Origin of the sequence: Pseudomonas sp. B21-051 (assembly GCF_024748795.1) — a bacterium.
Lineage (GTDB): Bacteria > Pseudomonadota > Gammaproteobacteria > Pseudomonadales > Pseudomonadaceae > Aquipseudomonas > Aquipseudomonas putida_A.
Window position 1 is genome coordinate 1,772,928 of sequence record NZ_CP087166.1, and the last position, 112,898, is coordinate 1,885,825.

106 protein-coding genes, 4 tRNA genes and 1 riboswitch (2 of these 111 cut by a window edge) are annotated in these 112,898 nt (G+C 60.2%); of the genes, 56 read left to right on the forward strand and 54 right to left on the reverse strand.

The window, feature by feature from the left end; translation table 11 throughout:
* The 8 genes from LOY52_RS08015 to LOY52_RS08050 form a co-directional block, all read left to right on the forward strand.
* Positions 1 to 2,770: the 3' portion of a 2-oxoglutarate dehydrogenase E1 component gene (locus LOY52_RS08015; RefSeq protein WP_258678999.1), read on the forward strand. The gene continues 62 nt to the left of window position 1, outside the view; the window shows 2,770 of its 2,832 coding nt (coding positions 63–2,832); its start codon lies off the left edge, out of view; the stop codon is at positions 2,768 to 2,770.
* Between the two features lie 42 nt (positions 2,771 to 2,812).
* Entirely contained in the window at positions 2,813 to 4,036 is a 1,224-nt protein-coding gene (gene odhB / locus LOY52_RS08020; RefSeq protein WP_258679000.1) for a 2-oxoglutarate dehydrogenase complex dihydrolipoyllysine-residue succinyltransferase, read from the forward strand.
* Between the two features lie 97 nt (positions 4,037 to 4,133).
* Positions 4,134 to 5,570 (forward strand): dihydrolipoyl dehydrogenase, encoded by a 1,437-nt coding sequence (gene lpdA, locus LOY52_RS08025; protein WP_007962860.1) that lies wholly within the window; start codon positions 4,134 to 4,136, stop codon positions 5,568 to 5,570.
* Positions 5,571 to 5,772: 202 nt separating this feature from the next.
* Complete coding sequence (gene sucC / locus LOY52_RS08030; protein WP_003223015.1) at positions 5,773 to 6,939, forward strand: ADP-forming succinate--CoA ligase subunit beta; 1,167 nt, start codon at positions 5,773 to 5,775, stop codon at positions 6,937 to 6,939.
* Positions 6,939 to 7,820 (forward strand): succinate--CoA ligase subunit alpha, encoded by an 882-nt coding sequence (gene sucD / locus LOY52_RS08035; protein ID WP_003223019.1) that lies wholly within the window; start codon positions 6,939 to 6,941, stop codon positions 7,818 to 7,820. Before sucC ends, sucD begins: the two co-directional genes overlap by 1 nt.
* Before the next feature lie 388 nt (positions 7,821 to 8,208).
* Positions 8,209 to 9,522: a branched-chain amino acid transport system II carrier protein gene (gene brnQ, locus LOY52_RS08040; RefSeq protein ID WP_027614038.1), complete on the forward strand. Its 1,314-nt coding sequence runs from the start codon at positions 8,209 to 8,211 to the stop codon at positions 9,520 to 9,522.
* A gap of 257 nt (positions 9,523 to 9,779) precedes the next feature.
* Positions 9,780 to 10,517: a DUF599 domain-containing protein gene (locus LOY52_RS08045; RefSeq protein WP_027614039.1), complete on the forward strand. Its 738-nt coding sequence runs from the start codon at positions 9,780 to 9,782 to the stop codon at positions 10,515 to 10,517.
* On the forward strand, positions 10,517 to 10,918 hold the full coding sequence (locus LOY52_RS08050; protein ID WP_258679001.1) for an MAPEG family protein: 402 nt from the start codon (positions 10,517 to 10,519) through the stop codon (positions 10,916 to 10,918). Before LOY52_RS08045 ends, LOY52_RS08050 begins: the two co-directional genes overlap by 1 nt.
* An 88-nt stretch (positions 10,919 to 11,006) precedes the next feature.
* Here the strand turns inward: LOY52_RS08050 and LOY52_RS08055 are convergent, their stop codons facing one another.
* The gene (locus LOY52_RS08055) at positions 11,007 to 11,243 is read right to left on the reverse strand and encodes a hypothetical protein (protein ID WP_007962865.1); all 237 of its coding nucleotides are present in this window, start codon (positions 11,241 to 11,243) and stop codon (positions 11,007 to 11,009) included.
* 158 nt (positions 11,244 to 11,401) lie between these two features.
* Here LOY52_RS08055 and LOY52_RS08060 point away from each other — a divergent pair, with 158 nt between their 5' ends.
* The 4 genes from LOY52_RS08060 (at position 11,402) to LOY52_RS08075 (ending at position 15,110) form a co-directional block, all read left to right on the forward strand.
* The gene (locus LOY52_RS08060; RefSeq protein ID WP_258679002.1) at positions 11,402 to 11,878 is read left to right on the forward strand and encodes a PaaI family thioesterase; all 477 of its coding nucleotides are present in this window, start codon (positions 11,402 to 11,404) and stop codon (positions 11,876 to 11,878) included.
* Positions 11,875 to 12,327: a PaaI family thioesterase gene (locus LOY52_RS08065; RefSeq protein WP_027614042.1), complete on the forward strand. Its 453-nt coding sequence runs from the start codon at positions 11,875 to 11,877 to the stop codon at positions 12,325 to 12,327. The genes LOY52_RS08060 and LOY52_RS08065 overlap by 4 nt, the downstream gene beginning before the upstream one ends.
* 81 nt (positions 12,328 to 12,408) lie before the next feature.
* Positions 12,409 to 14,313 carry a molecular chaperone HtpG gene (htpG, locus tag LOY52_RS08070; protein ID WP_258679003.1) on the forward strand — a complete coding sequence of 635 codons (1,905 nt, stop codon included), beginning with the start codon at positions 12,409 to 12,411 and terminating at the stop codon, positions 14,311 to 14,313.
* A 68-nt stretch (positions 14,314 to 14,381) separates the two neighbouring features.
* Entirely contained in the window at positions 14,382 to 15,110 is a 729-nt protein-coding gene (locus LOY52_RS08075; RefSeq protein ID WP_258679004.1) for a dienelactone hydrolase family protein, read from the forward strand.
* A gap of 85 nt (positions 15,111 to 15,195) precedes the next feature.
* Here LOY52_RS08075 and LOY52_RS08080 read toward each other — a convergent pair whose 3' ends face one another.
* Positions 15,196 to 16,068, reverse strand: a complete 873-nt coding sequence (locus tag LOY52_RS08080; protein WP_258679005.1) for a pirin family protein — start codon at positions 16,066 to 16,068, stop codon at positions 15,196 to 15,198.
* 61 nt (positions 16,069 to 16,129) lie between these two features.
* Positions 16,130 to 16,546, reverse strand: coding sequence for an OsmC family protein (locus LOY52_RS08085; RefSeq protein WP_258679006.1), 417 nt, complete (start codon positions 16,544 to 16,546; stop codon positions 16,130 to 16,132).
* 129 nt (positions 16,547 to 16,675) lie between these two features.
* Between LOY52_RS08085 and LOY52_RS08090 the strand changes: the two genes are divergently transcribed.
* Positions 16,676 to 17,722, forward strand: a complete 1,047-nt coding sequence (locus LOY52_RS08090) for an amidohydrolase family protein (protein ID WP_408980423.1) — start codon at positions 16,676 to 16,678, stop codon at positions 17,720 to 17,722.
* Positions 17,723 to 17,860: 138 nt separating this feature from the next.
* Entirely contained in the window at positions 17,861 to 19,486 is a 1,626-nt protein-coding gene (locus LOY52_RS08095; protein ID WP_258679008.1) for a methyl-accepting chemotaxis protein, read from the forward strand.
* Positions 19,487 to 19,680: 194 nt separating this feature from the next.
* Here LOY52_RS08095 and LOY52_RS08100 read toward each other — a convergent pair whose 3' ends face one another.
* Genes LOY52_RS08100 through purM form a run of 3 tightly spaced genes read right to left on the reverse strand, consistent with a single transcriptional unit; the run spans position 19,681 to position 22,111 of the window.
* On the reverse strand, positions 19,681 to 20,394 hold the full coding sequence (locus tag LOY52_RS08100) for a DUF3108 domain-containing protein (protein ID WP_258679009.1): 714 nt from the start codon (positions 20,392 to 20,394) through the stop codon (positions 19,681 to 19,683).
* Positions 20,395 to 20,402: 8 nt separating this feature from the next.
* A complete protein-coding gene (gene purN, locus LOY52_RS08105) occupies positions 20,403 to 21,053 on the reverse strand; it encodes a phosphoribosylglycinamide formyltransferase (RefSeq protein ID WP_258679010.1) in 651 nt (216 codons plus the stop codon).
* Positions 21,053 to 22,111, reverse strand: a complete 1,059-nt coding sequence (purM, locus tag LOY52_RS08110; RefSeq protein WP_258679011.1) for a phosphoribosylformylglycinamidine cyclo-ligase — start codon at positions 22,109 to 22,111, stop codon at positions 21,053 to 21,055. Before purM ends, purN begins: the two co-directional genes overlap by 1 nt.
* A 374-nt stretch (positions 22,112 to 22,485) precedes the next feature.
* Here purM and LOY52_RS08115 point away from each other — a divergent pair, with 374 nt between their 5' ends.
* The 5 genes from LOY52_RS08115 to LOY52_RS08135 all read left to right on the forward strand — a co-directional run bounded on the left by LOY52_RS08115 (position 22,486) and on the right by LOY52_RS08135 (position 27,171).
* The gene (locus tag LOY52_RS08115) at positions 22,486 to 23,541 is read left to right on the forward strand and encodes a DUF2066 domain-containing protein (RefSeq protein WP_258679012.1); all 1,056 of its coding nucleotides are present in this window, start codon (positions 22,486 to 22,488) and stop codon (positions 23,539 to 23,541) included.
* A gap of 34 nt (positions 23,542 to 23,575) precedes the next feature.
* Positions 23,576 to 24,649 carry an AI-2E family transporter gene (locus tag LOY52_RS08120; protein ID WP_258679013.1) on the forward strand — a complete coding sequence of 358 codons (1,074 nt, stop codon included), beginning with the start codon at positions 23,576 to 23,578 and terminating at the stop codon, positions 24,647 to 24,649.
* 219 nt (positions 24,650 to 24,868) lie between these two features.
* On the forward strand, positions 24,869 to 25,573 hold the full coding sequence (hda, locus tag LOY52_RS08125; protein ID WP_025111852.1) for a DnaA regulatory inactivator Hda: 705 nt from the start codon (positions 24,869 to 24,871) through the stop codon (positions 25,571 to 25,573).
* Between the two features lie 225 nt (positions 25,574 to 25,798).
* Positions 25,799 to 26,413 carry a C40 family peptidase gene (locus tag LOY52_RS08130; protein WP_007962885.1) on the forward strand — a complete coding sequence of 205 codons (615 nt, stop codon included), beginning with the start codon at positions 25,799 to 25,801 and terminating at the stop codon, positions 26,411 to 26,413.
* A 221-nt stretch (positions 26,414 to 26,634) separates the two neighbouring features.
* Positions 26,635 to 27,171, forward strand: coding sequence for a C40 family peptidase (locus LOY52_RS08135; RefSeq protein ID WP_034156233.1), 537 nt, complete (start codon positions 26,635 to 26,637; stop codon positions 27,169 to 27,171).
* 132 nt (positions 27,172 to 27,303) lie between these two features.
* Here LOY52_RS08135 and LOY52_RS08140 read toward each other — a convergent pair whose 3' ends face one another.
* Positions 27,304 to 28,617, reverse strand: a complete 1,314-nt coding sequence (locus LOY52_RS08140) for a sorbosone dehydrogenase family protein (RefSeq protein ID WP_258679014.1) — start codon at positions 28,615 to 28,617, stop codon at positions 27,304 to 27,306.
* A gap of 66 nt (positions 28,618 to 28,683) precedes the next feature.
* Positions 28,684 to 29,268, reverse strand: a complete 585-nt coding sequence (locus tag LOY52_RS08145) for a hypothetical protein (protein ID WP_258679015.1) — start codon at positions 29,266 to 29,268, stop codon at positions 28,684 to 28,686.
* Between the two features lie 164 nt (positions 29,269 to 29,432).
* Positions 29,433 to 29,664: riboswitch (cobalamin riboswitch) on the forward strand.
* 81 nt (positions 29,665 to 29,745) lie between these two features.
* On the opposite strand from LOY52_RS08145, the gene cobO reads away from it, so the two are divergent.
* The 14 genes from cobO to LOY52_RS08215 all read left to right on the forward strand — a co-directional run bounded on the left by cobO (position 29,746) and on the right by LOY52_RS08215 (position 41,405).
* Positions 29,746 to 30,357 (forward strand): cob(I)yrinic acid a,c-diamide adenosyltransferase, encoded by a 612-nt coding sequence (cobO, locus tag LOY52_RS08150; RefSeq protein ID WP_108589729.1) that lies wholly within the window; start codon positions 29,746 to 29,748, stop codon positions 30,355 to 30,357.
* The gene (locus tag LOY52_RS08155) at positions 30,354 to 31,703 is read left to right on the forward strand and encodes a cobyrinate a,c-diamide synthase (protein ID WP_258679016.1); all 1,350 of its coding nucleotides are present in this window, start codon (positions 30,354 to 30,356) and stop codon (positions 31,701 to 31,703) included. The genes cobO and LOY52_RS08155 overlap by 4 nt, the downstream gene beginning before the upstream one ends.
* 47 nt (positions 31,704 to 31,750) lie before the next feature.
* Positions 31,751 to 32,401, forward strand: coding sequence for a 5,6-dimethylbenzimidazole synthase (bluB, locus tag LOY52_RS08160; protein WP_258679017.1), 651 nt, complete (start codon positions 31,751 to 31,753; stop codon positions 32,399 to 32,401).
* Positions 32,398 to 33,306: an adenosylcobinamide-phosphate synthase CbiB gene (gene cbiB, locus LOY52_RS08165; protein ID WP_258679018.1), complete on the forward strand. Its 909-nt coding sequence runs from the start codon at positions 32,398 to 32,400 to the stop codon at positions 33,304 to 33,306. The genes bluB and cbiB overlap by 4 nt, the downstream gene beginning before the upstream one ends.
* Positions 33,299 to 34,291, forward strand: coding sequence for a threonine-phosphate decarboxylase CobD (gene cobD / locus LOY52_RS08170; RefSeq protein ID WP_258679019.1), 993 nt, complete (start codon positions 33,299 to 33,301; stop codon positions 34,289 to 34,291). Before cbiB ends, cobD begins: the two co-directional genes overlap by 8 nt.
* Complete coding sequence (locus LOY52_RS08175) at positions 34,288 to 35,739, forward strand: cobyric acid synthase (protein WP_258679020.1); 1,452 nt, start codon at positions 34,288 to 34,290, stop codon at positions 35,737 to 35,739. Before cobD ends, LOY52_RS08175 begins: the two co-directional genes overlap by 4 nt.
* Before the next feature lie 213 nt (positions 35,740 to 35,952).
* Positions 35,953 to 36,474, forward strand: coding sequence for a bifunctional adenosylcobinamide kinase/adenosylcobinamide-phosphate guanylyltransferase (gene cobU, locus LOY52_RS08180; protein WP_258679021.1), 522 nt, complete (start codon positions 35,953 to 35,955; stop codon positions 36,472 to 36,474).
* The gene (gene cobT / locus LOY52_RS08185) at positions 36,471 to 37,526 is read left to right on the forward strand and encodes a nicotinate-nucleotide--dimethylbenzimidazole phosphoribosyltransferase (protein ID WP_258679022.1); all 1,056 of its coding nucleotides are present in this window, start codon (positions 36,471 to 36,473) and stop codon (positions 37,524 to 37,526) included. The genes cobU and cobT overlap by 4 nt, the downstream gene beginning before the upstream one ends.
* Positions 37,523 to 38,098 (forward strand): alpha-ribazole phosphatase family protein, encoded by a 576-nt coding sequence (gene cobC / locus LOY52_RS08190; protein ID WP_258679023.1) that lies wholly within the window; start codon positions 37,523 to 37,525, stop codon positions 38,096 to 38,098. The genes cobT and cobC overlap by 4 nt, the downstream gene beginning before the upstream one ends.
* Before the next feature lies 1 nt (position 38,099).
* Positions 38,100 to 38,831 (forward strand): adenosylcobinamide-GDP ribazoletransferase, encoded by a 732-nt coding sequence (locus LOY52_RS08195; protein WP_258679024.1) that lies wholly within the window; start codon positions 38,100 to 38,102, stop codon positions 38,829 to 38,831.
* 175 nt (positions 38,832 to 39,006) lie between these two features.
* Positions 39,007 to 39,411 (forward strand): MarR family winged helix-turn-helix transcriptional regulator, encoded by a 405-nt coding sequence (locus tag LOY52_RS08200; RefSeq protein ID WP_007950413.1) that lies wholly within the window; start codon positions 39,007 to 39,009, stop codon positions 39,409 to 39,411.
* Between the two features lie 53 nt (positions 39,412 to 39,464).
* On the forward strand, positions 39,465 to 40,673 hold the full coding sequence (locus LOY52_RS08205; RefSeq protein ID WP_258679025.1) for an MFS transporter: 1,209 nt from the start codon (positions 39,465 to 39,467) through the stop codon (positions 40,671 to 40,673).
* Positions 40,670 to 40,795, forward strand: coding sequence for a hypothetical protein (locus LOY52_RS08210; RefSeq protein ID WP_256588587.1), 126 nt, complete (start codon positions 40,670 to 40,672; stop codon positions 40,793 to 40,795). Before LOY52_RS08205 ends, LOY52_RS08210 begins: the two co-directional genes overlap by 4 nt.
* Before the next feature lie 55 nt (positions 40,796 to 40,850).
* Positions 40,851 to 41,405, forward strand: coding sequence for a glutathione peroxidase (locus tag LOY52_RS08215; protein ID WP_258679026.1), 555 nt, complete (start codon positions 40,851 to 40,853; stop codon positions 41,403 to 41,405).
* A gap of 199 nt (positions 41,406 to 41,604) precedes the next feature.
* Here LOY52_RS08215 and LOY52_RS08220 read toward each other — a convergent pair whose 3' ends face one another.
* The 3 genes from LOY52_RS08220 to LOY52_RS08230 form a co-directional block, all read right to left on the reverse strand.
* On the reverse strand, positions 41,605 to 42,876 hold the full coding sequence (locus tag LOY52_RS08220) for an OmpP1/FadL family transporter (RefSeq protein WP_202371128.1): 1,272 nt from the start codon (positions 42,874 to 42,876) through the stop codon (positions 41,605 to 41,607).
* Between the two features lie 146 nt (positions 42,877 to 43,022).
* A complete protein-coding gene (locus tag LOY52_RS08225) occupies positions 43,023 to 43,505 on the reverse strand; it encodes a hypothetical protein (protein ID WP_096797718.1) in 483 nt (160 codons plus the stop codon).
* 275 nt (positions 43,506 to 43,780) lie between these two features.
* Entirely contained in the window at positions 43,781 to 44,005 is a 225-nt protein-coding gene (locus LOY52_RS08230) for a hypothetical protein (protein ID WP_007962908.1), read from the reverse strand.
* 1,019 nt (positions 44,006 to 45,024) lie between these two features.
* Between LOY52_RS08230 and LOY52_RS08235 the strand changes: the two genes are divergently transcribed.
* Together LOY52_RS08235 and rmuC are read left to right on the forward strand one after the other, a co-directional pair.
* A complete protein-coding gene (locus LOY52_RS08235; RefSeq protein ID WP_258679027.1) occupies positions 45,025 to 45,348 on the forward strand; it encodes a sel1 repeat family protein in 324 nt (107 codons plus the stop codon).
* A gap of 175 nt (positions 45,349 to 45,523) precedes the next feature.
* The gene (gene rmuC, locus LOY52_RS08240; protein WP_258679832.1) at positions 45,524 to 46,888 is read left to right on the forward strand and encodes a DNA recombination protein RmuC; all 1,365 of its coding nucleotides are present in this window, start codon (positions 45,524 to 45,526) and stop codon (positions 46,886 to 46,888) included.
* A gap of 87 nt (positions 46,889 to 46,975) precedes the next feature.
* On the opposite strand, the gene LOY52_RS08245 is transcribed toward rmuC, so the two are convergent.
* Both LOY52_RS08245 and LOY52_RS08250 read right to left on the reverse strand, forming a co-directional pair.
* Positions 46,976 to 50,446, reverse strand: coding sequence for a PAS domain-containing hybrid sensor histidine kinase/response regulator (locus LOY52_RS08245; RefSeq protein WP_258679028.1), 3,471 nt, complete (start codon positions 50,444 to 50,446; stop codon positions 46,976 to 46,978).
* A 222-nt stretch (positions 50,447 to 50,668) separates the two neighbouring features.
* A complete protein-coding gene (locus tag LOY52_RS08250) occupies positions 50,669 to 51,211 on the reverse strand; it encodes a TetR/AcrR family transcriptional regulator (RefSeq protein ID WP_258679029.1) in 543 nt (180 codons plus the stop codon).
* A gap of 91 nt (positions 51,212 to 51,302) precedes the next feature.
* Here LOY52_RS08250 and LOY52_RS08255 point away from each other — a divergent pair, with 91 nt between their 5' ends.
* The 4 genes from LOY52_RS08255 (at position 51,303) to LOY52_RS08270 (ending at position 56,082) form a co-directional block, all read left to right on the forward strand.
* A complete protein-coding gene (locus LOY52_RS08255) occupies positions 51,303 to 52,490 on the forward strand; it encodes an MFS transporter (protein ID WP_258679030.1) in 1,188 nt (395 codons plus the stop codon).
* A 51-nt stretch (positions 52,491 to 52,541) separates the two neighbouring features.
* Complete coding sequence (locus LOY52_RS08260) at positions 52,542 to 52,853, forward strand: cupin (RefSeq protein WP_258679031.1); 312 nt, start codon at positions 52,542 to 52,544, stop codon at positions 52,851 to 52,853.
* Between the two features lie 105 nt (positions 52,854 to 52,958).
* Complete coding sequence (locus tag LOY52_RS08265; protein WP_258679032.1) at positions 52,959 to 54,110, forward strand: TDT family transporter; 1,152 nt, start codon at positions 52,959 to 52,961, stop codon at positions 54,108 to 54,110.
* A 97-nt stretch (positions 54,111 to 54,207) separates the two neighbouring features.
* The gene (locus LOY52_RS08270; protein ID WP_258679033.1) at positions 54,208 to 56,082 is read left to right on the forward strand and encodes an MFS transporter; all 1,875 of its coding nucleotides are present in this window, start codon (positions 54,208 to 54,210) and stop codon (positions 56,080 to 56,082) included.
* A 95-nt stretch (positions 56,083 to 56,177) separates the two neighbouring features.
* Here LOY52_RS08270 and sugE read toward each other — a convergent pair whose 3' ends face one another.
* The 3 genes from sugE to rdgC all read right to left on the reverse strand — a co-directional run bounded on the left by sugE (position 56,178) and on the right by rdgC (position 58,646).
* Positions 56,178 to 56,492, reverse strand: a complete 315-nt coding sequence (gene sugE / locus LOY52_RS08275) for a quaternary ammonium compound efflux SMR transporter SugE (protein WP_003223093.1) — start codon at positions 56,490 to 56,492, stop codon at positions 56,178 to 56,180.
* Positions 56,493 to 56,611: 119 nt separating this feature from the next.
* Positions 56,612 to 57,577 (reverse strand): bile acid:sodium symporter family protein, encoded by a 966-nt coding sequence (locus LOY52_RS08280; RefSeq protein WP_258679034.1) that lies wholly within the window; start codon positions 57,575 to 57,577, stop codon positions 56,612 to 56,614.
* A 148-nt stretch (positions 57,578 to 57,725) separates the two neighbouring features.
* Entirely contained in the window at positions 57,726 to 58,646 is a 921-nt protein-coding gene (gene rdgC, locus LOY52_RS08285) for a recombination-associated protein RdgC (RefSeq protein ID WP_003223096.1), read from the reverse strand.
* A 159-nt stretch (positions 58,647 to 58,805) separates the two neighbouring features.
* Here rdgC and LOY52_RS08290 point away from each other — a divergent pair.
* The 4 genes from LOY52_RS08290 to LOY52_RS08305 all read left to right on the forward strand — a co-directional run bounded on the left by LOY52_RS08290 (position 58,806) and on the right by LOY52_RS08305 (position 59,348).
* Positions 58,806 to 58,881 (forward strand) — tRNA-Val (locus LOY52_RS08290).
* Positions 58,882 to 58,900: 19 nt separating this feature from the next.
* A tRNA-Asp gene (locus LOY52_RS08295) sits at positions 58,901 to 58,977 on the forward strand.
* Positions 58,978 to 59,176: 199 nt separating this feature from the next.
* Positions 59,177 to 59,252, forward strand: a tRNA-Val gene (locus LOY52_RS08300).
* Between the two features lie 19 nt (positions 59,253 to 59,271).
* Positions 59,272 to 59,348: transfer RNA gene (locus LOY52_RS08305), tRNA-Asp, on the forward strand.
* Between the two features lie 201 nt (positions 59,349 to 59,549).
* Here the strand turns inward: LOY52_RS08305 and LOY52_RS08310 are convergent.
* Positions 59,550 to 60,716, reverse strand: coding sequence for a catalase family protein (locus tag LOY52_RS08310; protein ID WP_408980424.1), 1,167 nt, complete (start codon positions 60,714 to 60,716; stop codon positions 59,550 to 59,552).
* A complete protein-coding gene (locus LOY52_RS08315) occupies positions 60,713 to 62,521 on the reverse strand; it encodes a di-heme-cytochrome C peroxidase (protein ID WP_258679035.1) in 1,809 nt (602 codons plus the stop codon). The genes LOY52_RS08310 and LOY52_RS08315 overlap by 4 nt, the downstream gene beginning before the upstream one ends.
* Positions 62,522 to 62,792: 271 nt before the next feature.
* Here LOY52_RS08315 and LOY52_RS08320 point away from each other — a divergent pair, with 271 nt between their 5' ends.
* The 7 genes from LOY52_RS08320 to LOY52_RS08350 all read left to right on the forward strand — a co-directional run bounded on the left by LOY52_RS08320 (position 62,793) and on the right by LOY52_RS08350 (position 70,924).
* Positions 62,793 to 63,509 carry an FKBP-type peptidyl-prolyl cis-trans isomerase gene (locus tag LOY52_RS08320; RefSeq protein ID WP_007966725.1) on the forward strand — a complete coding sequence of 239 codons (717 nt, stop codon included), beginning with the start codon at positions 62,793 to 62,795 and terminating at the stop codon, positions 63,507 to 63,509.
* Between the two features lie 294 nt (positions 63,510 to 63,803).
* Positions 63,804 to 64,259 (forward strand): YkvA family protein, encoded by a 456-nt coding sequence (locus LOY52_RS08325; RefSeq protein WP_047600220.1) that lies wholly within the window; start codon positions 63,804 to 63,806, stop codon positions 64,257 to 64,259.
* Positions 64,260 to 64,371: 112 nt separating this feature from the next.
* Positions 64,372 to 64,713, forward strand: a complete 342-nt coding sequence (locus tag LOY52_RS08330; RefSeq protein WP_258679036.1) for a helix-turn-helix domain-containing protein — start codon at positions 64,372 to 64,374, stop codon at positions 64,711 to 64,713.
* Positions 64,710 to 65,081, forward strand: a complete 372-nt coding sequence (locus LOY52_RS08335; protein ID WP_003223109.1) for a hypothetical protein — start codon at positions 64,710 to 64,712, stop codon at positions 65,079 to 65,081. Before LOY52_RS08330 ends, LOY52_RS08335 begins: the two co-directional genes overlap by 4 nt.
* Positions 65,082 to 65,480, forward strand: a complete 399-nt coding sequence (locus LOY52_RS08340; protein ID WP_258679037.1) for a sel1 repeat family protein — start codon at positions 65,082 to 65,084, stop codon at positions 65,478 to 65,480.
* 246 nt (positions 65,481 to 65,726) lie between these two features.
* A complete protein-coding gene (locus LOY52_RS08345; protein ID WP_258679038.1) occupies positions 65,727 to 70,508 on the forward strand; it encodes an RHS repeat protein in 4,782 nt (1,593 codons plus the stop codon).
* Positions 70,508 to 70,924 (forward strand): hypothetical protein, encoded by a 417-nt coding sequence (locus LOY52_RS08350; RefSeq protein ID WP_258679039.1) that lies wholly within the window; start codon positions 70,508 to 70,510, stop codon positions 70,922 to 70,924. Before LOY52_RS08345 ends, LOY52_RS08350 begins: the two co-directional genes overlap by 1 nt.
* A gap of 119 nt (positions 70,925 to 71,043) precedes the next feature.
* Here LOY52_RS08350 and LOY52_RS08355 read toward each other — a convergent pair whose 3' ends face one another.
* Positions 71,044 to 72,834 carry a bifunctional diguanylate cyclase/phosphodiesterase gene (locus LOY52_RS08355; RefSeq protein ID WP_258679040.1) on the reverse strand — a complete coding sequence of 597 codons (1,791 nt, stop codon included), beginning with the start codon at positions 72,832 to 72,834 and terminating at the stop codon, positions 71,044 to 71,046.
* A gap of 133 nt (positions 72,835 to 72,967) precedes the next feature.
* A complete protein-coding gene (locus LOY52_RS08360; protein WP_258679041.1) occupies positions 72,968 to 75,052 on the reverse strand; it encodes a carboxy terminal-processing peptidase in 2,085 nt (694 codons plus the stop codon).
* Positions 75,053 to 75,190: 138 nt separating this feature from the next.
* Between LOY52_RS08360 and LOY52_RS08365 the strand changes: the two genes are divergently transcribed.
* The gene (locus LOY52_RS08365) at positions 75,191 to 76,153 is read left to right on the forward strand and encodes a zinc-binding dehydrogenase (protein ID WP_258679042.1); all 963 of its coding nucleotides are present in this window, start codon (positions 75,191 to 75,193) and stop codon (positions 76,151 to 76,153) included.
* Positions 76,154 to 76,250: 97 nt separating this feature from the next.
* Here LOY52_RS08365 and LOY52_RS08370 read toward each other — a convergent pair whose 3' ends face one another.
* From LOY52_RS08370 to LOY52_RS08395, 6 genes are all read right to left on the reverse strand, one after another.
* Complete coding sequence (locus LOY52_RS08370; protein ID WP_258679043.1) at positions 76,251 to 76,904, reverse strand: HAD family phosphatase; 654 nt, start codon at positions 76,902 to 76,904, stop codon at positions 76,251 to 76,253.
* Between the two features lie 34 nt (positions 76,905 to 76,938).
* Positions 76,939 to 77,928, reverse strand: coding sequence for an ABC transporter ATP-binding protein (locus LOY52_RS08375; RefSeq protein ID WP_258679044.1), 990 nt, complete (start codon positions 77,926 to 77,928; stop codon positions 76,939 to 76,941).
* A complete protein-coding gene (locus tag LOY52_RS08380) occupies positions 77,925 to 78,725 on the reverse strand; it encodes an ABC transporter permease (RefSeq protein ID WP_007965346.1) in 801 nt (266 codons plus the stop codon). The genes LOY52_RS08375 and LOY52_RS08380 overlap by 4 nt, the downstream gene beginning before the upstream one ends.
* The gene (locus LOY52_RS08385; protein ID WP_258679834.1) at positions 78,712 to 79,548 is read right to left on the reverse strand and encodes an ABC transporter permease subunit; all 837 of its coding nucleotides are present in this window, start codon (positions 79,546 to 79,548) and stop codon (positions 78,712 to 78,714) included. Before LOY52_RS08385 ends, LOY52_RS08380 begins: the two co-directional genes overlap by 14 nt.
* 5 nt (positions 79,549 to 79,553) lie before the next feature.
* Entirely contained in the window at positions 79,554 to 80,360 is an 807-nt protein-coding gene (locus LOY52_RS08390) for an alkaline phosphatase family protein (RefSeq protein ID WP_258679045.1), read from the reverse strand.
* A 133-nt stretch (positions 80,361 to 80,493) separates the two neighbouring features.
* Positions 80,494 to 81,561 (reverse strand): ABC transporter substrate-binding protein, encoded by a 1,068-nt coding sequence (locus LOY52_RS08395; protein ID WP_027613356.1) that lies wholly within the window; start codon positions 81,559 to 81,561, stop codon positions 80,494 to 80,496.
* 352 nt (positions 81,562 to 81,913) lie between these two features.
* On the opposite strand from LOY52_RS08395, the gene LOY52_RS08400 reads away from it, so the two are divergent.
* Entirely contained in the window at positions 81,914 to 82,627 is a 714-nt protein-coding gene (locus tag LOY52_RS08400; protein ID WP_258679046.1) for a UTRA domain-containing protein, read from the forward strand.
* Positions 82,628 to 83,225: 598 nt separating this feature from the next.
* On the opposite strand, the gene LOY52_RS08405 is transcribed toward LOY52_RS08400, so the two are convergent.
* From LOY52_RS08405 to minC, 9 genes are all read right to left on the reverse strand, one after another.
* On the reverse strand, positions 83,226 to 84,551 hold the full coding sequence (locus tag LOY52_RS08405) for an amidohydrolase (RefSeq protein ID WP_258679047.1): 1,326 nt from the start codon (positions 84,549 to 84,551) through the stop codon (positions 83,226 to 83,228).
* Between the two features lie 66 nt (positions 84,552 to 84,617).
* Entirely contained in the window at positions 84,618 to 86,771 is a 2,154-nt protein-coding gene (locus LOY52_RS08410) for a mechanosensitive ion channel family protein (RefSeq protein ID WP_258679048.1), read from the reverse strand.
* A 77-nt stretch (positions 86,772 to 86,848) separates the two neighbouring features.
* Positions 86,849 to 87,025: a hypothetical protein gene (locus tag LOY52_RS08415; protein ID WP_007965354.1), complete on the reverse strand. Its 177-nt coding sequence runs from the start codon at positions 87,023 to 87,025 to the stop codon at positions 86,849 to 86,851.
* Positions 87,026 to 87,176: 151 nt separating this feature from the next.
* Entirely contained in the window at positions 87,177 to 88,466 is a 1,290-nt protein-coding gene (locus LOY52_RS08420; protein WP_047598982.1) for a M18 family aminopeptidase, read from the reverse strand.
* Between the two features lie 161 nt (positions 88,467 to 88,627).
* Complete coding sequence (locus LOY52_RS08425) at positions 88,628 to 89,728, reverse strand: hypothetical protein (protein ID WP_258679049.1); 1,101 nt, start codon at positions 89,726 to 89,728, stop codon at positions 88,628 to 88,630.
* 50 nt (positions 89,729 to 89,778) lie between these two features.
* Entirely contained in the window at positions 89,779 to 90,414 is a 636-nt protein-coding gene (locus LOY52_RS08430; RefSeq protein WP_258679050.1) for an RluA family pseudouridine synthase, read from the reverse strand.
* Between the two features lie 168 nt (positions 90,415 to 90,582).
* Entirely contained in the window at positions 90,583 to 90,837 is a 255-nt protein-coding gene (minE, locus tag LOY52_RS08435) for a cell division topological specificity factor MinE (protein WP_003223146.1), read from the reverse strand.
* Positions 90,837 to 91,649 carry a septum site-determining protein MinD gene (minD, locus tag LOY52_RS08440; RefSeq protein ID WP_007960626.1) on the reverse strand — a complete coding sequence of 271 codons (813 nt, stop codon included), beginning with the start codon at positions 91,647 to 91,649 and terminating at the stop codon, positions 90,837 to 90,839. The genes minE and minD overlap by 1 nt, the downstream gene beginning before the upstream one ends.
* Before the next feature lie 199 nt (positions 91,650 to 91,848).
* A complete protein-coding gene (gene minC, locus LOY52_RS08445) occupies positions 91,849 to 92,586 on the reverse strand; it encodes a septum site-determining protein MinC (RefSeq protein ID WP_258679051.1) in 738 nt (245 codons plus the stop codon).
* A gap of 117 nt (positions 92,587 to 92,703) precedes the next feature.
* On the opposite strand from minC, the gene LOY52_RS08450 reads away from it, so the two are divergent.
* Together LOY52_RS08450 and LOY52_RS08455 are read left to right on the forward strand one after the other, a co-directional pair.
* A complete protein-coding gene (locus LOY52_RS08450; RefSeq protein WP_258679052.1) occupies positions 92,704 to 93,639 on the forward strand; it encodes a lipid A biosynthesis lauroyl acyltransferase in 936 nt (311 codons plus the stop codon).
* Positions 93,640 to 93,674: 35 nt separating this feature from the next.
* Positions 93,675 to 94,832: a patatin-like phospholipase family protein gene (locus LOY52_RS08455; protein WP_258679053.1), complete on the forward strand. Its 1,158-nt coding sequence runs from the start codon at positions 93,675 to 93,677 to the stop codon at positions 94,830 to 94,832.
* Positions 94,833 to 94,921: 89 nt separating this feature from the next.
* On the opposite strand, the gene LOY52_RS08460 is transcribed toward LOY52_RS08455, so the two are convergent.
* The 8 genes from LOY52_RS08460 to puuE form a co-directional block, all read right to left on the reverse strand.
* Positions 94,922 to 95,707 carry an outer membrane protein OmpK gene (locus LOY52_RS08460; RefSeq protein WP_041068818.1) on the reverse strand — a complete coding sequence of 262 codons (786 nt, stop codon included), beginning with the start codon at positions 95,705 to 95,707 and terminating at the stop codon, positions 94,922 to 94,924.
* Between the two features lie 373 nt (positions 95,708 to 96,080).
* On the reverse strand, positions 96,081 to 96,866 hold the full coding sequence (locus tag LOY52_RS08465; protein ID WP_258679054.1) for an outer membrane protein OmpK: 786 nt from the start codon (positions 96,864 to 96,866) through the stop codon (positions 96,081 to 96,083).
* A gap of 159 nt (positions 96,867 to 97,025) precedes the next feature.
* On the reverse strand, positions 97,026 to 98,384 hold the full coding sequence (locus tag LOY52_RS08470; protein WP_258679055.1) for a nucleobase:cation symporter-2 family protein: 1,359 nt from the start codon (positions 98,382 to 98,384) through the stop codon (positions 97,026 to 97,028).
* A 237-nt stretch (positions 98,385 to 98,621) separates the two neighbouring features.
* Complete coding sequence (locus tag LOY52_RS08475; RefSeq protein ID WP_258679056.1) at positions 98,622 to 99,944, reverse strand: urate hydroxylase PuuD; 1,323 nt, start codon at positions 99,942 to 99,944, stop codon at positions 98,622 to 98,624.
* Between the two features lie 51 nt (positions 99,945 to 99,995).
* Positions 99,996 to 100,499: an ureidoglycolate lyase gene (locus LOY52_RS08480; RefSeq protein ID WP_007960648.1), complete on the reverse strand. Its 504-nt coding sequence runs from the start codon at positions 100,497 to 100,499 to the stop codon at positions 99,996 to 99,998.
* A 152-nt stretch (positions 100,500 to 100,651) separates the two neighbouring features.
* Positions 100,652 to 101,647 carry an allantoicase gene (gene alc, locus LOY52_RS08485; RefSeq protein WP_003223166.1) on the reverse strand — a complete coding sequence of 332 codons (996 nt, stop codon included), beginning with the start codon at positions 101,645 to 101,647 and terminating at the stop codon, positions 100,652 to 100,654.
* An 88-nt stretch (positions 101,648 to 101,735) separates the two neighbouring features.
* Positions 101,736 to 102,251 (reverse strand): 2-oxo-4-hydroxy-4-carboxy-5-ureidoimidazoline decarboxylase, encoded by a 516-nt coding sequence (uraD, locus tag LOY52_RS08490; RefSeq protein WP_258679057.1) that lies wholly within the window; start codon positions 102,249 to 102,251, stop codon positions 101,736 to 101,738.
* Complete coding sequence (puuE, locus tag LOY52_RS08495) at positions 102,248 to 103,174, reverse strand: allantoinase PuuE (protein WP_007960654.1); 927 nt, start codon at positions 103,172 to 103,174, stop codon at positions 102,248 to 102,250. Before puuE ends, uraD begins: the two co-directional genes overlap by 4 nt.
* Before the next feature lie 421 nt (positions 103,175 to 103,595).
* On the opposite strand from puuE, the gene uraH reads away from it, so the two are divergent.
* A complete protein-coding gene (uraH, locus tag LOY52_RS08500) occupies positions 103,596 to 103,949 on the forward strand; it encodes a hydroxyisourate hydrolase (protein ID WP_003223171.1) in 354 nt (117 codons plus the stop codon).
* Positions 103,950 to 104,122: 173 nt separating this feature from the next.
* Here the strand turns inward: uraH and LOY52_RS08505 are convergent, their stop codons facing one another.
* The 3 genes from LOY52_RS08505 to LOY52_RS08515 form a co-directional block, all read right to left on the reverse strand.
* Positions 104,123 to 104,749: a LysE family translocator gene (locus LOY52_RS08505; protein WP_064586707.1), complete on the reverse strand. Its 627-nt coding sequence runs from the start codon at positions 104,747 to 104,749 to the stop codon at positions 104,123 to 104,125.
* Positions 104,750 to 104,839: 90 nt separating this feature from the next.
* Positions 104,840 to 106,189 carry an NCS2 family permease gene (locus LOY52_RS08510; RefSeq protein ID WP_027613339.1) on the reverse strand — a complete coding sequence of 450 codons (1,350 nt, stop codon included), beginning with the start codon at positions 106,187 to 106,189 and terminating at the stop codon, positions 104,840 to 104,842.
* Between the two features lie 291 nt (positions 106,190 to 106,480).
* Positions 106,481 to 106,927, reverse strand: a complete 447-nt coding sequence (locus LOY52_RS08515) for a MarR family winged helix-turn-helix transcriptional regulator (protein WP_258679835.1) — start codon at positions 106,925 to 106,927, stop codon at positions 106,481 to 106,483.
* An 82-nt stretch (positions 106,928 to 107,009) separates the two neighbouring features.
* Here LOY52_RS08515 and LOY52_RS08520 point away from each other — a divergent pair, with 82 nt between their 5' ends.
* The gene (locus tag LOY52_RS08520) at positions 107,010 to 108,176 is read left to right on the forward strand and encodes a PLP-dependent aminotransferase family protein (protein ID WP_258679058.1); all 1,167 of its coding nucleotides are present in this window, start codon (positions 107,010 to 107,012) and stop codon (positions 108,174 to 108,176) included.
* Positions 108,177 to 108,338: 162 nt separating this feature from the next.
* Here the strand turns inward: LOY52_RS08520 and LOY52_RS08525 are convergent, their stop codons facing one another.
* From LOY52_RS08525 to LOY52_RS08560, 8 genes are all read right to left on the reverse strand, one after another.
* Entirely contained in the window at positions 108,339 to 108,710 is a 372-nt protein-coding gene (locus LOY52_RS08525; protein WP_007960660.1) for a glutathione S-transferase N-terminal domain-containing protein, read from the reverse strand.
* A 103-nt stretch (positions 108,711 to 108,813) separates the two neighbouring features.
* Positions 108,814 to 109,359, reverse strand: coding sequence for a GTP cyclohydrolase I FolE (gene folE, locus LOY52_RS08530; protein WP_019826593.1), 546 nt, complete (start codon positions 109,357 to 109,359; stop codon positions 108,814 to 108,816).
* A gap of 22 nt (positions 109,360 to 109,381) precedes the next feature.
* Complete coding sequence (locus LOY52_RS08535; protein ID WP_258679059.1) at positions 109,382 to 110,590, reverse strand: tyrosine-type recombinase/integrase; 1,209 nt, start codon at positions 110,588 to 110,590, stop codon at positions 109,382 to 109,384.
* Between the two features lie 481 nt (positions 110,591 to 111,071).
* Positions 111,072 to 111,494: a hypothetical protein gene (locus LOY52_RS08540; RefSeq protein WP_258679060.1), complete on the reverse strand. Its 423-nt coding sequence runs from the start codon at positions 111,492 to 111,494 to the stop codon at positions 111,072 to 111,074.
* Positions 111,491 to 111,871, reverse strand: coding sequence for a pyocin activator PrtN family protein (locus tag LOY52_RS08545; protein ID WP_258679061.1), 381 nt, complete (start codon positions 111,869 to 111,871; stop codon positions 111,491 to 111,493). The genes LOY52_RS08540 and LOY52_RS08545 overlap by 4 nt, the downstream gene beginning before the upstream one ends.
* Positions 111,864 to 112,004, reverse strand: a complete 141-nt coding sequence (locus LOY52_RS08550) for a hypothetical protein (RefSeq protein ID WP_258679062.1) — start codon at positions 112,002 to 112,004, stop codon at positions 111,864 to 111,866. The genes LOY52_RS08545 and LOY52_RS08550 overlap by 8 nt, the downstream gene beginning before the upstream one ends.
* A 25-nt stretch (positions 112,005 to 112,029) precedes the next feature.
* Positions 112,030 to 112,311, reverse strand: a complete 282-nt coding sequence (locus tag LOY52_RS08555) for a phage antirepressor KilAC domain-containing protein (RefSeq protein WP_258679063.1) — start codon at positions 112,309 to 112,311, stop codon at positions 112,030 to 112,032.
* Positions 112,312 to 112,321: 10 nt separating this feature from the next.
* On the reverse strand, positions 112,322 to 112,898 hold the 3' portion of the coding sequence (locus LOY52_RS08560; protein WP_258679064.1) for a hypothetical protein. Its footprint extends 14 nt past the window's final position; 577 of the gene's 591 nt are visible here — the last part of the coding sequence; the start codon falls outside the window, past its right edge; its stop codon occupies positions 112,322 to 112,324.

Below are 112,898 nucleotides of genomic sequence, written 5' to 3' on the forward strand. Positions count from 1 at the left end.
CTATGTGGAAGAGCTTTATGAGCTCTACCTGCACGACCCTAACGCTGTGCCAGAAGAGTGGCGCACCTACTTTCAGAAGCTGCCTGCCGACGGCAGCTCTGCCACTGATGTTTCGCACTCCACAATTCGCGATCATTTCGTGCTGCTGGCAAAGAACCAGCGCCGCGCTCAACCGGTTTCCGCCGGGAGCGTGAGCAGTGAGCACGAGAAGAAGCAAGTTGAAGTGCTGCGATTGATCCAGGCCTACCGTATGCGTGGCCACCAGGCAGCCCAGCTTGACCCGCTGGGGCTGTGGCAGCGTCCTGCACCTGCAGACCTGTCGATCAATCATTACGGCTTGACCAATGCCGATCTTGATACGACCTTCCGTGCCGGCGACCTGTTCATCGGCAAAGAGGAAGCGAGCCTACGCGAAATTCACGAAGCGTTGCAGCAGACATATTGCCGCACCATCGGCGCTGAATTCACGCACATCACCGATTCCGAGCAGCGCCAGTGGTTCCAGCAGCGTCTGGAAAGCGTGCGCGGTCGTCCGACGTACTCCGCCGACATCAAGAGCCACCTGCTCGAGCGCGTCACTGCCGGTGAAGGCCTGGAAAAATACCTGGGCACCAAATACCCGGGCACCAAGCGTTTCGGTCTGGAAGGCGGCGAAAGCCTGATTCCGATGCTCGACGAACTGATCCAGCGTTCCGGTTCCTACGGCACCAAGGAAGTCGTCATCGGCATGGCCCACCGTGGCCGTCTGAACGTGCTGGTCAACACCTTCGGCAAGAACCCGCGCGAGCTGTTCGACGAGTTCGAAGGCAAGAAGAAGGTCGAGCTGGGTTCCGGTGACGTCAAATACCACCAGGGCTTCTCGTCCAACGTAATGACCGCCGGCGGTGAAGTTCACCTGGCCATGGCGTTCAACCCATCCCACCTGGAGATCGTTTCCCCGGTGGTAGAAGGTTCGGTTCGCGCCCGTCAGGATCGTCGTAACGACCCGACCGGTGAGAAGGTTCTGCCGATCTCCATCCACGGTGACGCTGCATTCGCAGGTCAGGGCGTGGTCATGGAAACCTTCCAGATGTCGCAGACCCGCGGTTTCAAGACCGGCGGTACCGTGCACATCGTGATCAACAACCAGGTGGGTTTCACCATCAGCAACCCGCTGGACTCGCGTTCCACCGAGTACGCCACCGACGTTGCGAAGATGATCCAGGCGCCGATCCTCCATGTGAATGGTGATGATCCGGAAGCCGTGCTGTTCGTGACCCAGCTGGCCATCGACTACCGCATGCAGTTCAAGCGTGACGTGGTGATTGACCTGGTCTGCTACCGTCGTCGCGGCCACAACGAGGCCGACGAGCCAAGCGGCACCCAGCCGCTGATGTATCAGCAGATCACCAAGCAGCGCACTACCCGTGAGCTGTACGCTGATCGTCTGACCCAGGCCGGTGTAGTCGACGCAGAGCGTGTTCAGGCGAAAGTCGACGAATACCGCAACGCGCTGGACAACGGTCTGCACGTAGTAAAATCGCTGGTCAAAGAGCCGAACAAAGAGTTGTTCGTGGACTGGCGTCCGTATCTGGGCCACGCCTGGACTGCGCGTCACGACACCCGTTTCGATCTGAAGACCCTGCAGGAACTGTCCGCCAAGCTGCTGGAAATTCCGGAAGGCTTCGTGGTTCAGCGTCAGGTCGCGAAGATCTACGAAGACCGTCAGAAGATGCAAGCCGGCGGCCTGCCGATCAACTGGGGTTACGCCGAAACCATGGCGTACGCAACCCTGGCGTTCGAAGGTCACCCGATCCGCATGACCGGTCAGGACATCGGCCGCGGTACGTTCTCGCACCGTCACGCTGTGCTGCACAACCAGAAAGACGCGGGCACCTACATTCCGCTGCAGAACCTGTACGACGGTCAGCCACGTTTTGACCTGTACGACTCGTTCCTCTCGGAAGAAGCGGTACTGGCCTTCGAATACGGTTACTCGACCACCACGCCAAACGCGCTGGTGATCTGGGAAGCCCAGTTCGGCGACTTCGCCAACGGTGCACAGGTTGTTATCGACCAGTTCATCACCAGCGGCGAACACAAGTGGGGCCGTCTCTGCGGTCTGACCATGCTGTTGCCGCACGGCTACGAAGGTCAGGGTCCTGAGCACAGCTCGGCACGTCTTGAGCGTTACCTGCAGCTGTGCGCCGAGCACAACATTCAGGTGTGCATGCCGACCACCCCGGCCCAGATCTACCACTTGCTGCGTCGTCAGGTGATTCGTCCGCTGCGCAAACCTCTGGTAGTGCTGACGCCGAAGTCGCTGCTGCGCCACAAACTGGCCGTATCGACCCTGGAAGATCTGGCTGAAGGTTCGTTCCAGACCGTGATCCCGGAAATCGATGCCCTGGACCCGAAAAAGGTCGAGCGCGTTGTTCTGTGCAGCGGCAAGGTCTACTACGACCTGCTGGAAAAGCGTCGTGCCGAAGGCCGTGACGATATCGCCATCGTGCGTATCGAGCAGCTGTATCCATTCCCTGAGGACGACTTGAAAGAAGTCCTGGCGCCTTATACCAACGTCAAGCATGCCGTCTGGTGTCAGGAAGAGCCGATGAACCAGGGTGCCTGGTACTGCAGCCAGCATCACCTGCGTCGCAGCATCGGTAACCTCAACAAGTCTCTCGTATTCGAGTACGCGGGCCGTGAGGCTTCTGCTGCCCCAGCATGTGGTTACGCATCGATGCACGCCGAGCAGCAGGAAAAACTGCTGCAAGACGCGTTTACCGTTTAACGCCTTCGCGCACCTGAAACCGAATTTAAGGAACCACAGATAATGGCTATCGAGATCAAAGCCCCCACTTTCCCGGAATCGGTTGCCGATGGCACCGTTGCCACCTGGCACAAAAAACCGGGCGACGCCGTCAAGCGTGACGACCTGATCGTCGACATCGAAACCGACAAAGTCGTACTGGAAGTGCTGGCGACCGCCGACGGCGTGCTGGGCGCAATCGTCAAGAACGAAGGCGACACTGTTCTGTCCGACGAAGTCCTGGGCTCCATCGAAGCGGGTGGCGCTGCTGCCGCTGCTCCAGCCGCCGCTGCTGCTCCGGCCGCTGCTGCCGCTGCCCCGGCTGCTGCCGAAGGCGAAGACGATCCTGTTGCTGCGCCGGCTGCGCGCAAGCTGGCTGAAGAGAACGGCATCAACATCGCTTCCGTTGCCGGCACCGGCAAAGGCGGTCGTGTGACCAAGGAAGACGTGGTCGCTGCTGTTGCCGCGAAGAAAGCCGCTCCGGCTGCCGCACCTGCCAAGGCTACTGCTCCGGCTGCCGCTGCGCCGGTATTCGCTGCTGGCGACCGCGTTGAAAAACGCGTGCCGATGACCCGTCTGCGTGCCAAGGTTGCAGAGCGTCTGGTTGAAGCCCAGTCGAACATGGCGATGCTGACCACCTTCAACGAAGTCGACATGACCGAAGTCATGGCCCTGCGTTCGAAGTACAAGGACCTGTTCGAGAAGTCCCACAACGGCGTGCGCCTGGGCTTCATGTCGTTCTTCGTCAAGGCGGCCACTGAAGCGCTGAAGCGCTTCCCGGCAGTCAACGCTTCGATCGACGGTGCGGACATCGTTTATCACGGCTACGCCGACATCGGTGTTGCGGTTTCCAGCGACCGTGGTCTGGTAGTTCCGGTTCTGCGTAACGCCGAGCTGATGAGCCTGGCTGAAATCGAAGGCGGCATCGCCACTTTCGGCAAGAAAGCCCGTGACGGCAAACTGTCGATGGAAGAGATGACCGGCGGTACCTTCACCATCACCAACGGTGGTACCTTCGGTTCGATGATGTCGACCCCGATCGTCAACCCGCCGCAGGCAGCGATTCTGGGCATGCACAACATCATCCAGCGTCCTATGGCCATCAACGGTCAGGTCGTGATCCGTCCGATGATGTACCTGGCACTGTCCTACGATCACCGTCTGATCGATGGCAAAGAAGCTGTAACCTTCCTGGTGACCATCAAGAACCTGCTGGAAGATCCGGCTCGTCTGTTGCTGGATATCTGATAGAAGCAGCCATGCGCTGCGGGTGGCGTACCGTCGGCAACGGCGGTACGGCCCGCAGCGCGCGGCTTGAAGCTTTTCGCTAAAGAGGATTTTTTGAATGTCGCAGAAATTTGACGTAGTAGTGATCGGTGCCGGCCCTGGCGGCTATGTAGCTGCCATCAAGGCCGCGCAGCTGGGTCTCACCACTGCCTGCATCGAGAAGTACACCGACGCTGAAGGCAAACAGGCCCTCGGCGGTACTTGCCTGAACGTCGGCTGCATTCCGTCCAAGGCGCTGCTGGACAGTTCCTGGAAGTACAAGGAAGCCAAAGAGAGCTTCAACGTTCACGGTATCTCGACCGGCGAAGTCAAAATGGACGTCGCTGCGATGGTTGGCCGCAAGGCTGGCATCGTCAAGAACCTGACCGGCGGCGTTGCCACCCTGTTCAAGGCCAACGGCGTTACTTCGATCCAGGGCCACGGCAAGCTGCTGGCTGGCAAGAAAGTCGAAGTCACCAAGCCGGACGGTTCGGTTGAAGTCATCGAAGCCGAAAACGTCATCCTGGCCCCAGGTTCGCGTCCGATCGACATTCCGCCGGCTCCGGTCGATCAGAAAGTCATCGTCGATTCGACTGGCGCTCTGGAATTCCAGTCCGTACCTAAGCGTCTGGGCGTGATCGGCGCTGGCGTGATCGGTCTGGAACTGGGTTCGGTGTGGTCGCGTCTGGGTTCCGAAGTGGTTGTCCTCGAAGCATTGGACACCTTCCTGATGGCAGCGGACACCGCTGTTTCCAAGGAAGCGCTGAAAACCCTGACCAAGCAAGGTCTGGACATCAAGCTGGGCGCTCGCGTAACCGGTTCGAAAGTGAACGGCGACGAAGTCGTTGTTAACTACACCGATGCCAACGGCGAACAGTCCATCACTTTCGACAAGCTGATCGTAGCCGTTGGTCGCCGTCCGGTGACCACTGATCTGCTGGCTGCCGACAGCGGCGTGACCCTGGACGAGCGCGGTTTCGTGCACGTTGACGATCACTGCGCCACCACCGTACCGGGCGTTTACGCCATCGGTGACGTGGTTCGCGGCATGATGCTGGCGCACAAGGCCTCGGAAGAGGGCATCATGGTTGTCGAGCGCATCAAGGGCCACAAAGCCCAGATGAACTATGACCTGATTCCTTCGGTTATTTATACTCACCCGGAAATCGCGTGGGTTGGCAAAACCGAGCAGGCCTTGAAAGCCGAAGGCGTTGAAGTTAACGTCGGCACCTTCCCGTTCGCCGCTTCCGGCCGTGCCATGGCCGCCAACGATACCGGTGGTTTCGTCAAGGTCATCGCTGATGCCAAGACTGACCGCGTATTGGGCGTGCACGTGATTGGCCCGAGCGCTGCAGAACTGGTTCAGCAGGGCGCGATCGGTATGGAATTCGGCACCAGCGCTGAAGACCTGGGCATGATGGTTTTCTCCCATCCGACCCTGTCTGAAGCCTTGCACGAAGCTGCTCTGGCGGTGAATGGCGGCGCCATCCACATTGCCAACCGCAAGAAGCGTTAAGACACACAATAAGAAACCACGGCGGTAACGGCCCGTCGTGAGCCTTGCGAGCAAGTCTCACCGCGGAATGTCCGCTGGACGCAGTCTTGCGTAGCTGTACCGGGTATCCGGAAAGGCTACGCAAGCAGCAGTCACAGGTGGCGCGGCACTCATCAAGAGCGCAGCGCCGAATGCGCAGTACCTAACGAAGACGGTAAAAAGCATGAATCTTCACGAGTATCAGGGTAAGCAGCTGTTCGCTGAATACGGCCTGCCAGTTTCCACTGGTTACGCAGTAGACACCCCGGAAGCAGCAGCAGAAGCTTGCGACAAAATCGGCGGCAGCGAGTGGGTTGTCAAAGCCCAGGTCCACGCCGGTGGTCGCGGTAAAGCGGGCGGCGTCAAGCTGGTTCGCAACAAAGAAGACGCCAAGGCCTTCGCACAGCAGTGGCTGGGCAAGCGTCTGGTGACTTACCAGACTGACGCCAATGGTCAGCCAGTCACCAAGATCCTGGTTGAATCGTGCACTGATATCGCTAAAGAGCTGTACCTGGGCGCTGTCGTTGACCGTTCGAGCCGTCGCATCGTGTTCATGGCTTCCACCGAAGGTGGCGTGGACATCGAGAAAATCGCTCACGACACTCCAGAAAAAATTCTGAAAGCCACTATCGATCCACTGGTTGGCGCTCAGCCATTCCAGGGTCGCGAGCTGGCGTTCCAACTGGGTCTGGAAGGCAAGCAAGTTGCCCAGTTCGCCAAGATCTTCGTGGGTCTGGCCAAGCTGTTCCAGGATCACGATCTGGCCCTGCTGGAAGTGAACCCGCTGGTGATCAAGGCTGACGGCGATCTGCACTGCCTGGACGCCAAGATCAACATCGACGCCAACGCCATGTACCGTCAGCCTAAGCTGAAGACTTTCCACGATCCGTCGCAAGACGATCCGCGCGAAGCGCACGCTGCCAAGTTCGAACTGAACTACGTAGCCCTGGAAGGCAACATCGGCTGCATGGTCAACGGTGCCGGCCTGGCCATGGGTACCATGGACATCGTCAACCTGCACGGCGGCAAGCCAGCCAACTTCCTCGACGTAGGTGGTGGTGCTACCAAAGAGCGCGTGACCGAAGCCTTCAAGATCATCCTGTCCGACACCAACGTCGCTGCAGTACTGGTCAACATCTTCGGCGGCATCGTTCGCTGCGACATGATTGCCGAAGGCATCATCGGCGCCGTGAAAGAAGTCGGCGTGAAAATCCCGGTTGTTGTTCGCCTTGAAGGCAACAACGCTGAGCTGGGCGCTAAAGTACTGGCAGAAAGCGGTTTGAACATCATCGCTGCTACCAGCCTGACCGACGCTGCTCAACAAGTTGTCAAAGCTGCGGAGGGCAAATAATGAGCGTCCTGATCAATAAAGACACCAAAGTTATCTGCCAGGGTATTACCGGTTCGCAAGGTAGTTTCCACACCCAGCAAGCCATCGAATACGGCACCAAGATGGTTGGCGGCGTAACGCCGGGCAAAGGCGGCACCGAGCACCTGGGTCTGCCAGTGTTCAACACCGTCAAAGACGCCGTAGCTGCCACTGGCGCTACCGCCAGCGTGATCTACGTTCCGGCTCCTTTCTGCAAGGATTCGATCCTGGAAGCAGCGTTCGGCGGCATCAAGCTGATCGTCTGCATCACCGAAGGCATTCCTACCCTGGACATGCTGGACGCCAAAGTTAAGTGCGACGAGCTGGGTGTTACCCTGATCGGCCCTAACTGCCCAGGCGTGATCACCCCAGGCGAATGCAAGATCGGCATCATGCCAGGTCACATTCACTTGCCAGGCAAGGTCGGTATCGTTTCGCGTTCCGGCACCCTGACCTACGAAGCTGTGAAGCAGACCACTGACGCCGGTTTCGGTCAGTCGACTTGCGTCGGCATCGGTGGTGACCCGATCCCGGGTTCGAACTTCATCGACATCCTGAAGCTGTTCCAGGAAGACCCGAAGACCGAAGCGATCGTGATGATCGGCGAGATCGGCGGTTCGGCTGAAGAAGAAGCGGCTGCCTACATCAAGGCGCACGTGACCAAGCCGGTTGTTTCCTACATCGCTGGTGTGACTGCTCCTCCGGGCAAGCGCATGGGCCATGCTGGCGCAATCATCTCTGGCGGCAAAGGCACTGCAGACGAGAAATTCGCTGCGCTGCAAGACGCAGGCGTAAAAACCGTGCGTTCGCTGGCAGACATCGGCAAGGCCCTGGCCGAGCTGACCGGTTGGGCTGTCAAGTAAGCCTCGTGCTTGACTGACGCTTCACCAGACAAAGGCCACCTTCGGGTGGCCTTTGTTGTTTCTGAAGATCAAAAGATCGCAGCCTTCGGCAGCTCCTACAGATGATCCTGTGTAGGAGCTGCCGAAGGCTGCGATCTTTTGATCTTTGCTTTGTTTATGAAATTTAAATGCGTAAACGCGACACGGACACGTCGTGTATCGGATAGTTCGCCCTCAAACAGTGCGTTTGTCAGACAAATTCGTTAGGCTAGCAGCCATTTTTGCGTCTGCCGCCCACAAGGCATGCAACGCGCTAAACGGGTCAGTCTTATACGGACTGACAGCATTTCCCTAACCCCACAGGGAAATCCCCCTCTAAATTCCGATTCAGTAGTGTGGTATTTCCTTAATGAAAGTTTTGAAAGGTCAGGACATCCTGGCACTGGGCTTTATGACATTTGCCCTGTTCGTCGGGGCCGGCAACATCATTTTCCCGCCTATCGTCGGCCTGCAGTCCGGACCTAACGTCTGGATGGCGGCGCTGGGCTTTCTGATCACGGCGGTCGGTCTGCCGGTGGTCACCGTCGTCGCCCTGGCCAAGGTCGGTGGTGCGATGGATGCGCTGAGCAGCCCGATCGGCAAGATCGCCGGTGGTGTGCTCGCCGCGGCATGCTACCTGGCGGTCGGCCCGCTGTTCGCCACCCCGCGGACCGCGACCGTGTCGTTCGAAGTGGGTCTGGCGCCGCTGACCGGCGAAAGCCCTCTGGCGCTGTTCCTCTACAGCTCGGTGTACTTCCTGCTGGTGTTCTTCATCTCGCTGTATCCGGGCCGTCTGCTCGATACCGTGGGGCGTTTCCTCGCGCCGCTGAAAATCATCGCCCTGGCGGTACTCGGCATCGCCGCGTTCGCCCTGCCGGCCGGTGATATCGGTCAGGCCACGCCGGAATACGTCGCGGCACCGTTCTCCCAGGGCTTCATCAATGGTTACCTGACCATGGATACCCTCGGCGCGCTGGTGTTCGGTATCGTCATCGTCAACGCGATCCGCTCCCGTGGCGTCGAGTCGCCTGCGCTGATCACCCGTTACGCGATCATTGCCGGTCTCATCGCCGGTGTCGGTCTGGCGCTGGTGTACATCAGCCTGTTCCGCCTCGGTTCCGGCAGCCACGAAGTTGCGGTCGGCGCCACCAACGGCGCGGCGGTGCTGCACGCTTACGTGCAACACACCTTCGGTTCGCTGGGCAGCGGTTTCCTCGCGGTGCTGATCTCGCTGGCGTGTCTGGTGACGGCGGTGGGTCTGACCTGCGCCTGCGCCGAATACTTCAGCCGCGTGCTGCCACTGTCCTACAAGACCCTGGTGATCATCCTCGCCGCGTTCTCGCTGCTGGTGTCCAACCTGGGCCTGACCAAGCTGATCGCGTTCTCGATCCCGGTGCTGACCGCGATCTACCCGCCGTGCATCGTCTTGGTGGCTCTGAGCTTCTGCAAAGACTTCTGGCATGAACACGGGCGGATCCTCGGCCCGGTGATGCTGGTGTCGTTCCTGTTCGGCACCATCGACGCGCTCAAGGGCGCCGGTCTGGCTGACTGGATGCCGTCGCAGCTGTCGCACCTGCCGCTGAGCGAGCAGGGCCTGGCGTGGCTGGTGCCATGCGTGATGACTCTGGTGGTCGCCGTGGTCTGCGATCGCCTGCTGGGCAAGCGCAGCGAAGCCGTTGCCTGACGTTGTCTGACCCGCCACAAGCGGGTCTTCAGCGCTTAAACAGAAATGCCCCGTATCAATCGATACGGGGCATTTTTTATGGGCGTCTGGCAGTGTCTTTTTCCGCGAGCTAACGTCGAAGCACTGCCGAAGTCTTAATGTGGGAGCGAGCCTGCTCGCGAAAGCGTTGTGTCAGCCGCCATCAATGTTGTGTGATACACCGCTTTCGCGAGCAGGCTCGCTCCCACAGGTAGCATCCATACTCCACAGGGAATTGCATGTCGTTCATCCAAGCCAATCTGATCCACCTGCTGGCCGCGCTCTGGTTTGTCATCTGCTGGGGCGGCTACACCCGCTATGCGTCGTGGAAGGCCCGCGACACCGCGTGCCTCGCCAGCGTGCTGCACCTGTATCGCGAAGACTGGATGCGCCGCATGCTGCTGCGTGACAACCGTATCGCCGACGCCAGCGTGATCGGCAATCTGGAGCGCAACGCCTCGTTCTTCGCCTCCAGCACGCTGATCATCCTCGCCGGCATCCTCACCGTGCTCGGTGCATCCGAGCGCGCCGTGTCGTTGCTGGCGGACATCCCGATGGTGCAGCAGGCATCGCAGGGCATGTCGGAGATCAAGTTGCTGTGTCTGGCGCTGGTGTTCGTCTATGCGTTCTTCACCTTCAGTTGGTGCATGCGTCAGTACAACTTTGCTGCGGTGCTGGTCGGTTCCGCGCCGATGATCGGTGAGCGTCAGGTCTCGGAGCAGGAGCGCAAGGCGTTCGCACTGCGGGCGGCGCGGGTGATTTCGATGGCGGCCAACCAGTTCAACTTCGGTCTGCGCTCTTATTACTTCGGCATGAGCATGCTGGCGTGGTTTGTCAGCCCGTGGCTGTTCATGTTGATGAGTGCCGGGGTGGTCATCGTGTTGTACCGCCGCGAGTTTCATTCCGACGTGCTGGATGTGATGGTCTATACCCCTACAGAGGCACCATTGCCCGAAACCAATAAAGAGGCTGCTTGATGAGTATTCCGTTCTGGTGTGTGTTTATCAGTGCACTGTTGATTTACATCGCGCGGATGCCGGTGGGTAAAGCCATGAAAGAGCAGGGCGGTTACAACAACCACCTGCCGCGCCAACAGCAGGCGCAACTCACTGGCTATGGCGCGCGGGCGCTGGCGGCGCACCAGAACTGCATCGAAGCGTTCATCCTGTTCGCCGTGGGTGTGCTGATGGCGCACACCACGCAAACCCAAGGCTGGTTGATCGATGCGCTGGCAATCATCTTTGTGATCGCGCGAATTCTTTACGTGTGGTTGTACCTGGCGGATAAACCATCCTTGCGCAGCCTGGTGTGGCTGATCGGCCTGATCTGCAGTTTGTTGCTGATGATTAGTCCGACTTTTAGAACCGTATTGCTCTAAGAAAGCCTCTAAGCCAAGACTGACAAAAAATCACAGACAAAAGAAAACCCGCACTTGGCGGGTTTTCTTTTTCTGCATCAAGTCGCAATTATTGCTTCTTGGCAGCTTCTTCCTGAGCAGCTTGATTCGATTCAGCCTGAGCTTTGGCAGCTTCGGCGTTTTCTTTTGCTGCGTCGTTCACTTTATCCTGAGCTTTGTTCATGTCTTGCTGAGCTTGCTCAGCATGTTGGTTGGCATCTTGAGCTTTGTCCTCGGATTTTTTATCGCAGGCAGCGAGACCGAGGGAAGCGGTCAACATCAAGGCAATAGCTAAAGTCTTACGCATGGGGTGTTTCTCCTTATGGAAAATAACTACTGGCCTTAAGAGCGCAGCGCCAAAGGTTAAGTTCCTCATTTCGTTCAGATATATAAGTTTGTTTTTTAGTGGAACTTTTGCCGTATTGCTTACTACTGGCACAAGGCTCTGACGAGAGTAATTATCAAATGGCTGAAAACCCCGTTTTTGAGCGCGCGACGCGATTTCTTTCGGCCCTGCGCCATTGTCAGGTGCTCGGTTTGACGGTACACAGCGCCAGCAGCGAAGGGCTGACGGTGAGGTTGCCATACAGCGCGCAAATCGTCGGCAATCCACAGACCGGGGTTATTCACGGCGGTGCCATTACCTCGCTGATGGACACCGCGTGCGGCATGTCCACATTGTGCGTGCTGGCGGAGTTCGAAGTCTGCCCGACCCTGGACCTGCGTATCGACTACATGCACGCCGCCGAGCCGACCAAGGACGTCTATGGCTTTGCCCAGTGTTACCGGGTCACCACCGATGTGATCTTCGCTCGCGGCTTTGCTTATCAGGATGACCCGAATCAGCCGATCGCCCATGTCGTCGGCACTTTCATGCGCATGGGCAAAAACCTGAAAGGCACCCAGGGATTTGGCGGCAAGGTCAAAGGAGAGAATCGATGAGCGATGACTGGAAGCAACAGCTGCTGCAGGCTCACGCTCAGGGCGATTACGCGCCGTTGTTGCGGATAATTCCTTACGCCGGGCTGATCGGCGTCGAATGTTCCCGGGTCGGCGATGAATTGCTGTTCAAGCTGCCGGCGAACAAGGACAACATTGGTAACCCTTTATTGCCGGCGATCCATGGCGGGGTGATTGCCGGGTTCATGGAGCTGGCAGCCGCGTTGCATTTGCTGATCTTCACCGGTTCGCCCGGGGTGCCGAAGATCATCGACTTTTCTCTGGATTACCTGCGCGCCGGGCAGTTTCGCGACACTTGGGCCAAATGTCAGGTCTGTCGTCAGGGCCGGCGCGTGGCCAACGTCGCCATCACGGCCTGGCAAAGCACCGAGAGCGAACCGATTGCCACCGCCCGTGCACATTTCAAAATTGATGAGCCCTTGAAATCCTGAACGCCGCCCCCAACTCAGTGAACAACCCGCCGCCGACCCTTTGGGTCGCGGCCACTGCCATCTGATTGGAGTTTGATGACCATGAGTGTGGAAACTCAAAAGGAAACCCTGGGCTTCCAGACCGAGGTAAAGCAGCTGCTGCACCTCATGATCCATTCGCTGTATTCCAACAAGGAAATCTTCCTTCGCGAATTGATCTCGAACGCCTCTGACGCTGTCGACAAGCTGCGCTTCGAAGCCCTGGCCAAGCCTGAGTTGCTCGAAGGTGGCGCTGAACTGAAAATCCGTGTGAGCTTCGACAAGGACGCCAAGACCGTCACCCTCGAAGACAACGGTATCGGCATGAACCGTGACGATGTGATCACCCACCTGGGGACCATCGCCAAGTCGGGCACCGCCGATTTCATGAAGAATCTCTCGGGCGATCAGAAGAAAGATTCGCACCTGATCGGCCAATTCGGTGTCGGCTTCTACTCGGCGTTCATCGTTGCCGACCAGGTTGATGTGTATTCCCGTCGCGCCGGCACTCCTGCCAGCGAAGGCGTGCACTGGTCGTCGAAAGGCGAGGGCGAATTCGAAGTCGCCACCATCGACAAGCCAGAACGCGGCACCCGCATCGTCCTGCACCTGAAATCCGCTGAAGACGAATTCGCCGACGGCTGGCGTCTGCGCAACATCATCAAGAAATACTCCGACCACATCGCGCTGCCGATCGAGTTGCCGAAAGAAGTCACTGCCGCTGAAGGCGAAGAGAAGCCTGCCGTTGAATGGGAAACCGTCAACCGCGCCAGCGCCCTGTGGACCCGTCCGCGCACTGAAGTGAAGGACGAGGAATACCAGGAGTTCTACAAGCACATCGCTCACGACTTCGAAAACCCCCTGGCCTGGAGCCACAATAAAGTCGAAGGCAAACTCGAGTACAGCTCGCTGCTGTACGTGCCGGCCCGCGCGCCGTTCGACCTGTACCAGCGTGAAGCGCCGAAAGGCCTGAAGCTGTACGTGCAACGCGTGTTCGTGATGGATCAGGCCGAGTCGTTCCTGCCGCTGTACCTGCGCTTCATCAAGGGCGTGGTCGATTCCAACGACCTGTCGCTGAACGTGTCGCGGGAAATCCTGCAGAAAGACCCGATCATCGACTCGATGAAGTCGGCGCTGACCAAGCGCGTGCTGGACATGCTGGAAAAACTGGCGAAAAACGAGCCTGAGCAATACAAGGGCTTCTGGAAAAACTTCGGTCAGGTCATGAAAGAAGGCCCGGCAGAAGATTTCGCCAACAAGGAAAAAATTGCCGGTCTGCTGCGTTTCGCATCGACTCAAGGCGACGACGGCGAGCAAGTTGTCGGTCTGGCTGACTACCTGGCGCGCGCCAAGGAAGGTCAGGACAAGATCTACTACCTCACCGGCGAAACCTACGCGCAGGTCAAGAACAGCCCGCACCTGGAAGTCTTCCGCAAGAAAGGCATCGAAGTGCTGCTGCTGACCGATCGCATCGACGAGTGGCTGATGAGCTACCTCAGCGAATTCGACGGCAAGACCTTTGTCGACGTGGCACGCGGTGATCTTGATCTGGGCAACCTGGACTCGGAAGAGGACAAGAAAGCCGCAGAAGAAGTCGCCAAGTCCAAAGAAGGTTTGGTCGAGCGCCTGAAAACCGCGCTGGGCGATTTCGTGGCGGAAGTCCGGGTTTCCCATCGTCTGACCGACTCGCCAGCCATTCTGGCCATCGGCGAACAGGACCTGGGCCTGCAAATGCGCCAGATCCTCGAAGCCAGCGGGCAGAAAGTGCCGGAGTCGAAGCCGATTTTCGAATTCAACCCGAGCCACCCGCTGATCGAGAAACTCGACGGCGAGCAGAACGAAGGGCGTTTTGGCGACTTGTCGCACATCCTCTTCGATCAGGCTGCTTTGGCGGCTGGCGAAAGCTTGAAAGACCCGGCCGCTTATGTGACCCGTCTGAACAAGCTGCTGGTTGAGCTGTCAGCCTAATCACGATGTAGAAAAACCCGCTTCGGCGGGTTTTTTCATTCTGGTGTTTAACTAATCAGGAGTCAGAAATGAGCCAAGTCACTGTACGTTCCGTGGTCTATCAGCTGGATGGCCAGCCTTATGAAGGTCGTCTGGCATTCGATGCTGAGCACAAGGGCGCACGCCCGGGCCTGTTGATGGCGCCGAACTGGATGGGCGTCAGCGCCGGCGCGGAAGAAATCGCCAAGTCGGTCGCGGCCAAGGGCTACGTGGTGTTGATTGCTGACGTTTACGGCCAGGCTGTGCGTCCGCAGAACGCTGACGAGGCCGGCGCGGCGATGATGCCGCTGAAGAATGACCGTGCTCTGTTGCGCAAGCGTATGCAGGCAGCGTTCGAGCAGTTGCAGAAGCAGGGCGAGGCAGCGGTCGATACCTCGAAGCTGGCGGTGTTCGGGTTCTGCTTCGGTGGTTGCTGTGCACTGGACCTGGCGCGAACCGGTGCACCGGTGAAGGCGGCGGTGTCGTTCCACGGCACGCTCGACTCGCCGAACCCGGCGGATGCAAAGAACATCAAGGGCTCGGTGCTGGTACTGCACGGTGCCTCCGACCCGTTGGTGCCGAAAGAGCAATTGCCGGCGTTCGAAGATGAAATGAACGCGGCGAAGGTCGATTGGCAGTTGCTCAGCTACGGCGGTGCGGTGCACTCGTTCACCGATCCGCATGCCAATGTGCCGGGCAAGATGATGTACGACGCGAAGACCGCCAAGCGTGCGTTCAAGTCGATGCATGACTTGCTGGAAGAAGTGTTCAAAGGCTGATTGTTTCAAAATCAAAAGATCGCAGCCTGCGGCAGCTCCTACATCGATCGCAGGTAGGAGCTGCCGCAGGCTGCGATCTTTTGCTTTACCGGCCCGCCGGCAATTCAATCCGCTCGATTTCCCCCGGCACCGTCGGCCACTCCCCGGCCGCCCACTTGCGCCGCGCCTCATCGATCGCCGCCGGATCGCTTGCGACAAAGTTCCAGTTGATCCGCCGTGGCCCGTCCAGCGCTGCGCCGCCAAACACCACCGCGTGTACATCGCTCTCGGCAAACAGGCTCATCTCTTCTCCGGCCGGCAACACCGCCAGCGCATGGGGCTCAAGGGGCTCGCCATTCAACTGCGCATCGCCACTCAGCAAATAAATCGCGCGTTCCGCGTGCTCGGTCGGGATCAGCAAAGTGGTCGCGGTCTGCATCTTCACTTCGGCGTATAGCGTAGGAGAAAGCACCGGCACCGGTGATTCCAGGCAAAAGCCTGACCCGGCGATCATCCGGATCTGCACACCAAGGTTATCGCTGACCGGCAAGGTTGCCGCCGGGTGATGGCTGTAATGTCCCGGGCCTTGCTCATGATCCTTGGGCGAAGCGAGCCAGATCTGCAAACCGTGCATGGTGAAGCTTTGTTCCCACAACGGCTCGGGCGTGCGCTCGACGTGGGCAATCGCACTGCCGGCGGTCATCCAGCTGACATCGCCAGCACTGACCACTTGATCGGAGCCGAGGCTGTCCTTGTGCTGGATTTGCCCTTCGAACAGGTAGGTCAGTGTCGACAGACCAATGTGCGGATGCTGTCGGATGTTCATGCCTTTGCCCGTCGGATAAACCGTTTCGAGCATATGGTCGAAAAACACGAAAGGCCCGACGCTGCGGCATTTGGCTGACGGCAGCGGGCGCAGGATCGGCTGGCCTTCGACGTCTTCGGCACGCGGGCGGATGATCAGTGGTTGCGTATCCATGGTGCATTCCAGGCTGAGCGGGTGATGCCAGAAGCATAACCCGCCGCTGGCAAGAGGGTGATTACTGGCTGTCGAAGCCTTGTGGGGCGTGGGTTTCGATGCTGACGTCGGTGGTGGTCATCAGTTTGTGGATCGGGCAGCGATCGGCGACGCGCAGCAGTTCTTCACGCTGGGAATCGGTGAGGACGCCCTTGAGGGTAAGCGTCACGTGCAGGGCGTATTTGCCTTTCTGCTCTTCGCTGTTGTCGCGTTTGACCTCGACACCCACGCCGGTCAGCGGGATGTCTTTCTTTTTCGCGTACATCTTCAGGGTCAGTGCCTTGCAGGCACCAAGCGCGGCGTCGAAGTAGTCGTGTGGCTCGGGGGCCGAGCCTTCGCCGCCGGCAGACTTCGGCACGTCGGCAAACAATTCGTGGTCATCGATCTGTACGGTGTGACGAAAACCTTCGGCGGAGACGGTATTGACGGTAACAGTCATGGCAACCTCACTGGCAGTAGGAAAAAGTCGTGCGATCAAAAAAGACCTTGCAGTTATAGAGCATTCCTACGGAGGCGCGTTCCACTTTCCTGCAGGATGAACCCTTGTGATCGGCTCAGGGTCTAGGCTATGCCTACCTGCCGGAGATTACTTGTGTCCTTGTTTCGTTTGAGCCTTGCCTGCCTGCTGGCATTTGCCGGTAGCGCCAGCGCCCGCGATTACACCTACAGCGATGCGCACTTGCACTACGTGGATTTTTTCCAGGAAACCGCCGGCATGGCGAAATTGCTCACGGCCATGCAAGACAATTCCATCGATCATGTGATGATTTCCGGGATTCCCGTGGCGAAGAAATGGCATGAGGACGAACCCAAGCGTCCGCGCTATTACGCCGGCGATGACGCCGATGCCTATTGGTACAGCGCCACCGACGTGATCGTTGCCGATGCCGTACAAAAGCTGACTGCGGAGCAGCGTCAGCACTTCCATCCGTTCCTCTCGGGCTTTAACCCCAATGACAAGAACTCCGCCGCGCATATTCAACGCATGCTCGACCTGTATCCGGGGCTGTGGCAGGGCATTGGCGAAGTGTTCACCCGCCATGATGATCTGACCGCGCTGACTGCCGGCGACACGCCACGAGCCAATAACGAAGCGATGACCCGCATCTATCACCTGGCCGCCGAAAACGATCTGCCGGTGATGCTGCATTCCAATATCACCTCCAAGCGTGAGAAGAATCCGCTGTACCTGAAGGAAATCGAAGAACCCCTGCGTAATCACCCGCACACGCGGTTCATCTGGGCGCACGCCGGCACCAGCGCGGAAATCCATCGGCACCAGACGCAACTGAAATTCCTCCTGCCGACGGTGAGCCGGATGCTTGAGGCTTATCCGAACCTGTTCATTGATCTGTCGTGGAGCATGCTCACGCCGTATCTGCTGGACGAGCAGGGCAAGCCGCGTGCGGAATGGCTGGCATTGGTCGAGAAATACCCTGAGCGCTTCATGCTGGGTTCGGATGTTGTAGGCCGATTCAACAAGCTCGGTGAGGAAATGCGCAGTTTCACGCCGTTTCTTGATGCATTGCCCGAAGACGTCGCGCGCAAAGTCGCCCGGGATAACTTCCTGGCGATATTGCCCCGAACAGCAGCAAAGTCCGGGAAACCGCGCTGAATCGTTAATGCCGAGGGTTCGAAGTATCAAGGCCTTTTGATATCACCTTTTGGTCTTACGCAAATTTTCGCCGGGCCGATACCTTCTAAAGCAACCAGCTGCAGGGTTGATGCAGCGCTTTTGGAAGGAACCAGAGTCATGAGCATCCGTAGTCTCAATATCGCGCCGCGAGCCGGCCTGGGTTTTGGTGTGTTGGCGCTGATGGTGTTTGCCCTGGGGGCGTTCGCCCTGCTGCAAATGGCGAACATGCGCGCCCAGTCCGATGAGGTCGACAACAACTGGCTGCCGAGCGTGATGGCGGTCGGCGAGATGAGTCAGGACATGTTGCGCCTGCGTGCGCTGACCATGCGCCTGCTGCTTAATCGTGACCCGCAGACGCTGGCGCAGAATGTCGCCAAGCTCAATGACCTGCGCGGTGTGTTGAGCGAAGCCCAACAACGCTATGACGTGTTGATCGTGCTGCCCGAAGAGCGCAAGTTGTTCGACCGCTTCAAGGTTGCCGAGCACAAGTACCTGGAGTTTCAGGCGCAGGTCATGCAGTTGTCCGCACAGAATCGGGTGGAGGAGGCGGCGGCGATTCTCAACGGTGAAATGAGCCCGTTGGCCGACGACATGGCGGCCACCCTGAAGGAGTTGGTCGAGCTGAACAAGCACAACGCCAACCTTGCCACCGAAGCCGCGCGCCTGGTCTTCATCAATTCGCGGGTGTGGGTCGGGGTGATGATTGGCATCACCGCGCTGATCACCATCGGTCTGGCGCTGCTGCTGACCCGCAGCATCGTCCTGCCGCTGGCGCAATCACTCGGCGTGGCGGAAGTGGTGGCCGGCGGTGACCTGACGGGCGATATCAGTATCTCCGGCAAGGACGAACCGGCGCGGCTGCTGCAGGCGCTGAAAAGCATGCAGCACAACCTGCGCGACACCATCCGGCAGATTTCCGAGTCGTCCAGCCAGTTGGCGTCGGCCTCGGAGGAACTGAGTTGCGTCACCGAGGACGCCACGCGCGGGCTGCACCAGCAAAGTCTGGAGATCGAGCAAGCGGCCACCGCAGTCAATCAGATGACCGCTGCCGTGGAAGAGGTGGCGAGCAACGCCGTGGCGACTTCCGAGGCGTCGCGCGAGTCTGACCGGATTGCCCAGCATGGTCGCGAGCAGGTCAACCAGACAGTGACTTCAATTCAATTCCTGGCTGACGATGTCACGTCCAATGCAACGCAGGTCGAGGATCTGGCGCAGAAGGTTCATGGCATCAGCAAAGTGCTCGACGTGATCCGCTCGATTGCCGAGCAGACCAATCTGCTGGCACTGAACGCAGCGATCGAAGCGGCGCGGGCCGGGGATGCCGGGCGTGGCTTCGCGGTGGTGGCCGATGAGGTGCGGGCGCTGGCGCATCGCACCCAGCAATCGACCCAGGAAATCGAGCAGATGATCGGTGGCATCCAGCAGGGCACCGATTCGGCGGTCAGTTCGATGCAACAGAGCAGCGTCCGCGCCAATTCGACTCTGGAACTGGCCAAGGCTGCGGGCGTGGCGCTGGAGGAAATTGCCTCGGCGTTCACCTTGATCAACGAGCGTAACCTGGTGATCGCCAGCGCCTCGGAGGAGCAGGCGGCGGTGGCGCGGGAGGTGGACCGCAATCTGATGAACATCCGCGATCTGGCGATGCAGACGTCGGCGGGGGCAAATCAGACCAGTGCGGCAAGCCAGGAGTTGTCGCGGCTGGCGGTGGATTTGAACAATATGGTGGCCAAATTTTCGGTCTGAGCTGACCCTTGATGATCGAGCTGAACCCTGTGGGAGCGAGCCTGCTCGCGAAAGCGGTGTATCAGCCATATACAAGTCGGCTGAACTGACGCCTTCGCGAGCAGGCTCGCTCCCCACAGGGGATATGTGTCGTCGCGAAAACCGCAGGCATAAAAAAGCCCCGCAATTGCGGGGCTTTTCGGTGTAGCGGCGGATCAGCTGCCTTTGACAGCCTTGCCGTTGACCGTGCCGTCCTGGAGCATGATGTTGTACTCCTTGCCGTCGGTTTCAACCTGTTGCAGGCGCACCAGCAGGTAATCCCAGTCCTTGGCGAACCACAGCACCGTGATGCGCTTGCTTTGTGTCGGGTCGCGCACGCGCTCGACCTTGATTGCATCGATCTTGCCGGCCTTGGTGTCGACTTTCTCTGCACCCAGTACACGGAAGTCATAGGTGTCGACTTCACCGTCGTCGACCACCTGATAGCTCATGGTCTTCTTGCCGGCGGCCACGTCATGCTGCAGGGCCAGTTGGTAGGTCGACTTGTCGACCATGCCACGGTTCAGCGGGATCTTCACCGCGTCGCCACGGTCGGTGCCGGTGACCATTTTGCTGTTCCAGTCGAAGTCCAGATCAGCCTTTTTCGCTTTGCCCAGACCACCACGTTCGAAGTGGTAGGACTGCGGCAGCAGTGTATCCTTGTCCAGCGTCAGGGTGCTTTCTTCGGTCAGGCTGGCGATCATCATCGACGCCTTGAAGCTGAGTTTCCAGACGCCGTTGGCTTCCTTGGTCAGGCTGCGTTCGGCGGTGCCGCTCATGGGCAGCTGCTTCCAGTCGGCGGTATAGCTGGCGGAGAACGGTTGAAGGTCTGCCGCCTGCGCGAAAGGCAGGGCGAGCAGAGCGCAAGCGAAGAGCAGGGCGCGACGCATAAAATCTCCTAGTGTCGAATCAAGTGGCCGCTGGCCGCGAGTAACTGGCCATCCAGTAAAGCACCTTGCTCACCGAGTGCCAGTCGGCCTTCGGCAAACCAGCGTACAGCCATCGGGTAGATCAGGTGTTCCTGGACATGCACTCGCTGCGCAAGTGTCTGCGGCGTGTCGTGCAACTCTACCGGTATTACTGCCTGTACGACCAGTGGTCCACCATCGAGTTCCTCGGTGACGAAGTGCACGGAGCAGCCGTGTTCCGCATCGCCGGCCTCGAGCGCGCGCTGATGAGTGTGTAACCCTTTGTATTTGGGCAGCAGCGACGGGTGGATATTGAGCAGACGACCCTGATAGTGGCGCACGAAATCAGCGCTGAGAATGCGCATGAAGCCGGCCAGTACCACGAGTTTCGGTTTGAATTCGTCGATCAGTTCGATCAGGGCAGCATCGAAGGCCTCGCGACCTTCGAAAGCCTTGTGATCCAGCGAGCGGGTGGCGATACCCGCGTCACTGGCGCGTTGCAGGCCATAGGCGTCGGTGCGGTTGGAAATCACCGCAGCGATGCGGACCGGACTGTCGCCGGTCCGCGTGCTGTCGATCAGAGCCTGCAAGTTACTGCCGGTGCCGGACAACAGCACCACGACATCACAGGTCTGGGACATCAGTGAGCCTTGAGGTTTTTCAGCTCGACTTGAGCAGCGCCTTCGGCAGCGGCAGCGATCTGGCCGATGACCCAAGGCTGCTCGCCGGCATCACGCAGGGTGTTCAGGGCCACTTCAACGTGCTCCTGAGCCACGCAGATCACCATGCCCACGCCGCAGTTCAGTACGCGGTGCATTTCGGTCTCGTCGACGTTGCCTTTCTCTTGCAGCCAGTCGAAGACTGCCGGGCGAGTCCAGCTGGCCACGTCAACCACGGCCTGAGCGCCTTTTGGCAGAACGCGCGGGATGTTGTCCAGCAGGCCGCCACCGGTGATGTGGGCCATGGCTTTGACGGCGCCGGTGTCTTTGATCAGCTTGAGCAGCGGCTTCACGTAGATGCGGGTCGGGGCCATCAGCAGGTCGGTCAGTGGCTTGCCGTCGAGCTGAACGGTTTCAATGTCGGCACCAGACACGTCGATGATCTTGCGGATCAGCGAGTAGCCGTTGGAGTGCGGGCCGGACGATGGCAGAGCGATCAGCGCGTCACCGGTGGCGACTTTCGAGCCGTCGATGATTTCGGCTTTTTCCACCACGCCGACGCAGAAGCCGGCCAGATCGTAGTCTTCGCCTTCGTACATGCCAGGCATTTCAGCGGTTTCGCCGCCGACCAGGGAGCAGCCAGCCAGTTCGCAGCCTGCACCGATACCGGTGACCACGGTGGCAGCTACGTCGACGTTCAGCTTGCCGGTGGCGTAGTAGTCGAGGAAGAACAGCGGTTCTGCACCGCATACCACCAGATCGTTGACGCACATGGCGACCAGGTCCTGGCCGATGCTGTCGTGCTTGTTCAGGTTCAGCGCCAGGCGCAGCTTGGTGCCGACGCCATCAGTACCGGAAACCAGCACCGGCTGTTTGTAACCGGCCGGGATCTCGCAGAGGGCGCCGAAACCGCCCAGGCCGCCCATGACTTCCGGGCGCGCAGTGCGCTTGGCGACGCTCTTGATGCGTTCGACCAATGCTTCACCGGCGTCGATGTCTACACCGGCGTCCTTGTAGCTCAGGGAGGGTTGCTTGCTCATGATCCAGGCCTTTAGGGGAGGGGATTCAGGGGTAACGACCGAGTTCAGCGGGAACATCGAAATCGAGAGGGCGATGGCCTTACGCGAATTTCGGGGTGCCCGGCTGTTGCCGGTCTGCGAAGGCGCGCGATTTTATCAGGCTTGAGGGGCAGCGGCCATCCTCGCGCCGACGGGCAGGGGCATAATCGACTGAAATTTTTTGCAATTGTGCCGGGTGGCTGCCTGTATAAGGTGTGCCGATTAACCGTCTATCGTTATCACTGTGCAAAAACTTACCGCTAGCGTGTGAATGTTTTGCGATGGCAGATTGTCACAGCCTTGCTTAACCGGTTCACGCGGCCTGTTCCAGCCGCTCCTGTCGACGGGAATTTTCCATGCGTTTTTGTAAATTGTTGGTTGTGGGTTGTTTGTCGTTGGTCAGCCTGGCGAGTCATGCCGAAAACCTCAAGGGTCTCTATCAAGTGCGTCAGCCGGTCAGCAGCCAGGCGCCGGAAGAGCGTGATCGCGCCACTCAGGCGGCACTGGATACGCTGGTGTTGCGCCTGACCGGCGACCCCAAGGCTCCGCAGAATCCGGGGCTGGCGGCGATTCGCAAGGATCCGCAGCAGATCATCAGTCAGTTCGGGTTCGATGCCGGGCCGCCGGAGGTACTCAAGGTCGATTTCGATCCGGCCACCACCGAGCAAGCGCTGCGCCGCGCCGGGCTGTCATTGTGGGGGGCGAGTCGGCCGTCGATTCTGAGCTGGTGGCTGAACGATTCGACTGAAGGTTCGAGCCTGGTCGGCGACGGTCAGGCAGCGGCTGCACCGCTGCGTTCTGCGGCTCAGCATCGCGGCTTGCCGCTGCGTCTGCCGCTGGCGGATCTGAGTGAGCAACTGGTGGCCACCGCGCCAGTGCTGGATGGCACCGATCCCGCACCATTGCGCGGCGCTTCGGAGCGTTACGGCGCGGATGCCTTGCTGGCGGTGCATGCGCACGAAGAGGGCGGGCAGTGGCAGGCCAAGTGGCATCTGTGGCTGGGTGATCAGAAAGAAGCCGGCAGTGTGCAGGGCGCCGATCAGGCTGCCGTGGCCGATGCTGTGATGCTGGCGGTGGCTGAGCGTCTGGCGCCGCGCTTTGTCGCCAAGCCTGGCGTTTCGGGCCAACAGACTCTGGAAGTACAGGGCATGAATCTTGAGCATTACGCCACGCTGCTGCGGTTACTCGAACCGTTCGGTGTGCGTCTGCAAAGTGTCGATGGTGATCGTATCGTGTATCGGGTCAACGGCAGTGCCGATCAGTTGCGCGCGCAATTGTCGCTGGCGAAGTTGCAGGAGTTGCCGGCCGAAGCGCCGACGCCAGCAGCACCGCAGCTAGCCGTCGCAGGTGCGACACCTGTTGCGGCTCCAGCGCCTGCACCGGTAGCACCTTCGTTGCGGTTTCGCTGGTAAGTCTTTCCTTATATAGAAGCAGTAGGAGTGGTACATGGCCGATACGCGGCGTTGGTTCTGGCTCGGTGGGGTAGTCCTGCTTTGCGCATTTGTCTGGTTGCTGCATCCGATCCTCACGCCGTTTCTGGTGGCGTTGCTGCTGGCGTATCTGTTCGATCCGCTGGTGGATCGGTTGGAGAAACTCGGTTTGTCGCGAACCTGGGGTGTGATCGCGGTGTTCGCCCTGTTCACCCTGATCGTTACCACGTTGCTGTTGGTGCTGGTGCCGATGCTCGCCAAGCAGTTGGTGCGTTTGTATGAGTTGGCGCCGCAGATGCTCGACTGGCTGCAGCACACGGCGCTGCCGTGGGCGCAATCGAAGCTGGGGCTGTCGGACGGTTTCTGGAAGTTCGACAAGGTCAAGGCGGCGATCAGCGAACACATGGGGCAGACCACTGACATCGTCGGTGTGGTGCTGAGTCAGGCGACGGCCTCGAGTCTGGCGCTGATCGGCTGGCTGGCGAATCTGGTGTTGATCCCGGTGGTGAGTTTCTACCTGCTGCGCGACTGGGACGTGATGATGGCCAAGATCCGCAGCCTGCTGCCGCGTGATCGTGAAGCAACCATCGTCTCGCTCGCCGGTGAGTGCCACGAGGTGCTCGGCGCGTTCGTACGCGGGCAGTTGCTGGTCATGCTGGCGCTGGGCGTGATCTACGCAGCGGGCCTGATGATTGTTGGTCTGGAACTGGGGCTGTTGATCGGCCTGATTGCAGGTCTGGCGGCCATCGTGCCGTACATGGGCTTTGTGATCGGTATTGGCGCTGCGCTGATTGCCGGGCTGTTCCAGTTCGGTGGCGACCTGTACCCGATGATCGGCATCGTCGCGGTATTCATGGTCGGGCAGGCGCTGGAAGGCATGGTGCTGACGCCGTTGCTGGTGGGCGACCGGATCGGCCTGCATCCGGTGGCGGTGATTTTCGCGATCCTGGCGGGTGGCGAGCTATTCGGCTTTACCGGTGTGCTGCTGGCATTGCCGGTGGCGGCGGTGATCATGGTGCTGGTGCGTCACGTGCACGATTTGTACAAGGACTCGGATATCTACAGCGGGGCAGATGAGCCTGAGTTGTAATCCGATCACGGGCGGCCCGGCATTGTGCCGGGTTGGCCCGTGTTTTGCGGCGGGGTGTTTCGATACCGCGTCAGAGAAACTGTCATAAAACCAGCGTGTTAACGCAAACCTTTGATTTTGCTTGGAGTCTGTCGCATTGTGCGCTCAGCTTCACGAGTATAAACTTCGCAAACTTTACACAGAGGCCACTAACGGTTCCTTGAGAACTGTTCAGTCAGCATGAAACCGATTCAGCTGCCCCTAGGTGTGCGTCTGCGTGACGACGCCACCTTCATCAACTACTACCCAGGCGCCAATGCCGCTGCACTCGGCTATGTCGAGCGCCTATGCGAAGCCGACGCCGGCTGGACCGAAAGTCTGATCTACCTGTGGGGCAAGCATGGGGTAGGGCGTACGCATCTGTTGCAGGCGGCGTGTCTGCGTTTCGAGCAGATGGGTGAACCGGCGGTGTATCTGCCGCTGGCCGAGCTGATGGATCGTGGTATCGAAATCCTCGACAACCTTGAGCAGTACGAACTGGTCTGCCTGGATGACTTGCAGGTGATTGCCGGCAAGCCGGACTGGGAAGAGGCGATGTTTCATCTGTTCAACCGCCTGCGTGACAGCGGTCGACGTTTGCTGATTGCCGCTTCAACCTCGCCGCGCGAACTGCCGGTGAAGCTGGCTGACCTTAAATCGCGCCTGACTCTGGCGCTGATCTTCCAGATGCGTCCGCTCTCCGATGAAGACAAATTGCGTGCCCTGCAATTGCGCGCGTCGCGTCGCGGTCTGCACCTGACCGATGAAGTCGGACACTTTATTCTGACTCGCGGCACCCGCAGCATGAGTGCATTGTTCGACCTGCTCGAACAGCTGGATCAGGCCTCGTTGCAGGCGCAACGCAAGCTGACCATTCCGTTCCTGAAAGAAACCCTCGGCTGGTAGCCAGCCCTTGAAATACGCGGCTTTGACCGCGTTTCGACATATTTCAGGCGCCAGAAAATCCGCTTTTCCGCAACGTGTGCAGACCGCGTATCGAGTCAAATGGGCTTAAGCGCTTAGATGTAAACGAGAAACCGGGAAGTCACAAAAAGATCGATTGAATTTGCAAATGAGGGCGATAGCGGGCATAGTCTCGGCTTCTTTACAACTTCAGCCACGGTCGTGCCCATGCTAAATCGCTTCGCACCCCTCGTGCCTCTCGCACTCGTCACCCTGTTGTTCGGTTGCGCTGCTCATTCTCCAGTTCAAGAGCAGCCTCAACAGGTTAAAAATTCTGCCACTGCCCAGTCTTCCGTTATTTACCAGGAAGAGCTGGACACCGAAAAAGAACTCTCGGACTTCAACAAGAAGCCGTACGAGCTCCCGGTTCTGGCCGACAGTATCCTGGAACGCGGCATGTCCCTGATCGGTACCCGTTACCGTTTCGGCGGTACCTCTGAAGCCGGCTTCGACTGCAGCGGTTTCATCGGTTATCTGTTTCGCGAAGAAGCCGGCATGAATCTGCCGCGCTCCACCCGTGAAATGATCAACGTGGATGCGCCTCTGGTCTCGCGCGGCAACCTTGAACCGGGCGATCTGCTGTTCTTCGCCACCAATGGTCGTCGCGGTCGTGTGAGCCATGCCGGGATCTACTTGGGTGACAACCAGTTCATCCACTCCAGCAGTCGTCGCAGCGGCGGTGTTCGCATCGACAGCCTGGGTGACAGCTACTGGAGCAAGACCTTCATCGAAGCCAAACGCGCCCTCGCAATGGCACCGACCGTGGTCACCGCTCGCAAGTGATTCCCCCCGTTGTCGCTACGTCCGTGGCGACAAAAACGGTTCCCGGCAAGGGAGTAGACCTAGACTTTACAAGGTGAAGTTAAAGTCTTACTTGAAGTTTGCCGCGTAGCCGCTAGAATCCTGTATCTATATTGATGGCAAACCGCCTGCGTGCTGCGCAGGCGGTTTTGTTTCTGTCCATTCGGCAGAGAAAGCCGCAGCCAGATCAGGATGTTCTGCTTATGACGATGTCGGCCCGCCTCACATTGATCTTCTTCGCAGCGCTGCTCAGCGCCTGCGCCAGCCGTACTCCGCCGCCTGCGCCCGTGGTTCGCGCCCCGGTGGTGTTTGGGCCTTCCCAAGCTTTTTCGCCGGCTGCTGAAGACGTGCTGTTTCGCGCGCTGGGCCTGGTTGGCACGCCTTATCGCTGGGGCGGCAACACACCGGACTCCGGGTTCGATTGCAGCGGTCTGATCGGTTTCGTCTACCGCGATGCCGCCGGCATCTCCTTGCCGCGCTCCACCCGCGAGATGATCGTGATGCAGGCGCCAAATGTCGGCAAAGAGGGGTTACAGACCGGCGACCTGATCTTCTTCGCCACCAATGGCGGTTCGCAGGTCAGTCATGCGGGGATTTACGTCGGCGAAGGGCGCTTCGTGCATGCGCCGGCAACCGGCGGCACAGTGAAGCTGGACAGCCTGTCGAAGGCGTACTGGCAGAAAGCGTATCTGAGTGCCAAGCGGGTATTGCAGCCTGAGCATCTGGCGCATAACCCGTAGTAAAAATCGCAGCCATTCCAATGTGGGAGCGAGCCTGCTCGCGAAAGCGGTGTATCAGTCAACTCAATGGAGGCTGACACTCCGCATTCGCGAGCAGGCTCGCTCTCACAGTTGTTTCAGGTCAGGCAAAAGTTACTTGGCGGACGACACCCGCCAAACCTTGTTCCCCACATCATCCGCCACCAGCAAACCACCTTGCTGGTCGATCACCACGCCTACCGGGCGGCCAAGTGCGTTCTCGTCCTTGTCGAGGAAACCGGTCAGCACATCCACCGGTGCTCCGTTCGGCTTGCCGGCCGCGAACGGTACGAAAATCACTTTATAACCACTGTGCGGTTTGCGGTTCCACGAGCCGTGTTGACCGATGAACGCGCCTTCCTTGAACTGCGCCGGCAGGCTGTTGCCTTCGGCGAAGGTCAGGCCCAGCGAGGCGGTGTGCGGGCCTACGGCATAGTCCGGAGCGATGGCCTTGGCCACCAGATCGAGATTCTGCGGCTTCACCCGCACGTCCACGTGCTGACCGTAATAACTGAAGGGCCAGCCATAGAAGCCGCCGTCCTTGACCGAGGTGATGTAGTCCGGCACCAGGTCGCTGCCGATTTCGTCACGCTCATTGACCGCTGTCCACAGCGCACCCGTGGTCGGTTCCCAGGCGAGGCCGTTGGGGTTGCGAATGCCCGAGGCGAAAATCCGGTGGTTACCGGTGGCGCGATCGACTTCCCAGATCGCCGCGCGACCTTCTTCTTTATCCAGACCATTCTCGCCGACGTTGCTGTTCGAGCCGACGGTGACGTACAGCTTGCTGCCGTCCTTGCTGGCGATAACGTTTTTGGTCCAGTGATGGTTCAGCGTACCGCCCGGCAGGTCGGTGACTTTGATCGGCTGGGTCTTGATCTCGGTCGTGCCGGTTTCGTAGTGGAAACGCAGCAGGCGATCGGTGTCGGCGACGTACAAATCGTTGCCGACCAGGGTCATGCCAAACGGCGAATTGAGGTTTTGCAGAAACACCGTGCGGGTCTCGGCCACGCCATCGTGGTCGGCATCGCGCAGCAGGGTGATACGGTTCGGGCTCGGCACACCAGCGCCGGCCTTGCCCATGACTTTCTTCATCACCCAACCACGAATGCCGCTGCTGTCGTCAGGCTTGGGCGGGGCGTTGGTTTCCGCCACCAGCACGTCACCGTTGGGCAGCACGTAGAGCCAGCGCGGATGGTCGAGGCCTTCGGCGAATGCTGCGACTTGCGTGCCGGCTGCGGCGGTCGGTTTACCGCCGGCGGGCCAGCCGACCGCCGGGGCGATGTTCACCGTCGGGATCAGGGTTTTGTTTGGTTCAGGCAGTTTCGGTGACGGGCCGGTGCCGTCAGAAACTTGCAGGCTGGAGGATTCACCGCAGGCGGCGAGCCCTCCGGCGAGGGTGATGACGAGAGCGAGTTGGGTTTTGCGCATTACTGATCTTCCCTATGAATGCATGCCTAATCATAGAGGAGCGCGCGCACCCGATGGTTCAACCGCTCAACCTCGGGCCTCTTTGAACAGCACGGCGATGCCTGGGTGATAGTTGCCCGCTTCGCTGCGCAACTTGCGGTAGGCGTAGGGGAAATACCAGGCCACTGCGCAGCAGTGTTCCTTTTGCAGGTCGTCGACCATGTCTTGCAACTCTTCGGGGCTGGCGCTGTGTTGGGCTTTTTGCGGGGCGACGAACAGGCAGCCGAGCTTGAGGTCGCTGGCAAAACTGATGCGTTTGGCGTCGCTGGTGATGTCCAGCAGGGCCTGGGTCAGATTGAGGTTGTTGACCCGTGGCCAGCGCTGGGTCGCCTGAAGGTAGGCGCGGTCTTCAGCCCCGGCGATGAACAGGTCGGCGCGAGCATTGCGTTCGCCTTCCTCGTTCTGCTTTCGGGTCGAGGTATCACAAAGGGTCACCAGCTCGGCCATCCATGCCGCCGCGGAGAGCAATCCGAGATTGGCTTTCTCGTCATGCCAGTAAGGGGTGTCGTTGTCGCCGCGAATGGTGTTGTAGCGGTCGATACAGTCAAACCAGCGTTCCAGCATCGGGCGCAGGAATTCCAGGCGCGGGTTGCTGATGATCATGCCTTGCATCGTCATCATCCTTATTGTTGTGGTGTGCTTTTTCAAACAAAAGCATGGCTCTTTGATATCACTTGTCTCAGTGTGGCACAAGATTGGCGTCGGTTAATTGATCGACGGCAGTTATTCGCCCGACGGCCCCCTCTTTAATTGACGCTCCACCCCCAACCCTCTAACCTTCGCGGCTTGTTTCAGGTGCTCTGTGACCTGTGTCGACAGAGTGAAACAGGGAAGCCGGTGAGGGTTGTCTTCAGGCGAAGCACGATCACGATCCCGGCGCTGCCCCCGCAACGGTAAATGAGTGAAAACTGCGCCTTGAGCCACTGTGTCGACCGACGCGGGAAGGCGCGCAGTCAGGCGATTCGCCGCTCATGAGCCCGGAGACCGGCCTGATCCATCCAGCGGCATCACGGTGGGCGATGCCAGGCTTTTTGCCGTCTATTCTTGTGCCTGCCCGCCGTTATCCAGCCTCAACGGAGAGCTCCCCTCATGACCGATTCCCCCGAGCGCGACGAACGCCATCTGGCGCGTATGCAGCGCAAAAAAGCCGTGATCGACGAACGCATCGCCAATTCCCCTGACGAGTGCGGCCTGGTGCTGGTGCTGACCGGCAATGGCAAAGGCAAAAGCAGCTCGGCGTTCGGCATGCTCGCCCGCGCCATGGGCCATGGCATGCAGTGCGGCGTGGTGCAGTTCATCAAGGGCCGCAACAGCACTGGCGAAGAACTGTTCTTCCGCCGCTTCCCCGAGCAAGTGCGTTTTCACGTGATGGGCGAGGGTTTCACCTGGGAAACCCAGGATCGCCAACGTGACATCGCCGCCGCCGAAGCCGCGTGGGAAGTGTCCCGCGAGCTGCTGCGTGATCCGTCGATCGGCCTGGTGGTGCTGGACGAATTGAACATCGCCCTCAAGCACGGTTACCTCGATCTCGATCAGGTGCTGAGCGATTTGCAGGCGCGTCCGCCGATGCAACACGTGATCGTCACCGGTCGCGCGGCCAAGCCGGAAATGATCGAGATGGGCGATACCGTCACCGAAATGGGCATGCTCAAACACGCCTTCCAGGCCGGCATCAAAGCGCAGAAAGGCGTCGAACTTTGAATCAACCACGTCACTGCCCGGCGGTACTGATCGCCGCGCCGGCCTCCGGTCAGGGCAAGACCACCGTCACCGCCGCGCTCGCGCGCTTGCATCGCAATCAAGGGCGCAAGGTGCGCGTGTTCAAGTGCGGCCCGGACTTCCTCGACCCGATGATTCTCGAGCGCGCCAGCGGTGCGCCGGTGTATCAACTGGACATGTGGATGGTCGGCGAGCAGGAAAGCCGCCGCCTGTTGTGGGAAGCCGCCGCCGAAGCCGATCTGATCCTGATCGAAGGCGTGATGGGTCTGTTCGACGGCACGCCGTCCAGCGCCGATCTGGCGCGGCATTTCGGCGTACCGGTGCTCGGCGTGATCGACGGCACCGCCATGGCCCAGACCTTCGGCGCGTTGGCGTTGGGGCTGGCGCGTTATCAGCCGGATCTGCCGTTCGCCGGCGTGCTGGCCAACCGTGTCGGCACCTTGCGTCATGCGCAATTGCTCGAAGGCAGCCTCACCGAAGGTTTGCGCTGGTACGGCGCGCTGTCCCGCGAGACCGGGATCGAGCTGCCGAGCCGCCATCTCGGTCTGGTGCAGGCCAGCGAACTGAATGACCTCGACCTGCGTCTCGACGCCGCCGCCGAAGCCTTGGCCAGCAGTTGCGAGGTAGCGCTGCCACCGGCCGTGGAATTCGCTGCGCCTGAAGTGATCCCTGCTGAACCGCTGCTCGACGGCGTGCGCATCGCCGTCGCTCGCGATGAAGCCTTTGCGTTCACTTATGGCGCCAGTCTCGATCTGCTGCGGGCGATGGGCGCTGAGTTGAGCTTCTTCTCGCCGATCCGCGATACGCAATTGCCCGAGGCCGACAGTCTGTATCTGCCCGGTGGTTACCCGGAATTGCACCATGTCGCGCTGGCGCAAAACACCGCGATGCTCGATGCGATCCGTGCGCACCACGCCGCCGGTAAACCGCTGCTCGCCGAATGCGGTGGCATGCTCTATCTGCTCGATGCGCTAACTGATGTTGACGGCACCCGCGCCGAACTGGTCGGCCTGCTGCGCGGTGAGGCGGTGATGCAAAAACGTCTGGCCGCACTGGCACTGCAAGCGGTGGATTTGCCGGAAGGTTCGTTGCGCGGCCACACCTATCACCATTCCCTGACCAGCACCGAGCTGACGCCGATTGCCCGGGGCATCAGCCCGAATGGCGGGCGCGGGGCGGAGGCGGTTTATCGGGAGGGGCGGATGACGGCGTCCTACGTGCATTTTTACTTTCCGTCGAATCCGAAGGCGATTGCCGCGTTGTTTGCGCCAGAATGTCAGGCCGCCTTCGCGAGCAGGCTCGCTCCCACAGGGGATCGCGTTTCTTGAGCAAGCACCCCGTCCAATGTGGGAGCGAGCCTGCTCGCGAAGAGTCCATGGCCGACAACACATTCTCCGAAGCCGAGCGCCAAGCCGTCTACCGAGCCATCGCCGAACGCCGCGACATGCGCCACTTCACCGGCGGCACGGTCGAACCGGAGCTGCTGCGCCGTCTACTCGAAGCCGCGCATCAGGCGCCCAGCGTCGGTCTGATGCAGCCATGGCGCTTCATCCGCATCAGCGATCGCGCCCTGCGCGGGCAGATCCAGAACCTCGTCGAAGAAGAACGTGTGCGTACCGCCGAAGCCCTCGGCGAGCGCAGTGACGAGTTCATGAAGCTCAAGGTCGAAGGCATCAACGACTGCGCCGAAGTCCTGGTCGCGGCGCTGATGGACGATCGCGAAAAACATATTTTCGGCCGTCGTACGCTGCCGGAAATGGACATGGCCTCGCTGTCCTGCGCGATTCAGAACCTGTGGCTGGCGTCCCGTGCCGAAGGACTGGGCATGGGCTGGGTTTCACTGTTCGAACCGCAGGCACTGGCCGATCTGCTGCAATTACCGGCCGGGGCCAAGCCGTTGGCGGTGTTGTGCCTGGGTCCGGTCAAGGAATTCTATCCGGCGCCGATGCTGGTACTCGAAGGGTGGGCGCAGGCGCGGCCGCTCAATGAGTTGCTGTACGAAAATTATTGGGGAGTGAGTCAATGAGTGTGGCGTTGTTGAGTGTCGCCGCGGTCGCGCTGGATGCGCTGCTGGGTGAACCGAAACGCTGGCATCCGCTGGTGGCGTTCGGCAATTTTGCCGGGCGCATCGAGCGCCGTTTCAATGCGGGCGGGCGTGGCTGGCGCAGTCATGGGGTCACCGCGTGGGTGATCGCGGTGCTGCCGCTGACCTTGCTCGCCACCGCGTTTTCCTGGGCGCCTTACGTGGGCTGGATCGTCGAGATTCTTGCGCTGTATTGCGCCCTCGGCATGCGCAGCCTCGGTGAGCATGTCGCACCAGTAGCCGCCGCCTTGCGCGCTGACGATCTGGAAGAAGCGCGCAAGCGTGTTGGCTATCTGGTCAGCCGCCAGACCAGCGAACTGGACAGCACCGCCGTCGCCCGTGCCGCCACCGAGTCGGTGCTGGAAAACGGCAGTGACGCAGTGTTCGCCGCGCTGTTCTGGTTTGTCGTGGCGGGTGCACCGGGCGTGGTGCTCTATCGCCTGAGCAATACGCTCGACGCGATGTGGGGCTATCGCAACGAACGCTTCGAGCGCTTCGGCTGGTGCGCGGCAAAAATCGACGACGTGCTCAACTACATTCCGGCCCGACTGGTGGCGCTGACCTACGCGCTGCTGGGCAACACCTCGCTCGCCTGGAAATGCTGGCGCAGCCAAGGCCCGCAATGGGACAGCCCGAATGCCGGTCCAGTGATGGCGGCCGGTGCCGGCGCGTTGAATGTCGAACTGGGCGGCCCGGCGATCTATCACGGCGAACTGCACGAGCGTCCGCAACTGGGCGAAGGTCCGCCGGCGGATGCTGATTCGATTGATCGCGGCTGGCAATTGGTCCAGCGCGGGGTATGGTTATGGCTGCTGATTCTCTGCGTGGGGGCTGAATTCTATGCTTGAGCACGGTGGCCGGCTGCGCAAGGCTGCACTCGATTACGGGATTGCCGAGGCTGACTGGCTCGACCTGTCCAGCGGCCTCGCGCCGTGGCCGTTTGCGATCCCGGAGATTCCGTTGCGCGCCTGGGCACGCTTGCCGGAAACCGATGACGGGCTGGAACAGGCCGCGTGTGATTACTACGGCGCTTCGCAGGTGCTGCCGGTGGCCGGTTCGCAGATGGCGATCCAATTGCTGCCGCGTCTGCGCCGCGCTGGCAAGGTCGGTGTGTTGTCGCCGTGTTATGCCGAGCACGCCGAAGCCTGGCGTCGCAGTGGTTATATCGTGCGCGAAGTGCTGGAGCAGGAAGTCGAATTCTTTCTCGATAGCCTCGACGTGCTGGTGGTGGTCAATCCGAACAACCCTACCGGCCTGAGCCTGACCCCGGCGCGGTTGCTCGACTGGCACGCGCGGCTGGCCCAGCGTGGCGGCTGGCTGGTGGTCGATGAAGCGTTCATGGACAACACGCCGCAGCTGAGTCTGGCGCCGCATGCTAACCAGATCGGATTGATTGTGCTGCGTTCGTTCGGCAAGTTTTTCGGTCTGGCCGGGGTGCGTCTGGGCTTCGTGCTGGCCGAGCGCAAGTTGCTCAGATTGCTCGCGGAACAGGTCGGGCCCTGGGCGGTCAGCGGGCCGACGCGGGTGCTCGGTCAGGCTTGCCTGCAAGACACCGAAGCGCACACCCGGCAACGCATTCGTAGCGACGAGGCCAGTGAACGTCTGGCGCTGCTGCTGGAGCGCTATGGCTTCAAACCTCACGGCGGTTGCGCGTTGTTTCAGTGGCTGACCACCGAGCACGCACCTGCGTTGCACGAGTTCATGGCCCGACGCGGGATCCTCCTGCGCATCTTCACCCACAACAGCAGCCTGCGTTTCGGCCTGCCTGCCAACGCCGCTGAAGAAGCGCGTCTCGAACAGGCGCTGCAAGCCTTTGCCAAGGAATCGAAATGACCACGCTGATGGTGCAAGGCACCACGTCCGACGCTGGTAAAAGCACGCTGGTGACGGCGCTGTGCCGCTGGGCCACCCGTCAGGGCGTGGCGGTGGTGCCGTTCAAACCGCAGAACATGGCGCTCAACAGCGCGGTGACCGCCGACGGCGGCGAGATCGGCCGGGCGCAAGCGGTGCAGGCGCAAGCGGCGCATCTTGAACCACACACCGACATGAACCCGGTGCTGCTCAAGCCCAACAGCGACACCGGCGCGCAGGTGATCATTCATGGCCGTGCGGTCACCAGCATGAATGCCGTGGCGTATCACGACTACAAAGCCATCGCCATGCAAGCGGTGCTCGCGTCGCACGAGCGGCTGAGCGCGGCGTATCCGCTGGTGATGGTCGAAGGCGCTGGCTCGCCGGCCGAGATCAATCTGCGTGCCGGTGACATCGCCAACATGGGCTTTGCCGAAGCGGTGGATTGTCCGGTGCTGCTGATCGCCGACATCAATCGTGGCGGCGTGTTTGCCCATCTGGTGGGCACGCTGGAGCTGCTGTCACCGAGTGAACAGGCGCGGGTCAAAGGCTTCATCATCAACCGTTTTCGCGGTGACATCGCCTTGCTGCAACCGGGCCTCGACTGGCTGGAGCAGCGCACCGGCAAACCGGTGGTGGGCGTGCTGCCATATGTGATGGACCTGCATCTGGAGGCTGAGGACGGCATCGACCAGCGCCAGACCGACAAGGCCGAGCAAGTGCTGAAAGTGGTGGTGCCGGTGCTGCCGCGCATCAGCAATCACACCGACTTCGATCCGCTGCGTTTGCATCCGCAGGTCGATCTGCAATTTATCGGCCCGGGGCAGGCGATCCCTGCCGCCGACCTGATCATCCTGCCTGGCTCGAAAAGCGTGCGCAGCGACCTCGCGTATCTGCGCGCCAATGGCTGGGACACGGCGATCAATCGGCACTTGCGCTATGGCGGCAAGTTGCTGGGGATCTGTGGCGGCCTGCAAATGCTCGGCGAGCAAGTGCACGATCCGCTGGGCCTGGAAGGCGCACCGGGTTCGAGTGCCGGCCTGGGTTTGCTGGCGTTCGAAACCATGCTGGAAGCCGAGAAGCAGTTGCGCAATGTCCGTGGGCATCTGGCGCTGGAAAACGCTGAGGTCAGTGGCTATGAAATCCATGCGGGAGTGACGGTGGGGCCGGCGCTGGAAAATGCGGCGGTGCATCTGGATGACGGTCGTTGCGACGGCGCGCAGAGTCTGGACGGGCAGGTGTTCGGCACTTATCTGCATGGCTTGTTCGAGTCGCCGCAGGCCAGTACCGCGTTGCTGCGTTGGGCCGGTTTGAACGACGTGCAGGAGGTGGATTATCACGGCTTGCGCGAGCGCGATATCGAGCGGTTGGCGGATCTGGTGGAGCAGCATCTGGATACCGGGCTGCTGCGTCAGCTCTGCGGGATTTAGGCTGGCTGTTACGGCCTCTTCGCGAGCAGGCTCGCTCCCACTTTGGAACGCATTCCCATGTGGGAGCGAGCCTGCTCGCGAAAGGGGGCGGTTGCCTCAACACATAAATTCAGGATGTTCCCATGCTCCCACATGAGAATGCATTCCAGGGTGGGAGCGGGCTTGCCCGCGAAGGGGCCGGTCGCCTCAACATATAATTTTCAGGATGTCCCCATGCTCCAACTGATCCTCGGCGGCGCCCGCTCCGGCAAAAGTCGCCTGGCGGAAAAGCTCGCCAGCGACAGCCAACTGGCGGTCACTTACATCGCCACCAGCCAGCCGCTGGACGGTGAAATGAACGAACGCGTCGCCCATCACCGCGCCCGGCGTCCGGTGGAGTGGGCGCTGATCGAAGAACCGCTGGAGCTGGCCCGCGTCCTGCGCGAGAACGCCAGTGCCGAGCGTTGCCTGCTGGTGGATTGCCTGACCCTGTGGCTGACCAATCTGCTGATGCTCGATGACGCCGCGCGGCTCACCGCTGAGCGTGAAGCCCTGCTGGACTGCCTGGCGTCATTGCCGGGAGAAATCATTTTTGTCAGCAACGAGACCGGAATGGGTGTCGTGCCGCTGGGCGAATTGACTCGCCGCTACGTCGATGAAGCCGGTTGGCTGCATCAAGCTCTGGCCGAGCGTTGTCAGCGAGTCGTCCTGACCGTCGCCGGCCTGCCCCTGACCCTGAAAGGATCTGCGTTATGACTCAAGCGTGGTGGTTGAACCCGTACCAATCCGTGAATGCCGAGATCGTTGAACAAGCGGCGGCGCGCCAACAGCAACTGACCAAACCGGCCGGCTCCCTCGGTCGCCTCGAAAGCGTGGCGGTGCAACTGGCCGGATTGCAGGGGCAGATCAAACCGACGCTGGAGCGGGTCTGGATCGCGATTTTCGCCGGTGATCACGGGGTGGTCGCGGAAGGCGTTTCCGCATTCCCGCAGGAAGTCACCGGGCAGATGTTGCTCAACTTCGTCAGCGGCGGTGCGGCAATCAGCGTGCTGGCGCGGCAGCTCGATGCGCAGCTGGAAGTGGTCGATCTGGGCACCGTGACACCGACGTTGAATCTGCCGGGCGTGCGTCATCTGAACATCGGCCCGGGCACGGCGAATTTCGCCAAGGGCGCGGCGATGACCCAGGCACAGGGCGAACTCGCCTTGCAGGCCGGTCGCGACAGCGTGCTGCGCGCCAAAGCGGCTGGCACGCAGTTGTTCATCGGCGGCGAAATGGGCATCGGCAACACCACTGCCGCCAGTGCGCTGGCGTGTGCTTTGCTCGACTGTCCGGTGGAGCACCTGACCGGTCCCGGCACGGGGTTGAATGCCGAGGGCGTCAGCCATAAAGCACAAGTGATCGAGCGCGCACTGGCGCTGCACGCGGCGCAACGTGGCGATGCGCTGCAAACCCTGTTCAACCTCGGCGGTTTTGAAATCGCCGCACTGGTCGGCGCGTACCTGGCTTGTGCGCAGGAAGGTGTCGCGGTGCTGGTCGACGGCTTTATCTGCACGGTCGCCGCTTTGGTCGCGGTGCGGCTGAATCCGGCCTGCCGCGAGTGGCTGCTGTTCGGTCATCGTGGGGCCGAGCCGGGCCATCGCCATGTGCTGGAAACCCTTAACGCCGAACCGTTGCTGGAGCTCGGCCTGCGTTTGGGCGAGGGCAGCGGGGCGGCATTGGCCGTGCCGCTGTTGCGTCTGGCCTGTGACTTGCACGGGCAGATGGCGACGTTCGCCGAAGCCGCGGTGGCGGATCGTCCGGCATGACCTTGCGTCTGGACCTGCTGCGCCACGGTGAGACTGAACTGGGCGGCGGTTTGCGCGGCAGTCTCGATGATGCGCTCACCGAAAAGGGTTGGGCACAGATGCGTGCCGCCGTGGTCGCGGGCGGGCCATGGAATCGGTTGATCAGTTCGCCGCTGCAGCGTTGTGCGCGGTTTGCCGCCGAGCTGGGCGAGCAACTGAATTTGCCGGTTCATTTGGACAAGCACCTGCAGGAACTGCATTTCGGTGCCTGGGAGGGCCAGAGCGCAGCGGCGTTGATGGAGACTGATGCCGAGGCGCTGGGGTTGTTCTGGGCCGATCCATATGCCTTCACGCCGCCACAGGGTGAGCCGGTCAGCGATTTTGCGGCTCGCGTGCTGGGCGCGGTTGCGCGGTTGCATCAGGCCTATGCCGGTGAACGCGTTTTGTTGATCAGTCATGGCGGCGTGATGCGTCTGTTGCTGGCGCAGGCGCGAGGTTTACCGCGTGAGCAGTTGCTCAATGTCGAAGTCGCGCATGCTTCGCTGTTTGCGCTCAGCGTCGAAGCCGATGGCGTGCTCAAGGAAGGACACTGAGATGCTGCCACTGTGGATCGCCCTGCAATTTCTCAGCAGTTTGCCGATTCGTCTGCCGGGTATGCCGGAGCCGCAACAGCTCGGGCGTTCGCTGTTGTTTTATCCGCTGGTGGGGTTGCTGTTCGGGGTGATCCTCTGGGTATTCAACCTGGTATTGGCTGGCGCGCCGTTGTTGTTGCATGCGGCGCTGTTGCTGACGGTGTGGGTGCTGCTCAGCGGCGCGCTGCACCTCGACGGACTGGCCGACAGCGCCGATGCCTGGCTCGGTGGTTTCGGTGATCGCGAGCGCACGCTGACGATCATGAAGGATCCGCGCAGCGGGCCGATCGCGGTGGTGACGCTGGTGTTGGTGTTGCTGCTGAAGTTCTGCGCGTTGCTGGCGCTGATCGAGCAGGGGCACGCAGTGATGTTGATCATCGTGCCGTTGTTGGGGCGTGCGGCGCTGCTGGGACTGTTTCTGACCACACCGTATGTGCGCGCGGGTGGGTTGGGGCAGGCATTGGCGGATCATCTGCCGCGCCGGGCCGGTTGGTGGGTGCTTGGGGCGAGTGCGCTGGCCTGCTTGCTGATTGCCGGGGTGAAAGCGATTGTTGCGCTGGTTGTCGCGTTGGTCGGGTTTGTCGGGCTGCGGCACGTGATGATGCGGCGGTTGGGCGGGACTACGGGCGATACGGCGGGGGCGTTGCTGGAGTTGCTGGAAATGGCGGTGCTGGTTGGGGTGGTGTTGGTCTGACATCTTGCTAAGACAGGTGTCGGCCTCTTCGCGAGCAGGCTCGCTCCCACATTTGGTATGCATTCCCCTGTGGGAGCGAGCCTGCTCGCGAAAGCGGTCTACCAGGCGCTACAAATGTATGGGTAAAACTCATGTGTAACTTGATTTAACACAGTCGCGGGTATATACACGCATCATGCTTCCTTCTCAGTGTTTGTGCACCAACCTGCGTCGCGCCGCTCGTGGCGTCAGCAGGCATTACGACGGCGCTCTCGACGGCTTCGGGATCAACGTTGCCCAGTATTCTTTGCTGTGCAATCTGCAGCGTCTGGATCAACCGAGCATCTCGGAACTGGCCGAAGCCATGGGTCTGGATCGCAGCACCCTGGGGCGCAACCTGCGGGTCCTGGAAGGCGAGGGCCTGGTGGCGCTGGCCGAGGGCGAGGATATGCGTAACCGCATCGTCCGGCTCACCGAAACCGGTGCACAGCGCCTCGCGGCCGCGCTGCCGGCCTGGGAAGCGGCGCAACAGCGATTGATCGATCGTCTGGGCGCCGAGAAGCGTGAAACCTTGCTGCGACTGTTGGATGAACTGGCCTGAAGGCCGGTTTTTCCGGTTTTAAGCGGGTATATACCCGCGAACGGAGAATAATAATGACATCGATGTGGCGTACGTGCGGTTGGGTGTTGCTGGGAAGTGCGCTGATTCTGGCGTTGTCATTGGGCGTGCGGCATGGCTTCGGTCTGTTCCTGTCGCCGATGAGTGCGCAGTTCGGCTGGGGGCGCGAAGTGTTTGCCTTCGCCATCGCCTTGCAGAACCTGATCTGGGGTCTGGCGCAGCCGTTCACTGGCGCCCTGGCTGACCGTTTCGGGGCGGCGAAAGTGGTGCTGGTCGGCGGCGTGCTGTATGCCGCGGGCCTGGTGTGCATGGGGCTGTCCGATTCGGCGCTGACCCTGTCGCTGAGTGCGGGCCTGTTGATCGGTATTGGTCTGTCCGGTACGTCGTTCTCGGTGATTCTCGGTGTGGTTGGCCGTGCCGTACCGCCGGAAAAACGCAGCATGGGCATGGGCATCGCCAGTGCTGCCGGTTCGTTCGGCCAGTTTGCGATGTTGCCGGGCACGCTGGGGTTGATCGGCTGGCTCGGCTGGTCGGCGGCGCTGTTGGTGCTAGGCCTGCTGGTGGCGCTGATCGTGCCGCTGGTGAGCATGCTCAAGGACAAGCCGCTGCCGGCGCTGGGCCACGAGCAGAGCTTGTCCGAGGCATTGCGCGAAGCTTGTTCGCACTCGGGGTTCTGGCTGTTGGCGTTCGGCTTTTTCGTCTGCGGCTTCCAGGTGGTTTTCATTGGCGTGCATCTACCGGCTTATCTGGTCGATCAGCATCTGCCGGCGACGGTCGGCACCACGGTGCTGGCGCTGATCGGGCTGTTCAATATCTTCGGCACTTACACCGCCGGCTGGCTCGGCGGGCGCATGTCCAAGCCGCGTCTGTTGACGGCGTTGTACCTGCTGCGTGCGGTGGTGATCGTGCTGTTCCTGTGGCTGCCGGTGACGACGACCTCGGCGTACCTGTTCGGCATGGCCATGGGCTTCCTGTGGCTGTCGACGGTGCCATTGACCAACGGCACGGTGGCGACCTTGTTTGGCGTGCGCAATCTGTCCATGCTCGGCGGTATCGTGTTCCTCTTTCATCAGCTCGGCTCGTTCCTCGGCGGCTGGTTGGGTGGGGTGGTGTATGACCGTACCGGGAGTTATGACTTGATCTGGCAAGTGGCGATTCTTTTGAGCCTGCTGGCGGCCGCGCTGAACTGGCCGGTGCGCGAACGTCCGGTGGCGCGTCTGCAGCCGGCTGTCGGCGCCGTATGAAGCGTTCCTGGCCGCGAATCGCCTTCACCGCACTCGGCGCGCTGTTGCTGGCGCTGGTGTGGTGGGGCTGGCATCAAGGCGGCCTGGCATTGATGCAGTTGGGCCTGGGCGCTTGCTTGTAGGCTTGGATGGCGAGTAACGTCGGGAGTCTGATGACTGCTCAAAGGATGCCCCGACATGCTCATGCGCTGGTGTGCTGTACCCGCGTTGCTGATGGCGTTGACCGGACTGGCCCAGGCCGCTGACTGTCCGGAGGCGCTGCAAGGTTCGTTGCCCAAGTTGCGCGCCAAGGAATCCGTCGATCTGTGCCAGCGCTACGCCGGCAAGCCGCTGGTGGTGGTCAATACCGCCAGTTTCTGCGGCTTCGCCCCACAGTTCGAGGGCCTCGAAGCGCTCAATCAGCATTACAAAGCGCAAGGCCTGGAAATGCTCGGCGTGCCGTCCAATGACTTCAAGCAGGAGTCCAAGGACAGCGCCGAAACCGCCAAGGTCTGCTACGCCAACTACGGCGTGACGTTCACCATGACCGAGCCGCAGAAAGTCCGTGGCGACGATGCTACTCACTTGTTCAAGGTGTTGGCCGAACAGAGCAGTGCGCCGAAGTGGAATTTCTACAAGTACGTGATCGATCGGCAAGGCAAGGTGATTGCCAATTTCTCCAGCCTGACCAAGCCGGATGACCCGGAGTTTATTGCGGCAGTCGAGAAGGCCATCGCCTCAAAACCACTGTAACCATGAAGATGCGTGCCTTTGCCCCGTTCCTGTAGGAGCTGCGGAACGCTGCGATCTTTTGATTTTAAAGATCAGAATCAAAAGATCGCAGCGTGCCGCAGCTCCTACAGTGGCGGTCATGCGAGAACAAAAAAGCCCCGCTTTCTGCAAAGAGAGCGGGGCTTATTTGTGGGCGAGGGTTCAGCCTCGCCGTGCAGCATCAGAAGCGGTAAGTAGCGCCGACACCGAAACCGTTTGCCGAGTTTTCATACTTGGCGTCGTAGCTCTGGCCACGATTGTTTTCGTTGCGAATCTTGACCGACTCTTCCTTCAGGTACGAGTAAGCGACGTCGATGGTCAGATCTTCGGTCGGGCTCCAGCCGGCACCGATGCTGAAAATGGTGCGGTCGCCAGTAGGAATGCGTGGCGAACGGTCGACGTTGTTGGTCGGCGACTGGTCGAAGGTCAGACCGGTACGCAGTACCCATTCCTTGTTCAGTTGGTACGAAGTACCCACGGCGTAGGCCCAGGAGTCGTGCCAGTTCTGGTCTTCGGTGATCTCGCCGAACTGACCGGCCAGCAGCGGCTGCACGCCCGAGTTTTCAACGGTGATCTTCTTCAGCTGGCTCCAGCGGGTCCAGGTCGAACCGGCATAGACGTTCCAGCGGTCGTTGATCGCCTGAGTAACCGAGAAGTCCACGGATTCAGGGGTGGTGATCTTCAGCGAAGCGTCGTACTTCTGGCTGGCACCCAGACCGACCGCAGCCAGTGCGCCGTAGTTGACCTTGGTGTTGCCTTCGAGCTTGTAGTCGACTTTCGAGTGGTAGGTCAGACCCAGGCGAGTGGTGTCGGTGGCCTGCACCAGTACGCCGATGTTGTAGCCCAGCGCGGTGTCGTCACCCTTGATCTTGACCTTGCCGTCCGGCGCCAGCTGAGTCACCGAGAGGTTGGACTCGAGGGTGCCGTCGATGCGGTTGATGGTCGGGCCGAAACCGATCGACACCACGTCGTTGAACTTGTAGCTGACAGTCGGCTGGAAAGTGATGACTTGTACTTCGGACTTGCTGCCGAAGTAACGGCCGGCGAAGCCGTTTTCGTAATCGGTAATCAGGCCGAACGGCACGTATACGCCGAGGCCGAATGCCCAATGCTCGTCGATCGGTTTGACGTAGAAGCCCATAGGTACGGAGGTGAAGGGCACCATGTCGCCTTTGTTGCTGCCGCCGTTAGGGCTGGAGCTGGCGTCGCTGATATCGGTCTTGGCATCGAGAAATGCAACACCGCCAGTGACTTGTTCACGCGTGAGGCGCGACATGCCGGCAGGGTTGCCATAAACAGTGCTTGCGTCGTCGGCAGAAGAGGATCGCCCAGCGTAACCAGTGCCCATCCCGCTGATGCTGTGTTCGTTGATGGCAAAGCCAGCTGCGAAGATCTGGGTGGATGCCATGGTAACGGCGAGGCTAAGGGTGGTTTTGAGCATGACTTTTTTCATTATTAGAACTCCTGGTGATCACCGGGGCGAAAATTACCAACATTTTCGTCCCAGCGCTATAGTCCCTATGGCTTGAGTTAGAGCGGTTTTGTAGGACAATCCGACCAGATTCGCGACCTGTTGAGCGATCTTCCAAAACTCGCCAGTCAACACGCGACCTGATTCACCGGTGAAACACAGGTTTGCCAGGCGTAGGTGAAGTCGCGCAGACGACCTTGCGGCTGAAAGGTCTGACGCCAGATTCGCGCCATGCCCAGCAGATCGTCCGGAGCGGGGAGGGTGGTGTGTTGTTCTTCTACCAGCAGCCAGGCGATGGCGGTGGCATAACGAAGGTTGACGGTCAATTCCAGGTGCGGGCCGCTCAAAAAAGCATGTTGGCTGGCGAGGCCGCGAACCAGGCTCGCGCGCTCCGGATCGAGTGCCAGATAGTGGTCCCAAAGGGCCTGGTGGCGGTGCTCGGCAATCCGGTAGAGGCCGTGGCCACGGCGGTCATGCAGGGCGGAACCGAGGGCGGACTGGCTGGCGGCAATGCCCAGCAGCAGGGATTCGGCAGTTGCGCAGTGGCGTCCCAGATAGATCAGTGTGGGACGGATCACATAGCGGCACAGTTCGCTGGCAGCGATACCCATAAAACCCTCGGATCTTGTAATTGGCCGGCGATACCTGAAAGGGCCTTGGCAGCAGTGGATCGACTCAGGCTCGCCGAAAGCGGATCAAGCCGCTTGAGTTGAAGTGTAGTGTCATATTCGCGACGTAAAGGCCTGTTTTTAAAATATTTCCGGCAGCGAGCCACAGGCGTTATATCCGAAGGTGCTTAGGCGCGAAGGGCTAAAAGCGAAATATCGGGCAATAAAAAACCCCGCATTTTTGTGCGGGGCTTTTGCTTTTGCAGCCTTTTCGGCTCTCAGGCAATCAAGGCCTGACGCGTACGATCAATAATGGCCTGCAGCGGTTCGGCGCTGGAGTACTGATCTGGGTACAGACGCTCGCTGTGGCGAGCGATCCCGTGTTCATTGACCACGGTGAAGCTGAAGCAGCCTTTGCGAGCGGCCATGATCAGGCAGTTCATTGGGGCAAAAGCGTTGGTTAGGGTGCGAATGGCATCCTGAGTCTGGATTTGAGTAGACATAGTTATTAGGTGTTCCTACAAATGACACGGATAAGAACCGTGCAACGTTAAAACGTTCCAGTAATGTCGACCACCATTGGTCGTACAAAGAACCCGACTGGAACAAAGCAGCCAGTTTGAAGCGCTGATAAGTTGGCGCGCTTGGGCTGGCAGGTAGGTACTTAGGAGGACAGGCAACACATCGAGGGCAAAGGTTCTGGGCCCGGGGTGAAGATCCTGATCAATTTGCAGGTTGGTTCGGTCAGAGTAAGTGGTCTTCGCAACACCCTTTGCATTCATTCAAAGGCAGTGTCGGCGCAAGATTTACCTGGAAACCATCGAGGGGTCGTTCCCGCTTTTTCGGTGAAGGGCTTCTGGGAAGAAGGTTGACCGTGGGGATGTGTTCGACCGGAATTGACTTTCAGCTTGGTACTAACGCCGCGGATAGTAACGGAACGTTCTGGGCAATGCAAACCCCGTCGTAAAAAAGATTTCGTGAGTCGCCAAGCATTGAGGTGGTGTCCGGCTTCTTCGCGAGCAGGCTCGCTCCCACATGGGGAATACCATCCAGTGTGGGAGCGAGCCTGCTCGCGAAGGGATCACCCTGATCAACCGCCGGTCGCCACAAAAGCGTGCAGCCGTGCCCAGCGCCAACCCGCTTATCCCCAGTCCGAGGCGCAAAATGAGCCAAAAAAGCGCATCGATATAACCGGGTAACAGGTACTTGTGCACATTAGTTGCGTAGACGGTAACCTTGCTGTCATATCAATCCTGACCCCGGTGACTGCCTGTATCAAAAGTTTAAGTCAATGAAAAATATCGTCTTTTTTTGTTGGTGAAAAAATCGTCAGTTTGACTGCGAGCCCCATTCCACAAGGCTTTGCGGAGGTTCGGGAGCGGTTGTCCACTGAGTTATCCACAGCTTCTGTGGATTGTCCCTAGCGCTTGCTCTAGGACGGGCGTGCCGGGTTTTTTTCGACTTTACCTGTACGAAAAAGAGAGTAGAGTGGCGCGCCTTCCGATCTGTCCCACAGTGTTTTATGAAGTTTCGCTCAGTATCAGACTCTGTTACCTCCGAACACCCTCGTGTTACCCCTCCCAAGCGATTTTCCGTGCGTGTGGCCGAATGGCTGCTCGACAGCCCGCGCCTGGGCGAAAGCCGTAATGCCAAGCATCTGGCGGGGCGTCTGCTCAAGCAACCGGCGCGCGAAGGCGTGGTCGCGGCGCAAAGTCGTCTCGGCCAATTGATGTGCCGTGAGTGCGGCAATGCCCGGGATCGGCGCATCGGGCAGGATCTGCTGCGCCAGGCCGCCCGCGCCGGCGACCGGCGTGCACAACGGGAACTCGGTCTGCTCGAAGACTGAGCTGTCCAACGCCCCACGCCTTGGTTAACCTTCAGGCTTTATCGAATCGGCAGGAGTGGCTATGGCTATGGACTTGACCAGCGTGTTGCTGGGTCTGGCGGGCGCGGGATTGCCGCTGCTGGCGCTGGCCTGGCAACTGCAGCGCCGGGCGAGCAGCGCGCAGGCCGAGGTTGCCTTGGCCGAAGAGCGCCTGACCATGGCACAACTGGCGCAGGACGGACTCAACGCCCAGCTTGAGGCCGGCCGCGATGAAATCGTCGACCTGGGCCAGGCTAATGCCGCCAAGCAGGCGGAGCTGGCGGCCCTGCGCCGCGAAGTCGAGCTGCTGCAGATCGAGCGCGATGACGCCCGTGACGCTTCCCACGCCTGGAATATCGAGCGTGCCAACAAGGAAGCCGAACTGCGGCGTCTCGACGCGCAGGCTGCGTCGCTCAACGCCGAATTGCGCGAGCAACAGGAAAGCCATCAGCAGCGCCTCAACGACCTGCAAGGCTCGCGCGATGAGTTGCGCGCGCAGTTCGCCGAGCTGGCGGGGAAGATCTTCGATGAGCGTGAACAGCGCTTTGCCGAAACCAGTCAACAGCGCCTCGGCCAGTTGCTCGATCCGCTGAAGGAACGCATCCAGTCCTTCGAAAAACGTGTGGAAGAAAGCTATCAGGCCGAAGCGCGCGAACGCTTCTCGCTGGCCAAGGAGCTGGAGCGCCTGCAAGCGCTTAACCTGCGCCTGAGTGACGAAGCGACCAACCTGACCCGCGCCCTCAAGGGCCAGAAGACCCAAGGCAACTGGGGTGAACTGATTCTTGAGCGGGTGCTGGAACACGCCGGTCTGGAGAAAGGCCGTGAGTACCAGACGCAGGTCAACCTCAAGGGGCCGGACGGCGAGCGCTTCCAGCCGGACGTGATCATTTACCTGCCGGGCGACAAGCAGGTGGTGGTCGACTCCAAGGTCAGCCTCACGGCGTATCAGCAGTACGTCGCCGCTGAAGATGACACCCTCGGCCAGATCGCGATCAAGCAGCACGTGCTGTCTTTGCGCAGCCACGTCAAAGGCCTCGCCGGCAAGGATTACAAGCGTCTGGAAGGCCTGCACAGCCTCGATTTCGTCTTGCTGTTCGTGCCGATCGAAGCGGCGTTTTCGGCCGCATTGCAGGCCGAGCCGGCGTTGTTCCAGGAAGCGTTCGACCGCAACATCGTGATCGTCAGCCCGACCACGTTGCTGGCGACGTTACGGGTGATCGACAGTCTGTGGAAGCAGGAGCGGCAAAGCCAGAACGCCCGGGAAATCGCCGAACGTGCCGGCTGGCTGTACGACAAGTTCGTGCTGTTCATTCAGGATCTGGACGAAGTCGGCAATCGCCTGCAACAGTTGGACAAGGCCTACAGCTCGGCGCGCAACAAACTCACGGAAGGGCGGGGTAATCTGGTCAGCCGCAGTGAACAGCTCAAACTGCTCGGTGCACGGGCGAGCAAGAGTCTGCCGGCGGATCTGTTGGAGCGGGCGATGACTGATGTCGATGGGCTGGTCGAACTGCCAGAGTGAAGAGCACAAGATCGCAGCCTGCGGCAGCTCCTACATGGGATTTGCATTCATCCTGTAGGAGCTGCCGCAGGCTGCGATCTTTTGCTTTTACAACGGCACATACCGACTCAACAACGCCCGTAACGCCGCCGGTTTCACCGGTTTGGCCAGATAATCCAGCCCCGCCGCATGCACCTGCGCCACGGTTTCCGGACGACCATCGGCGCTGATCACCACACCCGGCACCGGCTCACCCAGTGTGGTGCGCAACCACGCCATCAGCTCAGTCCCCGTGTCGCCATGGTCGAGGTGATAGTCGACCAGTGCCAGTTGCGGTCGTACGCCATCGTTGAGCAACGCCGCACATTCCTCGCGATTGCGCGCTGTCCACACCTGACAGCCCCAACGGGTCAGCAGGCTGTTCATGCCGATCAGAATGCTGTCTTCATTGTCGATGCACAGCACTTGCGCGCCGCTGAGCAACTTGCCGTTCAACTCCACTGCAGTTTTCTGTGGCAGCGATTGCGCGCGGGCCAGCGGCACGCTGACGCTGAACACGCTGCCGCGCCCCGGCCACGAACGTACGCGCAAGGTATGGCCGAGCACGCGACATAAACCGTCGGCAATCGCCAGGCCCAGTCCGAGGCCTTTTTCGGCGCGGGTCTGATGGCTGTCGAGGCGTTTGAACTCCTCGAAAATCACTTGCTGTTTGTCTTCCGGAATCCCCGGCCCGCGATCCCACACTTCCAGACACAGTTCGCCGCCACGTCGGCGCACGCCCAGCAACACTGGCCCTTTGGCGTAGCGGAAGGCGTTGGTGAGGAAGTTCTGCAGAATCCGCCGCAGCAATTTGATGTCACTGTCGATACGCAACTGGCTGCCTCGCACGCGGAAGGTCAGACCCTGTTCCTGGGCCAGCGCCTTGAATTCGGCACCGAGCGTATCGAACAGCTCATTGAGCGCAAACGGCTTGCGATCCGGGTTGATCTTGCCGTTCTCCAGACGGGAAATATCCAGCAGGTCGCTGATCAGGTCTTCTGCCGAACGCAGCGAACTGTCGAGGTGTTGCACCAGTTTCTGCGCTTCGCTGCTCAAGCCGTCGTCTTGATGAGAGAGGGCGGCAGAGAACAGGCGCGCGGCGTTCAGCGGCTGCATCAGGTCATGGCTGACGGCGGCGAGGAAGCGGGTTTTCGACTGGTTCGCCGCCTCGGCATGGCCCTTGGCTTCGGTCAGTGCGACGTTGAGCTGTGACAGCTCTTGCGTGCGCTCGCTGACCCGTTGCTCCAAGCCTTCGTTGGCCTCGGTCAGCGCCTGCTCGGCTTCGCGGAACGCGGTGATGTCGGTGAAACTCATGACGAAGCCGCCACCGGGCATCGGGTTGCCGATCAGCTCGATCACCCGGCCATTGGGGAACAGGCGTTCGGACGTGTGCGCGCGGCCCTGACGCATCCAGTGCAGGCGCCGGGCGACGTGGACTTCCGCCTCGCCGGGGCCGCACAGGCCGCGTTCGGCGTTGTAGCGAATGATGTCGGCAATCGGCCGGCCGACGCTGATCAAACCGTCCGGGTAGTTGAACAGCTCCAGATAGCGCCGGTTCCACGCCACCAGTTTCAGCGACTGGTCGACCACGCTGATGCCCTGGGTGATGTTCTCGATCGCCCCTTGTAGCAAGGCGCGGTTGAACTGCAAGACTTCAGAGGCTTCGTCAGCGATACGGACTACGTCCTCAAGTTGCATTTCCCGGCCTTCAATTGCGGCTTTTACCACCGCCCGCGTCGACGAAGCACCGAGCACACCGGCGAGTAAGCGTTCGGTGTGGGCGATCCATTCGCCATCGGCGTTCTGGTTCGGGTTGAAGCCCTTGCCCTGACGGTAGGCAAAACGAATGAAGCTCTGCCGCGCGCGTTCTTCACCGACAAAACGTGCTGCCAGTTGCAGCAAATCATCAATCTGCACCGCCAGCATCGAACGCGCACTCGGCCGGGCGCTGATTTCCTGACCGATGAAGCGCCCGGCCTGCCAGTGTTCCGAAACCCGCGTACGCGACAGCACCGAGACCCAGGCGAACAACGTGAAGTTGCCCGCCAGCGACAGCACCACGCCTTGGGTCAGCGGGGTGATCGGCAGGTTCAGCGGGTTGCTGTGCAGCCACGCCAGACCGGGAAAAGTGCTTAATGACCAGCCGAGACTATGGGCCGCAATCGGCAGGATCAGCGTGTAGAACCAGAGGAACGTACCGGCGGCCAGACCGGCGAAAACCCCGCGACGGTTGGCTTGTTTCCAGTACAGCGCGCCGAGCATCGCCGGGGCCAGTTGGGTGACGGCGGCGAAGGCGATCTGGCCGATGGTCGCCAGGCTCGCAGTAGAGCCCAGCAAGCGGTAGCTGACGTAGGCCAGCAGCAGAATCAGCACGATGCTCACCCGGCGCACTGAGAGCATCCACTGGCGGAACACCTCGAACGGGCGCTCGGCGTTGTTGCGGCGCAGCAACCACGGCAAGAGCATGTCGTTGGAGACCATGGTCGACAGTGCCACGCTGGCCACAATCACCATGCCGGTGGCCGCCGACGCGCCGCCGATAAACGCCAGCAACGCCAGGGCCGGATGGGCCTGGGCCAGCGGCAGGCTGATCACGAACGAGTCGGGCAGCACGTGACTCGGCAGCATCATCTGCCCGGCGAGGGCGATCGGCACCACGAACAGCGCGGCCAGCGCCAGATACGCCGGGAACACCCACTTGGCCAGGCGCAGGTCCTGCGGGTCGATGTTCTCCACCACGGTGACGTGAAACTGCCGTGGCAGGCAGATGATCGCCATCATCGCCACCCCGGTCTGCACCACCATCGATGGCCAGTTGATCGTTTCCTTCCAGTATTCTTCGAGGCGCGGCGCGAGCATCGCCTGATTGAACAGGTCGTCAAAACCGTCGTACAACCCGTAGGTCACGAATGCACCAACGGCGAGAAAGGCGAACAGCTTGACCAGCGATTCAAACGCAATCGCCAGCACCATGCCGCGGTGGTGCTCGGTGGCGTCGAGGTTGCGCGTGCCGAAGACGATGGTGAACAGCGCCAGTACCAGCGACACGATCAGCGCGGTGTCCTGGGCGCGGGTACCCATGGCGTCGGCACCGGCGCCGATCAGCAGGTTCACGCCGAGCACGATGCCTTTGAGTTGCAGAGCGATATAAGGCAGGACGCCGACCAGACAGATCAGCGCCACCACCACCGCCAGCGATTGCGATTTGCCGTAGCGCGCCGCGATGAAGTCGGCAATCGAGGTGATGTTCTCCTGCTTGCTGATCATCACCATTTTCTGCAGGACCCACGGTGCGCCCAGCAACAGCAGGATCGGCCCGAGGTAGATCGGCAGGAATGACCACAGCTGTTCGGCCGCCTGACCGACCGCGCCGAAGAACGTCCAACTGGTGCAATAAACCGCCAGCGACAGGCTGTACACCCACGCGCGCATCCGCGGCGGCAATGGCGCGCTGCGACGGTCGCCGTAGAAGGCGATGGCGAACATGATGGCCATATAGGCCAGGGCGACGGCGGCGATCAGCCCGGTGGACAACGACATGCAACACTCCCGACAAAAGACTCTCCCGGCAGTCCTGCCCGGGCGGACAGTCTCGCATGAGTGCAGCGGTTAGTCAGTGTCGACCAAGGTCGTGGCGTGGCGGGGTGTCGCAGGTTTGAAACCGGGTGGTTCTGGGGTGACTGGTCGGGCCTCTTCGCGAGCAGGCTCGCTCCTACATTTGGTATGCAATCCCCTGTGGGAGCGAGCCTGCTCGCGAAAGCATCAGTCCTGTTTCAGCGCGATATCGATCAACCGATGCAGCTCATCCACCTCCAGCGCCGCCGCCGAAAACAGAATCCGAAACACCACCGGCGCCACTACCAGATTGATCAACCGATCAACGCTCGGCGCTGCTTCATCGGGGTGGCGGTCAATGATGGTCTGCAACTGCCCACCAAGAATCGTCACGCAATACCCCGGCGTGGCGCTGGCCTGCACATCGCGCATCATGTTGCGCCCCGGTTCTGAACTCATTTCGTCGAGATACTGTTCGGCCCAGGCGCGGATGTCACCGCGCAGGTCACCGGTCACCGCCGGTTCGCTGTCCGGGCGCATGCGGGCGAGGGCGACGTCGGCGAGCAACGCCGCCAGATCACCCCAGCGCCGATAGATCGTCGACGGCGTCACTCCCGCGCGCGCCGCGATTTGCGGGACGGTCACGGTGCTGCGCTCCTGTTCTTGCAGAAGCGCGCGGACTGCCGAATGAATCGACTCTTGCACCCGGGCACTGCGTCCGCCCGGGCGTAAACCTTCTTTAATAGCCATGCGTCAGACCTTAACACAAAGAATTTGCTTTAAGCCAAAGCCGAGAGCACACTCCGCAAAAGCAAAAAATTAGCTTTTGCGGAGTGTGCCCATGACCAGCCTTGCTTCCAACCGTGGCAGCCTGATTTTTCTGGCGATCACCTTGTTGAGTTTTCTCGCCGCTTCCACGGCGCCGACGCCGTTGTATCACCTGTATCAGGATCAACTGCATTTCTCGGCAGCGGTGCTGACCCTGATTTTCGGCGTGTATGCGCTGAGTCTGCTGGCGGCACTGCTGACGGTCGGATCGCTGTCCGATCACCTGGGACGTAAGCCGGTGATTTTCACTGCCGTGCTGCTCAATGCGCTGGCGATGTTGCTGTTTATCAGCGCCGACAGTGTTGCCTGGCTGATCAGCGCCCGCGTGCTGCAGGGTTTTGCCACCGGCATGGCCACCGCTGTTCTGAGCGCGACGCTGCTCGACACCGATCGCCAGCAAGGGCCGTTGATCAACAGCGTCGCACCGTTGCTCGGCATGGCGCTGGGCAGCATGGGCTGTGGCTTGCTGGCCGAATTCGCCCCGGCACCGTTGCAACTGACTTACTGGTTGCTGCTGGCGCTGTTCGTGTTGCAGGCGGTGTATGTCTGGCGTCTGCCGGAAAGCGTCACCCCGCAAGCCGGGGCCTGGGCTTCGCTGCGGCCAACCCTGCATGTGCCGGTTCAGGCTCGCGCGACGTTGTGGCGGGTGCTGCCGCTGAACACCGCGACCTGGGCGCTCGGCGGCTTTTTTGCCTCACTGGCGCCGTCGCTGGTGCGCACTGCTACCGGTTCGACTTCGAACCTGATCGGCGGCGCGACCGTCTCGGCGTTGACCGTGACCGGGGCGCTGATGATTTTCACCTTGCGCAATCGTCCCGCCGGCAAAGCCCTGCAAATCGGCGCCAGTCTGCTGCCTATCGGCGTGCTGCTGATTTTGCTCGGCGTGCACAGCGCCAGTCTGGCGTTGTTTTTCCTCGGCACACTGGTCGCCGGTTGCGGCTTTGGCGCGGGTTTCCTCGGCGCGGTGCGCAGTCTGGTGCCGTTGGCACTGCCGCATGAACGGGCCGGTTTGATGTCGGCGTATTACGCGCTGAGTTATCTGGCGTTCTGCTTGCCGGCGTTGCTGGCTGGGCATTTGACCCGCACCTACGGTTTGCTGGTGACCACCGACGGCTATGGCGCCGGGTTGATCGTCCTGGCCGTCGCCGCGCTGTTGCTCAGCCTGCGCCCGCAAGCAGTCAAGGCTTGCAGCGCTCCATAAACGTTGTGCTTTCAGTTACCGTTGACCGGCCTTCTTTTCACGGATCGACAGATGAAGATTATCCGCAGCAAGTCGTTCACCGCCGAGCGTGCCTGGGGTGCGCTGGACATCGCCAGCATGAACGGCATCACCACGCGCCTGCACTGGACCGATCAGCCGTACAAATGGCACGTCAACGATGGTGAGGAAGTGTTTGTGGTGCTCGATGGTCAGGTGCAGATGCGCTATCGCGAACAGGGTGAAGAAAAGCAGGCGCTGCTTGAGGTCGGCGATATCTTCTACGCCTCGGTCGGCACCGAGCACGTAGCGCATCCGCAGGGAGTGGCGCGGATTCTGGTGATCGAAAGCGAAGGCAGTGTTTGATCGCTTATCTGTAAAGTAGATAACAGATAGAGAAATTACCCGTTATATAGATATTCGATTCGGTTCTACCATGGGCTCAACCTCACCTGAGGACAGGAGTTCATGATGACTTGCCCCAACACCGCCAAACCCGGCATCAAGCCGTTCAGCCAGCTTCAGCATCCGCGTGAAGCGATCCGTCAATTCACCCCGAACTGGTTCGCCGCGACGATGGGCACCGGCGTGCTGGCCCTGGCGCTGGCACAGTTGCCGGTGGCGATCCCCGGATTGCACGCGGTGGCCGAAGGTTTGTGGCTATTCAACATTCTGTTGTTCAGCCTGTTTACCTTTGCCTATGCCGCGCGCTGGGTTCTCTTCTTCGATGAAGCGCGGCGGATCTTCGGCCATTCCACCGTATCGATGTTCTTCGGCACCATTCCCATGGGCCTGGCGACCATCATCAACGGCTTTCTGCTGTTCGGCCTGCCACGCTGGGGCGAGGGTGTGATTCATCTTGCCGAAGTGCTGTGGTGGCTCGACGTGGCGATGTCGCTGGCCTGCGGCGTGTTGATTCCCTACATGATGTTTACCCGCCAGGAACACAGCATCGACCAGATGACTGCCGTCTGGCTGCTACCGGTGGTGGCTGCAGAAGTGGCAGCGGCCAGCGGCGGTTTGCTCGCGCCGCATCTGGCTGAGGCCCACGCGCAACTGGTGGTGCTGACCACCAGCTACGTGCTCTGGGCATTTTCCCTGCCGGTGGCGTTCAGCATTCTGACCATCCTGTTGCTGCGCATGGCTTTGCATAAACTGCCCCACGAAAACATGGCCGCCTCAAGCTGGCTGGCCCTCGGTCCGATTGGCACCGGCGCGTTGGGCATGCTGCTGCTGGGCGCTGATGCACCGGCGATCTTCGCCGCCAACGGCCTGCCGGGCATCGGTGAAATCGCTGCAGGCGTGGGGCTGGTCGCCGGTATCACCCTGTGGGGCTTCGGCTTGTGGTGGATGTTGATGGCGCTGCTGATCACCGCGCGTTACCTGCGTGACGGCATCCCGTTCAACCTCGGCTGGTGGGGTTTTACCTTCCCGCTGGGCGTGTATTCGCTGGCGACCCTCAAGCTCGCCAGTACGCTCAACCTCGGGTTTTTCAGTGTGGTGGGCTGCGTGCTGGTGACGTTGCTGGCGGTGATGTGGCTGATCGTCGGTAAACGCACCGTGCAAGGCGCGTGGCGCGGTGAGTTGTTTGTCTCACCTTGTATTGCAGGGTTGAAGAAATAACCTGAAAAGTTTAGGTAAGGTGTGGCCTGGATCGCCGATCGAGATTCCAATAAGCAGATCCAGGCCATTCTCTACCGACCTCAGGGAAACACGGAAGATGAGTCACCCCTCACAGTTCAACCTGCTTCGCACTCGGCGCTTTCTGCCGTTTTTCATCACACAGTCGCTGGGCGCGTTCAATGACAACGTGTTCAAGCAGTCGCTGATCCTCGCCATTCTGTATCGGCTGACCATCGAAGGTGACCGTTCGATCTGGGTCAACCTGTGTGCGCTACTGTTTATCCTGCCGTTCTTCCTGTTCTCGGCGCTGGCCGGGCAGTTCGGGGAAAAATTTGCCAAGGACGCGCTGATCCGTCTGATCAAACTCGCGGAAATCGCGATCATGGCCGTAGGCTCGATCGGCTTTCTGTTCGATCACCTGTCGCTGATGCTGGTGGCGCTGTTTGCCATGGGCACGCATTCGGCGTTGTTCGGGCCGGTGAAGTATTCGATCCTGCCGCAGGCGTTGCGCGAGGATGAACTGGTCGGCGGCAACGGGCTGGTGGAGATGGGCACGTTCCTGGCGATTCTCGCCGGGACTATCGGTGCCGGCGTCATCATGTCCTCGACGCACTACGCGCCACTGGTGTCGACCGCAATTGTCGGCATTGCGGTGCTCGGTTATCTCGCCAGTCGCAGCATTCCTCGCGCCGCCGCGGCGTCGCCGGAAATGCGCCTGAACTGGAACATTTTCAGCCAGTCCTGGGCCACGCTGAAACTCGGTCTGGGCCAGACGCCCGCGGTGTCGCGCTCGATTGTCGGCAACTCGTGGTTCTGGTTTGTCGGGGCGATTTACCTGACGCAGATTCCGGCCTATGCCAAGGAATGGATGCACGGCGATGAAACCGTGGTCACGCTGATTCTTACCGTGTTCTCGGTGGGAATTGCGCTGGGTTCGATGCTTTGCGAGAAGCTCTCCGGGCGCAAGGTCGAGATCGGCCTGGTGCCGTTCGGCTCGTTCGGTCTGACCGTATTTGGCCTGCTGCTGTGGTGGCATTCCGGTGGTATCCCGGAAAGTGTCACCGGCCACAGCTGGATCGAAGTGCTGGGCTTTGCGCATACCTGGGCGGTGCTGGTGGACATTCTCGGCCTCGGCATTTTTGGCGGTTTCTATATCGTGCCGCTGTACGCGTTGATCCAGTCGCGCACCGCTGAAAACGAGCGGGCGCGGGTGATTGCCGCCAACAATATTCTCAACGCCCTGTTCATGGTGGTGTCGGCGATCGTTTCGATTGTGTTGCTGAGTGTGGTGAAGTTGTCGATTCCGCAGTTGTTCCTGGTGGTGTCGCTGCTGAACATCGGCGTCAACGCCTACATCTTCAAGATCGTCCCCGAGTTCAGCATGCGTTTCATGATCTGGCTGCTCAGCCATTCCATGTACCGCGTCGAGCACCGCAACCTCGAGGCGATCCCGGACGAGGGCGCGGCGCTGCTGGTGTGCAACCACGTGTCGTTCGTCGATGCGCTGCTGATTGGCGGCGCGGTGCGTCGGCCGATTCGCTTTGTCATGTACTACAAGATCTACAACCTGCCGGTGCTGAACTTTATCTTCCGCACGGCGGGGACGATTCCGATTGCCGGACGCAACGAAGACATCCAGATCTACGAAAAAGCCTTCACCCGGATTGCCCAGTATCTGAAGGACGGTGAGCTGGTGTGCATCTTCCCCGAAGGCAAGCTGACCACCGATGGCGAGATCAACGAGTTCAAGGGCGGGCTGACGCGGATTCTCGAAGAAACCCCGGTGCCGGTGATTCCGCTGGCGTTGCAGGGATTGTGGGGGAGTTTCTTCAGCCGCGATCCGAACAAGGGGCTGTTCAAGCGGTTGTGGTCGCGGGTGACGTTGGTGGCGGGTTCGGCAGTGGCGGTGGATGCGGCGGAGCCGGCGAAACTGCAGGGGTTGGTGGGGGCGTTGCGCGGGACGGTCAGGTAGATGTATTGATCGCGCCCCTTCGCGAGCAGGCTCGCTCCCACATTTGAAATGCATTCCAGTGTGGGAGCGAGCCTGCTCGCGAAAGCGGTAGTGGCTTAAGCGCTGACCTTGAGGCCAATCAACCCGGTAATGATCAACGCCACACTGGCCAGCCGAATCAATGCCATCGACTCGCCAAACAGAATGATCCCGGCAATCACCGTGCCCACGGCACCGACGCCGGTCCAGATCGCATAAGCCGTACCCAGCGGTAATTCCTTCATTGCAAGACCCAGCAGGCCAAGGCTGATGGCCATGGCCGCAACGGTCAGGACGGTGGGGAGCGGGCGGGTGAAGCCGTCGGTGTATTTCAGGCCGACGGCCCAGCCGACTTCGAACAGGCCGGCGAAAAACAGAATGATCCAGGACATGAGAGACCTCCATCGATTGACGGGGCCGTCCCCAGATTGATGACTCGATCGAGCCGCAGGGTCGTCCCCGCGTAGCGCAACAGTCTGCCGAGCATTAATCCGGGGATCAAGTTTCCCGGTCAGTCGACCGGCTGTTGCGCCAGCGACTCACGGTCTTGCTTCTCGCTCATCCGGCGGAAATATGTCGATAGCAGTGCCCCGGAAATGTTGTGCCAGACGCTGAACAACGCGCTCGGCACCGCCGCCAGCGGCGAGAAGTGCGCACTGGCTAGAGCGGCACCCAACCCCGAGTTCTGCATGCCGACTTCCAGCGCCAGCGACTTGCGCTGCGCCAAGGGCAAGTTGAACAGGCGTCCGGTGAAGTAGCCCAGCAAGTAGCCGAAGCTGTTGTGCAGCATCACCACGGCCATGATCAGCAGCCCGGATTCGGCGATCTTTGCCTGACTGGCAGCTACTACGGCGGTGACGATGATCACGATGCTGACCACCGACACCAGTGGCAACACGTCCACCGCGTGGCGCACCCTGTCTCCGAGCACGCGTTGCGCGACCACGCCGAGTACGATCGGCAGCAACACCACTTGCAGGATCGACCAGAACAATTCCATGAACGATACCGGCAACCACGCCGAAGCCAGCAGCCAGATCAGCGCCGGGGTCAGCAGCGGGGCGAGGAGGGTGGTGACGGCGGCAATCGCCACCGACAGCGCCAGATCGCCGCGGGCCAGCCAGGTCATGACGTTTGAAGAGGTGCCGCTTGGGCAGCAGCCGACCAGAATCACCCCGACCGCGATTTCCGGCGGCAGGTGGAAGATCTGGCAGAGCAACCACGCCACACCGGGCATGATCACGAAATGCGCGACCACGCCCAAAGCCACGCGCCACGGATGGCGAGCGACGGCGGCGAAGTCATCGAGTTTGAGGGTCAGGCCCATGCCGAACATCACCAGCCCCAGCAGCGGCACGATCGCGCCCTTGAGGCCGAGGAACCACGCTGGCTGCAGAAACGCGATCACGGCGAAAATCAGAACCCAGTAAGCGAAGGTATTGCCGACAAAGCGGCTCAGTGCAGCCAGTGCGCGCATGGCTTGTTCCTTATTATTGAATGAACACCACAAAAACAATTGTGGGAGCGAGCCTGCTCGCGAAAGCGGCGTGCCAGACACATTAATGTTAACTGTCACTCCGCATTCGCGAGCAGGCTCGCTCCCACAGTTTTGAAACTCGTCAGGATTAGATCCCCTGTGGAGTCTCTTCCCCGCCCAACGCTTCCACCAGTGCCGGCAGGAAGTCGCCGAAGGTCAGCATCATCAGGGTGAAGCTGGCGTCCAGTTGGCCCAGGGCCTCGTCGCCGCCATCCTGTTCGGCCTGATCCTGCAGCAAGTCTTCGAATTTCAGGCGTTTGACGGTCATCTTGTCGTCGAGCATGAACGACAGCTTGTCCTGCCAGGCCAGCGACAATTGGGTGACCACTTTGCCGGTGCTCAGGTGCAGCTGGATTTCTTCGCTGGTCAGATCCTGACGTTTGCAACGCACGATGCCGCCGTCTTCGTGGGTGTCGCGCAGCTCGCACTCGTCCAGTACGAAGAAGTCCGGGGCCGCTTGCTGGGTGGTGACCCACTCGGTCATCACCGCGGTCGGTGCGGTTTTCACGGTCAGCGGACGCACGGGCAGGGTGCCGAGCACTTCACGCATTGTGGAGAGCAGGTCTTCGGCGCGTTTCGGGCTGGCCGAGTTGACCAGAATCAAGCCCTGTTTCGGCGCGATGGCGGCGAAGGTCGACGAGCGACGGATAAAGGCGCGCGGCAGGAATGCCTGGATGATTTCATCCTTGATCTGATCGCGTTCCTTCTTATAGACCTTGCGCATCTGCTCGGCTTCGATCTCTTCGACCTTTTCCTTGACCGCGTCGCGCACGACGCTGCCCGGCAGAATGCGTTCTTCTTTACGCGCAGCGATCAGCAGGAAGTCACCGCTGACGTGCACCAGTGGCGCATCTTCGCCTTTGCCGAACGGCGCGACGAAACCGTAGGTGGTCAACTCCTGGCTTGCACATGGACGCGCCAGTTTGGTGGCCAGTGCAGTTTCCAGCGCCTCGGCATCGACAGGCAGGTCTTGGGTCAGGCGATAGATAAGCAGGTTTTTGAACCACATGGGGTGAGTCTCTCCTTTATACAAAGGGGGGCATTATTGTCTTCGCCGGGTCATAGGCCAACCCTTCTCTAAGCCTTTGGAAGGCCTGAGAAAATTAATTAAAAAAGTGCTTGCCAGAGGTTGGGTCGCTCCGTAGAATGCGCGCCACACCGAAGCGAAGGGTGATTAGCTCAGCTGGGAGAGCGTCTGCCTTACAAGCAGAATGTCGGCGGTTCGATCCCGTCATCACCCACCATTCGTTTCAAGTGTTTAGCGCAGCGGTAGTTCAGTCGGTTAGAATACCGGCCTGTCACGCCGGGGGTCGCGGGTTCGAGTCCCGTCCGCTGCGCCATATTCGGTAACCTGGACCACTGAACGCCAGGTCACCACGGAAAAACCCGCTAAAGCGGGTTTTTTTCTGTCTCAAGTTTGTACCTTGTTCCATCGGGTTTGTGTCGTTTCACCGGTTTTCGTATTTTTTTGAAAAAAACTTCAATTAAATCAACACATTACGAAAACTTGTGGCATAATGCGCCCCGTAACGAAGCGAAGGGTGATTAGCTCAGCTGGGAGAGCGTCTGCCTTACAAGCAGAATGTCGGCGGTTCGATCCCGTCATCACCCACCATTCGTTTCAAGCGTTTCGCGCAGCGGTAGTTCAGTCGGTTAGAATACCGGCCTGTCACGCCGGGGGTCGCGGGTTCGAGTCCCGTCCGCTGCGCCATATTCGGTCACCTGGACCCACTGAACGCCAGGTCACCACAGAAAGCCCGCCTAGTGCGGGCTTTTTGCTGTCTGCGATTTGTGAAATCACTCGATCTCCCCTGCGGGACCTGCGGTACGCTGCGATCTTTTGATCTGGCTTTTAGAGATCAAAAGATCGCAGCCTCGTTTCACTCGACAGCTCCTACAGGGGTTGTGATTCTCACTGTTCGGCATTGCGGCTGTGCCGATAATCGCTCACCGCCTCATACACCGCTTTGCGCAAGCGGTTGATCCCGCCAATCGGCCGATGCGCCTCGATACCAAACCACGGGTTGAACGACAGGTTGTCACACGCCAGATTCAATGCCGGTGTGTCGAAGTCCTGCGCAGGCAGAGTGATTCGCGCCACACTTTCGAACGGTGAATCCTGCTCGCGCCATTCGATGCTGGTGTCCTCGATTGGCATGTACTTGTTCGCATCCTGACGCTGGATCTGCAGCACAAAACACGCCGGCACCCGATCCGCCGAAAGTTGCTGGTTCAAGGCGCTGCGCAGGAAATTCGGCAGGTCGCGGTTTTGCGGGGGCAGGGTATACGCCGGGCAATTATCCGGATCCGGCGCGACCCGAAACTTGGCATTGGCCTCGCCAAATTTGTAAGACGATACCGAAAAGTAGGTGGTCGCGGTCGGGCTGTCCGGTGGCGACGCCAGAGTGGCCAGCGCGATGAACAGGTGGCGGATCTGCCAGCTGCGCGGGTCCCAGCCGGGGAAAAACGCCATGATTTTTTTGCCGTCAGCCTGAGCCGCCACATTCTGACGATACTCGGCGACATCGCTGACAAAGAAATTCGGGTGGCTGAACATCACGAAGTCTTGCTCGCGGCGCTGCTGAGGGTCGTTGAGTAACGGTTTGCCAGGGACATCGTGCAGTTTGATTGCCATGCCCCGGGCGTCGCGGATGCTGTCGAACTGCGGGTAGGCGTTGCCATTGGACAGGCGAATCATCGCCTGCCAGGTTTTGCCCGGTTCGCTGAACACCCCTTGGCGCAGCGCTGGTGTCAGTCCCGGCAGCACCGTCACTTCGGCTTTCACGCAGCCATGGGCCTTGGCATGCGCATCGCGCAGGTAACGCGTGCCTTCGCGGTGTTGATCGACGATGCGTACGGCGGTCTGGATCACGTCCTGGGTCATGGCCGCTTCACCGGCGGGAATCTGTTCCTGCGCCGACACCGGGCCGCGGTGCTGCCAGGCGAACCACGCGCTCGCGATGGCCCAGCCCAGCAGGCTGATAATCAGCAATGTCAGCAGGGTTTTGCCTAGCAGGCGACCCAGCCATAACCAGACGCGGGCGAACATCGACGGTCTTTTGTACGGGTTGATCATCATGGCAATTGCGCCTCCAACGGTCCGCCCAGTACTTTCAGGTACTCCAGCAAGGCCCAGCGTTCTTCGGGTTGCAGCAGTCGGCCGATAACCCCATTGCCGCGCTCGCCGGCGCGGAATTCGTGACCGCTGTTGTGGTTGCCGGAGATTCGCGTGTCGAACAGGAAACCATTGGTAAAGGCTTCGGTGCGATAGCCCAGATGACGCGGGTCGTATTCGAACGAACCTTTATAGAACGTCGTGGCACGCTCATCCTGCGGCGACAGCAACTGATACAGGCTCGGTACTGAACCGTTGTGCAGAAACGGCGCGGTGGCCCAGATACCGGCCAACGGCCTGGCCTTGTAGGCGACCTTTTCGCGTACGCCGATCGGCAGTCCGAAGCCGTCGAGTTGGGGATTTTCCTGCGGGGTGACGCCGGCCTCGCGATAGGCGCGATCCTCGACGAACGCGGTGACGTAGGCCAGGCCCTTGGCCACTGATAGCTGGCTAAGATCCAGTGGTTCGGTAGGTGTCGGATGCAACTTCACATCCATTTGCTCAAGCTCTTTCAGATCCCATTGCAGCGGCGTCAGGTCGAAACGGTGGTTGGCTATGTTGGTCGCGGCATTCGGGTCGGTGCCGATCACCTCCACCGGCAGCATGTGCAAATGCTGTACCCAGCGCTCGCCTTCCTGGGTCTTGCGTGGCACGTGACAACCAGTGCAGTTCTCGGCAAACAGGGCGCGGCCCTTGGCGGCCAGCGGTTTGTCGATGGCGCCCAAGACATCCTCCGGCCACGCCGGCGGTTGCAGGCGTTGCAGGGTTTCTTCGATTTTATGCAGGTCCCGCACGCGCACGCTGGAGGCGTAACGCGCATCGCCCTGCAGTGGCTGGCCGTTGCTGTCGAAGAAATTCAACGTGGCGCCGACCCCCAGCGCCTCACCGATGTTGCGCGCCATCGGTTGCTGCGCCGAGCCGTTCCACTGCACCCAGTCGAACGTCCACATGTCCCACAGTTGCGGGTAGTCCACCGGTGCGTTGGCCACGCGGTAGTTAGCGGGGGAGATCGCGTCGCCGAAGGTGGCGTTGGCGATACGGCCGAACGCGTCGGCGCGTCCCGGGCCTTCTTCGGTCGGGTAGAGGCCGCGATGCGTGTCGTTCCAGGCAACTTTGAGGAAGGTGTTCAGCGATTGCTTGAAGTCTTTGCGCAGTTGTTCGCGGCGCGCCTCGTAATCATCGCCCAGAACATTTCTGGCGAAACGTTCGAATTTCCACGGGTTGTAGTAAGTCGAGACCAGACTGGCGACCAATGCCTGTCCGAAACTGCCACCTCGCAATGTAGGAACGCTGGAAGGCAAGACATGTTGCGCCGATCCGCCGTCAATTCGCACGGCGTGGCCCTTGAAGCGCAATTCGCCGGTGTGGCAAGCAGCGCAGGTGATATCGAGATATTGCTCGCTGCCACCGGGATTCGCGTGGCGGGCAAAGCCGACCGGCAGATTGCCGGGGTTGTTCGGCGTGGCTTTATGCTGAGGCTCAACCAGAAAACCGAAGCGTGCGAGGTATTCCGGGGACGCGAAACGCTGCTGCGAGAAGGGCAGCTCCAGCGCTTCAAACCATTCATAACGCAGGCCTTTGACCTGGGTGCCCTGCGGGGTGAAATAGTAGGTCTGGCGTTCCTCCTCGCTCCACTGCTGCAGGTAATGCACCTGTTGGGCCGGGGTGTAGAAGGGCAATTTCGGATTGGCGACGTAGTACAGAACCACCGCCAGGGCGAGGCCCAGCAGCACAATGATCAGTGCCAGCACACGGTATAAGAGGCGCAAGATAAACATCCTTGTCGAGTTGTTGCCCTTGTTATGCCTCAGTCGTTGCAGGTGCGGCAAGTGGCCATTACGCCAACTGTCGTAGGAAGTCCCGTCAGTCCTTGTCAGCTCCAGATGACAGAAGCTTCATCGTCCCTTGGCCCGAATGCGTTTTAATCCCTGAACTTATCGGACATTTCCTGCTCTCATGCCGGTAGCCATTGGTCGTGGCGGCCTGATAAGCTCGCGGCTTTACTCGATTGCCCTTTCGGCGCATGAACAAGGAAATAGCATGAAACAGCATCGGTTGGCGGCGGCGGTAGCCCTGGTTAGCCTGGTCCTCGCGGGTTGTGATTCGCAGACCAGCGTAGAGCTGAAAACCCCGGCGCAAAAAGCTTCCTACGGTATCGGCCTGAACATGGGCAAGAGCCTTGCTCAGGAAGGCATGGATGATCTGGACTCCAAAGCGGTAGCCCAGGGCATCGAAGATGCCGTTGGCAAGAAAGAACAGAAGCTGAAAGACGAAGAACTGGTCGAAGCCTTCGCCGCGCTGCAAAAGCGTGCTGAAGAGCGTATGGCCAAGATGAGCGAAGAGTCGGCAGCCGCTGGCAAGAAATTCCTCGAAGAAAACGGCAAGAAGCCTGGTGTCACCACCACCGCTTCCGGTCTGCAGTACGAAGTGGTCAAGAAAGCCGACGGCCCACAGCCCAAGCCTACCGACGTCGTGACTGTTCACTACACCGGCAAGCTGACCAACGGCACCGTGTTCGACAGCTCCGTTGAACGTGGCAGCCCGATCGATCTGCCGGTCAGCGGCGTGATCCCGGGTTGGGTTGAAGGTCTGCAGCTGATGCACGTTGGCGAGAAGTACAAACTGTACATCCCTAGCGATCTGGCTTACGGCGCGCAATCGCCAAGCCCGGCAATCCCGGCCAACTCGGTTCTGGTATTCGACCTGGAACTGCTGGCCATCAAGGATCCTGCCAAAGAAGACGCCGCCGCCAAGTAATCGGCTGTAGTTTCGAAAACAACGCCTCGCTTATGCGGGGCGTTGTTGCATCTGGACGATGCTGGCGGTAAACAGAGCGAACGGATGGCGCTAACAGCAGTCCTAGAGATTGAGGCTGCCAGCGCTAGACGCCCTGAGCCGCCAAGTCAATGAAATATTGGGGTTTTTTATGTGAGTAAAAAACGCCCGATCTGAGCGCAGCCCTTATGAAACGGGGCTTTCAGCGCTGAAATGCAGCTCTGTTCACAAGGTTATCCACAATTTGTGTGGATAACATTTCAACGGGAGAAATAGATGAAAGCGCCGTGGAATTTCGCCCGATTTCTGCCCCTCGCCGGTCGATTGCTGGCGCGTGGGCGTCTGCCGACTTTGTTGTTCGCGGTGGCGAGCAAAGGAGCGGCGCAAGGCAATCGTCTTGGCAAACTCAAGGATGATCTGCGTTTGCTCCAGGCACTGTGCCTGTCCTACTGGCGCGGCGAGTATCGGGCCATCAGTCCGAAAGCGCTGGTTTCGGTGGTGGCGGGCCTGATGTATTTCCTCAGCCCGGTGGATGCGATTCCGGATTTCATTCCGGTGTTCGGTATGCTCGATGACATCGCCGTTCTGGCCTGGCTGATGAAAACCCTGGACGACGAGCTCAATGCTTTTCGGCTCTGGCGCAACCGGCAGCAGCCGGAAAAACTCGCGGTGGTCGAGCGCCTGCCTGATACCCCCGAGCAACTTCAGCTTCAGGGCCCGAAAAAGCCCTGATTCATTTCGCTCGCAGACAGATAGATAGCCCCCGCGACCTTGGCCGCTGTTAGGATTACACTTCTAGGGAAAAGTGCCGACTCGCTAAGTGTTGTTGTCCTACGGGGTAGTCATGGATATTCAGATAATTGCACGCGATGGCGAACCCGAGTATGCGGTTCTGCCATGGGTCCAGTATCAGGCTCTACTGAAAGCAGCAGGCACCAACGAAACACCGCAGCAGCAGGCGCCAGCGCCGGCCGCCGCGACGCCGGACCCGATTCTTCCAGGTCTGGATCAACTACGCAGTTTGCGCGAAGGGAAGGGCATCGCCATTGAGGCGCTGGCCCGCACGGTAGGCATCAGCCCGTCTTATCTGGCCATGATCGAAAGCGGCGAGCGTCAACCTGACGCCGCGATTCGTCGCAGCCTGGCCTGGGAACTGACGGTGCCGGGTTGGAGGGATGAATCGTGAGCGTACGCATCAGTCGTCAACATTGGGACGGATTGCTGGGGGAGCTGGATCAGGCACGCAGGCAGCGCCATCTGTTGACCTATCGAGCCTTGCTCGAACGTTTGCAACTGCCGACGCCGGCGATGCAGACGCTGACCGCGGCACTTGAGCATCTGGCCGCACTCGACGCAAAGGCCGAACAGCCGTTGCGTAGTTCGCTGGTGATCAGCCAGGGTGCCAGCCGTTTGCCACGTACCGGTTTCTTTGAGTGTGTCGAGCGTCTCGGGCGCTTTTCCGGGCCGTCCGATGGCGTTGCTGCTGCCTCCTGGCATGCGTCGGAAGTGGTCAGGGTTTTCGAGTATGAGTACCCGGAATCGGCGGAGGCCTGAGTGTTCTTACGACTCAAGGCGTCGGCCAGCTACTGGTTGGCCCGCAGGCTGTTTCACTGGTCGTGGTTTGTCCGCCAGCCCAGAGGCTGGCGCTGGCTCGAAGGGCAGTTTGCGCGCATGGCCAATCTTGGCGATGTCGGCGCGCAAAGCTTTTATGGGCACATTCTGGCGTTTCGCGGGGTTGGCCTGGGTGCCCGCGAAGAGGGTGTGCGGCTGTTGCGTCTGGCGGCGCTCGCCGGCGACGGCAAAGCGGCCTATCAGGTTGGCGTGATCAGCTTGGCCGGTACTCCGAGCAAAGCGCCGGATCCGGCCGAAGCGGCGCGCTGGTGGACGCTGGCCGCCAAGGCCGGTCACCCGTTGGCCGAGCTCAAACTCAAAGAGTTGAGCGCTCGGGATTAAACCCGGTAAATCATTTTGTATCGCTCGATAAACGTGGCGTGAGGGAAACCTCACGCCACGTTTGCGTTTATCGCCATACGTTTTGTAGTAATTGGTCTTTTGCAGATTAGTCCTACAGTAAACGCCTACTCGCCTGACTTCTTTCCTGATTGATCCCCCGCAAAGTCCCCGCGCCTAATTTTTGCGCGAGGGAACGCTCATGTTCGACCCGGTTTTTCATTCCACCCCGCATCGTCGCGTGCGCTGATGGAGGCCGTCAGCCGTATCGAGCAGGAACTCGACAGCTTCCCCGACTCCCTCAGCCTCTATCGCCAGCAGCTTGAGCATTGGTTCAGCAAAGCGGCCGACCAGGTCAGCCACGCGGCGGACCTGCCGTCGCTGATGGGCATGGAGCGGGTCATCCGCTTCGGTGATCGCGTCACCGCCGTCAGCACGGGCGACAGTGAGTTTGCCTCCGGCGTCGTGCAGTGCCCGAAAAGCGGGGTGCTGGCGATCGAGAGCAAATTCGAGTCGGTGTACGACATTCCGCTGGGCGACATCGTGGTGGATGTGGTCGCGGTGGATGATGGCCAAACCTCCCCCGTCGCACTTGATGCGCAAGGCCGGGGAACATTCACCGGTACGCCAGGCAAGTTCTATCGCGTGCAGGTGCACAGCGACGTTACCCCGGAGCAGATCAAGGCGCTGTTCCAGTCCTACGACGGCTTGACCGGCGAGCTGGATGGCTGGTTGCGCAGCGAGTGGCAGGGGTTCAAGCCGCAGTGGTCGCAGTCGGTGGCGACGGCGGCGGGCAACGGCATGCTCGCCGGGAGCTGGGCGGCGATCGAGGGGGTGTGGGACAGCATCGGCATGCTGTCGGAGATTCTGCAGGATCCAGGGTCGTTTGCCGATCGCCTTGGAAGCGGCGCGGCCGATCTGATCCATCTCGCAGAATCAGCTCCGGACGTCATGCAAAAGCTGCAGTTGCTGGTCAGCGATGAGGCGGCGCTGTGTTTGCTGCTGCGCAGTGCGAGTCTCTGGCTGGAGATGCTGCCGCCCAGCCAGATCGCCGGCAAAACCGCTGAAACGGCGTCGATGATGATCGTGCAGGTGTTGATCGATGTGTTGATCGGCGTTGTGTTGACTTTCATCGGGGCTGGCGCCGGGATCGCTTATCTCACCCTACGCCTGGCGGATCGCGCCGCCCAGTTGCTCTCGGTTGTGAAGCGCCTGGTCAAGGCGATGTTCGGCATCGTCAACACGTTCATCCATTACGTCGATCAATACAAAACTGTCGCCGCGCGGGGCATTGCCGCCGGGGTGAAAAAGGGCCGCATGCAATTGCGCTGGGATGCGAAACGCAATGCCGCCCTGAAGAAAAACGAGCATCACGATAACGCCCCCGATCAAGCGAAAAACCCCAACGGCGACAGCGCCGACTGCGCGCCGCTGACCTGCACCAACGGCTGTCCGGTGTCGATGGTCACCGGCGAAGAATTGCTGACCCTGACCGACGGCACGCTCGATGGGGTGTTGCCGTTTGAGTTTACCCGTTTGTATCGCACCAGCGCGGTGGAGATCGATGTCGGGCTGGGGTTTGGCTGGAGTCATTCGCTGGCGCATCGGCTGGAGTTCGATGGCGATGTGGTGGTCTGGGTCGATCACGAGAACCGCCGCACGCGGTTTCCGTTGCCCAGCGTTGAACGGCCGGCGATTCACAACAGTCTGTCGCGGGCGGCGATTTTTCTCGGCGATGAGCCGGAGGAACTGATCCTCGCGCTGGCGGGGGATGCGGCGCGGTTTTATCACTTTCGCGCCGGGCGGTTGATGGCGGTCAGTGATGCGTATGGCAATCGTCTGACCGTTTCTCGCGATCATCAGCAGCGGATTTTCCGGCTGGACAATGGCGCGGGTCGCTCGCTGTTGCTGCGCTACGACCGGGCGCATCTGATCGGCGTTGATTATCAGGTTTGGCGCGACAGCGACTGGCGCACCGAGCAGACGCTGGTCAGTTATTGCTACGACGCCCGTCAGCGGTTGTTGGCCGCGACCAATGCCGTCGGGGACAGCGAACGCTACGACTACGACGATCATCACGTCATCCTGCAGCGGCAGCTGACCGGCGGCGCGAGTTTCTTCTGGGAATGGGAACGCTCGGGCAAAGCGGCGCGTTGCGTGCGCCATTGGGCCTCGTTCGCGCAGATGAATACGCGGTATGTCTGGGCCGATGACGGCCGTGTCACGGTGCATTACGTTGATGGCACCGAAGAAACCTACGTCCACGACGACAGCGCACGGCTGGTGCGCAAGGTCGAGGCCGATGGCGGTGAGCACCTCAAGGCCTATGACGACGCGGGCCGGCTGATCGCCGAGCAGGATCCGCTGGGCGCGGTCACCGAATACCGCTACGACGACGTCGGACGGCTGATTGCGCTGCTTCCGCCGGACGATGAGCCAACGTCCTACGAGTACCGCAACGGTTTCCTGCACAGCCGTTCTCGCGGTGAGGCGGTGTGGACGTTTCGGCGCAACGCCGAGGGCGATGTCACCGAGGCGGTCGATCCTGACGGCCAGGTCACCCATTACTACTACGACACGCGCGGGCAGTTGCTGTCGATCCGTTATCCGGACAGCAGCCGGCACAAGTTGTCGTGGAACGACCTCGGCCAACTGATCGAGGAAACCCTGCCTGACGGTGGTGTGCGGCGCTTTTCCTACGATGCGCTGGGGCGACGGACGACCACTTGCGACGAACACGGCGCGATCACCCGCCAGCAGTGGGACGCGGTTGGCCGACGGGTGCAGACGACGTTGCCTGGCGGCGCCACCCGCGCTTACAGCTACGGCGCCTACGGCCAGGTCACCGCCGAGCGCGACGAACTCGGGCGCATCACCCGCTACGAGTATGACGACGACCTGCATCGGGTCTCGCGCAAGATCAACCCCGACGGCACGCGGGTGCAGTACCGCTACGACCATGCGCAACTGCTGCTGACGGAAATCGAGAACGAGTCCGGGGAAAAGTACCGCCTGGACTACACGCCGAGCGGATTGATCCGACAGGAAACCGGCTTCGACGGCCGGCGCACCGCTTACGCCTATGACGGCAACGGGCACCTGCTGGAGAAGACCGAGTTCGGCGATGACGGCTCGACGCTGGTCACTGCCTACGCGCGTGATGCGGCCGGGCGTCTGCTGCTGAAAACCCTGCCGGACGGGGTTCAGGTGGCTTACACCTACGACCGCCTGGGCCGTTTGACCGGGGTCGATGACGGTCAAAAGCATCCGCTGGCCTTTGAATACGACCGGCAGGATCGGCTGATCACCGAGCACCAGGGCTGGGGCACCTTGCGTTATGCCTATGACGCCTGCGGCCAGCTCAAGCGCCAGCGTCTGCCGGACAACAGCACGCTCGACTATCACTACGCCAAGGGCGGTGCGCTGACGGCGATCGATCTTAATGGCACGCGGCTGACCCGCCACGTTTACCAGTCCGGTCGCGAGCAACAACGCCAGCAAGGCCTGCTGCTCAGCGATTATGCCTACGACGATCAGGGCCGTTTGCTGGCCCACGCTGTAGGCCATCAGCACGACTCGCTGTACCGCCGCGATTATGCCTACAGCGCCAACGGCAACCTCGAGCACATTGCCGACAGCCGCCATGGCCAGCGCACCTACGGCTACGACGCCCTCGACCGCTTGATCCGCGTGCGCCACTCACGTGACGAACTGCCGGAATCCTTCGCCCACGACCCGGCCGGCAACCTGCTGATGCAGGACCGCCCCGGCCCGACGCGGATCAAGGGCAATCGCCTGCTGATGCAAGGCGACCGCCATTACGACTACGACGCCTTCGGCAACCTGATCCGCGAGCGTCGTGGCCGCGATCAGCAACTCGTCACCGAATACCGCTACGACTGCCAGCACCGCCTGATCGGCCTGACCCGCGCCGATGGCCAAACCGCGTCCTACCAGTACGACGCCTTCGGCCGACGCATCCGCAAAACCGTCGACGGCCAGACCACCGAATTCTTCTGGCAAGGCGACCACCTCGTCGCCGAAAGCAGCCCTAACCACCACCGCAGCTACGTCTACGAACCCGGCACCTTCCGCCCGCTGGCGCTGCTCGACGGCAAAGGCCCGAAACGCGCCTGCCCGTTCTACTACCAACTCGACCACCTCGGCACCCCGCAGGAACTGACCGACTACAGCGGCGAAATCGTCTGGTCGGCGCAATACGACGCCTACGGCAAGGTCGCGGCGATCACCCTGGCCGGCGAGGACTACCTGGACCAGCCGCTGCGCTTTCAGGGGCAGTATTTCGATGCGGAAAGCGGGCTGCATTACAACCGGCACCGGTATTACGACCCGAGGTTGGGGCGGTATCTGACGCCGGATCCCATCAAGTTGGCGGGTGGGTTGAATCAGTATCGGTACGTGCCGAATCCGACGGGGTGGGTGGATCCGTTGGGGTTGAGCTGCAGTTGTCCGACGACTAATCCACGTCGCCCGATGCGGTACGAGGCTGGCCGCGTAGTTGTTGAAGAGGGATCTCCTCCACTGCCAAAGATGACAGCGCAGGAGCGGCGGACGAGGCTTGATGAGGTGGCTGAGGAGAACGCGAAGCGTCGGGTACATGAATATGAAAAACTTTATGGCATGCACACTGTGAAAAAACATAGTTCGGAAATTTCAGATCCAGCACTTAAGCAACGTGGCATCAATGGAGCAGATCCTCACACAGGTATAGTCCCAAGAGGTGCCAAAGGAAATCTTAGCTCTCAGTTCCATAACTGGCGAATGCATTTGGGTGCACTGAATAAAGCGATGACGAAGGACAAAAATGGCCGAATAATGCACACGGGGAAAGACCAGAACCATGCTCCAATAGTCAGATTGGAACTGCCTGGTGCGGGGCGCGGGTATAGACCGAATAAACGAGATGAGCAAAATCCAACTCTTAATGAGAATTTGAACTGGTTTGAAGTTAAATTCGATCAGATAAATACGCAGGAACCATTCACGGGCTTCCCGGCGGAGGGTAGGTAATGTTGAAGGATCCGTTTTTGAATGAGCCGTTTGAACCGAGTTTGACTTGGTTTGTTAGTAGGTTCGATGTTTATGATCGAGAGGAAACTCGAGGCGTAGAGCTTGGTGTTTATAATCCGGATGATCCAGTTGATAGGGAGGTTCTTATAAGAAAATATTGTTTGGTGTTGCCTTATCTTTCTTATAGGCATAAGTGCGTACTATTTGATTTTCTAGAGCGAGCGCTCGAAGATCCGAAATTTGACTTTCAAAGACCCTTTGAAATCGATGAGTGTGAAGCGAATAGCTGGCCACGGGAGGAATGGTATTCGTTAAATGAACCGCGCAGTTTTTTTCAGAGTGTCTATCAATTAGCACGAGAAGTTTGGAAAGAAGATCTCTCAAAGGCTGCAGGCGAAGAAAAAACTACGTGGTGATGTTTTTGATAATGTGCGCGAAGGCTTTGTGAAATTGGCTCGGGGTTAGATATGAGCTGTATGGACTGACGCCTTCGCGAGCAAGCTCGCTCCCACAGGAGGTTGTGTCGTATGGGGAGTCAGCGCTGGCCAATCAGTTGCGGCAGTTGACGGTCGGTGGCAGCAAGGCTATCAATCACATGCACGCTGTACCCCGGAACATTCTTCGCATGATGTTTCGCCTGCGAAGCCATTTCCGCGAGTTGGCTGGCATCCAGTTCGGCGCAGGCTGCGGGTTGCAGGTGGACGACGCCGATGGACAGTGACAACAACGGAAATTCCTGCCGAATCCCTTGACGATTCGGCGCGATAAAGCAACCAGCTTCAAGATGCTCCGGGCGATAGAAGCGCCTACATTGGCTCTGGAAGTCGTCGAGCAGTTGGTTGAGGCGTTTGCGCCAGTCTTCCGGGCCGAGCACCAGCAGGAAGTCGTCGCCGCCGATGTGGCCGACGAAGTCGCGGGACGGGTCGACACGCTCGTTCAGGCATTGCGCCAGGCACAGCAGGACTTCGTCGCCACGGCCGTAGCCGTAGATGTCGTTGAAGGGTTTGAAGCTGTCGATGTCGACGTAGCAGATGATCGATTCGCGGCCCTGTTGCAGCAGACGGGTCAGGCATTGCTGGATCGGCACGTTGCCGGGCAGCAAGGTCAGCGGGTTGGCGTAGCGGGCTTGCTGGATCTTCAGTTCGGTGATCAGTTTGAGCACGTCGATCACCCGACCGAGGCCGAGATAACCACCGTTGAAGGTGATGATGAAATCCTCTTCGATGCGCTGCCGGGCGCGGCTGGTGATCAGGCGGCTGACCTGTTGCAGCGACTGGCTCATCTCCACGGCGAGGAAGTCGTCGTTCATCAGGCGGCTGATCGGTTTGCGTGCGAACAGGTCGGTGGCGAACGGTTTGAGCAGTGCGTCGGACAACGAATGGCGATGGACGATGCCGCACGGCTGGCCCTGTTCGTCGAGCACTGCCAGTGAGTTCAGATTGGCCTGGCGGCGGAAAGCTTCCAGCACCGTGGCGGTCGGTGTGTCGCGATGCACCGCCGGTTGGTCGTTGAGCAGGGCGCTGAGGTCGCTGCCTTCGTCATTCAGCGCTACGGCGCTGCTGTCGTGTTTCGGCATCAGGGCCCGGGCATCGCGGGGCGGATGCTCCTGTGGACGACCGAGCAGGTAACCCTGCACCAGATCGACGCCCATCTCGGTCAGCACTGCCAGTTCTTCCGGCAACTCGATCCCCTCGGCAATCACCTGCGCCCGCGAAGCCTTGGCGATTTGCAGGATCGAGCCGACGAACTCGCGCTTCAATGCGTCCTGATGAATGCCGTCGATGAAGTGGCGATCGATCTTCACGTAATCCGGGCGCAGCTCCGACCACAGGCGCAAGCTCGAATAACCGGCACCCAAGTCATCCAGCGCAATCGAAAAGCCCATCGCCCGATAGTGATGCAGGGCGGTTTGCAGCAGCTGGAAATCGTCGATCGGCGTCTGTTCGGTGAGTTCGATCACCACCTGACTCGGCGGAATGCCGAAGTCCTGCAACAGTTGCAGGGTGCGCCCCGGTTGGTGCGCGGCTTCGAGCAGGGATTCCGGTGAGACGTTGAGGAACAGCTTGCCCGGCAATTGCTGCTCATTGAACCGGCGGCAGGCGCTCTGGCGGCAGGCAATTTCCAGTTCGCTTAAACGGCCGGCCTGTCGCGCCACGGCGAACAGCGCGATAGGCGAGTGCAGAGGGCTGTTGGACGGGCCACGGGTAAGGGCTTCGTAGCCGAGAATACGACGCTCGGAGAGACAGATGATCGGCTGGAACAGGCTGTGCAAACCGCTTTGAGTCAGGATCGAGCTCAAGGCACTCAGCTGTTCGGTCGTGGTCATGGCAATCTCTGGCGAAAAAAAAGGACTGGGAACGCTCTCGATGATGAGAGTCGCTCCCAGTCCTTTATTTCACGACAGAATGATGACTGTTTGATGACGCTCAGGGGAGCGTCACCACTAAATTGCCATCATCTTACTTCTTGGCCACCTGATTGCTCAGCTTCAGGTAATCCAGCAGCACGCGCCCGGTTTCGCTCAGGTAGGCGTCGTCTTCTGGTTTGACCTTGTCCGGCTCGGCTGCAGCCAGCGCGTCTTCATCTTCTTTCTTCAGTTCTTTGAGCGGTTCTTCGCCTTTGGCTTTGCGACGGATGTTTTCCATGGCCAGTTGCTTGGCATCGATGTCCGCATGCTGGGCACGACGGTCTGCTTCATTGAGGCTGACGGTTTTCTCTTCCATCAGCTTCTGCGCCAGGGCCAACTTGTCACGGATGAACACGAACTCGGCGTCTTTGGCGCTGCGTGCGTCATGCTCGGACTTGAGCTGCGCCAGGTACGGCTTGAACGGATCGGAGGCCGGCTTGATCGCTGCCTTGATGGTGTCCCACGGCATGGCTTCCGGCAGGGCGCTTTCGCCGATTTCCTTGGTGTCGATGATCGACGGGTAGTCGATGTCCGGCAGTACGCCCTGATGCTGCGTGCTCTGCCCGGAAACCCGGTAGAACTTGGCCAGGGTCAGTTTCAGTTCGCCATGGTTCAGCGGCTGAATGGTCTGCACGGTGCCTTTGCCGAAGGTCTGGCCACCGATGATCAATGCACGATGGTAGTCCTGCATGGCGCCGGCGAAGATCTCCGAAGCCGAGGCGGACAGGCGGTTGACCAGCAGAGCCATCGGGCCTTTGTAGAATGCGCCCGGGTTTTCATCTTCCAGCACATCGACGCGGCCATCGGCGTTACGCACGAGTACGGTCGGGCCCTTGTCGATGAACAGGCTGGTCAGCTCGGTGGCTTCCTGCAGAGAACCGCCGCCGTTGTTGCGCAGGTCGATGACCACGCCGTCGACTTTCTCTTTCTGCAGTTCGGTCAGCAGTTTCTTGACGTCACGGGTGGTGCTCTTGTAGTCCGGATCACCGGCACGGAACGCCTTGAAGTCGAGGTAGAAGGCCGGGATCTCGATGATGCCGAGCTTGTAGTCCTTGCCGTCCTGTTTCAGGTTCAGCACGGACTTTTTCACCGCCTGGTCTTCAAGCTTCACCGCTTCGCGAGTGATCGGCACGATCTTGCTGGTCTGGTCGTTCGGCGCATTGCTGGCCGGAATCACTTCCAGGCGCACCACGGTGCCTTTCGGGCCGCGGATCAGCTTGACCACTTCGTCCAGGCGCCAGCCCACCACGTCAACCATCTCTTTGTTGCCCTGGGCAACGCCGATGATCTTGTCGGCCGGTGCAACCTGCTTGGTCTTGTCGGCCGGGCCTGCCGGCACCAGGCGCACAACTTTCACTTGATCGTTGTCGCTCTGCAACACGGCGCCGATGCCCTCGAGGGACAGGCTCATGTTGATGTCGAAGTTCTCCGCGTTATCCGGCGACAGATAGTTGGTGTGCGGGTCGTAGGACATGGCGAAGGTGTTGATGTACGCCTGGAAGATGTCTTCCGCGCGGGTCTGGTCCAGACGCGCCAGCTGGTTCTTGTAGCGCTTGGTCAGGGTTTCCTGGATCTGCTTGGAATCCTTGCCGGCAATTTTCTGCCGCAGCACTTCGTCCTTGACGCGTTTGCGCCACAGGTCGTCGAGTTCAGCGGTGGATTTGAGCCAAGGGGCGTCCTTGCGATCGATCAGCAAGGTCTCCTTGGTGGTGAAGTCCATCTTGTCGACGCCCTTGTTCAGCTCCGCAATGGCGAAGTCCAGACGCGCCTTGACGCGGTCCAGATAGCGCTTGTAGATGGTGAACCCGGCGTTGAGGTCGCCGCTCTTGAGGAAGTCGTCGAACTGGGTCTTCCACTTGTCGAATTCGGCGATATCGCTGGCCATGAAGTAGCTGCGCGACGGATCCAGCAGCTTGATGTAGCTGTCGTAGATGATCACCGAGCGCGCATCGTCGAGCGGCGGCTTGCTGTAGTGGTGACGCTTGAGCAACTCGACGACATTGAGACTTGCGATCACTTCGTCGCGATCAGGCTGCAACTTGTCCCAGCTGTTGGCTGCGAATGTAGTGCCCGACATCGGCAACAAGCCGATACCGATGAAAAGAGCGAGGGCGGTGCTGGGGAGCAGATGCTTCATGCTGATTCGACGCGGGGACAATTGATAACGCATATTAGGCCGTCTTTGAAGTCGCCGGTTCTACGAGAGCCGGTCGCATAATGCAAAAAGCCCGGCGCTACAGCTTCGGGCTCAGTCCAGACTCACTATGGAGGCACTGTGAAGGCATTGCAAGGCGTTGAAGGTCAAGTGGCATGGGTTGAAGAGCCGAGTCCGGCATGTGATGCAGGACAAGTGCGCATTCGTGTGGCGGCTGCCGGCCTCAATCGCGCCGATTTATTACAGAAAGCCGGGCTTTATCCACCGCCGCCGGGCGCCAGTCAGGTGCTCGGTCTGGAGTGTTCCGGGGTGATCAGTGAAGTCGGCGCTGGCTCGTCCTGGCAGGTCGGCGACCGGGTCTGCGCCTTGCTGGCCGGGGGCGGGATGGCCGAGGAGGTGGTCGTCGACGGACGGCACGTGCTGCCGGTGCCCGAGGGCGTTTCGTTGATCGAGGCCGCGGCATTACCCGAGGTTTATGCAACGGTCTGGCTCAACGTGTTTCAACTGGCGGCGCTGAAACCCGGCGAGAAGGTTCTCCTGCACGCCGGGGCCAGTGGAATTGGTTCAGCCGCCATTCAGCTGTGCAAGGCGTTCGGCAATCCCTGTTGGGTCAGCGTCGGGTCTGCCGAGCGCTTGGCCTACTGTGAGGCACTGGGCGCCCAGGGCGGAGTGGTGCGCACCGATGATCTGGAAAGCCTGCGCGACTTCGGGCCGTTTGACGTGATCCTTGATCCGGTCGGCGGCAATTATGCGGCGCTCAACCTCAAGCTGACGGCGCTGGACGGACGCTGGGTACTGATCGGCCTGATGGGCGGACGTGAGGCGAAACTGGATCTGGCGCAGGTGCTGGGCAAGCGCGTGCAGTTGCTCGGATCGACGTTGCGCAGTCGCGATGATCAGTTCAAGGCCGACCTGCTCAGTGACTTGGGACAGCATGTGTGGCCGCTGTTTGCCGAAGGACGGTTGAGCCCGCAACTGGCAAAAACCTTCGCGGTGAAGGATGCCGAAGCGGCGTTTGCCGAGCTGGCGAGCAATACGGTTTCGGGGAAAGTGGTGTTGGTGATTGACGACAGCCTGAGCTGATTGGAAGGGCAAGATCAAAAGATCGCAGCCTGCGGCAGCTCCTACAGTGGGAGGGTGTACGCCCTGTAGGAGCTGCCGCAGGCTGCGATCTTTGTTTTTACTTCCAGAGATGGATCGGCCAGCCGGATTTTTCGGCATGCTCCAGCAGCACCGGATCCGGATTCACCACATGCGGGAAATTCACCTTCAGCAGCAACGGCAAGTCATTGCGTGAGTCGGAGTAGAAACTCGCGCCTTCCAGATTCTCTTCCTCGGCGTCCAGCCATTCCAGCAGGCGAGTGATCTTGCCTTCGCGGTAGGTCAGCGTACCGACGGTCTGGCCGGTGTAAACACCGTGCGCGACTTCCAGTTCGATGCCGAGAATTTCGTCAATGCCCAGGCGCTCGGCGATCGGTTTGACCAGGTGCGTACCCGACGCCGAGATCACCAGAATCCGGTCGCCGGCCTTGCGGTGGGCGGCGATGGTTTTGGTCGCGTCGCTGAAGATGATCGGTTCGATGAAGTCTTCAACCCACGGGCCGACCAGGTGTTCGACTTCTTCCGGGGTACGGCCGACCATCGGTTCGAGGCTGAATTCCATGAACTCTTCCATGCGCAATTTGCCATGGCTGTAGGCGTCCATCAGCTCGTTGTTCTTGCGCATGAATGACTCGGGATCGACCCAGCCCAGGCGCCCCATCTGCTCGCTCCAGAGGGTGGCGCAGTCGCCGTGGATCAGGGTTTCGTCCAGATCAAAAATTGCCAGGGCCATCAGTGCAGTTCTCTCTTCAACGTCAGCAAAGTCATCAGGCTACCTCACACAGGGCCGTCGGATCGATGGAAAGCGCCAGACGCTGACCGTCGGGATGCAGATCCGCCGCCGAGCGGTTGAGCACGTCCACCACCAGTTCCACGCCACGCGCCTCGACTCGATAGCGGATCACGTTACCGAGCAGGCTGTGGCTGCGGATCTGCGCGTCGAGTTCGCCATTGAGGCTCAGTTCGATGGCTTCCGGGCGAATCGCGATGCGGTGGTTGATCGGCCGTTGCAGCAGTTTCGAGGCGCTGTCGGCGTCGAGGAGGTTGTAGTTGCCGATGAAGCCTGCGGCGAACACATTAACCGGCGCGGTGTAGAGGGTTTCGGCATCGCCGCTCTGCACGATCTTCCCCTGGTTCATCAGGAAAATCCGGTCGGACATGGTCAGCGCTTCTTCCTGATCGTGGGTGACGAAAATCGTGGTCAGGCCGAGTTCGCGCTGGATCTGTCGGATCTGTTCACGCAGGTGTTTGCGGATACGCGCATCCAGCGCCGACAGCGGTTCATCCAGCAGTAACAGGCGTGGACGGGTCACCAGCGAGCGGGCGAGGGCCACGCGCTGACACTGGCCGCCGGAGAGCTGATGCGGATAACGGCTGGCGAAGTCGTTGAGCTCAACCAGTTTCAGTACCTCGGCGACACGCTTGTGGCTGTCGTCGGCATTGACCTTCTGCATGCGCAGGCCGAAGGCGACGTTCTGTTCGACGGTCATGTTGGGGAACAGCGCGTAGCTCTGGAACACCATGCCGATCCCGCGTTTCTGCGGGCTCAGCGGCACGATGTCGACGCCATCAAGCAGGATCTTGCCGCCATCCACCGGCGTCAGGCCGGCAATGCAGCGCAGCAGCGTGGACTTGCCGCAACCGGAAGGACCGAGCAGGGTGACGAATTCGCCCTTGTTGATTTCGCAGTTGATGTCGCTGAACACGGTCGTGCCCGCGTAGTTTTTCTGCAGGTGTTGGACGCTGACATAGCTCATTCGCTTTTGTCCTTGTTCAAGATATTGGCGATCCAGGTCAGGACCAGCACGAAAAAGAAGTACGAGATCACCAGCGCACTGGTGAAGTGGCCGCTGCTGTTGCGCATGTTGTTCAGGTACACCTGCAGGGTTTCGTAGCGCGTGCCAACGAGGATGTTGGCGAACACGAACTCACCGAACAGGAACGAGAACGACAGCAGCAACGCGACCATCAGGCCCTTGCGCAGGTTCGGCAGCACCACCAGAAATGCCGCCTGAAACGTGCTGGCGCCGAGCAGTTGCGCGGCGTCCATCAGGTCGCGCAGGTTGATCGCCTGCAGGTTGTTGGTGATCGCCCGGTACATGAACGGCAGCGCCACGGTGAAGTAGCAACCGATCAGGATCCACGGTGTACCGACCATCGCCAGCGGCCCCGAGCCATAGAGTTGCAACAGTCCTACCGACGACACCACCGGCGGCACCGCGAAGGGCAGCAGGATCAGGATGTTCATCAGCGCATCGAGTTTCGGGAAGTGGTAATGCACCACGAACAGCAGCGGCAGGATCAGCACCACTGACAGCACCAGCGCGCCGACGCACACCAGCAGCGACTGGCCGAAGGCATGCAGAAAGCGCGGATCGCTCCACAACTGGAGATACCACTTGAAGGTGAAACCGCTGGGCAGGATGGTCGCTGACCAACTGCTGGCAATCGAGTAGATCAGCGTACCCACCAGCGGCAGCAGCAGAATCGCGAACAACAGATAAACCACGACGCGGTGGTAGACGCCGGCCGGGCCGGATTCAGCGCGAGACATGGTAGCTCCTCTTCAACAGCAGTTGATGCACGACGGTGACAATGGTCATCAACGCCACCAGCACCACAGCCAGGGCGCTGGCCAGATTCGGATCGAGGGAAATGTCCCCGGAAACCATCGCCGCAATGCGGATTGGTAGCACGTTGAAGTTACCGGTGGTCAGCGCATACACCGTGGCGTAGGCGCCGAGGGCGTTGGCCAGCAGGATCACGAACGTACCGAGCAGGGCCGGGGTCAGCACCGGCAGACCGATGTGGCGCCAGAACTGCCAGCCGTTGGCGCCGAGCAGCGCGGCGGATTCGCGCCAGTCTTCACGCAACGCGTCGAAGGCCGGGTAGAGCAGCAGCACACCGAGGGGAATCTGGAAATAGGTGTAGAGGATGATCAGACCGGTTTTCGAGTACAGGTTGAAATCCTGAATGATCCCGGCCTGCTTGAGCATGATGGTGATGCTGCCGTTGAAACCGAGCAGGATGATGAACGCGAACGCCAGCGGCACGCCGGCGAAGTTGCTGGTCATGTTGGCGAAGGCATTCACGAAGTTGCGCAGTTTCGAGTCGACCCGGCGCAATGAATACGCCCCGAGCACGGCGATGATGATGCCGAATACGCTCGACCAGAAACTGATCTCGAGGCTGTACTGGATCGCTTGCAGATAGAACTTCGAACTGAAGATCTTGCTGAAATTGGCGAAGCCCCAGCCGAACTCTTCCGATTGCAGGCTGTTGATCATCACCCAGACCAGCGGGGCGATTTCGAACACGATAAAGAACAGCGCAAACGGCACCAGACACAGGACCGCCAGCCATTTGCCGCGAGTCATGGCATTCACTTGAGCAGCTCCCGGCACACAGGTTTGTCGTGAGGCACGCCGAGCAGTTCGCAGACCGTGCCGCAGAGATCAGTCTGCTTCGGCATGGCGTCAGCATTCAGGCTAAAGGCATCACCGAGGACGAATAGCGGCACCTGGCGTTCTTCCGGCAGCAGGCCGTTGTGCGAGCGGTCGTTGTTCATGCCGTGGTCGGCGGTCACCAGCACCTGATAGCCCGTGTCGAGCCAGCCTTGCAGGTAGTCGGCGAGGATGATGTCCGCCGAGCGTGCGCTGTTGCGGTATTGCGCGGAGTCGAGGCCGTGCTTGTGGCCGGCGTCGTCGATGTTCATCGGGTGAATCAGCAGGAAGTTCGGCGCATGGCGCAGACGCAGGTGTTCCGCGTCGGCAAACAAGTGCGAATCCGGGTAGTGATCGTTCCAGTAGAAGTGGCCGTGCTGGATCGGTAGCGCTGGATCGTCGGTATGACGGTCGCGGGCCGCTACGAACGGTGATCGGTTGTACAGCTCGCTGACCCAGTGATAAGCCGCAGCGGCGGTTTTCAGGCCGGCGTCGCGAGCATAGTGATAGATGCTGCGCTGGTTGGACAGCCGTGCAACGTTGTTGTGGACGATGCCGCTGTCGATCGGCGGCACGCCGGTAAGGATGCATTCGTAAAGCGGTCGGGACAGGGCCGGCAACTCGCACTCCAACTGATAGAGCGCGGCGCGTCCTGCGCCAACGTAAGCCTGCAGATGCCCCATGGCGTGCCGCGCGACCTCGTAATTGAGACCGTCGAGCACGACAAGGATGACGTTGTGCTTCATAGGGGCAAAAACTCCGAAAACAAAACTTGGATCGTTCAATGTAGGAGCTGCCGCAGGCTGCGATCTTTTGACTCTGCCTTTTAAAAGCAAGATCAAAAGATCGCAGCCTGCGGCAGCTCCTACAGATGAAGGATTACTTCATCTCTACGATGACTTCTTCGTTCCACTTCTGCGGCAGGGCCTTGGAGGTTTTTTCCCAGGCGTCGGCGTCCTTGATCGGCGTGACCTTCTTGTACTGCTCGTTCGGCAGCAGCTTGGCTTTCACGTCTTCCGGCAGTTGCAGGTGTTCGGCGCGGATCGGACGAGCATTGCCGCGAGCGAGGTTGGTCTGGCCGGCGTCGCTGAAGATGTATTCGCGGGTCAGCTTGGCGGCGTTCGGATTTTTCGCGTATTTGTTGATGATGGTGGTGTAGCCGGAAATCACCGAACCGTCGGACGGGATCAGCACCACGTAGTCATCCGGGTTGGCCATCTTGGCCTTGTAGCTCAGGCCGTTGAAGTCCCAGACCACGCCGACTTCGATCTCGCCTTTTTCCATGGTGGCGATGGTCGGGTTGGCCATCGACAGGCGACCTTGCTTGGCGATGTCTGCAAATAGCAGCAGGGCCGGCTGGATGTTCTTCTCGTCGCCACCGTTGGCCAGGGCAGCGGCCAGTACGCCGTTGGCGGCTTGCGCGGCGGTGCTCACGTCACCAATGGAAACCTTGTATTTGCCGCCCTTGAGGTCAGCCCATTTGGTCGGGACTTCAGAACCGTGCAGCAGCTTCTTGTTGACGATGAAGGCGATGGTGCCGGTGTAGGCCAGTGCCCAGTTGCCGTCCTTGTCCTTGGCCCAGTCCGGGACCTGATCCCAGGTGCTTGGCTTGTACGGTTGCACCACGCCCTGCTTGACCGCGATCGGGCCGAAGGCGGCGCCGACGTCGCCGATGTCGGCGGTGGCGTTGTCTTTTTCAGCGGCGAACTTGGCGATTTCCTGGGCCGAGCTCATGTCGGTGTCGATGTGTTTCAGGCCATAGGTCTTGGCCAGATCTTCCCAGGTGCCTTTCCAGTTGGCCCAGTCATCGGGCATGCCGACGCTGTTGACGGCGCCTTCCGCTTTCGCAGCGGCTTCGAGGGTTTTCAGGTCGGTACCCGCCGCCATGGCGGAGGTGCACATTGCAATGGTCGAGCCTAACAGTGTTGCCAGGAAAAGCTGTTTCATTCCGAAGCTCCTTGGTCGTGTTCAACGCTGCGATTGCGGTTTGTGTTGGTCTAGGTCAGCAATACCTGAGCCAATTTAAGGGGACTGGATGACACTTTGATGTCGGCGGTCGCCCGGCAGGCCTTTTATTGGCCCGGTTTCGGCGCTTGCCCGGTAAGCGTAGACCAAGGTCAAAGCCCCGGCGGACAAGGGACTTGGCCGATGTATTGCAAGTCATGAGAGCGACCGTCGGGCGGGTTTGTCATCTCTCGGTCATCTGCACTGCCTAGGCTTGCAATACACGGAAACGGCTTGCAGGCCGTACGGTTTTTGCCCCGAAACAGTGCTGGTCTAGTCCAGATAGGTAACGTTGATGCGCGATGAGGCAACAAAAGCGGTGACAGCGATTGGTCAGGTGCTGCAGGAGCAACTTGATCACGGCCTGCTCGCGCCCGGGAGCAAGTTGCCGGCCGAGCGCAAGCTCAGTGAGTTGTTCGGCACTACGCGCATTACGGTGCGTGAGGCGCTGTTGCAACTGGAGGCGCAGGGGCAGATCTATCGCGAGGAGCGCCGTGGCTGGTTCGTTTCGCCGCCACGTCTGGCGTATAACCTGATGCAGCGCAGTCACTTTCACGCGATGGTCAGTGCGCAGGGGCGGGTGCCATCGACCGAGGTGATTTCGGCGCGGTTGCAGCCGGCATCGGTGGCGGTGTGTGCGTTGTTGCAGTTGCCTGCCTTGTCGAGCGTGATTCAGATTTGTCGGTCGCGGCGGATTGACGGGCGGCTGGTGTTGTATGTGGAGCATTATCTGAATCCGCAGTATTTTCCGGGGATTCTGGGGTTTGATTTGAATCAGTCGATCACCGAGTTGTATGCGCGGCATTACGATCTGCGCTATGGGCGGGTGCGGTTCGAGATTGTGCCGACGTCGTTGTCGGTGGATGCGGCGGCGGCTTTGCGGGTGTCTGTCGGGAGTCCGGGGTTACGGATCGCTCGGGTCAATTATGATCAGCATGAGCGGTTGATTGATTGTGATCTGGAGTTTTGGCGGCATGATGCGATTCATGTGGGGGTTGATGTGGTTTGAGCGTTTGGCCTTGGCGGCCTTTGGGCCGACCAGGCTCTTGTTGATTGGGTGAATATCCGTTGCTTCGGGTGTTGCGGCTGGCGGTTTCGCCCTTACGGCGAGTCACTTTGGCAAACGCCCCAAAGTAACCAAAGGTCTTGGCCCCGGCGTACGGCCCTCGCTTAGGCTCGGGTTCCTTCGTTGCGGGGTTCATCCGGGGGCATCGCCTCCGGTTTGCTTCGCTGCACCTCCTCTCGATGTGTTTGGCTTCGCCAAACGGTCGCTGCGCTCCTACCCCCGGATAAACCCCTCCACTCAGCCTGCCGAAGGGGCCGGCACGGCAAGATCAAGAGCTGCAGCCGAGCTTGCGCTCATCCTGTGTAGGAGCTGCCGAAGGCTGCGATCTTTTGATCTTGATTTTCAGCAGCTTAAAAGATCGCAGCCTCGTTGCACTCGTCAGCTCCTACAGGCTGGGCGCATTGGCGTAGACAGAGCCAGTCACCAACGCCCGCTGATACCCCCAGCCACTGTAGGAGCTGCCGAAGGCTGCGATCTTTTGATCTTGATCCTGGGCAGCTTAAAAGATCGCAGCCTCTTTGCACTCGTCAGCTCCTACAGGTTAGTGGGTGTTGGTGTAGAGGTAGTCTGTTGCCAGTGAGGCCAGTGTGCGTACGCCCACCACCAGCGCCGACTCATCCACAAAGAACCCCGGATTGTGATTCGGCGCCGCCTTGCTCATGTCCTGATCCCGTGGCGTCACGCCGAGAAACACAAACAGCCCCGGCACTTCCTTGGCAAAGAACGAGAAGTCTTCCGCGCCGCCAACCAGCGGCGCATTGACCACGTCATCCTTGGCTGCCCACTTCAACGTCGGCAGCATTTTTTCCGTCAGTGCCGGGTTGTTGATCGTAGGGTCGTATTTTTCGATGATGGTCACGTCGGCTTTCGCGCCGCCGCTTTCGGCGATTTTTTCGATGGTCTGGCGCACGTCGCTGTGCAGTTTCTGGCGGATGCCGTAGTCGTAGGAGCGGATGGTGCCGCTCATGTCGACGGACTCGGGAATGATGTTGTAACGGGTGCCGCCGTTGATGGTGCCGATGCTGACCACTGACGGGTAGGACGAAATGTCGGTGCGCCGACTGACCACGGTTTGCAGGCCGACGATGGTTTGTGCGCCGACGGTGATCGGGTCGATGCCGTCCCAGGGGCGGCCGGCGTGGGTTTGTTTGCCGAGGATTTTGATACGCAGGTCGTCGGAGCTGGCCAGGGTGGCGCCGGGGCGGTAGGCGATCTGGCCGGCGGGGACGCCGGCCCAGACGTGGAGGCCGAAGACGGCGTCGGGTTTGGGTGATTTCATCACGCCTTCCTGCACCATCATTTTCGCGCCCCAGGTGTTTTTGCCGTCGGGGATGAAGTCGCTCGGGCCTTCTTCGGCGGGCTGGAAGTAGAACACCACGGTGCCGGGCAGGGTGTCGCGCATGCCCGTAAGAATTTTCGCCGTGCTCAGCAGGATCGCGGTGTGGGCGTCATGGCCGCAGGCGTGCATCACGTCGACTTCTTTGTCCAGATAAGTGCCTTTAGCTTTCGAGGCGAAGGGCAGGTCGGCGACTTCCTTGACCGGCAATGCGTCCATGTCGGCGCGCAGGGCCACGGTCGGGCCGGGCAGCGCGCCTTTGAGGATGGCGACCACGCCGGTGCGGGCGACGTTGGTTTTGACTTCCAGGCCCATCGCTTTGAGTTGCCTGGCGACCAGTTCCGCGGTGCGTTTCTCGCTGTTGCCCAGTTCCGGATGCGCGTGGATGTCGCGGCGGGTTTCCAGCAGTTCCGGTTCAAGTGCCTTGGCTTGCGTGGCGATCTGTTCGCGGGTGCTGTCCAGGGTGGCGGCGCTGGCGGTGCCGGCCAGCAGAGTGAGCAGAACGGTCTGGGCGATACGTGTCAGCTGCATCGGATTTCTCCATGGTTATTGTTTTTCTGGCTTCCCTGCCTGTGACCCGAGTGTCTGCGCGAAGTGCTATTCCTTCGGCTGGCCACCGCCGGCAGTGATGACCTGGACGCTCATGCGTGGCGTCGCCAGATCGAGTCCGGCTTCGTCCAGATGGCGTTTGAGCGACAGATTAAACGCTCGGGAAACTTCCCATTGTTTGATCGGCGCAGTCTTGAACCGCGCGCGCAGGATCGCGCTGCCGGACTCGAAACTTTCCACGCCCTGAATCTCCAGCGGCGACCAGATATTGCGCCGCTGCAGCGGGTCGGTGCGCATTTTCTGGCCGACTTCGCGCATCAGTTTTATCGCGTCGTCGATTTCCATGTTGTACGGCACCGCCACCCGGAATATCGCGTAGCCGAACTCGCGGGAGTAGTTCTTGATGCTTTTGATTTCGCTGAACGGGATGGTGTGGACGATGCCATCGATGTCGCGCAGGCGCACGGTGCGGATGGTCAGGCCTTCGACGGTGCCGAGGTGGCCGCCGACGTCTACATAGTCATCAATGGCCAGCGAGTCTTCGATGATGATGAACAGACCGGTGATCAGATCCGCCACCAGCGACTGCGCACCGAAACCGATGGCCAGACCGATCACACCGGCACCGGCCAGCAGTGGCGTGACGTTCATGCCCATGTTCGCCAGGGCGACGATCAGCGCGATGATGAAAATCGCCACGAACAGCACGTTGCGGATCAGCGGCATCATCGTCTGCGCGCGGGCATTCGCCAGGCCTTTGCGCGAGCGGGTGAGGGCGTGGTGCACGGCGGTGTCGGCGAGGATCCAGATCAGCCAGGAGAAAATCAGCGTGCCGATCAGGCTGAACAGTTTGACGCTGACGTCATGCCCTTCGCCCTCGGCGAAACCGATCAGCGATTTGCCCCATACGCGCAGGCCGAGTTCGATGAAGATCAGCCACACCAGCAGGTGGGCGAGGGTGTAGAAAAAGCTTTTCAGGCGCTCCGAATACAGCGCATGACGCTTGGGCCCGCGTTGCGGTTTGAGTGAATGACGGCGCACGAGGCCGTTGATCACCATGCACATCACCAGCAGCACCGTGCAGATCAGCGACTGGCGCAGGGCGGTGCTGGTGTCGCCGGCGGAGACGAAGGTGGCGAACAGCGAGATCCCGACCAGCACCAGCGCCGGCACGTACCAGAAGGTGCCGAGGATATCGATGGTGTCGCTGAGGGCGCGGCGGGTCAGGCGACGGGACAATGGCTGGTTGCGGATCAGATGGGCAATCGGCCGGCGGAAACGCAGGATGAACAGGCCGGTGAACAGCGCTGCGAGCACGTTGGTGATGGTAGCGGTGGTGTGCGCCAGGTGCACGCCGAGGCCTTCGACCAGGCGCGGATCACTCAGCGCTTCACCGAATGCGGCGAAGCTGCCGATCAGCCACAACGGACGGAAGGCCTGATGCCGCAGGATGTACAGCGCCCGGTGCCGGTGCGGGCCGTCGAGCAGCGAGAAGGCGATCACGCAGATCGCCGAGAAACAGGTGCCGACCACCAAGGCATAAGCCAGCACCATCGCCAGGCTTTTGCCAAGGGACGACGGTAGCGCGTAGCTCATGTAAACGGTGATGACCAATGCAATCAGCCACGGCCCGAGCTTGCGCAGGGCGAAGCGCAGCATGTCGAGAGCCTTGGGGTGTTGCGGCAATTCTTCGGTCAGGCCGAAGCGCATGCGCACCCGGTGGCCGAGCCAGATCAGCGCGGCGGCGAGCAGGCTCCAGACCATCAGGATCACTGCGAAGCCGAAGATGATCGGCAGCCATTCGCTGGCGGGCAACATCAGGTTGTCGAGTTCGTCCCTGGCCAGATCGAACTCGTCGGACCAGCGGGTCAGCGGGCTGTCGTCACCGGAGAATTGCTTCTCGAAACTGGCCAGGGTGCCGCCGATCAGGCCCAGTACGCCTTCTTCCGGTGAAGCCTGGGCTTTCTTGGTGGCGTCGCGCAGCTTTTTCAGATCGCTGAGCAATTGTGCGCGTTGCTTGTCGTTTTCCAGCGACTTGATGACTTCATCCAGCGACTGGCCCAGCGGCTCTTGCGCTTCCGGTTGCGTCTTGGTGGTGTTCAGCAGCCCCGGCAGACCGACCGCGTGGGCGGGCGCTACGGGCAGCAGCGTCATCAGGCAGACAAGGAACAGGCAGGGCAGAGCAAACAGACGAGCGAACACTAGGCGGTCAACCTCGCAAAGGGGCGAATTGAGCGAGTGTACGAGGCAGCCAGAATCAATGCGAGCCGGGCGCGGATTTATTCGTTGAGTTTGGCGAGGATCTTGTAGACCACGGTCGCCAGGATCATCAGCATGCCGACCCACATGGCAAACACACCGGCGTTCTTGTCGCGGAAGTTGAAACCGATCGCCAGCAGGATCATCCCGGACAGAATGGGAATGAGCATGGCGTGGAAGGAGGACATCGAAATCATGGTGACTGCCTTGTCGAAGGGGATGATTTAAGTCTAGGTCGCTTTCGACCTGTGGGAGCTGCCGCAGGCTGCGATCTTTGCTTTTGAACTGCAAAAAACAAGATCAAAAGATCGCAGCCTGCGGCAGCTCCTACAGGGTTTTGCGATGAGCTTAGGGCAACTCGCGGCTGGCGTAGAACGCGCTCAGCACTTTGACCAGGTGCGCCAGGTCGTGGCTGCCGCACAGTTCGCGGATCGAGTGCATGGCGAAGGTCGGCAGGCCAATGTCGACGGTGCGTACGCCCAGGTGGCTGGCGGTGATCGGGCCGATGGTCGAGCCGCAACCCATGTCGCTGCGCACCACGAAGCTCTGCACCGGCACTTCTTCGGCCATGCACAGGTGGCGGAAGAACCCCGCGGTTTCGCTGTTGGTGGCGTAGCGCTGGTTGCTGTTGACCTTGATCACCGGGCCGGCGTTGAGTTTCGGGCCGTGGTTGGCGTCGTGCTTCTCGGCGTAGTTGGGGTGCACGCCGTGGGCGTTGTCGGCCGAGACCAGCAGCGATTTCTGGATGGTGCGGACGAACTCGTCACCTTCCGGCAGCAGACGGCGCAGGGTCTGTTCGAGCATCGGGCCATCGGCACCACAGGCCGAGCAGGAGCCGACTTCTTCGTGGTCGTTGCACACCAGCACGCAGGTTTCTTCGGTGTCGGCGGTGAGCAGGGCTTGCAGGCCGGCGTAGCACGACAGCAGGTTGTCGAGGCGCGCACCGGCGATGAAGTCGCCATGCAGGCCGATGACCGCCGCGCTCTGGGTGTCGTAGAAGCTCAGCTCGTAATCCAGCACCACATCGGCGTTCAGGCCATGTTCGCGAGCCAGTTGATCAGTCAGTACCGCGCGGAAGTCGACGCGCTCGTCACCGGCGAACTGCGCAAGGATCGGCGGCAGCTCGGTCTGCGCGTTGATCGCCCAGCCCTGATTGGCTTCACGATTGAGGTGAATCGCCAGGTTGGGAATGATTGCGATCGGTGCCTTGAAGTCGATCAACTGGCTTTCGACCTTGCCATCACGGCGGAAGGTGACGCGGCCGGCCAGCGACAGGTCGCGGTCGAACCACGGCGCCAGCAGCGCGCCGCCGTAGACTTCAACGCCCAGTTGCCAGAAGCCCTGACGTTGCAGTTCCGGTTGCGGTTTGACCCGCAGGCATGGGCTGTCGGTATGGGCACCGACCAGACGGATACCGTCGTGCAGCGGCGAGTTGCGGCCCATTTTGATCGCGACGATCGAGGAGTCGTTACGGGTGACGTAGTAGCGGCCGTTGGCCTCGGTGGTCCACGGCTCGCGCTCGTCGAGGCGCACGTAACCGGCGGCCTCCAGACGCTGAACGAGGCTGGCGGTGGCGTGGAACGGGGTAGGGGAGGCCTTGAGGAAGTCGATCAGGCCTTGGTTCAACTCTTCGCGCATAAGAAGCTCCAGACAGCAATGGGCGGGAGTTTAACGCATCGGCCAGGGAATTGAATCTGAACCGGATTCCTGTAGGCACTGCGGCACGCTGCGATCTTTTGATTTCAACAAACACAATCAGAAGATCGCAGCGTGCCGCAGCTCCTACAGGAAGGTGGGATTCAGCGGGCGGCGGCTACGCGCTTTTTCAGGTAGCTCATGATGACTTTTTCGTCCTCGGGTTTATCCGGACGCGGTAGCTGTTGCGGCCAGGGCTTCTGGCTCAGCAGTTTTTTCTGACGGCTTTCGTCCCAACGGAGTATTTCCCGCGAGGCGCATTCCCACCATTCGTGGCGGCAGGCGCTGTAGTACGGATCTTCCGGCGCCGCGCTGCCGTACAGCAGATCACGACCGACCTTGCGCAGCGTGCCGCTCTGGTGACGCAGCTTCCATTTGATTTTCAATCGGCGCCAGGCCGACGGGAACGGTTTGACCCGTGGCACATCGCTGCACAGATCCACCAGGCGCTGGCTGAACTGCTCGCCGTGCTGGGAGAAGAAGTACGTCTGCATCGCGTGGAAAAAACGTTTTTCTGCGAAGTAGTGGTAGACGTGTTTGCGCGCTTCCACCACTTGCCGCTCGCGCATGGCGTACGACAGGGCGATCTGTTCGATGGTGTGGATTTCGAAGCCGCCGAGTGTCCATTCATCAATCAGGCGAATCGACTCTTCGAACAGCGCCGAATCCCTGTCGGTCACGCCGCACAAACCGCTGTTGTAAAGCTTGAACCCGTTATCCGGTGTCACGCCGTGGCGGCGCAGGTCGCGACCGAGTTTTTGATAGTCGGGACGCTGGTGCACATCTTTCCAGTCGTACTCGAAGCGATCCATCACCGAGCGGTTCGGCTCGATGAGTTTGAACAGTTGGCTCGGGTGGCGGGTAAACAGGGTGTCGGTGTCGACGAACAGGGTCTTTTCCGCCCACTGCATGCCCGCGGCGATGGCGCAGGCCTTGCGACGGTGGTGATAGCCGTGGGTGCCTTGCCAGCGGGTCAGGGTCGCTTCGTCCAGCAACACCGTGTCGACCGGCCAGCCCGCATAGTCATCGGGGCGATCGGTGAGAATGCGGATGGCCGGTCGCTCGCCGTTTTTGACTTGGGACAGCGCGGTCAGGATGCTGAACTTGGCTTCGCGCCGGTACACATCCTGATTGCCGTAAATCAGGTAAAGCAGTTGATGACGAACTTTCGTGAGGGGTGTTACCAGGGAATCAATACAACTCATCCGAAAACAAAATCCTTGTACAAAAAAACGCGCTGCCGCTCAGGCAACGCTTAAAACGGGGCCGGGCATTCGAAGCGCAGACGCTCGCCGGTTTGCGGGTGGGTGAAGCTCAGCATGCTGGCGTGCAGGCACAGACGCGGCCAGGCGGCCAGGGCCTGTTCGTGGGCGTAGAGCCCGTCGCCCAGCAGCGGGTGACCAATGGACAGCATGTGCACACGCAACTGGTGCGAGCGCCCGGTGATCGGCGTCAGTTCGACGCGGCACCAATCGCCGCAACGTTCCAGTACGCGCCAGAAGGTCAGCGCATGCTTGCCGAATTCGTGGTCGACCACGTGCCGCGGTTTGGTCGGTGGATCGTAGCGCAGGGGCAGGTCGATGCTGCCGCTGTCCAGTTCCGGCTGGCCCCAGGCCAGGGCGGTGTAGGCCTTTTCGGTTTCACGGTCGTGAAACTGCCGCGACAGTTCGCGGTGGGTGTCGGCGTCGCGGGCCAGCAGAATGATGCCGGAGGTTTCCCAGTCCAGGCGATGGACGATGCGCGCTGCCGGGTAGCCGTTTTCCTGCAGGCGGGTGATCAGGCAGTCCTTGTTGTCGTCGGCGCGACCGGGCACCGAGAGCAGCAACGTCGGTTTGTCGACCACCAGTACGGCGGCGTCCTGATGAATGATGCGGATGTTGGACAACGGCATTAAAACAGCCTCGTAACAAATGCCAACGGCGGCTCAGACTGTTGATAACCCTGTAGGAGCTGCCGAAGGCTGCGATCTTTTGATGTTGAAGATCAAAAGATCGCAGCCTTCTGCAGCTCCTACACGAGCATCAACAGCCCGAGCCGCCGTAGCGACTGCCGGATCGACTCAGCGATCGGGCAGGGTGATGTTGAGTTCCAGAATCGAGCAACTGCCCTGGCTTTCCAGTGCAACATGTACGTCGTCGTTGCCGATGTTGACGTACTTGCGGATCACGTCGACCAGTTCCTTCTGCAAGGCTGGCAGGTAATCCGGCGTGCTGCGCTGGCCGCGCTCATGCGCCACGATGATCTGTAGACGCTCTTTCGCTACCGAGGCGGTACTTGGCTTTTTGTTGGCACGAAAGAAGTCAAAAAGGTTCATTACCTACCTCCAAACAGGCGCTCGAAGAATCCCTTCTTCGTAACATCGAGGAAACGATGTTCTTTTTCTTTGCCCAGCAGACGATCAACGGCATCGCTGTAGGCCTGACCGGCATCACTCTGGTCGTCGAGAATCACCGGGACGCCCGAGTTGGAAGCCTTCAGGACCGCCTGCGACTCAGGGATGACGCCCAGCAGGGTCACGGCCAGAATTTCCTTCACGTCTTCGACGCCCAGCATTTCGCCATCGCTGACGCGCTGCGGGTTGTAACGGGTCAGCAGGAGGTGTTCCTTGATCGGCTCTTCGCCGAGTTCGGCACGACGCGATTTGCTGGCCAGCAGGCCGAGCATGCGGTCGGAGTCACGTACCGAGGACACTTCCGGGTTGGTCACGATGATCGCTTCGTCGGCGAAATACATGGCCAGGTGCGCACCTTTCTCGATGCCCGCCGGGGAGTCGCAGACCACGAAGTCGAAGTCTTCCTTCAACTGCATCAGGACTTTTTCCACGCCTTCCTGGGTCAGCGCGTCTTTGTCGCGGGTCTGGCTGGCGGCCAGCACGTAGAGGTTTTCCAGGCGCTTGTCTTTGATCAGGGCCTGCTGCAGGTTGGCTTCGCCGTTGACCACGTTGACGAAGTCGTACACTACGCGACGCTCGCAACCCATGATCAGGTCGAGGTTACGCAGGCCCACGTCGAAGTCGACGATCACTGTTTTGTGGCCGCGCAGAGCGAGGCCGGTACCGATAGCGGCGCTGGTGGTGGTCTTACCCACACCACCCTTGCCGGATGTAACCACGAGAATCTTGGCCAAGGTGTTTCACCCCTAAGGAAGAAGGACTTTTTAGCCCCTGAAAAACATCTCTTGAAAACTACTGCAGTCGGACAGCCTTGGCTGGAATTCGGCGCAAGTCGCAATTGCCGGGGGCAAACGCTCCTTGATCCTTTTTCCTACTTCGTTTGAGCCGTTTTCGCTACGTTTTAGAGATGCTTGGAAAATGCGGCAGTATCCGTTAAAGCCGAATGATGTTCAACACGTCGGCCGACAGGCTGACCTGTACGCCGGAGCCCCACAGTGGATCGCGGCGCAAATCTTCGGAAACCTTGTAATGCCCGGCGATGGAGATCAGTTCAGCGCTCAATTGCTGACAGAAAATCCGGGCCTTGGTGTCGCCTTTGACGCCGGCCAGTGCGCGACCGCGCATCGGGCCGTATACATGGATGTTGCCATCGGCAAGAAGTTCCGCCCCCGGACTGACCGAGGAAACCACTACCAGATCGCCACCCTGGGCATATATCTGTTGGCCACCACGTACTGGCGTAGTGATGACGCGGGTCGGTTTGACCGTCGGCTCCGGCGGCTTTTCCGGCTTCTTTTTGACTTCCGGTTCTGGCGTTTCCAGCGGTCGCTCACGGGCGCCGGACGGCGGCAGCACCGGGATGTCGATGGCGATGGCGGCGGCGATATCTTCGATACGGCTGGCGCGGATCGCCAGGGTGCGCAGGCCATGCTGGCGGCACACGCGCATCAGGCCGGGCAGATCAACCGCGCCTTCGCCGGGCGGCAGTTTGTCCAGCGCCAGGACCAACGGTGCATTGCTGAAGAAATTCGGCGCCTGGGCGACTTTGGCGGCCAGTTGCCGATCAAGGCTGTCGAGGTCGTTGCGGGACAGTTCCAGCACCGTGATGGCCAGCATGCTGCCCTTCAACTGGAACACGGGATCTCGGTCTGGCGATTCGTTTTGGCTCATATCGGCATACAACGGCTTGTCACTAAAAGTGCCGAGACTTATAACGAGAACGCCCGCGAGCCGCAAGCCGGGTCGAACGATGTAGAATGCGCGGCCACTGAATTTACGGAAGCTTTAATGGATCGCCCGCGTTTTCGAAGAGCCTTTCTTTCTCCCCGCTTCTGGCCGCTCTGGTGCGGTCTGGGGCTGTTGTGGCTGGTCGTGCAGTTGCCATATGCGGTTTTACTGACGATCGGTCGTATTCTGGGCGCATTGATGTATCGCGTGGCCGGCGACCGGCGGCGCATCGCCAAGCGCAATCTCGAACTGTGCTTCCCGGAAAAATCCGCTGCCGAGCGCAAACGCCTGCTCAAGGAAAACTTCGCCTCCACCGGCATCGCATTTTTTGAAATGGCGATGAGCTGGTGGTGGTCCCGTGAGCGTCTGGCCAAACTGGCGCATGTCGAAGGCCTGAAGCATCTGCAAAAGGCCCAGCGCGAGGGCAAGGGCGTCATTCTGATGGCCGCGCACTTCACCACCCTGGAAATCGGCGCGGCGTTGCTCGGCCAGCAGCACACCATCGACGGCATGTACCGCGAGCACAAGAACCCGTTGTTCGATTTCGTCCAGCGGCGGGGCCGCGAGCGGCACAACCTCGATTCGCTGGCGGTGGAGCGTGACGACGTGCGCGGCATGCTCAAGCTGCTGCGTTCGGGTCGGGCGATCTGGTACGCACCGGATCAGGACTACGGTGCCAAGCAAAGCATCTTCGTGCCGCTGTTCGGCATTCAGGCGGCGACCGTGACCGCGACCACCAAATTCGCCCGCTTGGGTAAAGCGCTGGTGGTGCCGTTTACTCAGGAGCGTCTGGCGGATGGCAGCGGTTACAAACTGGTGATCCACCCGCCGCTGGAAGACTTCCCGGGCGAGACCGAAGAGGCCGACTGCATCCGCATCAACCAGTGGGTGGAAAGTGCGCTGCGCGCCTGCCCTGAGCAATACTTGTGGGCGCATCGCCGCTTCAAGAGCCGTCCACCGGGCGAGCCGAAGCTTTACCCGAAACGGCGCGGCTGATTCACTCACCCTTTCAAGCACCATGGAGCGTTGCGATGAGCCCAGCTGAACCGGTCACAGGTTTGATTCTTTCCGGCGGCGGGGCTCGGGCGGCGTATCAGGTGGGGGTGCTGGCGGCGATTGCCGAATTGCTGCCGCTGGGCGCGGACAATCCATTTCCGGTGATCGTCGGTACCTCGGCCGGGGCGATTAACGCGGTCAGCCTCGCCAGTGGTGCCACCGATTTTCGCGCCGCCATCGAACGCCTCACACTGTTCTGGCAGGGCTTTCGCAGCCATCGGGTGCTGCGCAGCGACTGGCCGGGGGTGATCCGTCAGGCCAGTCGCTTCGTCAGTCACAGCCTGCTGGGTATGGGCCGACACCTGCCGGTGGCGCTGCTCAACAGTTCGCCGCTGCGCGACTTGCTCAATGAAAAACTGCACATGCCCGGCATCGCCGAATCCATCGCGCGCAAGCAATTGCATGCGGTGGCGGTGACCGCGTTCGGCTACGAATCGGGCCAGGCGGTGACCTTCTATCAGGGCGGCGGCACGATCGATGCGTGGTTGCGCCATCGGCGGATCGGCGTACCGGCGCAATTGTCGGTGGACCATTTGCTGGCCAGTTCGGCGATCCCGTTGCTGTTTGCCCCGGTAAAAATCGGTGAGGAATATTTCGGTGACGGCGCGGTACGCCAATCGGCACCGATCAGCCCGGCGCTGCACCTGGGCGCGAGTCGGGTGCTGGTGGTGGGCGTCAGCGGCAATCCGCGTGGTTTTGATCCGCAGCAGCCGCTGGAGCGCGCCTACACCGGTCAGCAACCGACGCTGGCGCAGATCGGCGGACACATGCTCAACAGCACGTTCATTGACAGTCTGGAGAGCGACATCGAGTTGCTGCAGCGCCTCAACCAGTTCAGCCGCCTGATGCCCGAGGGCACGCCGACCCGCGAGCTGGGCGTGGCGCCGGTGGAGGTGCTGGTGATTTCGCCGAGTCAGCCGATCGACGAGATCGCGGCGCGACATCGTCAGGAGTTGCCGGCAGCATTGCGCTTGTTTCTGCGCGGTCCGGGGGCGACGAAAACGAGTGGGGCAGGGGTGCTGAGTTATCTGCTGTTCGAGGCGGGGTATTGCAGCGAGCTGATCGACCTGGGACGGCGCGATGCGTTGGCCAAGCGTGAGGAGCTGTGTCGGTTTCTCGGGTTAACTTCTTAAAGGCAAAAGATCGCAGCCTGCGGCAGCTCCTACATTGGAATGCGCTATCCCTGTAGGAGCTGCCGCAGGCTGCGATCTTTTGATCTTTATCAGAAGTGGAACTTCACCAGGAAGCTGGTCACGTTCTGATTGGTGGTAAAGCCACGGGTGTCGTCGATCCCGTACTTGTCTTTCCAGTAGTCGTATTCAACACCGACATACAGCTGCTTCTCGCCGAAATGCAGTGCCTTGCCCAGGTCGTATTTGACCTGTGGGTTGAAGTGCAGGTTGGCGTGGTATTCGCCTTTGCTGTTGACGTCGTTGTCGACCACCCAGTCCATGTAACCGTCGATCAGCACGTTCGAGCTGCCTACCGGGATGGTGTAGGACCAGACCGGGGTGATCTGCCAAACGTTGTCACCCGGACGCGAGCCGTCGGTGTGACGCTGGTAGAAGTTCAGCTGGAAGTAGTCGAAACCCGGGATCGCCAGGTCAAAACCTGGACCGATCAGGTACGACTCGACGTCGCCTTCACCGAACTCGTAAGTCATCGCCAGCAGCACGTCTTTGATCGGACCGAATTCGAGTTTCTGATCCAGGACTTTGCCCAGCGAGATGCGCGGCTGGAACTCACCGTAATAGGTGTTGTTGCCGACGCCGCCATCTGGCTTGCCGTTGTAGAAGATCTTGTCGATGAACAGGAAGTTATCCCCGTACTTCCAGGCATCGGCGTGCTCGAAGGTGACGGTCTGCTGGATCGCCGGGTTGACCTTGAAGTCTTTGCCGTAGAGGTAGGTCAGGCTGTTGTTCTGCCATTGCAGCAGGCCATCGGCCATGGCCTGGCCGCCGGCCAGCATCGATCCCGCAAGCATCAGGCTGGTGCACATACGTTTCATTCGGTTGCTCCCAAAGTAGGTGTTCCACGTTTATTTTTTTAAGATCGGCGCTCTGGTGTGGCGCCTTTTTTCGTTGCTGCAAAAGTCATCCGATCGGTCAGCTTCGCTGGTGATAGCAAGAGCTGGGCCAAGGCTTTCGAAAAGCAAAAAAACGCCCGTTCGGCTGCTGAAAAACAGTCGATTGCGCGTGTTTTCGGGATGCCTCGGTACTGACCGGGGCCGGGATAAGTTGGCTCGTCGGTCAGGAATTAAATTCGGGCTTTTTTTTAGACCGAATTCAAGAGGCCGCGGAGAATACTGACTCCTCGGCCAGCTCTCAAGTGCCCCGCAACAGAGCACCGACGACAGGTATGGGGCACGGTTGCGGGCCATCTCAGAAGTGCACCTTCACCAGCAGGCTGGCGGTGTTCTGGTTGGTGTCGAGGTTGTGGCTGCTTTCGACGCCGTATTTGTTCTTCCAGTAGCTGTATTCGGTGCCGACGTACAGCTGCTTGTGGCTCCAGCCCAGGGCTTTGCCGAGGTCGTATTTGATCTGCGGATTGATGTGCAGGTTGGCGTGGTAGGTGCCGCGCGAGTTCTGGTCATTGTCGACGACCCAGTCCAGATAGCCGTCGATCAACAGGTCGGAATTGCCCAGCGGCACGCTGTACGACCAGCCCGGCGTGATCTGCCACACGCCGTCGCCGGGGCGCGGGCCTTCGGTCTGGCGGCGGAAGATGTTCAGGGTCACGTAGTTGAAGCCGGGCACTTTCAGGTCGAAGCCGGGGCCGATCAGGTAGGCCTCGCTGTCGCCTTCGCCGTACTCGTAGGTCATCGCCAGTAGCACGTCCTTGATCGGGCCGAATTCGATTTTCCGGTCGAAGATCTTGCCGAACGAGAAGCGTGGGGTGAATTCGCCGTAGAAGGTGTGCGGGCCTTTGTTGCGGTCGTCCTGGCCGTTGTAGAAGATCTTGTCGACGAACAGGAAGTTGTCGCCGTACTTCCACTTGTCGGCGTGCTCGAACGTCACCGTCTGCTGGATCGACGGGTTGATCGCGAAGTTCTTGCCGTACAGGTAGCTCAGGCTGTTGGTCTGCCACAGCAGTAAATCGCCCGCCATGGCCTGACTCGCGGCCAGCAGGCCACCACTCAACAGAACGTTGGTTTGCGTGCGAATCATAGGTTGCTCCCTCTTGTTTTTATTGTCGAGGCAGGGTGTTGCACAGTCCCCGTGGGAGCGAGCCTGCTCGCGAAGAGGGCGTGTCAGTCGCCATCACTGTTGAATGACACAACGCTTTCGCGAGCAGGCTCGCTCCCACAAGGTTTTGTGGTGACTTGGTTAGTGCTGATGCGCGTGGCAGTTGTTGATCGCTGCGCGTTCGGCGCCGCCGAGGATGTTGAACAACAGGTTCAGCGTCAGCGCACTGAGGGTGGCCATGGCGATGCCGCTGTGGGTGATCGGGCTCATCCACATCGGCAAGTGCGCGAAGAACTCCGGACGTACCACCGGGATCAGTCCCATGCCGATGCTTACCGCCACCAGCAGTTGATTACGCCGGTCACCGATGTCGGCTTCTTGCAGAATCTTGATTCCGGTGGCCGCGACCATGCCGAACATGGCGATCGCCGCACCGCCCAACACCGCTGGCGGAATCGACGCCACCAGGAACGCCGCTTTCGGCAGCAGGCTGAGCACGATCAGCAAACCGCCGGCAACGATGGTCACCGAGCGGCAGCGCACGCCGGTCATCTGCACCAGGCCGATGTTCTGCGCGAACGATGAATGGGTGAAGGTGTTGAAGAAACCGGCGACGAACGAAGCGCCGGCATCGCACAGCAGGCCACGCCGCAGCATCCGTGGGCAGACTTCCTGACCGGTGATCTTGCCCAGCGCGAGGAACATGCCGGTGGACTCGACGAAGATGATCACCACCACCAGGCACATCGACAGGATTGGCGCCAGTTCGAATTTCGGCATGCCGAAGTGCAGCGGGGTGACGAACTGAACCCATGGCGCGCTGGCCATGCCGCTCAGGTCGACCATGCCGATGGCGCCGCAGAGCACGTAGCCCAGGCACATGCCGATCAGCACGGAAATATTGACCCAGAATCCGCGCATGAAGCGGTGGATCAGCAGAATGGTCGCCAGCACCAGGGCGGCGACGGCCAGATAAATCGGTGAACCGAATTGCGCCGCAGCGGCACCGCCACCGGCCCAATTCACGGCCACAGGGAACAGCGACAGACCGATCGAGGTGATGACCGTGCCGGTCACCAAAGGCGGGAAGAAGCGCACGACCTTGGACATGAACGGCGCGATGAGCATGCCGAAGAATCCGGCGGCGATCGTCGCGCCGAAGATCCCTTGCAGACCGATACCGGGCATGCCGGCCATGGCGACCATGCTGCCGACCGCCGCGAAACTGGCGCCCATCATCACCGGCATGCGGATGCCCATCGGACCGATGCCGAGCGACTGGACGATGGTGGCGATACCGGCGACCAGCAGGTCGGCGTTGATCAGGAAGGCGATTTCTTCACGACTCAGGCCAGCGGCCTGTCCGATGATCAACGGCACCGCGATGGCACCGCCGTACATCAGCAGAACATGTTGCAAACCGACCAGGATCAGTTGCAAAAGGGGCAAACGCTGAATGGCGGGTGCGTCGGGGATGCGCGCTTTGGACAGCTCGGACATGCAACACCTCGGATCTTTTTATTCTTGTGATTGAACAGCTGCCGGGTGGCTCACAGCTGTCCTTTTGCATCATTGATATTTGTGGCTGCAGAGATTTTTTTGTGGCGAGGGAGCTTGCTCCCGCTGGACTGCGCAGCAGTCCCTGCTCTTCAGGCAAAGAGAGGGGCCGCTTCGCGACCCAGCGGGAGCAAGCTCCCTCGCCACAAAAGCCTGCTTTTACACAGGCTTTTGTCTGGCTCAGTTGGTCTGGGCTCCCTGCGCGATCCAGGCACCGATCAGGTCACGTTCCTGCTGGGTCATCTGCGTGATGTTGCCCAGTGGCATGATCTGCGTGGTGATGGCTTGCGCCTGGATCCGCGCCGCGTTCTGGCGGATCTGCTCGGGGGTGTCGAACATCACACCGGCGGGCGCCGCGCTGAACAACGGGCTGGTCGGTTTGGCCGAATGGCAGACCGCGCAACGTTCCTGGATCACGTTGTGCACCTTGTCGAACGCAGGACCTGCATTGGACGCTTGCGCCGGTGCCGCAGCAGGGGCAGCCGGAGCGGCTGGCGCTGCAGGTGTCGCCGTTTCAGCCGGTTTCGCGCCACCGCCCAGTGCCGTTTCCGGCAGCGGTTGGTACTCGATTTTCGCTGGCGCCTTGGCCACGTCCGGCGCGGTTGGCATCGGCGCAGGGCCGGTGACGTACGCCAGGGTGATCATGCCCACCGCTGCCACGGGCAGGGTCCAGGCAAACTTGTGGCTGTCGTGACGGGTGTTGAAGTAGTGACGCACCAACACCGCCAACACCGCGATCCCGGCGAGGATCAACCAGTTGTACTGGCTGCCATAAGTGCTCGGGAAGTGGTTGCTGATCATGATGAACAGCACCGGCAGGGTGAAGTAGTTATTGTGACGCGAACGCAGCAGGCCCTTGGCTGGCAGCGCCGGATCCGGCGTGCGGTTCTCGGCGATCGCTGCGACCAGTGCGCGCTGCGCCGGCATGATGATGCGGAACACGTTACCGACCATGATGGTGCCGATGATCGCGCCGACGTGCAGGTACGCACCACGACCGCTGAACACCTTGCTGAAGCCATACGCCGCGCCGATGATCAGCACGAACAGGATGAAGCCCAGCAGAGCAGGTTTTTTGCCCAGTGGCGAATCGCAGAGGAAGTCGTAGACGAACCAGCCAGCGATCAGCGAACCGATGCCGATGGCCACGCCTTCAGGGCCGGTCAGGCCGCTGCCGGGTGCTACGAGGTAGAGCACGGGGTTGGAGTAGAACACCACGCACAGCAGCGCGATCCCCGACATCCAGGTGAAGTAGGCTTCCCATTTGAACCAGTGCAGGTTCTCCGGCATCGACGGTGGGGCCAGTTTGTATTTTTCCAGGTGATAGATACCGCCGCCGTGGATTGCCCACAGATCACCGGCCAGACCGGTTTTCGGGTTGACGCGGTTGAGGTTGTTCTCCAGCCAGACGAAGTAGAACGACGCGCCGATCCAGGCCACGCCAGTAATCATGTGAACCCAGCGCACGCTCAGGTTCAGCCATTCCAACAGATGTGCTTCCACAGTCTTTACCTCTCGCCTGTCACTCTTGTTGTCGAGTGATCAGACCTTCTCTTATTGGTGGGGGGCGAGGATCAAACGCTCATCCTCTTTGAAAAAATGCTCATCGCAGTTATTGCCTGTGCCACTGCGATCAACCACCAGGAAGTCATCCCGCTTTTCGATCGTCAGCACCGGGTGGTGCCAGACGCCGCGATGGTAATTGATGCCCTGCCTGCCGTTGGTGACGAAGGCGCGGACCAAGCCTGATACAGGTTCATCGCCAAGTGGCGCGACCACGATCAGAAAGGGGTTGCCGAGCAGCGGAATGAAAGCCTGGCTGCCCAGCGGATGGCGTTCCAGCATGCTCACGGTCAGCGGCATGTCCTGCGCGTCGGCGCGGAAGATGCTGATGATCGCGTTGTCCTCAGGCGTAGCGGTTTCGACCGTCGCCAGTTTGTGGAAGCGCATGGTCGAACCGTTGTTGATCATGAAGTGGTCGCTGCCGTCGGTTTCGATCACGTCACCGAAGGGGGCGAAGGCTTCTTTGGTCAGCGGTTCAATCTGTAGTGTGCGCATGCTGTTCTTTTCCGAATTCTGTGTTGTTCAACTTTTAAGTGCGTCTTGCGCGATCTCTGTAGGAGCTGGCGAAGCCTGCGATCTTTTGACTTTGTTTTTTTAAGATCAAGATCGAAAGATCGCAGCCTGCGGCAGCTCCTACAGGCTCAGCATTACTTCGCGACCTTGCCGAGAACGCGCAGGCGGCTCACACCACCATCCGGGAACACGTTGAGGCGGATGTGAGTGATCGGGCCCAGAGCCTTGATCTGCTCGACGAAGGTGTGTTCGGCGTGCATTTCCAGCTTCTGGCTCGGCAGCAGTTCACGCCAGAACAGCGACTGGGTTTCGATCTGGCTGTCGGTGCCGCCCTTGACGAACGCGCCCTGGATCGAACAGGTGTCCGGGTAGTTGCCCTTGAAGTGCAGGGTGTCGACGATGATTTTTTCGATCTCGCCCGGGTGGCCCAGCGCGACGATCACCCAGTCATTGCCCGGGGTGCGACGACGTGCGGTTTCCCAGCCGTCGCCCATGTTGATGCCACGGCCCGGGTTGAGAATGTTGCTCATGCGACCGAAGTGTTCGTCGGAGCAGGCGAGGGCGCGGCCACCGTTGAGGGCTGCAGCCAGATCGACTTGCTCGTTGTCGCCAACAGCGGACCAGTCGCGGAACGGAATGCCGTACACGCGCAGACGGGCGACACCGCCGTCCGGGTAGATGTTGAAGCGCAAGTGGCTGAACGCTTGGTCATTGCTGATTTCGTGGTAGTGGTGGCTGTTGCCTTGCAGCTCGACGGCCGACAGCACTTCAGTCCACTGGGTGTTTTCGTCCGGCTCGCCCGAGGCCAGGAAGCACGCTTCCAGCGAGGCCGATGGCGGGAAGTTGCCGGTGAAGAATGAAGTGTCGATGTCCACGCCTTTGATCGAACCCGGTACGCCCAGGCGGATTACCGCGCTGTCGTAGCCTTCAAAGCGCTTGCGACGCGATTCCCAGCCGTCCATCCACTTGCCGTTGTCGTCGAACACACCCTCCTTCCACACGGCCGGGGTCGGCTGAAACAGACGATTGGCGTCTGCGAACCAGTCATCGGTGACCGAGATGATTTTGGTGCCCAGACGGGCATCGGCCAGGTTGACGAACTTCTCGAAAGGTACGGCGTAAGCTTTCATTCTTCTTGTCTGCCTTTAATAAGTTGGCTGGGGATGCTTGCAAGACCCTGGGTACTCTCCGCGTCTGATGTACTCGGGTCAGGCTTCGCTAAAGAGTCAGTAAACGGAACAGGGCGATCTTGTTGATCTCCGCCAGCGCGCATTTGAATTCGGTGTCGACCGAGTTGTGAATGCGCGTTTCGAACGCCGCGAGGATCTGATGCCGGTTGCTGCCTTTTACCGCCATGATGAAGGGAAACTTGAACTTGGCCTTGTAGGCGTCGTTCAGCTCGGTGAAGCGCTGGAACTCTTCGGCCGTGCATTGGTGAATACCGGCGCCAGCCTGTTCATTGGTGCTGGCTTCGGTGAGTTGGCCTTGGACGGCAGCTTTGCCGGCCAGGTCCGGGTGAGCGTTGATCAGTGCCAGTTGACTGGCGTGATCGGCGCTCAACAGGATGTCGCTCATGCGCTGGTGCAGGGTTTCGACCTCGTCGATCGAAGCGTCCACGCCCAGGTCGTAGGCCTTCTCGGCTACCCATGGCGAATGTTCGTAGATGTCGGCGAAGGCTTTGACGAAGGCGTCGCGGCTCAGGGTCGACGGTTGCAGCGTTTGAAAGGTGCTCATTTGCCAGCCCCTTGGTACGGATGGGTTTCTTGCCAATGACGTGCGATGTCGACGCGACGGCTGAACCACACCTGTTCATGACCTTTGACGTATTCGATGAAGCGTTTGAGCGAGGCGAGACGCCCGGGACGGCCGATCAGGCGGCAGTGCAGACCGATCGAAAGCATCTTCGGCGCTTCGGCACCTTCGGCGTAGAGCACGTCGAACGCGTCTTTGAGGTATTCGAAGAAATCGTCGCCCTTGTTGAAACCCTGCACCTGGGTGAAGCGCATGTCGTTGGTGTCGAGGGTGTACGGGATCACCAGGTGCGGCTTGCCAGTCGGGTTGTTCGGTTCCCAGTAGGGCAGGTCGTCGTCGTAGGTGTCGCAGTCGTAGAGAAAACCGCCTTCTTCCATCACCAGGCGCCGGGTGTTCGGGCCGGTGCGGCCGGTGTACCAGCCCAGTGGGCGCTCACCGGTGAGTTCGGTGAGGATGCGGATCGCTTCGAGCATGTGCTCGCGTTCCTGCGCCTCGTCCATGTACTGGTAGTCGATCCAGCGGTAGCCGTGGCTGCAGATCTCGTGACCGGCTTCGACCATCGCACGGATCACATCCGGGTGGCGCTGGGCAGCCATGGCCACGGCGAAGATGGTCAGGGGAATGTCGAATTCCTTGAACAGCTTGAGGATCCGCCAGACGCCAGCGCGGCTGCCATACTCGTAAAGCGATTCCATGCTCATATTGCGCGCGCCTTGCAGCGGTTGAGCAGCAACCATCTCGGAGAGGAAGGCTTCGGATTCTTTGTCGCCGTGCAGAATGTTGCGCTCGCCGCCTTCTTCGTAATTGAGCACGAAGGACAGGGCGATGCGCGCGTTGCCCGGCCAGTGTGGGTGAGGAGGGTTACTGCCGTAACCGATCAGGTCGCGTGGGTAGTCAGCGCTCACTGCAGTCTTCCTTCTTATTCGTTGACAGGTTTGTGTAACGGCCTGCACAGGCTGGCGTCACAGCGATGGGTTGATTGTATACAACTTTATTCGCAATTTGTAAGCCTGAATTTTCGCATTTTTCACCGACTGTCATCTTTTGCTGCTAATGGCGTAAACCTGCAAGAAACCTGCCTGATCAGTCAGCTAATGGCTGTGAGGTTCAATAGGCAGGAGCTTGAGGGGCAGATCAGGGGTAAACGCCCGAATGGCGGGGGTGATGCGAAAAATGTCGTTTTTATTGTGTACAATTTTTTTGAAAAGTGTCTTAATCAGTCGCTCGCCGCAACTTTTCGTGCTCCGAATCGGTGCGGTCTCCTTTTTACCTGACTTCGGGAGGCGCGAAGTCTGACTGCTGTTTGCGGCCAGGCGCGCAGAATCAATGGGACGTTTGACAACACACGTTTTGGACGCTGCACACGGTTGCCCGGGCAGCTCGATCAAGGTCGAGCTGTACCGCGTTGAAGGTTCGCATCTGGAATTGGTCGCCAGTGCGATTACCAACAGCGATGGCCGGGTCGATGCGCCGCTGCTGCAAGGCGATGACTACCGCACCGGGGTTTATCAAGTGCAGTTCCACGCCGGCGATTACTACCGCGCCCGTGGCGTGCAACTGCCGGAGCCGGCGTTCCTCGACGTGGTGGTGCTGCGTTTTGGCATCTCTGCCGAACAGGATCACTACCACGTGCCACTGCTGATCTCGCCTTACAGCTATTCCACCTACCGGGGCAGCTGACCCCCAAGCAGCTGCCCCCACCGGGAAGCGACTGCGCATATAGCTTCTTTGGTCTTTCGCCCGCTCACACTGCGGGCTTTTTTTTGCCTGCATTAAAGTCAAAAGATCGCAGCCTGCGGCAGCTCCTACATGCAATCCCATGTAGGAGCTGCCGCAGGCTGCGATCTTTTGCTTTAGCGGCTCAACAGAGAAGCTGCGCCAGCACCACTGAACAACCCGGCACTCACCCGGTTGAACCAGCTCTGCCCCTTGCCGCTGCGCAGATAGCGCGCCGCACCATGCGCACCCAGCCCGTAAGCCAGTTTGCAGCACAGGTCGAGCACCACCCAGGTCGCGATCATGATCAGCAATTGCGGGAGGAACGGCTGTTGCGCGCTGAGGAACTGCGGTAGGAACGCGGCGAAAAACAGAATGTCCTTCGGATTGCTCGCGCCCAACACAAATGCGCGGCCGAACAGGGTGCGGAAACGCGGCACCGGCGCGGCTTGCGGTACTTCGGCGCCTACCGACGGCTGACGCGATTGCTGCCAGCTCTGCCAGGCGAGGTAGAACAGGTACAGCGCGCCGACGATTTTCAGGGCGCTGAACAGTTGTTCTGACGCCAGCAGCAGGGCGCCAAGCCCCAGCGCCGACGCACTGAGCAGGCAGATCGAGGCAATCACGCCGCCGAGAAACGCCGGGTAAGAGCGGCGCAAGCCGTAGTTCAGACTGTTGCTGATCATCAGCAATGACAGCGGCCCCGGAATCAGGATCACCACCAATGCAGCGCCGCTGAACAGCAGCCAGGTTTCCAGACTCATCACTTTGCTCCTTTTTTTGTTGTACTCAAGAATGTGCAAAAGCCCCACCCGCAAGGGTGAGGCTGGTTTGACGCTTGAACCGCGTGACGCTTACAAGAAGATGAACTTGGCGATGAAGATCGCACAGAGCACCCACAGGCTGACGGAAATTTCCTTGTACTTGCCGGTGCCGGCCTTCAACGCCACATAGGTGATGAAGCCCAGCGCGATGCCGTCGGCGACCGAGAAGGTCAGCGGCATCATGATCGCGGTGACGATCGCCGGAATGGCGTCAGTGGCTTCATCCCATTCGATGTGCGCCATGCCGCCCATCATCAGCATCGCGACATAAATCAGCGCACCAGCAGTGGCGTAAGCCGGAATCATCCCGGCCAGCGGTGCGAAAAACATCGCGGCTATAAATAGCACACCTACGGTGACTGCGGTAAGACCAGTCCGACCACCAGCCGCTACACCCGCGGCGCTTTCCACATAGCTTGTTACCGGAGGGACACCGACCACCGCGCCGAAGACGCTGGAGGCGCTGTCGGCTTTCATCGCTCGGGAAAGGTTTTCGATACGCCCGTCAGCGTTGACCAGATTGGCGCGCTGAGCGACGCCCATCAGGGTGCCGGCGGTGTCGAACATGTGTACGAAGAGGAAGGCCAGCACCACGCTGATCATGCTGACGTTGAACACGCCCGCGACGTTCATTGCCATGAAGGTCGGTGCCAGGCTTGGCGGAGTCGACATGATCCCTTCGTAGTGCACGATGCCCAGGCCCCAACCGGCCAGGGTCACGGTGATGATGCTGATGAGGATCGCGCCGAAGACTTTGTGGTAGCTGAGGATCGCGATCATCAGGAAGCAGATCGCCGCCAGCAGCGGGCCGGGTTCACGCAGGGAGCCGAGTTTGATCAGGGTGGCCGGGCTGTCGACGACGATGCCGGCGGTTTTCAGACCGATCAGCCCGAGGAACAGACCGACCCCGGCGCCCATCGCAAAGCGCAGGCTGACCGGGATGCTGTTGAGCAGCCATTCGCGAATCCGTGAGAAGGTCAGGATCATGAACAGCACACCGGAAACGAACACCGCACCGAGCGCGGTTTCCCAGTTGTAGCCCATGGTGCCGACCACGGTGTAAGTGAAGAAGGCGTTGAGGCCCATGCCCGGTGCCAGGCCCACCGGCCAGTTGGCGTACAGGCCCATCAGCAGGCAGCCGAGTGCGGCGGCGATGCAGGTGGCGACGAAGGCTGCACCGTGATCAATCCCGGCATCGGCCATGATGTTCGGGTTGACGAAGATGATGTAAGCCATGGTGATGAAGGTTGTCAGACCGGCAATCAGCTCGGTCTTCACCGTGGTGCCATGCAAGCTGAGTTTGAAGATGCGCTCCAGCACGCCCGTGCGTAAGGGCGGCGAGAGTTCCAGCGTCGATGCTTCGGATTTGCGGCTTTCCACAGCGAGTACTCCTCAAGAGTTTTATTGTTATTTCCAGGGCCGGACCCATGAGGGGTGGCAGCAGCCCTTTGAGGCATACGCGAATTTGTTGACCATGCGGTCAGGAACTCGCACGCAGTGGATTATGCTTTTGTGTACAAATAAAGCAAATATTGTTTTTGGTTTTGTTTACGAAAGGTCAGGCGATAGGGATATATCGCCCGTGCGGGCCCCTTCGCGAGCAAGCTCGCTCCCACATTTGAAATGCGTTCCACTGTGGGAGCGAGCTTGCTCGCGAAGAGGCCGTCTTATTCAATCGAGAGCTGTCTGGCTTTTTCCCAACGCCATATTGACCGCCAACCACCCATTCACCGCCGCCTCCCCAGCCTCGGCAAACACCCGCTCGAGCAACTTCACCTGTTCACGCCGTAACGCCTGCTCAAACTTCGCACCTTCAACGGTCAATTCCAGCAGGCGCTTACGCTTGTCTGCCTCCGACGCCGCGCTCTCCACCAGATGCATTTCCTGCAGCTGGCGCAACGGCATGTTCAGCGCCTGCTTGCTCACGCCAAGCAATCCCAGCAACTCCTTCACACTCAAATTCGGATAACGCGCGATGAAGAACACAATCCGCTGATGCACCCGGGACAGGCCGCGGCGCTCGAGCATTTCATCCGCTTTGGCCGTGAACGCCTGATAGCCGAAGAAAAACGCTTCCATCGCTTGTTGCTGGCTGGCGGGGTTTTTAAGGTCAAGCATGTTGACGTACTCGCTCAAGCTGTCGTAGTTTCAGTCAACCAGTTTGACTCATTTTTCCCAGGCCTCGCTACCGGTGACTCCCATGGCTTTTTCCGAACGTGTCTCGCGCCTTAAAAGTTCTCTGATCCGTGAAATCCTCGCCGCCGCCCAGCGCCCGGAGGTGATGTCGTTCGCTGGCGGGCTGCCGGCCGAAGCCATGTTGCCGAAAGTCGACTGGGCCGACATGCCGCTGGCGCTTGGTCAGTACGGCATGAGCGAAGGCGAGCCGGCGCTGCGTGAAGCACTGGCAGCGCAGGCGAGGGCGCTGGGCCTGGCGTGCGAGGCGAGTCAGGTGCTGGTGGTCAGCGGTTCCCAGCAGACCCTCGATCTGGCGGCCAAGTTGTACATCGACAAAGGCACCGAAATTCTTCTGGAAGCGCCGACCTACCTGGCCGCGCTACAGATCTTCCAGTTGTTCGGCGCCGAATGCCTGACCGTGCCGCAAGAGTCCGATGGCCCCAATCTCGCGCAACTGCGCAGTCGTCTTGAGCAGCATCGCCCGGCATTCATCTATCTGATCCCGACGTTCCAGAATCCATCCGCCGTGCGCTACAGCGAAGCCAAGCGCGCCGCGGTCGCCGCATTGCTCGATGAATTCGGCGTGACTCTGATCGAAGACGAGCCGTACCGCGAACTGACGTTCGATGGCGGCAGTGCCAAACCGATTGCCGGGCGCCTGAAAAAGGCCAGCTGGATCTACACCGGCACCGTGTCGAAAACCTTGCTGCCGGGTTTGCGCGTCGGCTACCTGATCGCCAGCCCGGACTTGTTTCCACACCTGCTCAAACTCAAACAATCGGCGGATCTGCACACCAATCGCATCGGCCAGTGGCAGGCGCTGCAATGGATCGGCAGTGAAAAATATCAGCAGCACCAGAGCGAACTGCGCGGTTTCTACCGGCAGCGCCGCGATGCTTTCCAGTCAGCGCTGGAAACGCACTTTTGCGACCTGGCCGATTGGAACGTGCCACAGGGCGGGTTGTTTTTCTGGCTGACGCTCAAGCAACCGCTGGATACGCGAACCTTGCTCAACGAAGCGCTGGCCAATGACGTGGCGTTCATGCCGGGCGAGCCGTTCTTTCCCGAACCGGATAAAAACCTCGGGCACCTGCGTTTGAATTTCAGCCACATCGACCCGGCGCGACTGGATGAAGGGTTGAAGCGGTTGGCGGCGGTGGTGAGACAGGCGCAGATAAATAAAGCGGCGTGAAAAACAAATAAACCGGCTCGAGGGCCGGTTTATTTTTGTCTGGGATTTGTGGTGGCTGAGGGGGCCTCTTCGCGAGCAGGCTCGCTCCCACAGTGGAAATGCATTCCAAAGGGTGGGAGCGAGCCTGCTCGCGAAGGCGTCAATCAACCCACCACATAATCATCAGACCGCCGCGAAACGCTTATCCAGATAATCAATAATCACCTTGGACTCATACATCCAGGTCGTCTGCCCATTCTCTTCAATGCGCAGGCACGGCACCTTGATCTTGCCGCCTTGGTCCAGCAGGGTCTGGCGATCCTGTTCGTTGTTCTTCGCGTCCTTGAGTGCGACCGGCACATTCAGGCGACGCAGGGTGCGGCGGGTTTTCACGCAGAACGGGCAGGCGTGGAACTGATACAGGGTCAGGCCTTTGGCGGCGGCGTTGACTTGCGCCTGTACTTCGGCCGGGCGCTGTTTCTTGCCCGGGCGGGTGATGAAGTCGATGAAGATGATCAGTTGGCCAAGGCCGACACGAAGCGCTTTTACGAACACGTTGAAAGCCTCACGGTGCAAAGAGAGAAGGGCGCGCAGCTTACCCGATTTTTCACGGGCGAAAAAAAACCGGCGATCAACGCCGGTTTTTTTCTGCAGCCGATTACTTGATCAGGCTGAGGAACTCGCTGCGAGTCGCCGCGTTTTCGCGGAACTCACCGAGCATCACCGAAGTGATCATCGACGAATTCTGTTTCTCGACACCGCGCATCATCATGCACATGTGCTTGGCCTCGATCACCACGGCAACGCCCAGCGCACCGGTGACTTGCATCACCGCATCGGCGATCTGGCGGCTGAGGTTTTCCTGGATCTGCAGGCGGCGGGCGTACATGTCGACGATCCGCGCGACCTTCGACAGGCCCAGCACCTTGCCGCTCGGGATATACGCGACGTGGGCCTTGCCGATGAACGGCAGCAGGTGGTGTTCGCACAACGAGTACAGCTCGATGTCCTTGACCAGCACCATTTCGCTGTTGTCGGAGCTGAACAGGGCACCGTTGGTGACCTCTTCGAGCGTCTGTTCATAACCGCGGCAGAGGTACTGCATGGCTTTGGCGGCACGCTTTGGCGTGTCGAGCAGGCCCTCGCGGGACACGTCCTCGCCCAGTTGGCCGAGAATCGCGGTGTAGTTCTGTTCCAGTGTCACAGGTGCTGATTCCATAAGGGTTTCAGAGGGGTACTGTTTCTGTCTGTACCAATTTTGTACCAATCAAGCTGTTTTCGAGCTTACCGAGTTCACCCCAGTCAGTGCTGGAATTGATCCATCGGGCGTAAGTCGATAGCAACATCTGAACGCTATGACCGAGCTGAGTGGCAATAAACGCAGGGTTCATACCCGCCATGAGGCACATGGTAGCGTATGTGTGTCGGCAGTTGTATTGCCGGCGGGCGCGAATCCCCAATTCGGTCAGTGCGGCTTGGAAGTGTTTGTCGGTCACGCTCGATTGTTGAATGAACTCGAAGTTCTTGGTTGGCGGGAACACGTAGGGCGATTCGGCGCGTTTACGACGGCTCTGCAGGGCGCGTTGTTGCGCCTCCAGCTCTGCCTGCTCGAGGGCGTGCAGCGCGCGGCTATTGAGCATGACTTGGCGTACGTTCCGGGTTTTGGTGCGCTCCTCGATCTTGTAGTCCGCGACGATCCGACACACGTTGACCAGTCGCTTTTCCTTATCGACCTCTTCCCAGCGCAGCGCCGCGATCTCGCTGGGGCGCATGCCGGTGTAGAAGGCGAACTCGAAGTACGCCGCGTAGATTCGCATCGAATGGGTCAGCGTCTTATATAGGTGTTGGATTATCTGGTTGGCCTCACCGACCGTGAAGGGATCAATGGGTTTTTTGGCTTTCACCGGCAGTTCGATGGATTCCACCGGGTTACGGTTGATCAGGCCATCTTTTACCGCAGTGCCGAACACAGTGGTCAGGCGCTGGATCGCCGCACGCTTCACGCCCGGCGTCGGCCATTCTGTGTTGGCTACGACCTTGCGCAGCATCACCGACGTGATGCTGTCGATGGGCAGCATTGCCAAGTACGGCATCCAATACAGATTGAGCGAACCGAGGTAGTTCTTGCGGGTGCCGGCCACGATCTCGCGACTATTGAGCCACTCCTGGGCGTACTCCCCGAAACGGGGAGTAGCCGAGTAGTTGGCATAGGTGGAGTTGGGGAACAGTTCAGCGTATCGCTGATCATCCAGCACGCCATGCTTGATCAGGCTGGTTACGTTAGCGCGTAGGTCGGCGGCAGCCTTAATCCCCTTCGGCGTTTGGGTATAGGGGAGGGTTTCGCAACGGCGTTGCCCGTTCCAGGTGAAACGAATGCGGACGGACTGGCCAGCAAATTCAACTCCGGTGGGCAATCCCATTGGCTCTCGAGCCATGCTTCGTATCTCCTCAGGCTGTAGTAAATGCGGCTATCGATGGTGTTCCAGACACCTTTGGGAATGACGCCCCTAGCGCGCTTGCCTTGCAGCGCTCGGCGGGTGGTGCCGACCAACTCGGCCATCTTGTCTTCGGGAATCTTGTCCAGGTTATAGGTGGGTAGTGATGAGTCGGCAGCTTCCTCAAGGTACCTATCCCCCTCAGCAAGCTGCGCGGGCGGGCGTCCATGAGCGGTAAGCGCTGCAACAAGAGGTGTCGCTGCGCTGCGCGGCCTGTGTTGGGGGGGAAGTGGCTCGGCAGCGGCTTTAGGAGAGGCAGCAATGCCTGCTGCTGCGCAGCAGAGACTGTTGGTTTTTGGAGTGTCGACACGAGTGTAGTCGCTGAACAAAGCGGTCGATAATTGCGCTCTTGTTCGAGTCTGCTCGCCGCTTTGCTGTGAGATTCGATAGTGAGTCGGTCCAAAGTACGAAAGCATGCCGTTCATGCCACCTCTCCTTTACTTGCAGCGTGCAGAGGGCACGCCATGGCGAGAGCTAGTTCGCGCAAGGCTCTGGTTTCGCGTTCCAGTTTTTTCCCGGTACGGAGTGCGGCGAATGTCTCGGCTGCGATCCTGAGCTTCTCGGCTATATCCAGCAGTGTTTGACGCTCTAATTCACCGAGGCGCTGATCCTGATCCTTTTGATTGCATCGCTGTACCAGGCGCTGATGGTCTGCTTGGGTGAAATCGAGCTTTGCTCGTAGTTCACGAATGGGCTTGGCGCTTTGGGCACGCTGAATTTCGTCCCTTTCTTTCAGGCCAGCAAATTTGCCGTCGCAGTGGCCCATCTTGTAACCAGCCCAAATAAGTAGTCCGGCGAAAGCGATCAGGGTGATGAGTGCACCGATTTGTATTGGGGTCATCATGTGGTGTGCTCCTGGGATTGTCGTTGGCTGATGGTGACAGCCGTCAGTGGTGTGGGGGCAGCATGGCGTTGACCGTCCTGCTGCCGCTGCATGTCTTCATCAGCCTTGTAGGCGCGGATGTCGATCAGTGAGGCAACATGTCGAATGTGCGCGTACTTCGGCGCCTTGCGGCTGGTGTCCAGTGTGGTAATCGGAAGCTGGATGCGGCCGCTGTTGATCTCCGTCACGAACGACTGCTCGTTGAGATTGCGAAAGTACTGCTCACGAACTTTTTCGAGCGGGATCAGGACGTCACCGAAGATTCGATAGAGCAGTTCGACGGTGGCCGATTCTGGCGCCGGATGCAGGCGAAGCGGATTCTGTGCAGCGTTACTCATGGTCTTGTCGAGCCTCCTTGCGTTGTTGTCGTGCCGGGTGGTTCCAGGCGTTCAGGCAGTGGCGTCTGGTCAGCTCGCGCAGATGTTCGGGCACTTCGAGGAGCGCGGCGTTGCGCTCCTCGCGTGTACGCATGGCAACGATCTGGCGGGCGTACTCCCTAGGCCACGTCACGGCGATCTGCCGGGATAGCAGGAAAATCGATGTCCAGCTGCTCGGCAAGCCAGCGGATGCCGGCTTGCATGACGCGGGTCGACTGGCTGTACTGCATTCCGCATTTTTCGTCATACCAGGGGCTGTCCTTGATCCGCAGGTACGCTTTGTCGCGCTTCGGGTCCGCCGGCAGGTTTCCCTTGAGCAAACCTTTCTCCCGCATGAGAGCGATCAGTTTGGGGCGAGTGAGGCCGAGTTCTGCGGCTGCTTGGGCGAGGGTGCGTTCCATAGCGTCCTCCTCATGCTGCGTGCGCAGCTGGAGTGGCCGCTGCAGCAAGGTGGTTGATGGACTCAATGACCTTTGCGTAGATCTCGGCATCGGGGTCGTACAAGGTGAAGCAGCGTGTGTGCGGACTCTTGTTGCCGATGCTCAAGATGGCGGTGACGCCCCGGCGCGTATGAGTGCGATGCAGCGCCACATGCAGGGGAAGTTCGAAGCCCATGTCGAGGCTCAGCACGCCGCCGGTGTGCACCAGTTCAAACACGCGCTGCTTGTCCTGGACTTCAAGGCGACCGTATTGACGATCAGCGTGCGGGAGATGCACCAAGTCGCTGGAGTTGCTCGCGTCGAACGGACCGTTGGCAATCTCTTCAATGAAGTCGGCCAGTTTGAGGTGCATCTTCTGGTCGTTCTGCAGGGTCAGCGTGTGGCGTTCGCTGCCCAGTTCGACGACAAAAGTGCTTTCCACTGTGCCGCGCTCAGCCTTGAGACGGAATGCCAGGCATTCACGCTTCGGTGCTGTGCGCAGGACGTGGTTGAAGGTCTCGGTCAGGTTGACCTGGGCGTTGAGCAACTGCAGGGTGCGGTTGTCGATC

Excerpts from the sequence above, each read along its gene's own strand:
- odhB (WP_258679000.1), top strand. The coding sequence starts at position 2,813 with ATGGCTATCGAGATCAAAGCCCCCACTTTCCCGGAATCGGTTGCCGAT.
- LOY52_RS08145 (WP_258679015.1), bottom strand. The coding sequence starts at position 29,268 with ATGCAAGGCATGATCATCAGCAACCCGCGCCTGGAATTCCTGCGCCCG.
- LOY52_RS08215 (WP_258679026.1), top strand. The coding sequence starts at position 40,851 with ATGCTCATGCGCTGGTGTGCTGTACCCGCGTTGCTGATGGCGTTGACC.
- cobO (WP_108589729.1), top strand. The coding sequence starts at position 29,746 with ATGACCGATTCCCCCGAGCGCGACGAACGCCATCTGGCGCGTATGCAG.
- LOY52_RS08230 (WP_007962908.1), bottom strand. The coding sequence starts at position 44,005 with ATGTCTACTCAAATCCAGACTCAGGATGCCATTCGCACCCTAACCAAC.
- LOY52_RS08225 (WP_096797718.1), bottom strand. The coding sequence starts at position 43,505 with ATGGGTATCGCTGCCAGCGAACTGTGCCGCTATGTGATCCGTCCCACA.
- LOY52_RS08265 (WP_258679032.1), top strand. The coding sequence starts at position 52,959 with ATGACTTGCCCCAACACCGCCAAACCCGGCATCAAGCCGTTCAGCCAG.
- LOY52_RS08095 (WP_258679008.1), top strand. The coding sequence starts at position 17,861 with ATGAGCATCCGTAGTCTCAATATCGCGCCGCGAGCCGGCCTGGGTTTT.
- LOY52_RS08045 (WP_027614039.1), top strand. The coding sequence starts at position 9,780 with ATGTCGTTCATCCAAGCCAATCTGATCCACCTGCTGGCCGCGCTCTGG.
- LOY52_RS08075 (WP_258679004.1), top strand. The coding sequence starts at position 14,382 with ATGAGCCAAGTCACTGTACGTTCCGTGGTCTATCAGCTGGATGGCCAG.
- LOY52_RS08465 (WP_258679054.1), bottom strand. The coding sequence starts at position 96,866 with ATGATTCGCACGCAAACCAACGTTCTGTTGAGTGGTGGCCTGCTGGCC.
- LOY52_RS08550 (WP_258679062.1), bottom strand. The coding sequence starts at position 112,004 with ATGCGTACACGCGAGGAGCGCAACGCCGCGCTCCTCGAAGTGCCCGAA.
- LOY52_RS08200 (WP_007950413.1), top strand. The coding sequence starts at position 39,007 with ATGCTTCCTTCTCAGTGTTTGTGCACCAACCTGCGTCGCGCCGCTCGT.
- cobC (WP_258679023.1), top strand. The coding sequence starts at position 37,523 with ATGACCTTGCGTCTGGACCTGCTGCGCCACGGTGAGACTGAACTGGGC.
- LOY52_RS08385 (WP_258679834.1), bottom strand. The coding sequence starts at position 79,548 with ATGACTCGCGGCAAATGGCTGGCGGTCCTGTGTCTGGTGCCGTTTGCG.
- htpG (WP_258679003.1), top strand. The coding sequence starts at position 12,409 with ATGAGTGTGGAAACTCAAAAGGAAACCCTGGGCTTCCAGACCGAGGTA.
- minE (WP_003223146.1), bottom strand. The coding sequence starts at position 90,837 with ATGAACCTTTTTGACTTCTTTCGTGCCAACAAAAAGCCAAGTACCGCC.
- LOY52_RS08205 (WP_258679025.1), top strand. The coding sequence starts at position 39,465 with ATGACATCGATGTGGCGTACGTGCGGTTGGGTGTTGCTGGGAAGTGCG.
- LOY52_RS08390 (WP_258679045.1), bottom strand. The coding sequence starts at position 80,360 with ATGAAGCACAACGTCATCCTTGTCGTGCTCGACGGTCTCAATTACGAG.
- LOY52_RS08055 (WP_007962865.1), bottom strand. The coding sequence starts at position 11,243 with ATGCGTAAGACTTTAGCTATTGCCTTGATGTTGACCGCTTCCCTCGGT.
- LOY52_RS08140 (WP_258679014.1), bottom strand. The coding sequence starts at position 28,617 with ATGCGCAAAACCCAACTCGCTCTCGTCATCACCCTCGCCGGAGGGCTC.
- LOY52_RS08120 (WP_258679013.1), top strand. The coding sequence starts at position 23,576 with ATGGCCGATACGCGGCGTTGGTTCTGGCTCGGTGGGGTAGTCCTGCTT.
- LOY52_RS08330 (WP_258679036.1), top strand. The coding sequence starts at position 64,372 with ATGGATATTCAGATAATTGCACGCGATGGCGAACCCGAGTATGCGGTT.
- LOY52_RS08130 (WP_007962885.1), top strand. The coding sequence starts at position 25,799 with ATGCTAAATCGCTTCGCACCCCTCGTGCCTCTCGCACTCGTCACCCTG.
- LOY52_RS08400 (WP_258679046.1), top strand. The coding sequence starts at position 81,914 with ATGCGCGATGAGGCAACAAAAGCGGTGACAGCGATTGGTCAGGTGCTG.
- LOY52_RS08210 (WP_256588587.1), top strand. The coding sequence starts at position 40,670 with ATGAAGCGTTCCTGGCCGCGAATCGCCTTCACCGCACTCGGCGCGCTG.
- LOY52_RS08380 (WP_007965346.1), bottom strand. The coding sequence starts at position 78,725 with ATGTCTCGCGCTGAATCCGGCCCGGCCGGCGTCTACCACCGCGTCGTG.
- LOY52_RS08260 (WP_258679031.1), top strand. The coding sequence starts at position 52,542 with ATGAAGATTATCCGCAGCAAGTCGTTCACCGCCGAGCGTGCCTGGGGT.
- purM (WP_258679011.1), bottom strand. The coding sequence starts at position 22,111 with ATGAGCAAGCAACCCTCCCTGAGCTACAAGGACGCCGGTGTAGACATC.
- cobT (WP_258679022.1), top strand. The coding sequence starts at position 36,471 with ATGACTCAAGCGTGGTGGTTGAACCCGTACCAATCCGTGAATGCCGAG.
- alc (WP_003223166.1), bottom strand. The coding sequence starts at position 101,647 with ATGAAAGCTTACGCCGTACCTTTCGAGAAGTTCGTCAACCTGGCCGAT.
- LOY52_RS08325 (WP_047600220.1), top strand. The coding sequence starts at position 63,804 with ATGAAAGCGCCGTGGAATTTCGCCCGATTTCTGCCCCTCGCCGGTCGA.
- LOY52_RS08555 (WP_258679063.1), bottom strand. The coding sequence starts at position 112,311 with ATGGAACGCACCCTCGCCCAAGCAGCCGCAGAACTCGGCCTCACTCGC.
- bluB (WP_258679017.1), top strand. The coding sequence starts at position 31,751 with ATGGCCGACAACACATTCTCCGAAGCCGAGCGCCAAGCCGTCTACCGA.
- LOY52_RS08535 (WP_258679059.1), bottom strand. The coding sequence starts at position 110,590 with ATGGCTCGAGAGCCAATGGGATTGCCCACCGGAGTTGAATTTGCTGGC.
- uraD (WP_258679057.1), bottom strand. The coding sequence starts at position 102,251 with ATGAGCACCTTTCAAACGCTGCAACCGTCGACCCTGAGCCGCGACGCC.
- brnQ (WP_027614038.1), top strand. The coding sequence starts at position 8,209 with ATGAAAGTTTTGAAAGGTCAGGACATCCTGGCACTGGGCTTTATGACA.
- LOY52_RS08220 (WP_202371128.1), bottom strand. The coding sequence starts at position 42,876 with ATGAAAAAAGTCATGCTCAAAACCACCCTTAGCCTCGCCGTTACCATG.
- LOY52_RS08115 (WP_258679012.1), top strand. The coding sequence starts at position 22,486 with ATGCGTTTTTGTAAATTGTTGGTTGTGGGTTGTTTGTCGTTGGTCAGC.
- cobD (WP_258679019.1), top strand. The coding sequence starts at position 33,299 with ATGCTTGAGCACGGTGGCCGGCTGCGCAAGGCTGCACTCGATTACGGG.
- LOY52_RS08425 (WP_258679049.1), bottom strand. The coding sequence starts at position 89,728 with ATGAGTTGTATTGATTCCCTGGTAACACCCCTCACGAAAGTTCGTCAT.
- purN (WP_258679010.1), bottom strand. The coding sequence starts at position 21,053 with ATGTCCCAGACCTGTGATGTCGTGGTGCTGTTGTCCGGCACCGGCAGT.
- LOY52_RS08450 (WP_258679052.1), top strand. The coding sequence starts at position 92,704 with ATGGATCGCCCGCGTTTTCGAAGAGCCTTTCTTTCTCCCCGCTTCTGG.
- LOY52_RS08065 (WP_027614042.1), top strand. The coding sequence starts at position 11,875 with ATGAGCGATGACTGGAAGCAACAGCTGCTGCAGGCTCACGCTCAGGGC.
- cbiB (WP_258679018.1), top strand. The coding sequence starts at position 32,398 with ATGAGTGTGGCGTTGTTGAGTGTCGCCGCGGTCGCGCTGGATGCGCTG.
- LOY52_RS08405 (WP_258679047.1), bottom strand. The coding sequence starts at position 84,551 with ATGCAGCTGACACGTATCGCCCAGACCGTTCTGCTCACTCTGCTGGCC.
- LOY52_RS08235 (WP_258679027.1), top strand. The coding sequence starts at position 45,025 with ATGAAGTTTCGCTCAGTATCAGACTCTGTTACCTCCGAACACCCTCGT.
- LOY52_RS08175 (WP_258679020.1), top strand. The coding sequence starts at position 34,288 with ATGACCACGCTGATGGTGCAAGGCACCACGTCCGACGCTGGTAAAAGC.
- LOY52_RS08355 (WP_258679040.1), bottom strand. The coding sequence starts at position 72,834 with ATGACCACGACCGAACAGCTGAGTGCCTTGAGCTCGATCCTGACTCAA.
- LOY52_RS08455 (WP_258679053.1), top strand. The coding sequence starts at position 93,675 with ATGAGCCCAGCTGAACCGGTCACAGGTTTGATTCTTTCCGGCGGCGGG.
- LOY52_RS08350 (WP_258679039.1), top strand. The coding sequence starts at position 70,508 with ATGTTGAAGGATCCGTTTTTGAATGAGCCGTTTGAACCGAGTTTGACT.
- LOY52_RS08255 (WP_258679030.1), top strand. The coding sequence starts at position 51,303 with ATGACCAGCCTTGCTTCCAACCGTGGCAGCCTGATTTTTCTGGCGATC.
- uraH (WP_003223171.1), top strand. The coding sequence starts at position 103,596 with ATGGGACGTTTGACAACACACGTTTTGGACGCTGCACACGGTTGCCCG.
- LOY52_RS08460 (WP_041068818.1), bottom strand. The coding sequence starts at position 95,707 with ATGAAACGTATGTGCACCAGCCTGATGCTTGCGGGATCGATGCTGGCC.
- LOY52_RS08540 (WP_258679060.1), bottom strand. The coding sequence starts at position 111,494 with ATGATGACCCCAATACAAATCGGTGCACTCATCACCCTGATCGCTTTC.
- LOY52_RS08100 (WP_258679009.1), bottom strand. The coding sequence starts at position 20,394 with ATGCGTCGCGCCCTGCTCTTCGCTTGCGCTCTGCTCGCCCTGCCTTTC.
- LOY52_RS08060 (WP_258679002.1), top strand. The coding sequence starts at position 11,402 with ATGGCTGAAAACCCCGTTTTTGAGCGCGCGACGCGATTTCTTTCGGCC.
- LOY52_RS08370 (WP_258679043.1), bottom strand. The coding sequence starts at position 76,904 with ATGGCCCTGGCAATTTTTGATCTGGACGAAACCCTGATCCACGGCGAC.
- LOY52_RS08415 (WP_007965354.1), bottom strand. The coding sequence starts at position 87,025 with ATGATTTCGATGTCCTCCTTCCACGCCATGCTCATTCCCATTCTGTCC.
- LOY52_RS08310 (WP_408980424.1), bottom strand. The coding sequence starts at position 60,716 with ATGATGATCAACCCGTACAAAAGACCGTCGATGTTCGCCCGCGTCTGG.
- LOY52_RS08395 (WP_027613356.1), bottom strand. The coding sequence starts at position 81,561 with ATGAAACAGCTTTTCCTGGCAACACTGTTAGGCTCGACCATTGCAATG.
- LOY52_RS08270 (WP_258679033.1), top strand. The coding sequence starts at position 54,208 with ATGAGTCACCCCTCACAGTTCAACCTGCTTCGCACTCGGCGCTTTCTG.
- LOY52_RS08430 (WP_258679050.1), bottom strand. The coding sequence starts at position 90,414 with ATGCCGTTGTCCAACATCCGCATCATTCATCAGGACGCCGCCGTACTG.
- lpdA (WP_007962860.1), top strand. The coding sequence starts at position 4,134 with ATGTCGCAGAAATTTGACGTAGTAGTGATCGGTGCCGGCCCTGGCGGC.
- LOY52_RS08090 (WP_408980423.1), top strand. The coding sequence starts at position 16,676 with ATGCCTACCTGCCGGAGATTACTTGTGTCCTTGTTTCGTTTGAGCCTT.
- LOY52_RS08345 (WP_258679038.1), top strand. The coding sequence starts at position 65,727 with ATGGAGGCCGTCAGCCGTATCGAGCAGGAACTCGACAGCTTCCCCGAC.
- LOY52_RS08420 (WP_047598982.1), bottom strand. The coding sequence starts at position 88,466 with ATGCGCGAAGAGTTGAACCAAGGCCTGATCGACTTCCTCAAGGCCTCC.
- LOY52_RS08470 (WP_258679055.1), bottom strand. The coding sequence starts at position 98,384 with ATGTCCGAGCTGTCCAAAGCGCGCATCCCCGACGCACCCGCCATTCAG.
- sucC (WP_003223015.1), top strand. The coding sequence starts at position 5,773 with ATGAATCTTCACGAGTATCAGGGTAAGCAGCTGTTCGCTGAATACGGC.
- rdgC (WP_003223096.1), bottom strand. The coding sequence starts at position 58,646 with ATGTGGTTCAAAAACCTGCTTATCTATCGCCTGACCCAAGACCTGCCT.
- LOY52_RS08250 (WP_258679029.1), bottom strand. The coding sequence starts at position 51,211 with ATGGCTATTAAAGAAGGTTTACGCCCGGGCGGACGCAGTGCCCGGGTG.
- LOY52_RS08135 (WP_034156233.1), top strand. The coding sequence starts at position 26,635 with ATGACGATGTCGGCCCGCCTCACATTGATCTTCTTCGCAGCGCTGCTC.
- LOY52_RS08245 (WP_258679028.1), bottom strand. The coding sequence starts at position 50,446 with ATGTCGTTGTCCACCGGGCTGATCGCCGCCGTCGCCCTGGCCTATATG.
- LOY52_RS08050 (WP_258679001.1), top strand. The coding sequence starts at position 10,517 with ATGAGTATTCCGTTCTGGTGTGTGTTTATCAGTGCACTGTTGATTTAC.
- LOY52_RS08280 (WP_258679034.1), bottom strand. The coding sequence starts at position 57,577 with ATGCGCGCACTGGCTGCACTGAGCCGCTTTGTCGGCAATACCTTCGCT.
- cobU (WP_258679021.1), top strand. The coding sequence starts at position 35,953 with ATGCTCCAACTGATCCTCGGCGGCGCCCGCTCCGGCAAAAGTCGCCTG.
- LOY52_RS08520 (WP_258679058.1), top strand. The coding sequence starts at position 107,010 with ATGGCTTTTTCCGAACGTGTCTCGCGCCTTAAAAGTTCTCTGATCCGT.
- LOY52_RS08515 (WP_258679835.1), bottom strand. The coding sequence starts at position 106,927 with ATGCTTGACCTTAAAAACCCCGCCAGCCAGCAACAAGCGATGGAAGCG.
- LOY52_RS08480 (WP_007960648.1), bottom strand. The coding sequence starts at position 100,499 with ATGCGCACACTACAGATTGAACCGCTGACCAAAGAAGCCTTCGCCCCC.
- LOY52_RS08320 (WP_007966725.1), top strand. The coding sequence starts at position 62,793 with ATGAAACAGCATCGGTTGGCGGCGGCGGTAGCCCTGGTTAGCCTGGTC.
- sugE (WP_003223093.1), bottom strand. The coding sequence starts at position 56,492 with ATGTCCTGGATCATTCTGTTTTTCGCCGGCCTGTTCGAAGTCGGCTGG.
- LOY52_RS08545 (WP_258679061.1), bottom strand. The coding sequence starts at position 111,871 with ATGAGTAACGCTGCACAGAATCCGCTTCGCCTGCATCCGGCGCCAGAA.
- LOY52_RS08360 (WP_258679041.1), bottom strand. The coding sequence starts at position 75,052 with ATGAAGCATCTGCTCCCCAGCACCGCCCTCGCTCTTTTCATCGGTATC.
- hda (WP_025111852.1), top strand. The coding sequence starts at position 24,869 with ATGAAACCGATTCAGCTGCCCCTAGGTGTGCGTCTGCGTGACGACGCC.
- LOY52_RS08505 (WP_064586707.1), bottom strand. The coding sequence starts at position 104,749 with ATGAGTCTGGAAACCTGGCTGCTGTTCAGCGGCGCTGCATTGGTGGTG.
- sucD (WP_003223019.1), top strand. The coding sequence starts at position 6,939 with ATGAGCGTCCTGATCAATAAAGACACCAAAGTTATCTGCCAGGGTATT.
- LOY52_RS08195 (WP_258679024.1), top strand. The coding sequence starts at position 38,100 with ATGCTGCCACTGTGGATCGCCCTGCAATTTCTCAGCAGTTTGCCGATT.
- LOY52_RS08375 (WP_258679044.1), bottom strand. The coding sequence starts at position 77,928 with ATGAGCTATGTCAGCGTCCAACACCTGCAGAAAAACTACGCGGGCACG.
- LOY52_RS08085 (WP_258679006.1), bottom strand. The coding sequence starts at position 16,546 with ATGACTGTTACCGTCAATACCGTCTCCGCCGAAGGTTTTCGTCACACC.
- minC (WP_258679051.1), bottom strand. The coding sequence starts at position 92,586 with ATGAGCCAAAACGAATCGCCAGACCGAGATCCCGTGTTCCAGTTGAAG.
- LOY52_RS08080 (WP_258679005.1), bottom strand. The coding sequence starts at position 16,068 with ATGGATACGCAACCACTGATCATCCGCCCGCGTGCCGAAGACGTCGAA.